This window comes from Alteribacillus bidgolensis, assembly GCF_002886255.1.
GTDB lineage: Bacteria > Bacillota > Bacilli > Bacillales > Marinococcaceae > Alteribacillus > Alteribacillus bidgolensis.
The window spans coordinates 1,840,863-1,956,205 of sequence record NZ_KZ614149.1; the positions used below are offsets into that span (position 1 = coordinate 1,840,863).

111 protein-coding genes, 1 pseudogene, 1 riboswitch and 2 other annotated features (2 of these 115 cut by a window edge) are annotated in these 115,343 nt (G+C 39.5%); of the genes and pseudogenes, 37 read left to right on the top strand and 75 right to left on the bottom strand.

Annotated elements, in window-relative coordinates; translation table 11 throughout:
* The 3 genes from mgtE (CEF16_RS09325) to CEF16_RS09335 all read right to left on the bottom strand — a co-directional run.
* Nucleotides 1–729 carry the 5' portion of a magnesium transporter gene (mgtE, locus tag CEF16_RS09325; RefSeq protein WP_091586790.1) on the bottom strand. It extends 633 nt beyond the left edge of the window, so 729 of the gene's 1,362 nt are visible here — the first part of the coding sequence; the start codon lies at nt 727–729; its stop codon lies beyond the left edge, outside the window.
* Between the two features lie 280 nt (nt 730–1,009).
* Nucleotides 1,010–1,176, bottom strand: a riboswitch (M-box (ykoK) riboswitch).
* Nucleotides 1,177–1,269: 93 nt separating this feature from the next.
* Entirely contained in the window at nt 1,270–2,445 is a 1,176-nt protein-coding gene (locus tag CEF16_RS09330; RefSeq protein ID WP_245917817.1) for a cation:proton antiporter, read from the bottom strand.
* Nucleotides 2,446–2,448: 3 nt separating this feature from the next.
* Nucleotides 2,449–2,940: a cation:proton antiporter regulatory subunit gene (locus tag CEF16_RS09335; RefSeq protein ID WP_091586791.1), complete on the bottom strand. Its 492-nt coding sequence runs from the start codon at nt 2,938–2,940 to the stop codon at nt 2,449–2,451.
* Between the two features lie 173 nt (nt 2,941–3,113).
* On the opposite strand from CEF16_RS09335, the gene CEF16_RS09340 reads away from it, so the two are divergent.
* From CEF16_RS09340 to CEF16_RS09360, 4 genes are all read left to right on the top strand, one after another.
* Nucleotides 3,114–3,770 (top strand): DUF4328 domain-containing protein, encoded by a 657-nt coding sequence (locus CEF16_RS09340; protein ID WP_170031777.1) that lies wholly within the window; start codon nt 3,114–3,116, stop codon nt 3,768–3,770.
* Nucleotides 3,771–3,801: 31 nt separating this feature from the next.
* The gene (locus CEF16_RS09345) at nt 3,802–4,725 is read left to right on the top strand and encodes an LCP family protein (protein WP_091586793.1); all 924 of its coding nucleotides are present in this window, start codon (nt 3,802–3,804) and stop codon (nt 4,723–4,725) included.
* A 905-nt stretch (nt 4,726–5,630) separates the two neighbouring features.
* Nucleotides 5,631–6,866, top strand: a complete 1,236-nt coding sequence (locus CEF16_RS09355) for an NAD-dependent epimerase/dehydratase family protein (protein WP_091586795.1) — start codon at nt 5,631–5,633, stop codon at nt 6,864–6,866.
* A gap of 173 nt (nt 6,867–7,039) precedes the next feature.
* A complete protein-coding gene (locus tag CEF16_RS09360; RefSeq protein WP_170031782.1) occupies nt 7,040–7,474 on the top strand; it encodes a GtrA family protein in 435 nt (144 codons plus the stop codon).
* A gap of 125 nt (nt 7,475–7,599) precedes the next feature.
* Here CEF16_RS09360 and CEF16_RS09365 read toward each other — a convergent pair whose 3' ends face one another.
* Complete coding sequence (locus CEF16_RS09365) at nt 7,600–8,412, bottom strand: SurA N-terminal domain-containing protein (protein ID WP_091586797.1); 813 nt, start codon at nt 8,410–8,412, stop codon at nt 7,600–7,602.
* A 637-nt stretch (nt 8,413–9,049) separates the two neighbouring features.
* On the opposite strand from CEF16_RS09365, the gene CEF16_RS09370 reads away from it, so the two are divergent.
* From CEF16_RS09370 to CEF16_RS09395, 6 genes are all read left to right on the top strand, one after another.
* Complete coding sequence (locus tag CEF16_RS09370) at nt 9,050–10,369, top strand: hemolysin family protein (protein ID WP_091586798.1); 1,320 nt, start codon at nt 9,050–9,052, stop codon at nt 10,367–10,369.
* A 323-nt stretch (nt 10,370–10,692) separates the two neighbouring features.
* Nucleotides 10,693–11,025, top strand: a complete 333-nt coding sequence (locus CEF16_RS25290) for a hypothetical protein (protein ID WP_170031788.1) — start codon at nt 10,693–10,695, stop codon at nt 11,023–11,025.
* Nucleotides 11,010–11,498 (top strand): hypothetical protein, encoded by a 489-nt coding sequence (locus CEF16_RS09380; protein WP_091586800.1) that lies wholly within the window; start codon nt 11,010–11,012, stop codon nt 11,496–11,498. Before CEF16_RS25290 ends, CEF16_RS09380 begins: the two co-directional genes overlap by 16 nt.
* An 876-nt stretch (nt 11,499–12,374) precedes the next feature.
* The gene (locus tag CEF16_RS09385) at nt 12,375–13,544 is read left to right on the top strand and encodes an FtsW/RodA/SpoVE family cell cycle protein (protein WP_091586801.1); all 1,170 of its coding nucleotides are present in this window, start codon (nt 12,375–12,377) and stop codon (nt 13,542–13,544) included.
* Nucleotides 13,545–14,342: 798 nt separating this feature from the next.
* A complete protein-coding gene (locus CEF16_RS09390; protein WP_091586802.1) occupies nt 14,343–15,041 on the top strand; it encodes a YetF domain-containing protein in 699 nt (232 codons plus the stop codon).
* A 450-nt stretch (nt 15,042–15,491) separates the two neighbouring features.
* Nucleotides 15,492–16,823 (top strand): TrkH family potassium uptake protein, encoded by a 1,332-nt coding sequence (locus CEF16_RS09395; protein WP_091586803.1) that lies wholly within the window; start codon nt 15,492–15,494, stop codon nt 16,821–16,823.
* 247 nt (nt 16,824–17,070) lie between these two features.
* On the opposite strand, the gene CEF16_RS09400 is transcribed toward CEF16_RS09395, so the two are convergent.
* From CEF16_RS09400 to resA, 3 genes are all read right to left on the bottom strand, one after another.
* Nucleotides 17,071–17,706 carry a CPBP family intramembrane glutamic endopeptidase gene (locus tag CEF16_RS09400; RefSeq protein ID WP_091586804.1) on the bottom strand — a complete coding sequence of 212 codons (636 nt, stop codon included), beginning with the start codon at nt 17,704–17,706 and terminating at the stop codon, nt 17,071–17,073.
* Between the two features lie 41 nt (nt 17,707–17,747).
* Nucleotides 17,748–18,959, bottom strand: coding sequence for a D-alanyl-D-alanine carboxypeptidase family protein (locus tag CEF16_RS09405; RefSeq protein WP_245917818.1), 1,212 nt, complete (start codon nt 18,957–18,959; stop codon nt 17,748–17,750).
* Nucleotides 18,960–19,167: 208 nt separating this feature from the next.
* Nucleotides 19,168–19,701 carry a thiol-disulfide oxidoreductase ResA gene (gene resA / locus CEF16_RS09410; protein WP_091586805.1) on the bottom strand — a complete coding sequence of 178 codons (534 nt, stop codon included), beginning with the start codon at nt 19,699–19,701 and terminating at the stop codon, nt 19,168–19,170.
* Nucleotides 19,702–20,427: 726 nt separating this feature from the next.
* Between resA and CEF16_RS09415 the strand changes: the two genes are divergently transcribed.
* From CEF16_RS09415 to CEF16_RS09430, 4 genes are all read left to right on the top strand, one after another.
* Nucleotides 20,428–20,643: a DUF1659 domain-containing protein gene (locus tag CEF16_RS09415; protein ID WP_091586806.1), complete on the top strand. Its 216-nt coding sequence runs from the start codon at nt 20,428–20,430 to the stop codon at nt 20,641–20,643.
* Between the two features lie 38 nt (nt 20,644–20,681).
* A complete protein-coding gene (locus tag CEF16_RS09420; RefSeq protein ID WP_091586807.1) occupies nt 20,682–20,900 on the top strand; it encodes a DUF2922 domain-containing protein in 219 nt (72 codons plus the stop codon).
* Nucleotides 20,901–20,976: 76 nt separating this feature from the next.
* Nucleotides 20,977–21,171 (top strand): YvrJ family protein, encoded by a 195-nt coding sequence (locus CEF16_RS09425; RefSeq protein WP_091586808.1) that lies wholly within the window; start codon nt 20,977–20,979, stop codon nt 21,169–21,171.
* A gap of 286 nt (nt 21,172–21,457) precedes the next feature.
* Nucleotides 21,458–22,660: a DUF418 domain-containing protein gene (locus tag CEF16_RS09430; RefSeq protein WP_091586809.1), complete on the top strand. Its 1,203-nt coding sequence runs from the start codon at nt 21,458–21,460 to the stop codon at nt 22,658–22,660.
* Between the two features lie 147 nt (nt 22,661–22,807).
* Here CEF16_RS09430 and CEF16_RS09435 read toward each other — a convergent pair whose 3' ends face one another.
* The 22 genes from CEF16_RS09435 to CEF16_RS09540 form a co-directional block, all read right to left on the bottom strand.
* The gene (locus tag CEF16_RS09435; protein WP_170031791.1) at nt 22,808–23,044 is read right to left on the bottom strand and encodes a chemotaxis protein CheC; all 237 of its coding nucleotides are present in this window, start codon (nt 23,042–23,044) and stop codon (nt 22,808–22,810) included.
* 271 nt (nt 23,045–23,315) lie between these two features.
* The gene (locus CEF16_RS09440) at nt 23,316–23,675 is read right to left on the bottom strand and encodes a response regulator (protein ID WP_091586811.1); all 360 of its coding nucleotides are present in this window, start codon (nt 23,673–23,675) and stop codon (nt 23,316–23,318) included.
* Nucleotides 23,676–23,712: 37 nt separating this feature from the next.
* Nucleotides 23,713–24,177, bottom strand: a complete 465-nt coding sequence (locus tag CEF16_RS09445) for a chemotaxis protein CheW (RefSeq protein WP_091586812.1) — start codon at nt 24,175–24,177, stop codon at nt 23,713–23,715.
* 18 nt (nt 24,178–24,195) lie between these two features.
* Nucleotides 24,196–26,223 carry a chemotaxis protein CheA gene (locus tag CEF16_RS09450; protein ID WP_091586813.1) on the bottom strand — a complete coding sequence of 676 codons (2,028 nt, stop codon included), beginning with the start codon at nt 26,221–26,223 and terminating at the stop codon, nt 24,196–24,198.
* A 370-nt stretch (nt 26,224–26,593) separates the two neighbouring features.
* Entirely contained in the window at nt 26,594–27,253 is a 660-nt protein-coding gene (phoU, locus tag CEF16_RS09455) for a phosphate signaling complex protein PhoU (protein ID WP_091586814.1), read from the bottom strand.
* A gap of 31 nt (nt 27,254–27,284) precedes the next feature.
* Nucleotides 27,285–28,058 carry a phosphate ABC transporter ATP-binding protein PstB gene (gene pstB, locus CEF16_RS09460; RefSeq protein WP_091586815.1) on the bottom strand — a complete coding sequence of 258 codons (774 nt, stop codon included), beginning with the start codon at nt 28,056–28,058 and terminating at the stop codon, nt 27,285–27,287.
* A 16-nt stretch (nt 28,059–28,074) separates the two neighbouring features.
* On the bottom strand, nt 28,075–28,920 hold the full coding sequence (gene pstB / locus CEF16_RS09465; RefSeq protein WP_091586816.1) for a phosphate ABC transporter ATP-binding protein PstB: 846 nt from the start codon (nt 28,918–28,920) through the stop codon (nt 28,075–28,077).
* 18 nt (nt 28,921–28,938) lie between these two features.
* Nucleotides 28,939–29,826: a phosphate ABC transporter permease PstA gene (gene pstA, locus CEF16_RS09470; protein ID WP_091586817.1), complete on the bottom strand. Its 888-nt coding sequence runs from the start codon at nt 29,824–29,826 to the stop codon at nt 28,939–28,941.
* On the bottom strand, nt 29,826–30,749 hold the full coding sequence (pstC, locus tag CEF16_RS09475) for a phosphate ABC transporter permease subunit PstC (protein ID WP_091586818.1): 924 nt from the start codon (nt 30,747–30,749) through the stop codon (nt 29,826–29,828). The genes pstA and pstC overlap by 1 nt, the downstream gene beginning before the upstream one ends.
* 88 nt (nt 30,750–30,837) lie before the next feature.
* Nucleotides 30,838–31,845 carry a phosphate ABC transporter substrate-binding protein gene (locus CEF16_RS09480; protein WP_425427976.1) on the bottom strand — a complete coding sequence of 336 codons (1,008 nt, stop codon included), beginning with the start codon at nt 31,843–31,845 and terminating at the stop codon, nt 30,838–30,840.
* Between the two features lie 436 nt (nt 31,846–32,281).
* A complete protein-coding gene (locus CEF16_RS09485) occupies nt 32,282–33,022 on the bottom strand; it encodes an MBL fold metallo-hydrolase (RefSeq protein WP_091586856.1) in 741 nt (246 codons plus the stop codon).
* Between the two features lie 126 nt (nt 33,023–33,148).
* The gene (locus CEF16_RS09490; protein WP_091586819.1) at nt 33,149–35,128 is read right to left on the bottom strand and encodes an acetoacetate--CoA ligase; all 1,980 of its coding nucleotides are present in this window, start codon (nt 35,126–35,128) and stop codon (nt 33,149–33,151) included.
* Between the two features lie 81 nt (nt 35,129–35,209).
* Complete coding sequence (locus tag CEF16_RS09495) at nt 35,210–35,572, bottom strand: EthD domain-containing protein (RefSeq protein WP_091586820.1); 363 nt, start codon at nt 35,570–35,572, stop codon at nt 35,210–35,212.
* Between the two features lie 526 nt (nt 35,573–36,098).
* Entirely contained in the window at nt 36,099–36,383 is a 285-nt protein-coding gene (rpmA, locus tag CEF16_RS09500) for a 50S ribosomal protein L27 (RefSeq protein WP_091586821.1), read from the bottom strand.
* Nucleotides 36,384–36,395: 12 nt separating this feature from the next.
* Nucleotides 36,396–36,728: a ribosomal-processing cysteine protease Prp gene (locus CEF16_RS09505; protein WP_091586822.1), complete on the bottom strand. Its 333-nt coding sequence runs from the start codon at nt 36,726–36,728 to the stop codon at nt 36,396–36,398.
* A gap of 12 nt (nt 36,729–36,740) precedes the next feature.
* Nucleotides 36,741–37,049 (bottom strand): 50S ribosomal protein L21, encoded by a 309-nt coding sequence (gene rplU, locus CEF16_RS09510; protein WP_091586823.1) that lies wholly within the window; start codon nt 37,047–37,049, stop codon nt 36,741–36,743.
* 13 nt (nt 37,050–37,062) lie between these two features.
* Nucleotides 37,063–37,134, bottom strand: a sequence feature (ribosomal protein L21 leader region).
* An 87-nt stretch (nt 37,135–37,221) separates the two neighbouring features.
* Entirely contained in the window at nt 37,222–38,658 is a 1,437-nt protein-coding gene (locus CEF16_RS09515; protein WP_245917819.1) for an Rne/Rng family ribonuclease, read from the bottom strand.
* A 129-nt stretch (nt 38,659–38,787) separates the two neighbouring features.
* Entirely contained in the window at nt 38,788–39,651 is an 864-nt protein-coding gene (locus tag CEF16_RS09520; RefSeq protein WP_091586825.1) for a M50 family metallopeptidase, read from the bottom strand.
* Entirely contained in the window at nt 39,644–40,432 is a 789-nt protein-coding gene (locus tag CEF16_RS09525) for a M23 family metallopeptidase (RefSeq protein WP_091586826.1), read from the bottom strand. The genes CEF16_RS09520 and CEF16_RS09525 overlap by 8 nt, the downstream gene beginning before the upstream one ends.
* 361 nt (nt 40,433–40,793) lie before the next feature.
* A complete protein-coding gene (gene arsC / locus CEF16_RS09530) occupies nt 40,794–41,210 on the bottom strand; it encodes an arsenate reductase (thioredoxin) (protein ID WP_091586827.1) in 417 nt (138 codons plus the stop codon).
* Between the two features lie 18 nt (nt 41,211–41,228).
* Complete coding sequence (locus CEF16_RS09535) at nt 41,229–42,560, bottom strand: arsenic transporter (RefSeq protein ID WP_091586828.1); 1,332 nt, start codon at nt 42,558–42,560, stop codon at nt 41,229–41,231.
* A 40-nt stretch (nt 42,561–42,600) separates the two neighbouring features.
* Nucleotides 42,601–42,960: an ArsR/SmtB family transcription factor gene (locus CEF16_RS09540; protein ID WP_091586829.1), complete on the bottom strand. Its 360-nt coding sequence runs from the start codon at nt 42,958–42,960 to the stop codon at nt 42,601–42,603.
* A 209-nt stretch (nt 42,961–43,169) separates the two neighbouring features.
* Between CEF16_RS09540 and arsD the strand changes: the two genes are divergently transcribed.
* The 4 genes from arsD (at nt 43,170) to CEF16_RS09560 (ending at nt 49,748) form a co-directional block, all read left to right on the top strand.
* The gene (gene arsD / locus CEF16_RS09545; protein WP_091586830.1) at nt 43,170–43,526 is read left to right on the top strand and encodes an arsenite efflux transporter metallochaperone ArsD; all 357 of its coding nucleotides are present in this window, start codon (nt 43,170–43,172) and stop codon (nt 43,524–43,526) included.
* 14 nt (nt 43,527–43,540) lie between these two features.
* A complete protein-coding gene (gene arsA, locus CEF16_RS09550) occupies nt 43,541–45,271 on the top strand; it encodes an arsenical pump-driving ATPase (RefSeq protein ID WP_091586831.1) in 1,731 nt (576 codons plus the stop codon).
* 1,438 nt (nt 45,272–46,709) lie between these two features.
* Entirely contained in the window at nt 46,710–48,053 is a 1,344-nt protein-coding gene (locus tag CEF16_RS09555) for an APC family permease (protein ID WP_091586832.1), read from the top strand.
* A gap of 69 nt (nt 48,054–48,122) precedes the next feature.
* Nucleotides 48,123–49,748, top strand: coding sequence for an amidohydrolase (locus CEF16_RS09560; RefSeq protein ID WP_091586833.1), 1,626 nt, complete (start codon nt 48,123–48,125; stop codon nt 49,746–49,748).
* A 399-nt stretch (nt 49,749–50,147) separates the two neighbouring features.
* On the opposite strand, the gene CEF16_RS24375 is transcribed toward CEF16_RS09560, so the two are convergent.
* The 4 genes from CEF16_RS24375 to CEF16_RS24380 form a co-directional block, all read right to left on the bottom strand.
* The gene (locus CEF16_RS24375; RefSeq protein WP_245917820.1) at nt 50,148–50,297 is read right to left on the bottom strand and encodes a TyrR/PhhR family helix-turn-helix DNA-binding protein; all 150 of its coding nucleotides are present in this window, start codon (nt 50,295–50,297) and stop codon (nt 50,148–50,150) included.
* 26 nt (nt 50,298–50,323) lie between these two features.
* Entirely contained in the window at nt 50,324–50,608 is a 285-nt protein-coding gene (locus CEF16_RS25510) for an AAA-type ATPase lid domain-containing protein (protein WP_483860547.1), read from the bottom strand.
* Between the two features lie 160 nt (nt 50,609–50,768).
* On the bottom strand, nt 50,769–50,894 hold the full coding sequence (locus CEF16_RS24855; RefSeq protein WP_254781009.1) for a sigma 54-interacting transcriptional regulator: 126 nt from the start codon (nt 50,892–50,894) through the stop codon (nt 50,769–50,771).
* A 75-nt stretch (nt 50,895–50,969) separates the two neighbouring features.
* Nucleotides 50,970–51,308 (bottom strand): hypothetical protein, encoded by a 339-nt coding sequence (locus CEF16_RS24380; protein WP_245917821.1) that lies wholly within the window; start codon nt 51,306–51,308, stop codon nt 50,970–50,972.
* 626 nt (nt 51,309–51,934) lie between these two features.
* Here CEF16_RS24380 and CEF16_RS23740 point away from each other — a divergent pair.
* Nucleotides 51,935–52,105 (top strand): hypothetical protein, encoded by a 171-nt coding sequence (locus tag CEF16_RS23740; RefSeq protein WP_170031794.1) that lies wholly within the window; start codon nt 51,935–51,937, stop codon nt 52,103–52,105.
* Between the two features lie 187 nt (nt 52,106–52,292).
* Here the strand turns inward: CEF16_RS23740 and CEF16_RS23745 are convergent, their stop codons facing one another.
* The 13 genes from CEF16_RS23745 to CEF16_RS09630 all read right to left on the bottom strand — a co-directional run bounded on the left by CEF16_RS23745 (nt 52,293) and on the right by CEF16_RS09630 (nt 62,417).
* Entirely contained in the window at nt 52,293–52,463 is a 171-nt protein-coding gene (locus CEF16_RS23745; RefSeq protein ID WP_170031797.1) for a hypothetical protein, read from the bottom strand.
* 580 nt (nt 52,464–53,043) lie between these two features.
* A complete protein-coding gene (locus CEF16_RS09575; protein ID WP_091586834.1) occupies nt 53,044–53,442 on the bottom strand; it encodes an ArsI/CadI family heavy metal resistance metalloenzyme in 399 nt (132 codons plus the stop codon).
* A gap of 74 nt (nt 53,443–53,516) precedes the next feature.
* Entirely contained in the window at nt 53,517–53,870 is a 354-nt protein-coding gene (locus tag CEF16_RS09580; protein ID WP_091586835.1) for an ArsR/SmtB family transcription factor, read from the bottom strand.
* A 107-nt stretch (nt 53,871–53,977) separates the two neighbouring features.
* Nucleotides 53,978–54,769 carry a septum site-determining protein MinD gene (minD, locus tag CEF16_RS09585; protein WP_091586836.1) on the bottom strand — a complete coding sequence of 264 codons (792 nt, stop codon included), beginning with the start codon at nt 54,767–54,769 and terminating at the stop codon, nt 53,978–53,980.
* A 41-nt stretch (nt 54,770–54,810) separates the two neighbouring features.
* Nucleotides 54,811–55,551: a septum site-determining protein MinC gene (minC, locus tag CEF16_RS09590; RefSeq protein WP_170031800.1), complete on the bottom strand. Its 741-nt coding sequence runs from the start codon at nt 55,549–55,551 to the stop codon at nt 54,811–54,813.
* An 82-nt stretch (nt 55,552–55,633) separates the two neighbouring features.
* Complete coding sequence (gene mreD / locus CEF16_RS09595; RefSeq protein WP_091586838.1) at nt 55,634–56,158, bottom strand: rod shape-determining protein MreD; 525 nt, start codon at nt 56,156–56,158, stop codon at nt 55,634–55,636.
* Nucleotides 56,155–57,096 (bottom strand): rod shape-determining protein MreC, encoded by a 942-nt coding sequence (gene mreC, locus CEF16_RS09600; protein ID WP_091586839.1) that lies wholly within the window; start codon nt 57,094–57,096, stop codon nt 56,155–56,157. The genes mreD and mreC overlap by 4 nt, the downstream gene beginning before the upstream one ends.
* 14 nt (nt 57,097–57,110) lie before the next feature.
* Nucleotides 57,111–58,154 (bottom strand): rod shape-determining protein, encoded by a 1,044-nt coding sequence (locus tag CEF16_RS09605; RefSeq protein WP_091586840.1) that lies wholly within the window; start codon nt 58,152–58,154, stop codon nt 57,111–57,113.
* A gap of 320 nt (nt 58,155–58,474) precedes the next feature.
* On the bottom strand, nt 58,475–59,146 hold the full coding sequence (gene radC / locus CEF16_RS09610) for a RadC family protein (RefSeq protein ID WP_091586857.1): 672 nt from the start codon (nt 59,144–59,146) through the stop codon (nt 58,475–58,477).
* Nucleotides 59,147–59,229: 83 nt separating this feature from the next.
* Entirely contained in the window at nt 59,230–59,811 is a 582-nt protein-coding gene (locus CEF16_RS09615; protein ID WP_091586841.1) for a Maf family protein, read from the bottom strand.
* A gap of 123 nt (nt 59,812–59,934) precedes the next feature.
* The gene (locus CEF16_RS09620) at nt 59,935–60,966 is read right to left on the bottom strand and encodes a hypothetical protein (protein WP_091586842.1); all 1,032 of its coding nucleotides are present in this window, start codon (nt 60,964–60,966) and stop codon (nt 59,935–59,937) included.
* 133 nt (nt 60,967–61,099) lie between these two features.
* Complete coding sequence (locus CEF16_RS09625; RefSeq protein ID WP_091586843.1) at nt 61,100–61,855, bottom strand: prepilin peptidase; 756 nt, start codon at nt 61,853–61,855, stop codon at nt 61,100–61,102.
* Between the two features lie 385 nt (nt 61,856–62,240).
* Complete coding sequence (locus CEF16_RS09630) at nt 62,241–62,417, bottom strand: hypothetical protein (RefSeq protein ID WP_175488369.1); 177 nt, start codon at nt 62,415–62,417, stop codon at nt 62,241–62,243.
* A 263-nt stretch (nt 62,418–62,680) separates the two neighbouring features.
* On the opposite strand from CEF16_RS09630, the gene CEF16_RS09635 reads away from it, so the two are divergent.
* Nucleotides 62,681–63,076: a hypothetical protein gene (locus tag CEF16_RS09635; protein ID WP_091586844.1), complete on the top strand. Its 396-nt coding sequence runs from the start codon at nt 62,681–62,683 to the stop codon at nt 63,074–63,076.
* A 48-nt stretch (nt 63,077–63,124) separates the two neighbouring features.
* Here CEF16_RS09635 and CEF16_RS09640 read toward each other — a convergent pair whose 3' ends face one another.
* Nucleotides 63,125–64,417, bottom strand: coding sequence for a bifunctional folylpolyglutamate synthase/dihydrofolate synthase (locus CEF16_RS09640; protein ID WP_091586845.1), 1,293 nt, complete (start codon nt 64,415–64,417; stop codon nt 63,125–63,127).
* A gap of 77 nt (nt 64,418–64,494) precedes the next feature.
* Nucleotides 64,495–67,137 carry a valine--tRNA ligase gene (locus tag CEF16_RS09645; protein ID WP_091586846.1) on the bottom strand — a complete coding sequence of 881 codons (2,643 nt, stop codon included), beginning with the start codon at nt 67,135–67,137 and terminating at the stop codon, nt 64,495–64,497.
* Between the two features lie 155 nt (nt 67,138–67,292).
* Nucleotides 67,293–67,527 (bottom strand) — a binding site (T-box leader).
* Nucleotides 67,528–67,714: 187 nt separating this feature from the next.
* Here CEF16_RS09645 and CEF16_RS09650 point away from each other — a divergent pair.
* Together CEF16_RS09650 and CEF16_RS09655 are read left to right on the top strand one after the other, a co-directional pair.
* Entirely contained in the window at nt 67,715–68,689 is a 975-nt protein-coding gene (locus CEF16_RS09650) for a cation diffusion facilitator family transporter (protein WP_091586847.1), read from the top strand.
* Between the two features lie 99 nt (nt 68,690–68,788).
* A complete protein-coding gene (locus CEF16_RS09655; RefSeq protein ID WP_091586848.1) occupies nt 68,789–69,877 on the top strand; it encodes a PRK06851 family protein in 1,089 nt (362 codons plus the stop codon).
* Between the two features lie 48 nt (nt 69,878–69,925).
* On the opposite strand, the gene CEF16_RS09660 is transcribed toward CEF16_RS09655, so the two are convergent.
* Nucleotides 69,926–70,270 carry a hypothetical protein gene (locus tag CEF16_RS09660; RefSeq protein ID WP_091586849.1) on the bottom strand — a complete coding sequence of 115 codons (345 nt, stop codon included), beginning with the start codon at nt 70,268–70,270 and terminating at the stop codon, nt 69,926–69,928.
* Between the two features lie 26 nt (nt 70,271–70,296).
* Nucleotides 70,297–72,735, bottom strand: coding sequence for a hypothetical protein (locus tag CEF16_RS24060; RefSeq protein ID WP_211295849.1), 2,439 nt, complete (start codon nt 72,733–72,735; stop codon nt 70,297–70,299).
* 472 nt (nt 72,736–73,207) lie between these two features.
* Between CEF16_RS24060 and CEF16_RS09670 the strand changes: the two genes are divergently transcribed.
* Both CEF16_RS09670 and CEF16_RS09675 read left to right on the top strand, forming a co-directional pair.
* Nucleotides 73,208–74,176 (top strand): MBL fold metallo-hydrolase, encoded by a 969-nt coding sequence (locus CEF16_RS09670; RefSeq protein ID WP_091587809.1) that lies wholly within the window; start codon nt 73,208–73,210, stop codon nt 74,174–74,176.
* Nucleotides 74,177–74,293: 117 nt separating this feature from the next.
* Complete coding sequence (locus tag CEF16_RS09675; RefSeq protein ID WP_091587810.1) at nt 74,294–75,847, top strand: BCCT family transporter; 1,554 nt, start codon at nt 74,294–74,296, stop codon at nt 75,845–75,847.
* A gap of 162 nt (nt 75,848–76,009) precedes the next feature.
* On the opposite strand, the gene CEF16_RS09680 is transcribed toward CEF16_RS09675, so the two are convergent.
* On the bottom strand, nt 76,010–76,675 hold the full coding sequence (locus tag CEF16_RS09680; protein ID WP_091587812.1) for a TraR/DksA C4-type zinc finger protein: 666 nt from the start codon (nt 76,673–76,675) through the stop codon (nt 76,010–76,012).
* Between the two features lie 161 nt (nt 76,676–76,836).
* Here CEF16_RS09680 and CEF16_RS09685 point away from each other — a divergent pair, with 161 nt between their 5' ends.
* Both CEF16_RS09685 and CEF16_RS09690 read left to right on the top strand, forming a co-directional pair.
* Nucleotides 76,837–76,986, top strand: coding sequence for a YfhE family protein (locus CEF16_RS09685; protein WP_091587814.1), 150 nt, complete (start codon nt 76,837–76,839; stop codon nt 76,984–76,986).
* 307 nt (nt 76,987–77,293) lie between these two features.
* Nucleotides 77,294–78,475, top strand: a complete 1,182-nt coding sequence (locus CEF16_RS09690) for an MFS transporter (RefSeq protein ID WP_245917822.1) — start codon at nt 77,294–77,296, stop codon at nt 78,473–78,475.
* Nucleotides 78,476–78,524: 49 nt separating this feature from the next.
* Here CEF16_RS09690 and CEF16_RS09695 read toward each other — a convergent pair whose 3' ends face one another.
* A complete protein-coding gene (locus CEF16_RS09695; protein WP_091587816.1) occupies nt 78,525–78,743 on the bottom strand; it encodes a hypothetical protein in 219 nt (72 codons plus the stop codon).
* Between the two features lie 128 nt (nt 78,744–78,871).
* Here CEF16_RS09695 and CEF16_RS09700 point away from each other — a divergent pair, with 128 nt between their 5' ends.
* On the top strand, nt 78,872–79,183 hold the full coding sequence (locus CEF16_RS09700) for a DUF3243 domain-containing protein (protein WP_091587817.1): 312 nt from the start codon (nt 78,872–78,874) through the stop codon (nt 79,181–79,183).
* Between the two features lie 161 nt (nt 79,184–79,344).
* On the opposite strand, the gene CEF16_RS09705 is transcribed toward CEF16_RS09700, so the two are convergent.
* The 8 genes and pseudogenes from CEF16_RS09705 to CEF16_RS25110 form a co-directional block, all read right to left on the bottom strand.
* Nucleotides 79,345–80,910, bottom strand: a complete 1,566-nt coding sequence (locus CEF16_RS09705; RefSeq protein ID WP_091587819.1) for a SagB family peptide dehydrogenase — start codon at nt 80,908–80,910, stop codon at nt 79,345–79,347.
* Nucleotides 80,911–80,932: 22 nt separating this feature from the next.
* Nucleotides 80,933–82,870 carry a TOMM precursor leader peptide-binding protein gene (locus CEF16_RS09710; protein WP_091587821.1) on the bottom strand — a complete coding sequence of 646 codons (1,938 nt, stop codon included), beginning with the start codon at nt 82,868–82,870 and terminating at the stop codon, nt 80,933–80,935.
* Entirely contained in the window at nt 82,867–84,822 is a 1,956-nt protein-coding gene (locus tag CEF16_RS09715) for a putative thiazole-containing bacteriocin maturation protein (protein ID WP_091587823.1), read from the bottom strand. Before CEF16_RS09715 ends, CEF16_RS09710 begins: the two co-directional genes overlap by 4 nt.
* A 206-nt stretch (nt 84,823–85,028) precedes the next feature.
* Nucleotides 85,029–85,289 carry a heterocycloanthracin/sonorensin family bacteriocin gene (locus CEF16_RS09720; protein WP_091587824.1) on the bottom strand — a complete coding sequence of 87 codons (261 nt, stop codon included), beginning with the start codon at nt 85,287–85,289 and terminating at the stop codon, nt 85,029–85,031.
* Nucleotides 85,290–85,466: 177 nt separating this feature from the next.
* Nucleotides 85,467–86,174 (bottom strand): nucleotidyltransferase domain-containing protein, encoded by a 708-nt coding sequence (locus tag CEF16_RS09725; RefSeq protein ID WP_091587826.1) that lies wholly within the window; start codon nt 86,172–86,174, stop codon nt 85,467–85,469.
* A 200-nt stretch (nt 86,175–86,374) separates the two neighbouring features.
* Nucleotides 86,375–86,866 carry a hypothetical protein gene (locus CEF16_RS09730; protein WP_091587827.1) on the bottom strand — a complete coding sequence of 164 codons (492 nt, stop codon included), beginning with the start codon at nt 86,864–86,866 and terminating at the stop codon, nt 86,375–86,377.
* 633 nt (nt 86,867–87,499) lie between these two features.
* On the bottom strand, nt 87,500–88,033 hold the full coding sequence (locus CEF16_RS25105; RefSeq protein WP_342750498.1) for a glucosaminidase domain-containing protein: 534 nt from the start codon (nt 88,031–88,033) through the stop codon (nt 87,500–87,502).
* An 18-nt stretch (nt 88,034–88,051) separates the two neighbouring features.
* A pseudogene (locus CEF16_RS25110) lies at nt 88,052–88,843 on the bottom strand (N-acetylmuramoyl-L-alanine amidase); the annotation flags it as partial.
* 187 nt (nt 88,844–89,030) lie between these two features.
* Between CEF16_RS25110 and CEF16_RS09745 the strand changes: the two are divergent.
* A complete protein-coding gene (locus tag CEF16_RS09745) occupies nt 89,031–89,834 on the top strand; it encodes a TIGR00266 family protein (protein WP_091587832.1) in 804 nt (267 codons plus the stop codon).
* A 250-nt stretch (nt 89,835–90,084) separates the two neighbouring features.
* On the opposite strand, the gene mgtE (CEF16_RS09750) is transcribed toward CEF16_RS09745, so the two are convergent.
* The 3 genes from mgtE (CEF16_RS09750) to CEF16_RS09765 all read right to left on the bottom strand — a co-directional run bounded on the left by mgtE (CEF16_RS09750) (nt 90,085) and on the right by CEF16_RS09765 (nt 94,153).
* On the bottom strand, nt 90,085–91,440 hold the full coding sequence (mgtE, locus tag CEF16_RS09750; protein WP_091587834.1) for a magnesium transporter: 1,356 nt from the start codon (nt 91,438–91,440) through the stop codon (nt 90,085–90,087).
* A gap of 336 nt (nt 91,441–91,776) precedes the next feature.
* On the bottom strand, nt 91,777–93,234 hold the full coding sequence (locus tag CEF16_RS09755; RefSeq protein ID WP_091587836.1) for a Na+/H+ antiporter NhaC family protein: 1,458 nt from the start codon (nt 93,232–93,234) through the stop codon (nt 91,777–91,779).
* A gap of 406 nt (nt 93,235–93,640) precedes the next feature.
* The gene (locus tag CEF16_RS09765; RefSeq protein ID WP_091587840.1) at nt 93,641–94,153 is read right to left on the bottom strand and encodes a MogA/MoaB family molybdenum cofactor biosynthesis protein; all 513 of its coding nucleotides are present in this window, start codon (nt 94,151–94,153) and stop codon (nt 93,641–93,643) included.
* Nucleotides 94,154–94,279: 126 nt separating this feature from the next.
* On the opposite strand from CEF16_RS09765, the gene CEF16_RS23750 reads away from it, so the two are divergent.
* Nucleotides 94,280–94,441 carry a hypothetical protein gene (locus CEF16_RS23750; protein WP_170031803.1) on the top strand — a complete coding sequence of 54 codons (162 nt, stop codon included), beginning with the start codon at nt 94,280–94,282 and terminating at the stop codon, nt 94,439–94,441.
* Between the two features lie 256 nt (nt 94,442–94,697).
* Nucleotides 94,698–95,702 carry a TIGR00341 family protein gene (locus tag CEF16_RS09770; protein WP_091587842.1) on the top strand — a complete coding sequence of 335 codons (1,005 nt, stop codon included), beginning with the start codon at nt 94,698–94,700 and terminating at the stop codon, nt 95,700–95,702.
* A gap of 358 nt (nt 95,703–96,060) precedes the next feature.
* On the opposite strand, the gene CEF16_RS09775 is transcribed toward CEF16_RS09770, so the two are convergent.
* The 7 genes from CEF16_RS09775 to CEF16_RS09805 form a co-directional block, all read right to left on the bottom strand.
* Complete coding sequence (locus tag CEF16_RS09775; protein ID WP_091587844.1) at nt 96,061–97,164, bottom strand: NADH:flavin oxidoreductase; 1,104 nt, start codon at nt 97,162–97,164, stop codon at nt 96,061–96,063.
* Between the two features lie 72 nt (nt 97,165–97,236).
* Nucleotides 97,237–98,403, bottom strand: a complete 1,167-nt coding sequence (locus CEF16_RS09780) for a TraB/GumN family protein (RefSeq protein ID WP_091587846.1) — start codon at nt 98,401–98,403, stop codon at nt 97,237–97,239.
* A 113-nt stretch (nt 98,404–98,516) separates the two neighbouring features.
* Entirely contained in the window at nt 98,517–99,515 is a 999-nt protein-coding gene (locus tag CEF16_RS09785) for an LLM class flavin-dependent oxidoreductase (RefSeq protein ID WP_091587848.1), read from the bottom strand.
* Between the two features lie 18 nt (nt 99,516–99,533).
* Complete coding sequence (locus CEF16_RS09790) at nt 99,534–99,806, bottom strand: DUF3219 family protein (RefSeq protein WP_091587850.1); 273 nt, start codon at nt 99,804–99,806, stop codon at nt 99,534–99,536.
* Between the two features lie 87 nt (nt 99,807–99,893).
* Entirely contained in the window at nt 99,894–100,448 is a 555-nt protein-coding gene (locus tag CEF16_RS09795; protein WP_091587851.1) for an NADPH-dependent FMN reductase, read from the bottom strand.
* Between the two features lie 812 nt (nt 100,449–101,260).
* Nucleotides 101,261–102,025 carry a 3-oxoacyl-ACP reductase gene (locus CEF16_RS09800; RefSeq protein WP_091587853.1) on the bottom strand — a complete coding sequence of 255 codons (765 nt, stop codon included), beginning with the start codon at nt 102,023–102,025 and terminating at the stop codon, nt 101,261–101,263.
* Nucleotides 102,026–102,225: 200 nt separating this feature from the next.
* Nucleotides 102,226–103,761, bottom strand: coding sequence for a glycine betaine uptake BCCT transporter (locus CEF16_RS09805; protein WP_091587855.1), 1,536 nt, complete (start codon nt 103,759–103,761; stop codon nt 102,226–102,228).
* Nucleotides 103,762–104,215: 454 nt separating this feature from the next.
* Here CEF16_RS09805 and CEF16_RS09810 point away from each other — a divergent pair, with 454 nt between their 5' ends.
* From CEF16_RS09810 to betB, 4 genes are read left to right on the top strand one after another with little or no spacing between them, the layout of a single operon-like run.
* Complete coding sequence (locus CEF16_RS09810) at nt 104,216–105,286, top strand: amidohydrolase family protein (protein WP_091587857.1); 1,071 nt, start codon at nt 104,216–104,218, stop codon at nt 105,284–105,286.
* 2 nt (nt 105,287–105,288) lie between these two features.
* Nucleotides 105,289–105,648, top strand: a complete 360-nt coding sequence (locus CEF16_RS09815; protein ID WP_091587859.1) for a Rieske (2Fe-2S) protein — start codon at nt 105,289–105,291, stop codon at nt 105,646–105,648.
* Nucleotides 105,649–105,669: 21 nt separating this feature from the next.
* Entirely contained in the window at nt 105,670–106,665 is a 996-nt protein-coding gene (locus tag CEF16_RS09820; RefSeq protein WP_091587861.1) for an NAD(P)/FAD-dependent oxidoreductase, read from the top strand.
* 42 nt (nt 106,666–106,707) lie between these two features.
* Nucleotides 106,708–108,177 carry a betaine-aldehyde dehydrogenase gene (gene betB / locus CEF16_RS09825; RefSeq protein WP_091587863.1) on the top strand — a complete coding sequence of 490 codons (1,470 nt, stop codon included), beginning with the start codon at nt 106,708–106,710 and terminating at the stop codon, nt 108,175–108,177.
* A 154-nt stretch (nt 108,178–108,331) separates the two neighbouring features.
* On the opposite strand, the gene CEF16_RS09830 is transcribed toward betB, so the two are convergent.
* Together CEF16_RS09830 and CEF16_RS09835 are read right to left on the bottom strand one after the other, a co-directional pair.
* Nucleotides 108,332–109,057, bottom strand: coding sequence for an anti-sigma factor (locus CEF16_RS09830; RefSeq protein WP_091587865.1), 726 nt, complete (start codon nt 109,055–109,057; stop codon nt 108,332–108,334).
* Entirely contained in the window at nt 109,050–109,634 is a 585-nt protein-coding gene (locus tag CEF16_RS09835; protein WP_091587867.1) for an RNA polymerase sigma factor, read from the bottom strand. The genes CEF16_RS09830 and CEF16_RS09835 overlap by 8 nt, the downstream gene beginning before the upstream one ends.
* Nucleotides 109,635–109,761: 127 nt before the next feature.
* On the opposite strand from CEF16_RS09835, the gene CEF16_RS09840 reads away from it, so the two are divergent.
* The 3 genes from CEF16_RS09840 to CEF16_RS09850 are packed head-to-tail and all read left to right on the top strand — an operon-like array spanning nt 109,762 to nt 112,897.
* Nucleotides 109,762–110,907 (top strand): COG1470 family protein, encoded by a 1,146-nt coding sequence (locus CEF16_RS09840; protein ID WP_091587868.1) that lies wholly within the window; start codon nt 109,762–109,764, stop codon nt 110,905–110,907.
* A gap of 3 nt (nt 110,908–110,910) precedes the next feature.
* Entirely contained in the window at nt 110,911–111,864 is a 954-nt protein-coding gene (locus CEF16_RS09845) for an ABC transporter ATP-binding protein (protein WP_091587870.1), read from the top strand.
* Nucleotides 111,851–112,897, top strand: a complete 1,047-nt coding sequence (locus CEF16_RS09850; RefSeq protein ID WP_245917823.1) for an ABC transporter permease — start codon at nt 111,851–111,853, stop codon at nt 112,895–112,897. Before CEF16_RS09845 ends, CEF16_RS09850 begins: the two co-directional genes overlap by 14 nt.
* A gap of 307 nt (nt 112,898–113,204) precedes the next feature.
* On the opposite strand, the gene CEF16_RS24385 is transcribed toward CEF16_RS09850, so the two are convergent.
* The 3 genes from CEF16_RS24385 to CEF16_RS09860 all read right to left on the bottom strand — a co-directional run.
* On the bottom strand, nt 113,205–113,396 hold the full coding sequence (locus CEF16_RS24385; RefSeq protein ID WP_245917824.1) for an STAS domain-containing protein: 192 nt from the start codon (nt 113,394–113,396) through the stop codon (nt 113,205–113,207).
* Nucleotides 113,397–113,399: 3 nt separating this feature from the next.
* Nucleotides 113,400–114,014 carry an STAS domain-containing protein gene (locus CEF16_RS09855; RefSeq protein ID WP_245917825.1) on the bottom strand — a complete coding sequence of 205 codons (615 nt, stop codon included), beginning with the start codon at nt 114,012–114,014 and terminating at the stop codon, nt 113,400–113,402.
* A gap of 204 nt (nt 114,015–114,218) precedes the next feature.
* Nucleotides 114,219–115,343 carry the 3' portion of a S1C family serine protease gene (locus tag CEF16_RS09860; RefSeq protein WP_091587872.1) on the bottom strand. 66 nt of this gene lie beyond the right edge of the window, so the window shows 1,125 of its 1,191 coding nt (coding positions 67–1,191); its start codon lies off the right edge, out of view; the stop codon is at nt 114,219–114,221.

The following is a 115,343-nucleotide window of genomic DNA, read 5'->3' on the forward strand; positions in this document are numbered from 1 at the left end:
CAGTGTATTATCATCATCTACAACCGGGGCAGCAAGAAAATCATATTTTTGAATGAGTTGAGCTACTTCTTCTTGGTCGGTTTTTTCGTGAACAGAAACGACACGTGTGCTCATAATATTTTCTATCTTTTCTGTAGAAATAGAAGTGATTAAGTCACGGATCGAAGTAACTCCGGCCAAACGCTCTTTTTCATCTACAACATACAAGTAGTAAATGGTTTCTGCATCTGGTCCTTCTTGACGTAATAATTCGATAACATCACCTACTGTATCATAGGCTTTAATCGATATGAATTCTTTTGTCATGATGGCGCCGGCTGTTTCCTCTTCATAAGCAAGCAGCTCTCTTACATCATCGGCATCTTCATCATCCATCGCCTTTAAAATATCCGACACATTTTCTTGCTGCAATTCACTAAGAAAGTCTGCTACGTCATCAGCGTACATATTATTAAATACTTCAGCCGCATAATGATCATTCAGCTCAAGTGCAATATTCTTTTGTTCATCGACTTCTAAGCCTTCAAATATTTCAGCGAATTCCTCTGGGCTTAAAAATTCATATACCCGTTTTCTTTCCAGCTCTTCTAAATGAAGAAACACATCGGCTTGATCAGCCGGATGCAGCTCTAAAAACAAGTGGCGAAATTGTTCTATATCATTTTTCATCGCCGCTTTTATAATGTAATCCATATATTCATCTCTTGTACTCTCGTTTAACTCAACCACGGTCAATCCCTCCATCTGGAGAGATCCTGTTCCTCTCTACGTCAGCCAAGTGAGACGCAGGGGAAATGGACCTCCCTTTATTCTATTGCCAAATTCTAAAAGTTGTAATCCCAGCCAGCCCATCCTGCTATATGGACAACTATCCAAATCCCCTCACCTCACTTTGTTATATAAAATGTTTCGACTGACTTTAAGGTGTCACAAAAATAAATGATGAAATACTAAAAGCACGCCCTCCTGTGAATGGAAGGCGTGCTCTCTTTGACAAATGCAATACAAAACACAGCCCCATTCGTAGAGCTTTAGCACTGCACGGCATAGGGCCCAAAGCCCAGCTGCATTAAAAACCACCTTATATCGATGGTTTCTGTTGACCCATTGGCGTCTTTGGACATTTTTGGGCAGCAGCGTTTCTCCGTACAGGAGCCTCACCTAACGAGGTTACTTTTACATATCTATTCTATTAGTACATGGTAGAATATAACGTCATATGCATGCATATGTCAATTACCTGCGGATTAATTTTTATAAAGATTATATTTAAGTACCCGGGACTTTTACTTTCTCTGGTTTCTTTTTCTTACCATACACTTTTGTTGTTAAATACGGCGCATAAAGGAATAACAATATACCAATGGACGTTGATAATAAAATAAAAACACTGCTGAAAGCCATAATTTCTGCTGCTGCAAGACTAGCAATAATAATGGAAAACTCGCCTCTTTGCGTAAAGGACAGCCCTGCTCGAAAAGATACTCTAGCAGAAAGACCATACATCCTTCCACCCGCCATTCCTACAAACAGTTTAGCCACTACAGACCAAATTAATAGCGCCGTTAACAGCAATGGCCAAGATATTCCGTTTCCAACATCTATTTGGGTGCCGAACCAAAGAAAAAATAGCGGCAAGGTTAATTCGCGAACAGGTAATACGAGCGGCTCCATCTTGCTGCTTTTTTTTGATTCAGCCAGCATAATACCGGCAAGAAACGCTCCCAGTACTTCTGATAAATCCAAATAAATAGCAAGACCGCTATAAGTAAAAGCAATTCCAATAATAAGTAAATGAAATATGTCTGACCCGGCATTACGTTCTATAAATCTAGAAAGTTTTAAAAATACCAGTCGTCCTAAGATAATGGCAAAAATGATAAGAAGAACCACTTTTCCAAGCAGCCAGGAAAATTCAAATCCATTCAAACCTTCGCCAGTACTTAGACCAGCAAGAACAGCTACCATAATTGGAGCTGCTAAATCCTCAAAAATAAGAACACCAAGTATAAATTCCGATTCTGGATTAGCCGTCCGTTTCGTGTTCTCCATCATTTTCATCGTGATCGATGAACTTGTTGCATATAATACTCCTCCAATAAACAGAGCAGATAATGCATCTAGGCCAAATAACACACAAATCATCACAGATAATACAAAATTTAAAAACAGATCAAGCGTACCAGCAGGCGTCACTCTCTTTGCGATTCCTGCCAGCTGCTTGATCGGAAATTCCATTCCCAGCATGAAAAATAAAAGTACAATTCCGATTTCTCCGGTAAAGTATAAAATTTCAGAATCGGCTAACAGGCCACCTACTGCGATACCTACAATAATAAATAATAAAACATCAGGAATTTTCGACCTCAAGCCAATAAATCCAATGGCAAACATCGCTAGAAGAATAAGCCCTGCCGCAAATAATTCTGGCACATGAGCTTCCACTCTTTAGTCCGCCTCCCCCTCTGCTAATTCTTCAAAATCCGAAATCTGGCTGTTTTTACCCACTACCATGACGGTGTCTCCAACTTGAAGGGTTTCCTTCACTCCTGGACTTGCGATTACTTCATCATTTCGAAAAATACCGACTATAGATACACCCGTTTTCTTTCTTACTTCTGCTTCTCCAATTGTTTTTCCAGCAAAGGTGGTTCCTTCTTTTAAACTGATCCATTCCACTACAATTTTGCTTTTGAACAATTTCATTTTATCGCTGTCAACTGGCTGAAAGACTGCGCCAAGAAGCTGGGCACCTAATTCACGTGTTTCATCTGACGTAAGTTCCATGGAAAAATCCGCCTCGTCTTCGTCCGGATCTTGAAAAAAGTACAATTCCCGTTTACCAGTATGATGTGTTACGAGCACAACCATGCTTCCTTCAGCCGTTAAAAACGACATTTTCTTCCCAATCCCTGGTAAATCTGCCATTTTCACTTCCACAAAACTCTCTCCTTTTTTCTTGTCATTCTTCTAATATTGTATAGCAGTTTATGCTTTCTGAACAGAAAACTTCCGTTGTAATGTTCACTAGAATGCCATGCCATTTAGCTTGTCAAAAACTTGCTTTTCTCCTAAAGTATTTCTTGGATACCCGATTTCAAGGAGGAAACAGAATGGAAAATAGTTATACGTATAAATCTCCACAAACCCTTTCTAAATGGGTGATCACCTTTATCATTATTAGTCTAATATTTTCAATAGCTTCTATTATCGGCAGTATGATTGAATGGAATACATACAACCAATACAGCGCCAGTGACACCTTTGAGAACTTGGCACCGCAAGATATGGCCAAGGTAGCTGCGGTAGCAGTTGGCGTCCATCTCCCCAAAACCTTTTTCTTTATCGTATCCATTTTAATCTTTCTTATATGGATATACAGAGTTCACCAAAATGGAAGGGCATTACAGCTAGATGGTTCTATTTATGCCCCTGGCTGGTCTGTTGCTTTTTATCTTATTCCCCTGGTGAATTTAGTGCTCCCATTATTATCCTTGCTTCATTTACATAAAGGCGGAGCAAAACGGGCTGATATACAAAAAAGCGAAGAACCACCAAAAGTCTGGCTGATCTATGCATGGTGGATCCTATTTTGGAGTTCTTATTTATTATCTATCCCAGGCAACCTTGGGGCCGAAGAGGAAACATTTGCACAGCTTAAAGGAGAAATACCTTCTTTTCTAGCATCTGAAGTGATATATTTTATAGCAGGAGTATTTCTTATTTTTATCGTTAAAAAAGTAACAAAAGTTCAAGAAAAAGCCGCATGACCCCGGCTTTGCAAAAGGAGCTGCCTTGCAAATGTGGAAAGCTGCGCTCATCATTTTTCTTACTGTGTTTTTTGCCGTCGTCGCAGCAGGAGCAGGTTACGCTTATTATCTTTACAACGAAGCATCTGAAAACGTTGAAAAAATGAATCAAAATTATACAGAAGAAGTTGGAATACCTGTAGAAGCGAGAAGAAATTCTCTTCGCGGCTCTGTGTCTTTTTTGATTGCCGGGATTGGCGACCGTCCCGGTGAACCAGGATTGGCGGATGTTATTATGGCCGTTTCTATTAACCCAGACGATGAATCGATGCTGTTGTTTAATATTCCAAGAGACACTCAGGTTTCCATACCGGGGCGTAACAAACCGGAGAAAATAAACCATGCATACAGCTATGGAGGAATGAAGCTAGTAAAAGAAACAGCGGAGCAAAAACTGCAGCATTCTTTTGATTTTGTCATGGAAGCAAACATGCAAGGTTTTCAAGAAATAGTTGACACGCTCGGTGGTGTGGAAGTAGATAATGCATTTGCTTTTTCCCAAAATAATGTAGGCAATACGAAAACCCATCATTATGACAAAGGACTGATCGAACTAAACGGAGAACGTGCGCTTGATTATGTGAGGATGAGAAAAAAAGACCCACGTGGTGATCTAGGAAGAAACGAGCGGCAGCAGCAAGTCCTTAAAGCACTTTTGCAAAAAACCCGTTCCGTGGAGAACCTGCTTAACGGACAAGACATGTTAAATATACTTGGGGAAAATGTAAAAACTAACATGACGATGGACGATATCCGAACCTTATTCACAAGCTATCGATCCGCTTTAAATTATACGCGCTCTTTTGAATTAGAAGGTGAAAATGATACCCAAGACGGGGTCAGCTATTATCTTGTGTCCGAACAGGAATGGCAAAAAGCATCCCTGCGCCTTGAAAATCATCAAAAGAAACAGTGACCGATTTATGTCACTGTTTTTTATAAAAACTTACAAAAACGCTTTATCGCTTAGCTGCAATAGTTCACACTATCCTTGTCTAAAATTTCATCCGTATCCTTATCAATAATAAATTCGCAGCCTTTACAAAAAGCGTTGTCACTTTCGTTCAGAATATTAATAACAAATGTTTTTGTTTTTTCTTCAACATTCTTCATTGTATAACGGGTTAAATGTAACCTTGTTCGAGGTGTCCTTCCCCCTGTCAAATGGCGTTGAGATATACTAACCGCTAACTCTCAATCAACCGCAAAAATCTAATTCATCAATGTTTAAAGTACGAGAGTCGTAAAAAAAATAAATACTAATGACTACAGCTACTACTGATATAAAGGCAATAACCATCCATTTTTTATAGGCAACCTTCTTTTTAACATTGTTATGATCCCTCTTTTTAAAAAACATTTCTCCATATTTAAACTCCCATATAAAAATACACTGCCCCATTACTTAAGATGCTGAACTCCCCTGTGCTTGTTGCTCTTTTAGAATGTACCATATGTAAACTTTATTCCAATTCGTTTAATGCTTATAATTTAAATACAGTATATATAACAGAGGACAATGCGGTGAACCGCAGTACCTCAAAGACATATTCAGTCAAAATCTTTTTCATAACCTGTATAACCCCGTTAGAGGCAGCAGCCATAACCGTTTTTTATTGATGAATAATATACCAATAGCAAACGTTCTAGATTTAACAAGAAACGTTTCCAAAGTACCCCCATTAACTAAAATATGTTCCTATTAATGAAGTAATCTTTTACAGGTTAGTGACAGCAATAGACATTACTACCTTTGTTAAAGTAATATTCATTAATGAATGTACCTTTTCCCTGATATAAAATAAATGAAGGGTGATAAATATGGACGTGGAAAATAAGCAAGTAAAATCATATAAAAAGATAGTTGTACTTGGCGGGGATGGGTTTTGTGGTTGGCCTACAAGTCTTTACCTGTCAAACTTAGGGCACGATGTTGTCATTATTGACAATCTTTCGCGCCGAAATATTGACAATGAACTGGAAGCAGAATCCTTAACTCCTATTCAGCCAATGGGCATCAGATTAACAGCTTGGGAAGAAGTTTCAGAAAAAAAGATCGGATTTTATAATATTGACATTGCTGTTGAGTATGACGAACTGCTGCAGATAATTAACAAGGAGCAGCCTAATGTTATTGTACATTTTGCTGAGCAACGGTCTGCACCCTATTCGATGAAGTCTCCAAAACATAAGCGCTATACCGTTAATAATAACTTAAATGCGACTCATAACGTTCTATGCGCTATCGTGGATTCAGGGTTCGATATTCATCTTGTCCATTTAGGAACAATGGGGGTTTATGGCTATGGTACGGCTGGAATGAAGATTCCTGAAGGTTATCTCGACATCGAAGTTCAAACAGAAACCGGAGAACGAGTGGAACAGCAAATTCTATATCCAACCAATCCCGGTTCCATTTATCACATGACCAAGTCACAAGATCAACTGCTTTTCCATTATTACAACAAAAATGACAATGTAAGAATTACGGACCTTCATCAAGGAATCGTTTGGGGCACCAATACAAGAGAGACAAAACTTGATGAGAGGCTAATCAATCGTTTCGATTATGATGGGGACTACGGCACAGTATTAAATCGCTTTTTAATGCAGGCGTCCATTGGCTATCCTATTACCGTTCACGGAACAGGCGGCCAGACACGTGCATTCATTCATATTCAAGATACAGTTCGTTGTATTCAGCTGGCGATAGAAAACCCACCCCATCGCGAGGAGAAAGTAATGATATTTAATCAGATGACCGAAACTCACCAAATTAATGACTTGGCCAGACTTGTCAGCGAGATTACTGGTGGAGAAGTGGCATACGTTTCTAATCCACGTAAAGAGGCTGCTGAAAACGACCTGCATGTAGAGAATAATCTTTTCCTATCAAAAGGTTTAGAGCCTGTTACTCTGGATGAGGGGTTATTTCAAGAAGTTACTGACGTGGCGAAAAAGTATAAACATCGTGCTGATGAATCAAAGATCCCTGCAAAGAGTACGTGGACAAAAGAACAACAGCCAGGCATTCCAAGGGGATTAACAAATAAATAATTTTTAATTAGGTTTTCTATACTTATCAATAACGTGACTTTTTATTGATTACCTAGAGATAAGACTGTCTCCTTTAGTTAGCATGAATGGAAAACCTTAAGTTATAGAATGAAACCATCCAATGTCTATCCTTTAAATGTGAGGCAATTATTTTAACATTGGAGGATATAGAAGTGAAAAAGCGAGTTTTCCAATTCAGTTCAATTGGTATTTTAAATGCAGCAATTGACATTGTAATATTGAATCTTTTCCTATGGATCTGGCCTACTTCCAATAACACGTTGTTATTCATCTTTAATTCTCTTGCCTACTTTTGCGCTATTACAAATAGTTACTTCTGGAATTCACGGTTTACTTTTTATCACTTTTCAGATTTTGGATGGAAAGAAAAGGCTTTTTTTCTTTTACAAGCTTTAATAGCTTGGATGATTAACAATTTATTTTTTATAGGAATATTAAATTTGTTTTATACCCAAGATCTCTTAAGTCTTCCCTCTTTTGTTTTTCAAAACATTTCAAAGGGATTAGCAATGTTCTTATCTTTTACTGGAAGCTTTTTTATGATGAAACACGGGGTTTTTCGTTATAGAAAGAGTGAAAAACTTTAGTCTATGTATAAACAAGCTGCTATCACTTCATTGTAAATGGAGATGCTCATAATATCCATATATAGTGGGTGCCAAAAGGAATACAATTAAAAACCAGGCCCGAAATGGGACCTGGTTTTTAAATACTATAAGTTGACAGTAATGTCAGCACCTTCACGAAGCTCCTCAATAAGCGATTGAGTTACTTCCCCTTCTTTTTGCATTTTTACTTGTTCTTTAAGATCTGGTTTTACTTCATCAAAAGATGGGACTTCTGCTTCCTCTCCACCCATTTGCTCTTGTTGAGCTGTCATCTGATCGTAAGCTTCCTCCAGTTCTTCTTCAGTTGGTTCTATGTCACCAGTCTCATCAGCAATAAGCTGATCTACTTCTACTTGGGTTTCAACTTGAGACAATACCTCTTCCTCACTCATACCTTGTTCTTCTATGGCAGCCATAAACTCCTCTTCTGATTCAACCCCGTTTTGCTCTACTAATTCATCCAATGTTTCATCAATATCTTCTTGTGAAGCATCAAAGCCACGATTATCTGCCTCCTGGGTTAGAAGTTTAGTACCAACCAAACTCTCTGCAATTTGTTCTTTTAATTGAGTTTGGTCAACTTCTTCTCCGGTCATTTGTGATTGCATGGCCGCTTGCTGAAATTGGCTTTCATATGTAGACTCAAACTCTTCTTTTGTTATTTCTTCCCCATTTACTTCTGCCACTACGTCAGGAGTTCCTTCTAAGTCAGGTTCGGGCATTTTTGCCTGTTCAGCATCTTCTTCGCCTTCTTGAGTTGCATTACCTTCTCCCTGTTCGCTATCGCCAGCAGACTCTTCTTCCTGCGTATTTGGCTCCTCAGAATTATTTCCAGCTGTTTCATCCTCACTATTGCATGCAGCTATAACAGGTACAGATACAGCAAGGGTTAAACTTAATAACCATTTTTTACTCATTTTGATACTCCTTTACTATTCATATTGACGGTCAGTGTAACATATCCCTACCAAAATATAACAACATCTAAAGGAACATTTCACATAATATTTCATTTTTTTGGTCTGAGGATATTTCCCTAAATCAAAATTTGATAACAGCATCCTAAAAGAACGATTTGCTAAACAACTCTGGAGCTTATGGGCAATATTAGTCAGGCTATAGAAGATGACTTGTGCAAAAACATAGTGAGAAGCATGGAGAGGATTGTGTAGAAGATGTCATGCCAAAACATCAGCATAGAACTTTAACAAGAAACCCTGGAAGAAAGACATCTTTCCCTTTCCAAGTTTTTATTATGGAAATTGTTTATTTAGACAAAAATAAGGAAAAAGAAAAATTGTAAAGTACTAATAAAATTAACATTGAGGAACTGCTGTTATTAAAATCCTAGAACAAAAAACAACGTGTTACTCACCTATTTAGAGATAACAAGACCTTGAATTAAAAAAAACAGAGCTTCTCGCCGAGTCCTAATACTGAATGTTAGTTTTTCTTATACTGTTTACCATTAAATCTTAAAACAGAATAATAAAAAAACACTATACTTTTCATTTGGAGGTGAATTCCTTACCCATTTATGGAGTAAGGAGCGCTGTGGAGATATTTAGCCTGATTATGGTTGCTATTTTAATTGCATTGACTGCGTTCTTCGTTGCATCGGAGTTCGCCATCGTCAAAATAAGAAAATCAAGGGTTGAAACTTTAGTAGAACAAGGAAAACCAGGGGCAAAAGCCGTCGATAAAGTAACCAGTAACTTAGACGGCTATTTAGCAGCCTGTCAGTTAGGGATAACAGTTACAGCACTTGGCATCGGGTGGCTTGGTGAACCGGCAGTTGCTCATCTTCTCCACCCAGTCATATCCTCAATTGGTCTTTCAGACGCAATGGTCCACACTATTTCCTTTATTATTGCCTTTGGTATCATTACTTTCTTGCACGTAGTCGTTGGGGAGCTGGCACCAAAGGCATTCTCGATTCAAAAAACAGAAGCCGTCAGTTTATTACTTTCCCCTCTATTAGTCATATTTTATAAAGTGATGTATCCATTCATTTGGTTTTTAAACGGTTCAGCCCGTGTGTTAGTCGGTATGTTTGGTCTGCCGCCTGCAACAGAGAGCGGAGAGGTGTACTCTGAAGAGGAAGTGCGCTCCATCTTATCGACCAGTCATGAAAGCGGTGAAATCAACGCTTCTGAAATGAGTTATTTAAATAATGTTTTTGAATTTGACGAACGGGTAGCAAAGGAAATCATGATCCCAAGGACGGAAATTGTGTGCATTTATAACGATAATACGTATGAAGAAAATCTTGACATCATACGAGCAGAAAAGTATACACGATATCCCGTAGCCGACGGTGACAAAGATTTTATTATCGGGGTTGTTAACACGAAAGAATTTTTCCATGGCTTTCTTAATCAAAAAGAGAAAGACCCTAAAAGTTATATTAAACCGATTATTCACGTAGCAGAGAATACACCAGTGAACGCAGTACTGACAAAAATGCAAAAGGAACACAGCTATATAGCCATTGTAGTGGACGAGTATGGTGGAACTGCTGGTTTGATTACGGTGGAAGACATCATTGAGGAAATCTTTGGAGAAATTCAAGATGAGCTTGATATCGATGAAAAACCCATGTTTCAACGAATAGATGAGGATACTGTTTTACTAAATGGCAAGCTCCTCATTTCAGAAACAAACGAAATACTTAACACACAGATTAGCGACGAAGAACTTGATACGATTGGAGGTTGGTTTCTCACACAAAAAGTTGAAGCTAAATCAGGAACAACCATAGAATACGACAACTATCAGTTTAAAGCGAAAGAAGTAGACGGCCACCAAATAAAATTAATAGAAGTAAAACGTAGAAATCAAAAAAACGAAAAACGTTCTTCTCCAGATAAATGATTGTGCAACCCATTATCGCCCTTTGCCTCACGTGGAATGTATTAATCAAAATTGAACTAATCTTTTTAATTGGAGAACCTTTGTTACTCCCTTGTAAAAAGTTTTTTATCCTCCAATGTATCTATTGGGGGATATGTTTGTGTTTAAAGTAGAATGCACCTTCAATGAACAAGTTTTAAAACATCCTTATTCGGAAAGAGATATAAGAATCATTCTGGATGATACAACATTATTTTCGAATAAAACTTAAACAGCCAAAGAAGGACTAGATGACTAAATTAGAAGAAAGGGGTAAATAACTAATCGCCACAGTTTCCATTCTTGTGTTTATTGCAGCTTCCATAGTATCATCAATATCTGCTATTCGTCTATCTAAGCATGCTGATATTATCAGTAAAGAAACAAAGATTGGCGGGTTATTAGCTGGAACTATTCTTTTAGCTGTAGCCACGTCTTTGCCAGAATTAACTACCACTATCTCTGCGAGTATTATTGGTAACGCAGACATCGCTGTAGGAGGCGGTTTAGGAAGTATATTGTTTAATATCTTTGTTTTACTTGTATTAGATATATTCTTTCGAAATAAGCGTCTATTCTTACGTGTTTCTGATAATCACATATACACTGGGATATTGCTCTCTTGCTTTGTGCAGTGACTGCGGCAGGGTTAGCAGTAAACCTTTCTTTTTCGATCTTAAGTATTGGTGTAACTAGTATTACAATAGCTTTGATATATTTTTTGGGGATTTGGTTTATTTCAAGCAAACAAAACGGTAATTCAACCGCAAAAAAAACTAGTAACGTAACTGACACGAAAATAGCCATTAATCAAGCAATAAGGGGTTTTATCTTATTTGCACTTGTTATTTTCGTTTCAGGTAGTACGCTGTCTTTATCAGGGGATGCCATTGCACAAAATACCGGTATTAGTGCGTCAGCAGTGGGAAGTATATTCATTGCCCTGGCTACATCTATTCCTGACGCAATGGGTGTGTTTATGGCATTAAAACTAGCCAATGTAAAATTGGAACTATTTTGGGTAGTAATTTATTTAATATTCTTGTCGTTGCTATTGGAGATATTTTCTACTTTAAGGGGAGTATTTGGCAAGACACAAGTAATGAGATGATGTATATGTCTTTCGTCGGTTTTTTCTTAACCGCTATTGTTATGCTGATTATCAAAAGGGATCACACACGCAGCACATTCACTTACATCTCCCCTTCTATGATAGCTGTAGTTAGCTATTTAATTGTCATTGGTTTTATAATTATGGGGTAATATAATCTCCGACGTAAAGGAGCTGTCTCATAAGTCAGTTCTCAAAAAACTCAACTGCGACATATACTTAAACTCTCTTTCAAGAAAATGGTGACTTTATACTACAAAAGTATGTGACTTTTGTACACGACAAAATTTTTCATTACAAACAAAATGTCTTGTTACATCTTAAGTCCTTAAACCATATGGAAAAAATCGACACCCATTTACTAAGGAAATAGCCTTCCCCACAGTACTGTAAAATAACTGTATGAATAAGAAAACAGACTTAATGGAGATACATGTATGTGAAAAGGATGATGAATCCACCACTTGTTCATCTTATCAACAAGCTAAAAAATGGGAAATTATGCCTCTGAAGTGAGTTATCTTCATAAAAGTGGTTGAGTTTGAAACGGTTCCAAAAACAGAATTTTTTATGTATCTATTATGAGAATACTTACGAAATATTAATATTTTAAAGGTAACCCTTTGTCAATAGGATAAGAATAAATTTGTGTTCCAACACAAAAAATTTTTCCAGACAACCTAACGTAATTTTAATCATCACTATTTTTGTTTTCTTTCAATAAATCTCCACAATTTATTTCTTTTCTTTAATCTGAGCTTTGTTTTAGAATGGGGAAAGGATTGTTATTAAGCTAGGCAATATTGTCTAAAGGGATGAAAAAACCTCTATTTTAGGGTTTGATCCTCTAAGATTAAATGAATGTGTGGAATTATTATGTCAGTAAATCAAGAACACGATAAATATGATGTAAATCTATTGTTTGTACTTTTTTTATTTTCTATTGCTAGTTGTATATCCATCTACTACGCACAGGATATGGGGCAATATGATGCAAACTTTGTTCTAAGACAAGCAGTGTTTTACGTAATAGCGTTTTTGGTCGCTTTTATCGTGCTCCATTTCGATTTTGAATACTATAATACTCGTTTGGCTTGGATTTTATATGGGTTTGGACTCGCGTTGTTACTGCTTTTGGCTGTATCACCTGCTTCAATTGCGCCTCTCAATAATGGAGCAAAAAGTTGGTTTGAACTCCCGGTTATTGGGTCATTTCAACCCTCTGAATTAATGAAAATATTTGTAGTTATTACATTAAGCCATTTAATTAGTAACCATAATCAACAGTTTCATCACACCATGTTTAATGATTTGAAACTTATAGGTAAAATGACAGCAGCCACGATCCCTCCCATATTACTTCTTATGAATCAACCAGATATGGGTATGGTGATATTGACACTTTCCATTTTTATAACTCTTATCATTGTTTCGGGAATTTCGTATAAAATTATTGCAGTAATAATTGGAGTACCTGCGCTAGGAATTACTTCATTTATTTTTGCCTTTTTTCGCTTCCCAGATTTTGTAGAGAAATATTTTTTCTCTAATTTATCAAGCTATCAAGTCGAGCGGTTTTATGGTTGGTTAAACCCGTTTGAATTTGTCGACGCCGGTTATCAAACGGCACAAGCTCTAACTCTCATTGGAACCGGCGGCATGTTTGGAAGGAAATCAAACGTATATGTTCCAGAAGCACACACTGACTTCATATTTGCTATTATTGGGCACATTTTCGGCTTTGTTGGTGGAGCCTTTGTGATAACCCTTTATTTTATCCTTCTATATTTTATTATTATGACTGCGCTGAAAACGTATAATCTATTTGGTATGTATATGTGCTCAGGAATAATAGGAATGCTAGCATTTCAAGTGTTTCAAAATGTTGGTATGAACATCGGTCTCCTGCCGGTGACAGGCTTCACCCTGCCCTTAGTAAGCTATGGCGGCAGTTCTCTTCTTACTACAATGTTAGCAATAGGATTAGTAATGAGTGTACGTTATCATAGTAAAACGTTCATGTTTACGCCTTCATCCGAACCATAGTAATAATAAAAGAGTATAAAAAACTGTGCATTCTATTATTGAGCAGTAAGAACCTTTTTAACTATGATGATCAAAAGCCGCATTCCCCATTTAAGAAATTAGAATGGCTTCAAAAACATAATTGAATTTTTTCAGTTATATTAAAGAGAAAATATCCTGATCAATCGCACCGATCTGTGGAAAAACGAATGGAACGCTTTAGTATAGTTATTTTCCGTTCACTAATGGTAAAAAGTCTCTTATTGGCTTTAAAAATAAAAATATAGAAGTTATGGTGCGTAGCTTTCTTAGAAATTGATGAGTTTTAATTTTACTTATTATATATGACATCAAAAAATCCCCGTGATCAAGGACTGTACATCTCCAAAGATGTCCGGTCTCCTTAAAGGGATACTAAAAATATAGATAATATTACTGTAACACTAGAATGTTTGATTATGCATCTGATTCCGTTGGATTATAAAAGCAATAGCTTTTGTATTGACCTAATATTCCACTGACCAAACCACTGATCAGGGTAACTTCCTTCAGGCCTAAAGAACAAAAGAGAAAAATTTTGCTGGATGATATTTCTTGCCATTTACGACTTTTCTTGGTATAATTTATATCTTTTTGCTCCCCTCATTAATTTTGCCATTTAAGTTTAAATCTTTGATTGCTTTTACAACTGGCATTTTTGAACTATACTTGCATGCAATTTTTAAAAATACAACCAAATGACGAACATAAAAAAATTAAAGTATGGAAACTTAACATATAGAATTAAATACGTAAAGCGTTATATAAAGGAGGGTCATTATGCCAGTTTCAGACCTCATATTAAGACTTGTAATTGCTTTTTTAACTTTATTAGCCCTCACACGAATAATGGGAAGAAAAGAAATATCACAAATGACTTTTTTTAATTTTGCTTCTGCTATCGCGATTGGTACGATCGGGGCATCTTTAGCAATTGATTCTAATTTAAGTATACGTAACGGTATGATAGCTTTAATTAGTTGGGCTGTTTTTACTATTATTTTAGGACTTATTGATATTAGGTCTAAAAAGGCACGAGTGGTGATTGAAGGGCAACCCAGAATATTAATAAAAAATGGAGAAGTGATGGAAAATGAAATGCGTAAAGTACGCTTAGACATTGACGCGTTAAAAGCACTGCTTAGAGAGAAAAATATTTTTTCTATTATGAATGTCGATTATGCTATATTTGAAACTGATGGAAAACTCTCCGTTATGAAAAAAGAATTAAAGAAGCCTTTAATCAAAAATGATATGAACATCCAACCATTTAAGACAAATATTTACCCCATTGAAACAGCTGTGATTTCTGACGGAAAAATCGTTTCCTCTAATCTTGAAAAGTTAAAAATAGATAAACAATGGTTAGAAGAACAATTACAGTCATACGATATCCACTCAGTTTCAGAAGTTTTTTATGCTGAATTACAAAAAGATGGCACGTTATATATCGATAAAAAGGATGACATATTAAACTAAACAACAAATCAACTTTATTTATCGAATAATGATTATTGAATTATGCCACTACCCATCTTTTTATATTTATGGCGTTACACCTTTTTATTATTTTTAAAATGGTATGGGAATGTATCTGCTCCGCTATTTCCCCACCGCAAAAACGGTATTACGTAATCCTTCAAGTGGTTTGCATAAACTAGAACTTCTCTACTGCAAGCACCTCTTTAACACTCCGCACACCCTGCGCCTAATCTAACCACTGTATTTATTACAAGTGATCATCCCTTCAAAATAAAATCACAGGCGATCTGCCAGAGTAAAGAGAAGAATGCCCATCCTTATTACATTAGGAAGGATGAATTTTAAATTTTGCGTAAGTCAAATTTTTATATTTATATTGACTTATTTTAAAAAGAAGAGTAGATTAATTTTTACTGCAAGAAATTTAATAATAAGCAGGGATGCAACATGCGCCAATATTTGAGTCAAAAAGTCGTACATATCAGTCCACCACAATTTCTTTCCTTAAGCTTTGCTGTTATTATTTTGCTTGGAACATTGCTTTTAAAACTACCTTTCGCCACGACCGCGCCTTTATTATGGATAGATGCTCTATTTACAGCTGCTTCTGCCACCACAGTAACTGGATTGGTCGTAGTAGATACAGGCGGAACATTTACGGTTTTCGGACAAGTCGTGATTATGGTGCTGATCCAAATCGGCGGTCTCGGTTTGATGACATTTGCCGTCCTTATTTTTATTATATTTGGTAAAAAAATTGGCTTAAAACAAAGGCTTATCGTGCAAGAAGCTCTTAATGCCACGTCTATTGGCGGATTAATCAGGCTTATCCGTACGTTATCCATTTTTGCTCTTTTGATAGAAGGAATTGCCTCTCTTATTCTAGCGATTCAATGGGTACCTGAATACGGCTGGGCTTTTGGTTTATACACAAGCTTATTTCATGCGGTGTCTGCCTTTAATAATGCAGGATTTTCTCTTTGGGATGATAGTCTCACCCAATATGTTGGTCACCCGTTGATTAACATCGTTATCAGTTTTTGCTTTATTATTGGCGGAATTGGGTTTACTGTTATTGCAGATCTAGCTGGGAAAAGAAAATTTAAGAATTTATCATTGCATTCTAAATTGATGATCACAGGAACTTTTGCTGTAAATTTTATTGTCATGCTTTGCTTTTTCTTTCTTGAATTTAATAACCCGGCATCTATAGGAAATCTTCCTTTAAATGAAAAAATGTGGGCTTCTTACTTTCAAGCGGTTACTCCACGAACTGCTGGATTTAATTCCCTTGAAATCGGGGAACTCCGCCAGGATACGATCATGATAATGATTCTTTTAATGTTCATAGGGGCTGGCAGTGGTTCTACAGGAAGCGGTATTAAATTAACGACCTTTTTAGTAATGGTGCTCGCGTGCATTGCTTTTTTGAAAGGACAAGAGGAACCTGTCGTATTTAAAAGAGCTATCCGCCAGCATACCATTCTTCGTGCGTTATCCATTATTGTCATCAGCTTATTATTTGTTTTTATGAGTTTGTTTGTTCTGCTTCTAACAGAGAAAGTCCCTTTTCTTATTGTATTGTTTGAAGCAGTCTCGGCTTTTGGTACAGTAGGACTTTCTATGGGGCTTACACCAGAATTAACAGATATAGGTAAACAGATCATTATTTTGATGATGTTTATCGGTCGTGTTGGTCCGCTTACACTTGCTTTTACTATTGCAAAGCCAAAAAGAAGTGCGATTCGTTATCCTGCTGATGATATATTTACGGGGTAAGGCATGTGCTGCCCTAAGCTGTAAGTAGTTTTCCTCTATTTTACGTGTACTCCTGCTGTTATGACTTAAACGTAGAATATCTCCGTTTTGCTGCAAAAACGGAGATGTCGTCTTTGAAAAAGCATATATATAATAATGGATCTCTTTTCAAGTTCACCATGTTTCTATGGAAATAGAGCAGATAAATTTCATTATGAGCTTCTGTTATTTAATTTGACCCCTGTCATATTTCCACAATGTCTTATTTTTAGGTGACAGTTTGGGCTTGATCCTGTTTTTTCATAAGCCTCGCCATCAGACCGTTATAAGTTACATGAGCGGCAACCGGCGCCCATAATGCTTCCGTCCATATAAATAATCCTCCGAGAATCATTCCCATCCCAAACACAATAACATGGATAAAAATGTTCCCTTTGTACTGAGGAATGTGCAAGGCCATAAATATAAAGGAAACGATCAAAAGAGCAGGAGCTGCTCCGATGTACATGATCAACAAGCCAAGTATGGCTCCCCGAAACAATATCTCTTCTGAAAAGCCTGCTCCAAAAGCAATTGTAAAGATTCCGAACTTTTTATAAAGCATTTTTCTAATGAGCCTTGTATATTCATTTTTTGGCAGAGACAAGTTGGTGAGATAATAAAGCAATACGATCAGCCCAGTAAATCCAACACCGATAAATCCCCCAACCACAATGTCAATATGAACAGCATCTGACAGCCACAAATGCTTTATATAAGTAAGACGTCCCTCACCATGAAATACAATTATAATAATCATTGCAATGATCACAAATAAACTAAAGCTTTTCCAAACACTTGTAAGTGTAATGTCATTCGGCAGTTTTTTGTCCTCTTCCAATTGATCAGCTCCCGACTTTTCCAACGGCCCTATGAACACCTTGACATACTATCTTCAGTTTCTCATTATGATGAGTCCTTCACCTGTAAATTACTAAAATTAAATATGTGTTTCAGTTGATAATTCATGATATCTGCCATAAAGTAGCTCGAATCCGGCCACGATTTCCAATAACTCTGATCCATTTCTCTGCCGCCTTGATCACTTCTTTCTTCTTCTAAAGCAATTGACTTGGTATTACTTTTCTTTTCTAAAGATCCTTTGCCTTTTTCTTGTGGTAAATACGTTGCAAAGATAGTTCGGCCTGCTTCATCTTCTATTGTTAACTGACCGTTATTATTCATTTGAAAATCAAGTTCAGCCTCATTTCGAACAGAGTATGGCCTAGAATCAGGAACGATGTAGAAAGTACCATCTGGTGCTTGATAGCGCGTCCCTTTTTCTAAGTGTTTTTCTTCAAATTTGTCAAATCCTAAATTAAGAAGTGCTGTTGTATCTTGATAAGCCTGGGCGCTATTCCCCGCTTTCATAACAACGGCAATCAGCTCTCTGCCTTCTCTGTTTGCGGAAGTCACAAGAGTGAATCCTGCTTGTGAGACATACCCATTTTTCACACCATTTGCTCCTTCATAGTCCCATAGCAGCTGATGGTGGTTGCGAAGTTCTGTTTCCCAGCCCTCTCCTTTCCATTGCATTTCTTTCGTTCCAACAATGTCACGAAAAACGTCATTTTTCATGGCATATCTAGTAATTTTAGCCATGTCTTCTGCAGTAGAATAATGATCGGTTCCATGCAGTCCATGGGGATTTGTAAAGGAAGTATTTTCAATACCGGTTTTTTTCTCCAAATAACCTGTCATTTCTTTTGAAAAGGCTTCTTGCGACCCAGAAATATGTTCTGCAACAGCTGCACCGGCGTCATTCCCGGAATTAATAAGCATCCCTTGAATGAGCTGCTTTAGTTCCATTTCTTCACCTTCAAGCAGATAAACAGAAGTTCCTTCCACATCCACTGCTTCTTTGCTGACGGTTACTGTGTCCTCTAAAGATCCTTTTTCAATAGCCATAATCCCCGTTGCAATTTTTGTAATAGAAGCAGGATACATCTTTTCGTCTCCTGCTTTATCATATAGCAGTTGGCCCGTATTGGCGTCCATTAACACAGCAGTTTCGCTATGCAAAGAAAGAGCAGCTGCTGCGTCTTCATCTTCTGCTAATACTAAACTTTCTGTGTTTATACTATGTATGATCATAACGATAAAAGTACAAATTGCCATTTTTCTTATTGCGTTGATGAGCAGTCACTCCCTTTCTATTCTATTGTTTAAACCTAGTTCCATCTTAGTAGATGGCTGTTACAGTCACCTTTTTATCCTATTGCAAGGATCTAACAATTTCACTAGTTCTATTCGACAAAAAGTTACACGTTCCTCCCAGAAAAAAACCGCCCTTTTGTATTACATGCAGGCGGCAATAGTGTTTTGCTTAGGAAGGTTCAATTTCTTCCATATAACCTTTAATATCTTCTTCTGTCATCGCTCCAGTTAAAATGCGCTTAACTTCTCCATTTTCATCGACTAAATACGTAGATGGAAGCGGACCAACACCATAGCGGTCCATTACACTTTTATTTTTATCTTTCAATACCGGAAAGGTTAAATCTAGACGATCTACAAACCGTTCAATGGCAAGATCAGATTCTCCAACGTTAACCGCTAGAATTTCTACCCCTCTATCTTTAAAATCCTGGTAATGATTATCCATATAAGGCATCTCGTCAACACAAGGCGGACAATATGTACCCCAGAAGTTCAAAAAGACCCCTTGACCGCGCAGATCTTCTAGTTCAACTTCTTCTCCTTCCATTGTGGTCAGAATAAAATTAGGAGCTGTATCTCCCTCTTTTACTGCTGGCTCTTCTCCCGTAATGAAATTGGTATAAAACACATATCCAAGCAAAATGGCTATAACACTTAATATCGATGAACGCATAATAAAGCGTTTGCGTTTTTTGGACATCTTCTAACCCTCCTGGTTAACCACCATTGATATAATTAGTTTCTCACGAATATGCCCGCCTGTTCAAGCTGTTCACTATAAGAAGCTTTGTGTATTTATAGTATAAATGCTTAGTGGGACAAGTGGATAAGTAACTTGTAACGATTTATTGAAAAAGCGCCTTATCAAGTATGCTCTTTATCTTTTCAGCTCTGTGCACCTTGATTCAGTGCTCCTTCCCTTACATCTAGATCTTTCAAGCACTGAGACACTTCCTCTCTTTCTTTTGTCAAAACCAGAAAAACTCAGCTTGCCGCCAAGTCTTTATGAAGGAAGCCGTATTTTCATTCCTTCCTATTTTAAACAGTTGAATGAATTTCAAAATTCATCTCTATATTATTATAAACGAATATTATATAAAACTCCCTCGTTATCGTTCGATTTTCGCTTCAGGCGGACGCTTTCACCCTCAGGGCACAAGTGTGACATCTACTCCAACTCACTTTGTTCGTTCTCGCAGTGTCTTCTTTGCCGCGGGCTTGGCTTCAGCCTCCTCGGCAGCAAGCTGCCTGGGTCTTCAGCTCAAGCTTATCCCGCTGGAATCGTCGCCTTCCGCTACAATCGATAGATAATCAAAGTAGCACTTATGAAATTGATTCAATTGCAGAAGAGAAAGAAAATATTTGAACAATTCCCCCTTTTTTGCTGTTCTTATCCATTTACAAAGTGAAAGGAGGTGAGCGGACGATGGCAGAAATCGTAAACAGCCGCCTGACACTTGAACTAAACGGCGGAGCAGATGATAACGGAAACAGCATTATTAAGTACAAAAGCTTCCACAATGTGAAAACGGATGCCACTGATGAAGATCTCCAAACGGCTGCAATCAACCTTGGCGGACTTCAAGAGCTCCCGATCGTTTCCGTAAAGCGTGTAAATGAATACGACATCTCTACTTTTTAATCTATATTATTAACCCATGAAAGGCAGGTGAATTACTCATGAGTAAGCGTTTAGAACTTCGTTTTTCAAATGAAGATGGAAGAAACGTCACTGTCGGCCTCGATCATCCTGAAGAATCACTTGATGAACAGACAGTAGAGGCAGCGATGGATACTGTTATTAGTACAAATATCTTTCATTCTTCTGGAGGTGACTTAGTAGAAAAGAGAGATGCAAGGATTGTAGAACGTACAGTAGACACCGTTTATGAAGGATAATTAGCGGGTAATAAAGGAGGCTGGCATTTCCAAACGAAGCCAGTCTCCTTCCCATTTAGCTGAGAGGAGAATAAACATGGATATTTGGCTCACTGCTGCAGGAGAATATGGTATTACAGCCATTATTGCTTTTTATTTATTGCACCGAATAGAGAAAAAACTTGATATTTTGATTTATGCGGTGCAAAATTGGTCTCGTGAAAGTGCTCCTTCTTCCATACCCTCCGAGCAGCTGTTGGATAAAGATAAGAAAGTAAAACAAGTGAAATAGAGGAAAACCCATAGAGGAACTATGATAAATGCACTTATGGACTTCGTTTCCGTTATCTGCTGGATCGTTTTGTAAGCTGTAACGGAACGAGTGTCCGTTCTGTAAAAATCATGTTCTATTCCTCTTATAACTTAAGACATGAATAGTTACTCCTTATTTTCCTGTTATTTACAACAAAGCGAGACAAATTATAGTCTTTTTGCTATGATTGACTTGTTTTCGCAACAAAAGGTAATCGACTTACATATATAAATATATAATATAAAAGAAGGGAGTGGTTCATAGAATGAAAGTTTCTTCCACCACTGGAAGCGAACGTATTCGCACGCTTGATTTTATCCGCGGAATGGCGCTTTTAGGTATCCTGTTTGCCAATATGGCTTTTTTTAAATCGCCTGTGTTTCAATTGCAGAGTCTGCCTGGTGAGCTGGCATCTTTTCCGCCTGAACCATTGAATCAATGGTCAGTGTTTAGCATCGATATGTTTATTGTCGGGAAATTTTATCCTATGTTTTCTTTTTTATTTGGGCTTGGATTTTATTTATTTTATGAACGGCTGCGTGAAAAAGGACTGGACGCACGCAAAATTTACTTCAGACGTTTATTTTTTTTATTAGCCCTTGGAGTTATACACCTTGTATTTATTTGGTCAGGAGATATCTTGCATACATATGCCATTACTGGTTTTTTACTATTGTTATTTATTCACCGTAAACCTAAAACAATTCTTATATGGAGCATTGCATTACTTATTGGTTCTGCTTTTCTGTTAGGAGGACTGATGACCATAAGCAACCTGTTTGTTGCTTATCAAGAAGGCACTTCTTTTGAGCAAAACGCTCAAAACGCAGTAAATACAGCGCTTTCTACGTATAGCAGCGGTTCTTATTTAAGTATCCTTTCATTTAGAGTTTCTAATGAAGTACCTTTAGTTTTATCTAATCTCGTATTAAGCGTTCCAAACATACTCGGTTTGTTTTTACTAGGTTTATATATTGGTAAACGAGATTACATCCGTCATGCAGACAATTACTTCTCTTTTTGGAAAAACCTTCTACTTATCACACTGATCAGCGGTGGTCTTCTATCCATTTTGTACGTATGTTTAAAAAACGGGATCTTTTTATTAGCTCCGTGGCTTTCCAGCGGTTTAGCAGAAGGTTTAAATATTATAGCCGGTCCTTTATTAATGCTTTTTTATATTTCAAGTGCTGTTTTACTTTTCCGAAAACCTTCTTTCGAGAAGCTTTTGAAACCTATTGCTATGGTTGGCCAAATGGCTCTTACAAACTACCTTTTCCAGTCCGTAATTTGTATTTTTATCTTTTACGGATTCGGTCTTCAATTATATGGGAGAATTGACGCTGCAAACGGAATGCTGATCACCATCATTATTTTTGCAGTTCAGACATTATTAAGCTGGTTCTGGCTCAATAACTATTATCAGGGACCGATGGAAAAAGTATGGAGAAAAGTTACTTATAAGTAGAAAAAAAAGTTTCAGCATTGTCATGATGCTGTAGAAAAACATGGCTCGCCGCCAAGTCCAAATAGCAATATACTTTGATCCTTTAGCAAATTTATACTTCCATATAAAAAGAGAGCGGCCCTATCACTTTTGGCCGCTCTTTCAATGTTAATTGGTTTCTCTCATCGAAACATGTATGTAAAAATTTCCAATGGCACTTTGGAGTGGAAGCGTGATAAATGATTGTTCCATTCGAAAAGTGGAAACACCTTCATTTACAACAGGTGGAGAAATATCAATCACAGCTGATGTATTAGTGAGTTCGGATGCTGCTTTTCCTGCGATCCAGTTACCAAATTCCTGAATAGCACTCCAGCCCATGTCAGCCATTTTTGAAATTTCCATAACCCCCATCATTAACCCCCATCATTGTCCCAACAATAGATAAAGCAGTATTCTCTTTCATCGAGCAGATGATCTGTCCTTCAAGTGTTCCATTTACCCCCATAACAACGGAAATATCGGAGGATTGGAATTGTTTCCCTGCTTTAAGCGGTTTGGTAAAAGAAGCTTCAATCCCCTAATGTTCCTGCACAATGGCATAAGCCGCTTTTGTGATTGCATTAACATGGTTTGTTTCCATTTGTGTTGATGAAGGCATATTTTTCTCCTCTCGTTATCTTAAGACTTTATTAATAGCATCCATTACTCGATCAGCTTGGAAAGGTTTTACGATAAAGTCCTTCGCGCCGGCTTGAATAGCATCAATTACCATAGCCTGCTGTCCCATAGCAGAACACATGATAATATTGGCTCCCGGGCTGCTCGATTTTATTTCTTTTAACGCTTCAATGCCGTCTTTTTCCGGCATGGTAATATCCATTGTTACAAGGTCCGGCTGCAATTCATTATATAATTCAACCGCTTCTTGTCCATTTGCTGCTTCACCTGCAATGTCAAAATCATTTTTTTCTAAAATATCTTTTATCATCATTCTCATAAACGATGCATCATCTACTATTAACACGGAAGCCATATAATCACCTCATCGTTGTTTTTTGCGGGCTGCGTTTTTATGCGTCTGCTTTATCTACTTGTTTTTGTAAAATTTTATCTAAGTGGAGTAAGGTAAAAAGTCTATTTTCCAATTTTACAACTCCCCGCAGATATTCTTCTGCTGCGCCTCCTACCACTTCAGGTGTAGGTTCAATTTTGGAAGCGGGAATATCCATTACATCATTTGCTCCATCAACGATAAAACTCAGTTCATTTCCTTCTTTGTTTAAAACTAATATACGAGTTGCTTCATCAAATTCCTTGCTCTCGATTCCAAACCTTTTTCGTAAATCGATGACAGGAGTAATGACAACGCGCAGGTTCATAACTCCATTAATATACGCTTCAACCCCGGGAATGCGTGTTACCGGCTGCATTCTTTCTATGGACTGTATAAAATCAACTTCGATTGCATATTCTTCATCTTTCAACTGGAAAATAATCACCTTTAAATCCTTTTCATCGTTAGAACTCCCTGCCACACTATCTACCTCGCCTTCTTATTTAATTAACGCATTTGTATCTACGATTAAGGCAACTTGTCCGTCACCTAGAATGGTTGCTCCAGATATGGCAAAGACATTGCTTAAATAATTGCCGAGTGATTTTAAGACAATATCGTGCTGTCCAATAAGAGAGTCTACGACAAGTCCTGCCACTTTTTCTCCTTTATTTATAATAACAAGTGAATAAAATTCATTATCTGTTTCTTCTGCAGGCACTTGAAATATTTCATGAAGGAATACTAGAGGCACTACTTTACCACGAAAATCTATTACTTTTTGGTTATGAGCACTGTATACTTCTTCTTTATTGACAATAGCTGTTTCGACAATCGCTGTTAGAGGAACAGCATATTTTTCTTCCGCTACTTCTACTAACATTACATCAATAATAGATAGTGTCAGCGGCAGCTGAATAGAAAATAAGGAGCCTTTTCCGAGTTCAGAATCAACAGTGACTACACCGCCTAAGGATTCAAACGTACTCCGGACTACATCAAGCCCGACGCCTCTGCCGGAAACATCAGTCACCTCTTCGGCTGTACTAAACCCAGAAGCAAACAGCAGACCATACATTTGCTGATCAGTCATCTTTTCCAGGTCTTCTTCGGTAACCACTCCGTTTTCAAGCGCCTTGTTGATCACTTTTTCTTTATTAATCCCAGCTCCATCGTCCTTTATTTCAATGAATACATGGTTTCCACTGTGATATGCTCTTAGCTCAACAGTTCCTTCTTCAGGTTTGCCAGATGATTTTCGAACGTCAGGATGTTCGATTCCATGGTCAATAGAGTTGCGAATCAAGTGAACGAGGGGATCTCCTATTTCATCAATAATCGTTCGATCTAACTCTGTTTCTGCTCCGATAATTTCGAGATTCACCTTTTTGCCAAGTTCTTTAGATAAACTTCGAACCATTCTCGGAAAACGATTAAATACTTGATCTACCGGCATCATTCTCATATTTAAGATAATTTCTTGAAGATCTCCGGATATGCGTGACATGCGTTCTACGGTTTCATTTAGTTCCGTATTATTTAACTCGCTTGATATTTGTTCCAAGCGCCCCCGGTCAATAACGAGTTCTTCAAATAAGTTCATCAATACATCAAGACGATCGATATTTACTCGGATGGTTTTATTCAGCTCTGTTCCTTTTTTTCCAGGGGAAGATTCTTTTTTCTTTGGCTTTTCTTGTTTTTTAGCCGGTGATTTTGCTTTTTCTTTTCCCTGATTCTTCTCTTTCGTAGTATTTTCTTTGTATTGATCGATGTTGACTATTTCAATATAGACGGAACTGATTTCCGATACTTTTAATATACGTTGTTTTATTTCGTCAGCTTCCGTTGTAGTAAGCAGTGTGACCACAAACGTAAAATCAAATTTTTCTTCTTCGAGTTCATCAGCTGAAGGAGTCGATTTAATAACATCTCCAATCTGTTCAAGGACTTCAAACACCATGTACACTCTAGCAGCTTTTAACATCGTCTTTTCATCTAATGATATTTGAATTTGATATGCCTGATATCCTTGTTCTTGGGATTGGGCCAGCACAGTCCATTCATATTCGTCGTAATTCTCATTTATTGTGTTTGCGGGCTGAACTGCTTCTGCCTTAGCTGCTTGCTCCTCCGATGGTGCTGGCTCTAGACCCTGAAGTGTCTCAAGGTGTTTTACTACCTCATTGACATCCTGTTTTCCATCCCCGCCATTGGAAATGTCTACGATTATTTCTTCAAGATCGTCCACAGCTTCAAAGACAACATCCATGACGTGTGAAGTCACTTCTAACTGGTCATTGCGAATAAGATCAAGCACGTTTTCCATATTGTGGGTAAGGTGTGCAAGATCTTCATACCCCATCGTTGCTCCCATTCCCTTTAACGTATGGGCTGAACGAAAGATCTCTCCTACAATGGAAAGATCTCCAGGTTCTTTCTCGAGCTGAAGAAGATTATCATTTATTGCTTGTAAATGCTCTTGGCTCTCATCAATAAACACTTCTAAATATTGTGATTGACTCAACTCCCAAACCCTCCCGGACCACTTCAAATTGCAGCCTTTTAAACTAGTTATGTTTTTCTTAATATCGGCTGTTTTAAGAAAATATTCATTTATATACGCCGATTTTTATGTACAGAGACTTTATTCATAGTTTTTTATACCTATTATACTAGGTTCTTTTCAATCATAAAAGCCCCATAAAGGTTATTTCTATTAATTTTGGTTACTTATGTACTAAAGTGTTTAAATACAATGTTTTCTTTTTAAATTATTATTTGATATTTCAAACAATAATTGTTAAAATTTTCGTTATTCTATTCAACATGTTATGAATTTTTTACCTAAAAAAGCTTTTATTATCTGAGAAGTCAGACAACAAAAGCTCCTGGACTTAATTATTCAATGTAAAACGTTCACCTTTAACAAGATAGATTACTTGTTCGGCGATATTCGTGACATGATCTGCTACCCTTTCCATGTAGCGACTTACATAAGCTATTTGAATTAATTGATTAATAGAATTAGGAAATTGACTGGTTTCTCTCATTAATTTTTCAAGTGTTGTACTGTGAAGTTTATCTATTTCATCATCCGTCTCAGCTGAAACTTTAGCTTTTGCCGCGTCTTCTTCCATGTACGCATTCAATGTTTCAGCAAACATCTTCAAAGAAAGCTCAGCCATTTTGTTTATCGTTTTAAAATCTAAGTTACCTCCTTTTTCCAGTCTAATCGTTGATTTACATACGTTGACTGCAAAATCAGCTATCCGCTCAATATCATTTGCAATTTTCAAAGCACATATGATTTTTCTTAAATCTGAGGCAACAGGCTGCTGACGTGCGATCAACATTATAGCTCTTTCTTGAATAATATCTTCCTGTTTATTAATAGCTTCATCTTTTTGCATAAGTGCTCTTGCCGTTTCAGCATCCTGTTCAAAAAAGGCAGTCAAAACTTCTTCAAAATAAGAAATCGTATCTTGACCCATTTGTTCTAGAGTCACTTTTAAGTTTACTAACTCTTTGTCGAATGAACCACGCGTAAAAGACATTGAGAATCAGCCCTTCCTTAAATCTAATAAACTACCCAAAGCGTCCGGTAATATATTCTTCGGTACGATGATCATTCGGCTGCGAAAAAATCATATCTGTATTATCCATTTCAATTAATTCTCCCATTAAGAAAAACGCTGTTTTATCAGAAATTCGTGCGGCTTGCTGCATATTATGAGTAACAATTACGATCGTATATTTTTCTTTTAATTTTTCAATTAATTCCTCTACTTTCACTGTAGAAATGGGATCAAGGGCAGAAGTTGGTTCATCCATTAACACAACTTTTGGTTCTGTTGCAAGAGTTCTCGCTATACATAATCGTTGTTGCTGTCCACCAGAAAGTCCCATCGCATTCATATCTAGTCTGTCTTTTACTTCGTCCCACAAAAACGCATCTTTTAAGCTGCGTTCTACGATTTCATTTAGTTTTGATTTTTTCCGAATACCATGAATTCTCGGGCCATATGCTACATTTTCGAATATCGTTTTTGGAAAAGGGTTAGGCTTTTGGAAAACCATACCTACCTTTTTTCGAAGTTCGATTAAATCCGGTTTATCTTTTATAAGATTTTCTTGTTCATAACTTATTTCTCCTGTCATTTTTACCGACGGCACCATATTTATCATTAGATTCAAGGTTTTAATAAAAGTTGATTTTCCGCAGCCAGAAGGTCCTATAATAGCAGTGACCTCTTTTTCTAGAATATCCATATGAATGTTAGATAAGGCGTGGTGTTCTCCATACCAAAGGTTTAAATCTTTTACTGAATAGGCTGCTGGTACTGCAGTTGTTTGACTCATCACTATACACCTTCCTTTAACCGAAACGGCCAGAAATATAATCTTCCGTTTCTTTTTTAGCAGGATTCGTAAATAATTCATCAGTATGGTCATATTCAACCAAACGGCCGTTAAGAAAAAACGCTGTTTTATCAGAAACTCGTGCGGCTTGCTGCATATTATGAGTTACGATTACAATGGTATGGTTTTCTTTTAGTTCATTGATTAATTCTTCTATTTTTGCAGTAGAAATAGGATCAAGAGCCGAAGCCGGCTCGTCCAGTAAAAGAACATTTGGATCCATAGCTAGCGTTCTTGCGATACAAAGACGCTGCTGCTGGCCGCCGGATAATGACAAAGCAGACGTATGGAGCCGGTCTTTTACTTCATCCCATAATGCTGCTTTCTTTAGACTTTCTTCAACTTTTTGATTTAGAAGGCTTTTTTTCTTAATGCCATGTAATTTTAAAGCATGAGTAATGTTTTCATAGATAGACTTTGGAAATGGGTTCGGTTTTTGAAAAACCATGCCAATTTCATTACGAAGAGCGGTTACATCAATATTATCGGCAACCAGATTAACTCCCTCGTAATACATTTCCCCTTTGGTTCTGCTGATCGGAATAAGGTCATTCATGCGGTTTACACTTCTTAAAAACGTCGACTTACCACAGCCGGATGGACCGATAAGCGCGGTTACAGACTGCTCTGGAATCTCAAAACTAACGTGCTGAACAGCGTGATTGTCTGCATAGTAAATGTTTAAATCATGAATATCGAGTATAGTCGGTTTAGTTACCGGCTGCTGTCCTGTTTTTTCAGTTACTGGCGCTTGAACCGCTGCTTTTTTCTCTATCCCCTTTTCTTGTAGAACGGTTGTCATTTAAAGACCTCCTGAAAACTATTTTTGAGCTGTCATTTTCTTATAAATATAAGAGCCTGCTATACGTGCAATTAGATTAAAAAGCAATACAGACAGGACAAGAACGGCAGAAGCCCCATCCGCCACTTCTCTAATATCAGGAATCAGCCCCTGCGTGTTTACTTTCCAAATGTGAACTGCTAAGGTTTCGGCCGGCCTAAAAATGTTTAAAGGCGAGCTCTCTGAAAATGGATTCCAGGTGCCCCAATCCAATCTTGGAGTCGTAAGTCCTGCTGTATATAAAAGTGCAGCTGCTTCTCCAAACACTCGGCCAGATGCCAAAATAGCTCCGGTCAATATAGCTGGAAAGGAGGCTGGCAAAAGAACTGTTCGAATCGTTTCAATGTGGGTAATCCCTAAAGCAAGACTTGCTTCTTTTTGTTCTTTTGGCACAGACCGAATCGCATCTTCACAAACACGTACCATCACAGGCAGATTAAAGACAGTTAGAGCAAAAGCCCCGCCTATAATTGTATATCCCCAACCTGTAAGATTTACAAACGCAAGTAAACCAAACATACCAATTACGATAGAAGGAAGAGAAGCCAGCACTTCAATACAGCTTCTTATAAATTCTGTTACCCTTCCTGGCTTAGCATACTCCGCCATATAAATTCCGCCGCCAAGCCCAAGTGGCACAGTAAAGAGCATTGTAAGAAATAAGATATAAAATGAATTAAATAACTGCGGTCCTACTCCGCCACCTGCTTGAAAGGAACTTGGAGGAGAGGTCAAAAAGTCAAATGTGAGTTTTGGAAACCCATGAAATACAATATATCCGAGTAGTCCAGCTAACACCGTCACTATGATAGCTGCCATTGAAACAAATACTGCGGTTGCTAGTTTATCTGTCATTTTTGCATTCATTATATTTTCCTCCTGCTCGACAAATAGCGAATGATGATAATAAACACATAAGACATGATGAGTAATATCAAGCCAAGAGACCATAATACATTATTATCCAAGCTGCCAAAGGTAGTGTGTCCAATATTTAGTGTTATGATTGTAGTTAGTGTTCCTGTTGATTCTACTAAAGAAGAAGCAATATCTCTCGAGTTTCCTATTACCATTTGAACGGCCAGTGCCTCACCAAATGCTCTTGCCATTCCAAGCACAACTGCTGTCAAAAGAACTGGTGATGCTGCTGGAACAAGTACACGATAGATCGTCTGCCAACGCGTAGCCCCTACTGCATAAGAAGATTCTCTTAACCCACCAGGCAGGGAACGCATCGCATCCGTTGAGATACTGGTGATTGTAGGCAAAATCATAATGGAAAGGACAACCGTGCCGGCAAGCAGGCCAAATCCTTGTCCTCCTACATTTTCTCTAATAAAAGGAACAACCACTGTCAGCCCGATGAACCCATAAACCACGGATGGAATTCCAACAAGTAGCTCCACTACTGGCTGCAGGATTCTCTGACCCCAGGAAGGAGCAATTTCTGTCATAAAGATGGCTGCACCAATCCCAAGCGGTGCAGCAATCAAAGCCGATAGAACTGTTACTGCAAACGAACCAAAAATAAAAGGCAGGGCGCCAAACTTTTCATTGCTAGGACTCCACTCCGTACTGCTTATAAACTCAATAGGACTTACACCATTTACTACAAAGGATTGCAATCCTTTACTTACTAAAAACAACGTTATTGCAATTGTCGCTAAAATAATTAACAAAGCTGTTCCTAAGATGACTGCTTTTCCTCGGCGTTCTTTTTTCACTGAGGATGATTTTTTGTTAATTACTAAACGGTCTTTTGCTGCTTGCTCCCTTTCAATCCATTCCATGTTAATATCCCCCTTGAAAATACAAAGGAACAGGGTAAACCTTTATTTCAGGTTCACCCTCCTCGTTTTTAACTGTTCCCATGTACGATTATTCTTCGATTTCACTGATTTCCCCTTCAACATTACGCTCTACTTGCATGTTGGTGGAGGAAATATAACCCATTTCAGGTACTAATTCTTCTTGCACTTGGTCACTCAACATATAATCGATAAAGTCCTCAGTAAGACCTTCCGGTTCACCATTTGTATAAGAATGCTGGTAAGCCCAAATTGGGAAGTCACCACTTTGTACATTTTCGTCTGTTGGCTCGACGCCGTCTAATTTCACAGGAGTCACAGACTCATCATCTTCAAAGTAAGAGAAAGCTAGATATCCAATTGCGCCTTCTGTTTCTGAAACAATTTTCTTTACTGTGTTAGAAGAATCTTCAGTAATACCTTCTGCCGGCTCTTCTCCATCAAGGCCATATTTTACGAATGTCGCACGAGTTCCGGAAGAATCCGGGCGATTTACCAATGTGATGTCTACATCTTCTCCGCCTAGTTCAGACCAGTTGGTGATCTCACCGGTAAATACATCTTTAAGCTCGTCCATTGTAAGGTCTTCTACCCCGGCTTCCGGGTTGATCGCTGCCGTCATTCCGACAACTGCTATTTGATGATCCACTAAGTCCTCAGCAGGAATGCCGTCTTTTTCTTCTGCAAACACATCTGAGTTTCCGATATCTACAGAGCCTTCTCCTATCTGACTTAGGCCTGTCCCGCTTCCACCTGCTTGTACCTGGATGCTTGCATCAGGATTTTCAGCCATATATTGTTCAGCTGATGCTGCTACAAGCGGCTGCATAGCACTTGAACCTGAAACAGTAATAGAGCCAGATTCACCATCAGCAGCTTCTTCCTCAGAGCCAGATTCACCATCAGCAGCTTCTTCCTCAGAGCCAGATTCACCATCAGCAGCTTCTTCCTCATTTGTATTTTCGTTGTTTGTGTCTTCTGAACCCCCATTAGCGTCTTCTTCTCCACCGCCACACGCTGCCATGACTACCATCAATGCAGCTAATGCTATTAGCATTAAAACCTTTTTCATGCTCACAAGCACTTCCTCCTCTTTCTCTTTAGGTTAGTAGATTTATATGGAGGATGATTCCCCCCCACTCACAATTGCTAGTATAAAAGAGTTTTATTAAGGAGACATGGTGCTTGTGTAAAGATTATGTAAATATATTTTGATTTTTATTAAGTTTACATGGAAAATTTATCAATTTAATAACATATGTTAGAAAAAGGTAAATACATACGGAACTTCACTCAAACGGTTCTGTTTTTTTCATTCTGTTTCTGTCGTGACCATTTTAGACATTAAAATGCCCCCCTGCAGGAAGACGATTCTAATGTTTAATCAGTCTTTCTACAGGAGAGCATATGACCTATTGAAGTGGTTTAATTAATAGAAAGCTCGCCTAACCGCCGAGACTTTTATAGTAACATTATAGTTTTAATAATACTTACTTTATAAAATTTCTAGTTTATTAAAGTGTTATCGTCCAGCCTGACTTTGCAGTTTCTACTGATATTCCTGGACACTCTGCCTGGGCTTCTTTAACCAGTCTGCTGTGATCCCCAAAATGAGGAAGGTGTGTTAAAAGAAGAGCAGGTACTTCCGCTAATCTCGCCAACCCTCCAGCTTCGACACTGTTCATATGCCCAGCCGGCGCCCCGTCTTGTCCTTTATACAAACTGCATTCTGCTATCATTAATTGAGACCCTTTAGCTGCTTCTGCCAATTCCGGCATATAACCGGTATCAGCTGTATAAAAAAGTGTTGATCCGCCAGCTTCAATTTTCATCGCATAACAAGCAGCTGGATGAGTCGTTTTATAAAAAGAGAATATAAAGGGCCCCAATTCGAGTTGGTCATTTGGGGTATAAGCATTAGCATTAACAACATCTTTAAAAGAAAGTTTTTTAAAACCTTCTGCATCTTCCTGATGTCCATATATGCCAAAAGGCTTTACACCTTTGTTCGATATGTAAGGCTGCAGTAAACGAAAATAATGCAAGGCGCCAATATCTCCTATATGATCATTATGATAATGAGAAATAACTACAGCATCTAGTTCATCTAGGTTGCAATAATGTTGAAGCTGGGAAACAACCCCGCTTCCACAGTCAATCAGTACACGATAATTGTTATGTTCCACTAAGTAGCCGGAAGCTGCTTCTCCTTTTTGTGGAAATGCATGCCAGTACCCTACCACCGTTACTTTCATTCCATAACCTCCTGGATTTTCTGAATAAACATATTTATACATATCCATTGAAACAAATGACCGCTTCTTTTTAAATCCCCCCTAACATTAGAAACCGTTTAAAGGAGGGATTTGTATTTTTCGTTATTAATTAATATTTTTTGCGAGATCGATAAAATAGTCCAGCGCTTTCTTATTACCGACAGAATCAATGTTTACTGCTTTTTCAAAAGGAACATCCATTAATATTTTTTTAATTGGAACTTCAAGTTTTTTTCCATTCAATGTTCTTGGAACTTCTTGAATTTCATAAATGTCGTTTGGAATGTGTCTTGGAGAACAAGTCTCTTTAATTTGTTTATTTATTTTATTTTTAAGTGTGTCATCAAGGTTTATTCCTTTTTCTAAGACGACAAAAAGCGGCATAAAATCCTTGCCGTTGTGGTTACTTACATCTACAATAAGGCTGTCTGTCACCCCTTTGATGCTTTCGACCGCACTGTATATTTCACTTGTTCCCATTCTAATGCCGCCCCGGTTGATGGTCGAATCAGACCGTCCGTAAATCTGGCAGCTTCCGTCTTGATTTATTTTAATCCAATCCCCGTGCCTCCATACACCGGTATACGTAGAAAAATAACTGTCCAAATACCTTTCATTTCCTTCATCGTTCCAAAAATACAAAGGCATAGAAGGCATTGGTTCGCTAATAACGAGTTCTCCAACTTCATCTGTTATCGGGGTTCCTTTTTCATCATAAGCTTCCACTTTTGAACCTAATGCACGGCATTGAATATTCCCAGCATGAACTGGGTGAAAAGGCGAACCCGTTACAAATGCTGAACAAACATCGGTCCCCCCGCTTATAGAAAAAAGCCATAAATCTGATTTCACATTTTCATAAACCCACTGAAAGCCTTCAGGAGGGAGAGGTGAACCTGTAGAACCGATACTCATTAATTTATCTAAGTTAAATTGTTCTTTTGGCTTCAGACCATTTTTTCTGCAAGCAAGTAAAAAACTTGCACTTGTGCCTAATACTTTCATCTCTGTGTCCTCTGCAAATTTCCATACCGTATCTAAACTTGGATATCCTGGATTACCATCATACAGCAGGATCGTCGATTGGTTCAAAAGACCGCCCACTAATAAGTTCCACATCATCCAGCCTGTCGTAGTAAACCAGAAAAAACGATCCCCTTTATGAAGGTCCATATGAAGTACTAATTGTTTTAGATGTTCAATGATGATCCCGCCCTGGCCCTGAACAATTGCTTTAGGAAGGCCGGTCGTGCCTGAAGAATATAGAACCCACAACGGATGGTCAAACGGTACAGCTTCATAAGTAAGTGAGGCATTTTTATGTTCTGCCATAAACTGCTTCCACAGTACTGCTTCATGTAATGTATCAGCATCCGGATTTTCTTGTAAGTAAGGCAGTAAAATCGTTTTTTCTAAGGCTGGGATACCATTCTGTATTTCTTTTACAGTAGACATGCGGTCAAAATCTTTTCCGCCGTACCGATACCCATCAACCGTAATCAACACTTTAGGTTCAATTTGCTTAAACCGATCAATAACCGTCGGACTCCCAAAATCCGGGGAACAACTAGACCATACCGCACCAATGCTTGCACAGGCTAAAAACGCAACAACCGTTTCTGTTATATTTGGCATATAAGCAACTACCCTGTCGCCAGATTTCACACCAGCGGATTTTAGCCCGGAAGCAAAAGAAGCGGTTTTATCGTATAACTCTTGCCACGTCATATGATCGAGCGGTCTGACTTCTGATTGCGAAATGATAGCGCTGTCATTGGGAGTAAAATGACGAAAAACTTGTTCCGTATAATTTAATTTCGCTCCCTCAAACCATTTACTCCCTGGCATTTTCCGCTCATCTAGTACACGGGTGTATGAAGCAGAAGCTTTAATGTCAAAAAATTCCCATAATGATTCCCAAAAACGTTCGATATCTGTTACAGACCAATCCAGTAATTCTTCGTAACTTTTAAAATCTAGAGCTTTTTCTTTATACAGCCAATTCATATAGTACTGCATGTTGGATTGTTTTTTCAAAGATGCTGGCGGCTCCCATAATAAAGCGCCTTCTTTTACTGGTGCCATTTTGAATTTCTCCCCTCTTTTTAAAAAAATAACTGTTTTACTCAATGTTTACATATTATTTTCGCAAAAATTTTCCCCCTTTTAAGAATCAAGATAAGAAAATTTTTCATGTTCTTCTCCATACCACAACGAAGAATTTGAAAGATAGATAAAACGTCTTTCTTCCTCGAGCAATTCTTTTGCTGCTTTTTTTCCTTCAGAACCGCGGCGGCTCTCTTTAAGGTCTTCTAAACTTTCCCACCACAATTCAGCCACTCCATCAAATGATACGGAAACAGCACCTCGGGGCGAATCTTCAAGTACAGGAATTTGAGTATATTTTTTTATTCTAAGGGCTAAAGCGTGTTTATGTACAAGTGGAGCATGTGTTTCATGCCAGTATTGATTAAATTCTTGTCGCGATAAATGGGACAGCTTTTTAACACAAAATGTCGTTTTCAGCATAGGTTTCTCCCTTTTGATGGGTTTATTTCTTTTTGAAGGTCTTCAAGCAAGTGTTCTACATGTCTTTTCTACTTGCTTTGGTCCTTCACCGTTTCTATAACCGAAGAAAAAAGTAAAATAGCTATGTTTGCAGCACACATACCCAATGTCAGAAAAACTTAGCTTACCGCCATGTAAAGGAAACCACCTAAAAACGCCACGTTCTGTGGCAACGGCGGCATTAGTACGTCCTGTACGTTGAAAGTCGTACTATTGCTTATACTTTGATCCTTTAACAAAGTTAAACTTTCCTAAAGTACAAAAAGAGTCATTATTGACAATCTGTATTTTATTGCAGAGCCTGTACTATATCATTATTCTTCACAGGTTTTTCGTTCTCCTTTCTTTTCTTAAATTTTTGTATTTTCACTCTAGTACTCTTCCTATCTTCTAATTCGCGACATTTTTCTCTTTTTTAACATTCTCTTTAGCAAAGTTAAACTTTGCTAAAGTAAAAAACGCCCCATCGCAATGGGACGTTTTCTTCTTATGCTTCTTTTGGATATACGCTTACTTGCTTGCGCTTTTTACCAAGACGTTCGAACTTCACTACTCCGTCTACTTTAGAGAAGAGAGTGTCGTCTCCGCCTTTTCCTACGTTTTCTCCAGGATATACGCGAGTTCCGCGCTGGCGTACAAGAATAGAGCCGCCTGTTACGAACTGGCCATCTCCGCGCTTCGCACCAAGGCGCTTAGAAATGGAGTCACGGCCGTTCTTTGTACTACCAACCCCTTTTTTCTGAGCGAAAAATTGAAGGTTCAATTTCAACATCTGACTCACCTCCTATACATTTGAAATTTTTATATGCTCACCGTATTCCTCGGCGATCGTTTCAAGAGAAACCAGCATGCCTTCTAACAGCAGCTGAACTTCTTCCCTGACGCGCCCCTTCACGTCTTCGGGCACGGCGCAGCGAAGATATCCTCCATCATTTTTCATATCCACGTCAAGTTCTACATCACAAAGAGCAGCAATGGCATTGACAGAACCAAAAGATACCGCAGATGCCCCGGCACAGACTAAGTCATAACCGTACGGACCAGCATCAGCGTGTCCGGACATCGAAAAAGCAGTGACCTCTCCATTACTGCTTCGGTCTACGCTGACTTCAATCATAGCGCGCAGGCCTTATGCTTCGATTTTATCGATAACAACTTTGGTGTATGGCTGACGATGGCCGATTTTACGACGATAGTTCTTTCTTCTCTTGAACTTCCATACCGTAATTTTCTTTTGACGTCCATGCTTATCTACTTTGGCAGTGACCTTAGCGCCGTCCACGTATGGGGACCCGACTTTCACGTCATCTCCGCCAACGAATACAACATTATCAAAAGTAACAGCATCGCCTGCAGAAGCGTCCAGTTTTTCTACATAGATCTCCTGGCCTTCTTCTACTTTTACTTGCTTTCCACCAGTTTCAATGATTGCGTACATGTAATATGCACCTCCTATGACTAAGACTCGCCAATACAGGTGCCTAGACGGTCTTAAACCTGCATTTGAGCGGTTGTAGTTTGGGTGCGAGCCAAACAACTAACAGACAAAATCATATCATACGGCCACCCTAGTGTCAACAGAGGTTCCGCCCCGGCATTGTTTCATTCTCTTATGGTTTAGAGCGCTTTTCTGCCTCTTCTGCCGTACCGGTAAACCGAATATGAATGCCGTCCTTATCGGAATGTGTAAGAAAATATAAAACAAACGGATAACGCTCTTCCCACATTTTTAAAAGAGCTTTGCCTTGTTCGTTCAGCCAGTCAAACACACGAACCGGCAGCTCAAGCACCATAGCTTCTGCCTCCAGTTCTCTATGTTCATGAATGATGCGTTCAACCCGGTAAGCCATAGCTTCTTCAGAAAGAAGACGTCCGCTCCCCATACAGACTTCACAATTAGAAAACTGTGAATCAGCTAAGCTGCGCCTTACTTTTTTCCGGGTCATCTCGACGAGCCCAAACGAACTCATATCCCCAACATTTATTTTCGTGCGATCTTCTGCAAGGGCCTGTTTTAAGACAGAGACTACTTTCTGTTTGTTTTCCCTTCGTTTCATATCGATAAAATCAATAACTATAATTCCTGATATGTCTCTAAGCCTCAATTGGCTTGCAATCTCATAAGCCGCTTCTGTATTTGTTTTTCGTATTGTCTCTTCCAGGTCAGATTTTCCTGTAAAACGTCCCGTGTTCACATCAATAACGGTCAGTGCTTCGGTTTTTTCAATCATTAAAAAACCTCCGCTTTTCAGCCAAACTTTTGGCTTGAGGGCTTTGTCAAGCTCTTTTTCTATGCCCTCGGCAGAAAAAATATTCTCTTTTCCCTTATAATGAAAAACCTTTTTTACGTCCTCTTCTTCAAAACGTGATAGCCGCTTTATATAACGAACATCCGGAAAATGATCCACCACAATCCTGTCAATATTTTCAAAAGAATAATCTCGCAAAAGCCTTTCTAAAATTCCTCCATCTTGATAAATAACAGCGGGCGCTCGCTTTGTCTCGGCGGTTCGCAGTACAGTATGCCAGTCTTCTCTAAGGCAGAGTATATCTTGCTCTACTATTTTTTCCGAACGATTTTCACAGCTTGTACGAACAACAATACCTTCTCTGTCTTCTAGCATAGAACCTACCTGGCTCCTCCAATGTTCTCTTATATCCTCTGAAGACATTCGCTTAGAAACACCGATGTATCCGCCTTCTGGCATAAACACTGTGTACTTGCCGGGGAGCGATACATTTTCTGTTAAACGTGCTCCTTTGCCGCCGAATTCTTCTTTCGTGACTTGGACGATGATTTCCTGACCTTGTGTAATAAATTCAGAAATACTGCGCTTTTCTTTTTCTGTTTCTGGTTCTTTTAACTGTTTGTAACCGACTAGCTCATTTCTATGCAAAAAGCCGTTTTTCTCGCGGCCAATATCTACAAATGCTGCTTCCATGCCAGGCAGTACATCTTTTACTCTTCCTTTATAAATGCTTCCTGCAATTCGTTCATCCGCAGATCTTTCCATAAATAGTTCGATAACTTTTCCGTTCTTTTTCACCGCAGCCCGCCTTTCCGTGGTCGCGGTATTGAATATAAGCTCAAACATTGCTGCACCTCATTTTAAACATCCCATGCCTTGTACGCATCTTAGCAGAACGTACATTATATTACAGTATGTTCTATTTTTTCATTTAACAAAAGGTTTTCTTTCATCCTCTAATAGCAGGTCTCTTATTTTGACCATGCCCATCCTTTTCATCGTGATTGCTTCAAGGATATACGATTCCGGCAATGTTTGTCCATTTTCTAAAATATAAAATTGACATTTTTCTTTTTTGCATATTGTTTTCGCTGCATCCATGGGCCGCTCGTGCCAGGATATTTTTTCGATGACTGAAGAATAGCCACTATTTTCATTGGTACGCTCTAGTAAAAATCGAAAAAAACTATAAGGCTGCTGTTTCCATTCCGTATAATGAACGGTGATAAAAAAAATCAGAAGCACCCACGCTTGAAGGTGCAAAGGAAAGGACCATAAGAAAAGAGCTGCAATACTGCATAACAGCAAACATGATGTTTTCCACATCCGTTTTTGTGCTTGATAATATGGAAAACGCGAGGTAAACCAGCAAAACAAAAGTTTCCCGCCATCAAGGGGCCACACCGGCAGCAGATTAAAACAGAAGAGTGTAAGATTATAATGAAGAAAAAGAGCGTGGTCGGCCTCATGCCAATAAGGCGTTTTTAGCAGCAGAAAAGATATAGCAATAAGAGGAAGATGTACGATCGGACCTGCAGCAGCAACCATTGCTTCTTCTCGAACGGGACGATTTCCATGTTCTGCTGTTTCCATCACTCCTCCAAAAGGCAGTAATTCAATTTTTTTAATTCTCCAATTGTAATGAAGAGCGACTGCCGCGTGGCCTAATTCATGCAGAAAAACAATAAGAAATAAAAGCAAAAGTTCATAAAAGAAACCAGTAAAGACTGCTGTTGCAGCCACTAGCCAGAATAACGGATGAAAACGGATCAATTTAAATTGGTTAATCAATAGCGATCACGTCCACCGGATCAATGTATTCATTATTCTCTTTAATGGCTAAAGAAAAGCGCCCGCTTCCTTCTTCAGTGTTTACAGTACCTAGCACGGTCCCTGTGGAAACATGATCATAAAGCTTCACCTCCACATTATCCATCATCCCATACCAGGATTCTCCGCCTTCGTAATGCTGTACAGCCACAGCAAGATCCCAATCTTCATGAGGACCGGTATGAACGACCACTCCACCTTTTATAGCTTCTATGCTTTCATCTTGACCCGTTTCAAGAACGATCCCTTTTCCATTTTCAGAAAAGCTTTCTGCCACTGTTCCTGATACTGGGACGGCAAAAGAGTCCGTTGATTCACTGACTGGCTGCTGAGGGGTGTTCTCTAAATTATCTTGAAAAGGAAGAAAGGCGAGCGGACTTCCAAATCTTTCTTCATACCACGCTGTAGCGGCTGCAAACGGAAATTCTTCTTCAAAAGAAGTAGTAATGTATTGTCTAGCCCCTTCAAAGGCAGGATGCGAGGATTGAAATAGTATCCCTATCAATAAAAACAGAGTAGCTGCAATTAAACTTTGCAGCACCCAGGCTCCCCCGCGTCTATCCTGCCTGTCCATCTCTTTTTCTTGATCACTCCATTTATAAAATTCTGGTTCATGATAAGGTGCATCACTATGATGAGGATAGAATTCATATGATGAAGACTGATCTCTTTCTCTCATCCATTCACGTTTTTTTCTTTTGTTTTCAATTTGCCGGCGAACTTTATTTATATTCTTGTCCATCCCTGTTCTTCCCCCTTTTCTCGTACATGGATGTATTGTATAGCTTGTTTCATTCCCTTGCGAAAGTATATGATGGAAAGGGAAAGAACTATGACAAAAATAAAGAATTGCTCATCTGGAAGGTACTTTTAAAAGAGTATATGCCGAGGGTTATTCTTAGTGTCTTAGTTAACGGATTTCACTAATATACATGCTGAATTACATGTATGTATTTTAAATCTTAGAAAAACTAAGGCTTTCGCCAATAATGACTTGGCACAAAGCCTTAGTTTTTCTTATACTTTAATCCTTTAAGGAAATTAAACTTTCTTAAAGTGAAAAAAGTTGACCGCTCTTAGCGATCAACAGTTATCAAACATGTTCATTGAGTTTCAGCAAACGTTTTAATACGCTCTCCTATTTCATCACGGACACGTTGGAAAACGGCCCATTTTTCTTCTTCTGAACCTATCGCTTGTGCAGGATCGTCAAACCCCCAATGCTCTCTTTTTACATGAGGAGGTGTGGTTGGACATACATCATTAGCATGACCGCAAAGAGTTACTACCATATCTGCTTTGTTTAATAGCTCTGGATCGATCGTGTCTGAAGTATGATCAGAAATATCAATTTCCACTTCTTTCATTGCTTTTACCGCTTTAGGATTGACGCCATGCGCTTTAATACCGGCGGAGTATACTTCCCAGCCTTCTAAATACTTTTTTCCAAATCCTTCTGCCATCTGACTGCGGCAAGAATTTCCGGTACACAGAAAATACATTATTTTTTTATCACTCATTGTTCATTCTCTCCTTTATTATCCAATAATTAAAAGCCAAATGTATAATCCGGCCAATGTTATAAACAAGGTTGGTATCGTAATGACAATTCCGACTTTAAAATAATAACCCCAGCTGATTTTTACTCCTTTTGTCGAGAGAACGTGCAGCCAAAGCAAGGTAGCAAGCGATCCAATCGGCGTAATTTTCGGACCGAGATCAGAGCCGATCACATTCGCGTAAATCATCGCTTCACGAAGGTTTCCAACCGTGTCTGTATCAGCAATTGCCAAAGCATTGATCATAACAGTCGGCATATTGTTCATGATGGAAGATAAAAACGCTGCGATAAAGCCTGTTACGACCGTGGCTGAAAATAATCCCTGATCTGCGGCAAGCTCCAGACCGGACGCAAGCACATCCGTTAATCCTGCGTTACGAAGACCATAAACGACAACGTACATACCAATCGAAAATACAACAATTTCCCATGGAGCACCCTTCATAACTGCTGATGTCTCCACAGCCGGGCTTTTCCGCGCCATGAGTACAAAGAAAATCGCTATTACTCCAGCTATAAAAGAAACGGGAAATGCTTCTGCTTCACCAGTCACCGGGTTCTGCCAAGGAATAAATTCACTAACAAAATAGCCGATTAAAAGCAAACTGAGCACAAGCCAAGATAAACGAAACATCTTTAGATCTTGAATTGCTTCTGCCGGCTTTTTTAAATCCTCCATTTTATAAGAAGATGGGATATCTTTTCGAAAATAGATATACAGCACGATAATGCTAGCTATTAAGGCAAACAGATTAGGCACAATCATTCGTGACGCATATTCTACAAACCCGATGCCAAAATAATCAGCAGAAACGATATTGACAAGGTTGCTTACAATAAATGGAAGGCTTGTCGTATCAGCAATAAATCCACTTGCCATTACAAATGGAAGAACCATTGCTTCTTTAAAATTTAACGCCCGCACCATTGCAAGTACGATTGGCGTTAAAATAAGAGCAGCACCGTCATTTGCAAACAAAGCTGCTACAACCGCACCTAGTACGGCGACATAAATAAACATTTTCACTCCGCTGCCGTTAGCGATTCGGGCCATATGTAAAGCAGCCCATTCAAAAAATCCAATTTCATCAAGTATTAATGAAATAATGATTACTGCAATAAAAGTTAATGTTGCATTCCAAACAATATTGGTAACATCTCCGACATCTGAAAAAGTGACTACCCCAGCTAAGAGAGCCACTACTGCCCCTATGGAAGCAGACCAGCCGATGGAAAGTCCCCTCGGCTGCCAGATGACGAACACAAGTGTTACCAAAAAAATTAACACAGCTATCGTTACATCTGTCATCTGTCTCTATCTCCCTTATGATGATTTCTCTCCACAAATATTATCTGCGAGTGCCGCACCAAACAATACGGTTCCCGCTTCTTTCTAAATCCTCCAGCCTTTCTTTTTGCGGCGGCAGCTGGCTGATCAAGCTTTCAACCAACGGATAAAGGTCATTTTCCTTGTTTAAAGAATAAAAGACCCACTGCCCTCTTCTTTCTTCATGCACTACTCCTGCGTCACGAAGTTTTCGTAAGTGCTGGCTGATGGACGGCTGGCTCATATTAAAAATTTCAGTAAATTCGCATACACAGCATTCTCCTTCCGCCAAAAGCGCAATCATTGTCAGTCTCGTTTTATCTCCAAGCAGCTTTAATATAGGAGCTACTTTTTCAATTGGTACCTCGGCCATCGTTTTCATAGGAACCCCCCCCTTCTTTATTCCACCTTGAAATATATTTTCCTATGACTTATTATAATATAAGCAAATGTTTATATGTCAATAAGTAAATATTTTTTAGAAAAACTTGGCTTACCGCCAAGTCCAATGGCGGAAGACGTAGTTTTGCTTATACTTTGTTCCTTTAACAAAGTTAACTTGACTAAAGTACGATGAAAGGAAGTATGGAAATGAAATTAGAGATTTTCGATCCAGCCCTTTGCTGTCCTACAGGCGTTTGCGGTCCGGATGTTGACCCTGCATTAACCCGGATTGCTTCTGACTTACACATTTTAAAAAATAAAGGAATTAATATACACCGTTACAATCTTGCTCAAGAACCGGACCCTTTTGTGCAAAAGCAAGAAATTGCTAAGTTAATGGGAGAAAAAGGAACCGATATTCTTCCGGTTACTATGTTAGACGGGAAAGTTGTAAAATCAGGAGAATACCCTTCAAGAACGGAATTAAGCGAATGGCTGGGGATTTCTAAAGAAACATTACAAAAAGGAAGCAAACCATCAAAAGTCGACATTTCTATTAACTAAAGGAGCCATACTAGATGCGTTTTGAACGAAAACATCTGCCTCAAACAAAGCACTTATTTTTCACTGGAAAAGGCGGCGCCGGTAAAACGTCAACCGCAGCTGCTTCCGCTGTTGCACTTGCTGATGAAGGAAAGAATGTTCTCATTGTTAGTACAGACCCTGCTTCTAACCTTCAGGATGTCTTTGACATGGAGCTTTCTAACAAACAGACTGCTGTTTCCGGGATAAACGGTTTATTTGCAATTAATATTGACCCAGAAGAAGCTGCACGAGCATATCGGGAAAAAATGGTCGGTCCGTATCGCGGTAAACTGCCCAAACCAGCTATTCAAAGTATGGAAGAACAGCTGTCAGGAGCTTGTACAGTAGAAATTGCTGCATTTGACGAGTTTACAAGTGTACTTGCTTCTTCTGAAACGAATGACGCTTTTGATCATATCATTTTTGATACAGCTCCTACCGGTCACACTTTACGATTGCTGCAGCTCCCGACAGCGTGGAGCGACTTTCTTGATAACAGCACACACGGGGCTTCTTGCCTTGGTCCGATGGCTGGCTTGCAGGAAAAAGAAAATTTGTATAATCAAACGGTCAAAACTCTTGCAGATCCAGAGAAAACGTCTCTATTTCTCGTTGCCCGGCCTGAACAGTCTTCGTTAACAGAAGCAGGCCGTGCCAGTGCAGAATTGAATGAGCTTGGAATTGCCAATCAATTTCTGCTTTTAAACGGCTTTCACCCGTTTACAGACAGTCCAGATAAAATTGCTGCAGAGTATATACGCCGCCAGCAGCAAGCTTTAAAAGAATTACCGAAATCATTAGAGCCATTGCAGCACTATCATATACCGCTATTCCCTGAAAATATCGAAGGAGTGGAAGGACTGCGCTCCCTATTACAAAAGGAAATACCTAAAATACAACAAACCATTGATGCTTCTGTCACAGCGCCAGATCTGCCGGGGTTAACTAATGTAATCAATGACATCATAAATCATGATTCTCGTCTTATCTTGACGATGGGAAAAGGCGGTGTCGGGAAAACTGCCACAGCTGCAGAAATTGCATTAACTCTTGCAGAAAACGGTCATTCTGTTCATTTAACAACGACAGATCCAGCTAATCACTTGAATCATTCGCTTCATGGAAAAAACCTTCCCCATGCTATGACGGTAAGCAGTATTGATCCAGAAACAGAAACAAATACGTATAAACAAAATGTTTTGGCACGGGTAAGTGAAGATCTTGATGAAGATAGTTTAGCCTATTTAAAGGAAGATTTAGATTCTCCTTGTACCGAAGAAATAGCGGTGTTTCATGCCTTTGCTAAAACAGCTGCACGTGCTGAAAATGAATTTGTCGTATTGGATACAGCACCAACCGGGCATACCTTATTATTGCTCGATGCAGCAGAGTCGTATCACCAAGAAGTTCTACGCTCTGCAGGAGAGCTTCCAGCGGAGGTAAAAGAACTTTTGCCGCGCTTACGTGATAGAGAGCAGACCGCAGTATTAATTATTACACTTCCAGAAACGACTCCAGTACTCGAAGCAGAACGGCTGGAGACAGATCTTAACCGGGCAGGTATGAAGCCAGCCTGGTGGATTATAAATCATAGTTTTCTGGCTTCTCATACAAAGGATCCTGTGTTAGCAGGTCGAGCCGCTCAGGAAATGAACTGGATAGCGAGGACAGCAGAAAATTACCCAGATCGAACCTGCCTTGTCCCTTATAAACCAGAACAATAGAAGTGGCCAGACTTTAAAAGATTCGTAAAACGGACAAACTGAGATTAGGCGTTTACATGCAGCTTAATAGAAACTTTCGAAAAAGCCACGGCACCGATCTTTATATAAACTGTCTTCTTTTATACTATTTTAGAATCGAGCAGGTGGGGATGATTAATAGTGAACAGATGTATGTAGGAATCGATTTTATTTAAATGGAAAATTAAACGCAAAAAAGTATTGAAAAAGAGTATTGATTTTACTAGTTTCTTCCGTCTCAGCAGCAACCACCTATTACTTCTTCGTAAAGCGGGCGCGTTAGTTCAACAAACATTTTATTTTGACTTAGTGGTAAATGAGGTCATTGTACAAAAAAGGATAAGGTAAACAGATATATCATTGCTTACCTATCCTTTTTTTCGACATTTATAATATGTGACATTTTATATTCTCAGCATTATTGTCTTGTTTTTCAATAAAACAGGGTCTTCATTGCTTCTCCTTTATTTAATCCACGTTGAATACGACCTCGTAATGTCTCATTATGTTCGACACTATAGACCCATACATTCGGAAGTTCGCCAGTTCCTTTCTCTAAAAACGATTCTCACATTTCCTATTTTTTAGACGTGTGCATATCCGTTTGCATACCTATTCATGTAAATGCTTCAGCCTTCGTTCTGCCAAATCTACCTGTGATTCATACCTTAAAACCTGAAGTCTTAACGCATGCAAAATTAACGACAAGATGGTTTAAGAAAAAGCGGTTCCATCATCCCATTTTACGTTGTAAAGTTGAAAACATCTGAACCAATATCGAATCATTTATTATTCAACTCGTACTGATTACATTTTTAAAATTGTACTTTCCCCATGTTCCCATGAATTTTTCATTTATCCCGATTACTTTTGACCGAGACTCCCAACTTTTTCATACTTGTGTCATTTTTCCAAAAACAAGCCTTATTTTCAGTATTTGATTAATTAAAAATGTGATGAAAGTTCTTATCCTCATTAAATATTTTACCTGCCTGACCACCCCCATTGTAGTTCAAATTAATTCGAAGCGAATATGAATCCATTTGATTCGAAATAGATTCATTATTTTAAATATATTACTAATCTTCTGATAAATGGCCGCCATTATATGTTTTTTATTACCTATTCTCCTTGGCACGGAAATTGCATTTTTAACTAGTGAGAAGGAATATATGGAATCCTTAATAGTTGGAGAATTTCTAAAAGGAGGTTTAAAAAATATTGAATTGAAGGGCGGAGTTATATGACTTGTTGATTGGTAGAAAGGAGAACAAGAATTCTTTTGGTGACATATAAGAGCAGAGAGTAGAAAAATGAAAATATTATAAAAGGGGTAACGTTTAAGCTGGATGAGAACAAAGACAAGTTCTTTTACAAATAGACAGTTGTGCAAGGGTTTTTGAAGGGGGAATTATAAATAATGACTAACGTAAGGTCAGGAGAGCTTAAACGGTCACTTACATTGAGACACGTTGTATTTTTTGGATTGGCTTTTATGGCTCCTGGAACTGCTTTTGCAACTTATGGGGTTGCAGCCAATCAAAGTTCCGGGATGATAACGTCCGGATATGCTATTGCTTTATTTGTGATGTTATTTACGGCATATAGCTATGCAAAATTAGTGAAAGTCTTTCCATCAGCAGGGTCAGCATTTACATTTACTCAAAAGGCTATGAATCCCTTTCTCGGTTTTTTAGTTGGTTGGACTGTACTTTTGGATTATATGTTAAGTCCAATGATTAGTTCTCTAATTTTAGGGATCGCTTTATCTGCTTATTTTCCTGCTATTCCAATGTTCATCTGGATTATCCTTTTCGTAGCTGTGATTACCACTGTTAATATACTTGGGATTAAATTTGCTGCCAATTTCAATACCTATAATTTTCTATTTCAACTTATGGTGACTATTCTCTTTTGTATATTTTCAGTAATTTATATACTAAATGGTGAAGGATTAGGAACGCTTTTTTCTATCCTTCCAATTTATGATCCAGATGTCAATTTTTCAGCGTTAATTGGTGTAATGCCTATTTTGTGTTTTACTTTTCTCGGTTTTGATGCGGTAACCGCTTTATCAGAAGAAACCGAAAATCCGAAAGAAACCATGCCTAAGGCCATTTTCTTGATTCCTTTAATTGGCGGCCTAATATGTATTGTAGTAACCTACTTTTTGCTTTTAGTTTATCCAAATGTTGAAGCGTTTACAGATCCACAATCTGCATACTTAGAAATTATCTTTGTAATAGGTGGCATCTTCTTAAAATCGCTATTTGTTGCTTCTAGTATTTTAGCTGGTTTTGCTTCAGCCGTTGCTTCCGGATCCAGCGCATCTCGAATTTTATACGCCATGGGAAGAGAGAATATCCTTCCCAAGCAATTTTTTGGATATATTTCACCTAAATTTCATACCCCCATATATAATATTTTATTTGTCGCCTTAGTTGCATTGACAGCTATTTTTTTTAATCTGACTACTGCAACAGCCTTTATTAACTTTGGTGCTTTTTTTACCTTTATTTTTGTAAACCTTTCCGTCATTAGCTACTTTTTTATAAGAAAAAGACAGCATTCATTAAAAGAAACCATTCAATATCTCGTCATTCCAGCAATAGGGGCAATCTTCATTTTTGGTTTACTGCTAACTCAAGACATGTATGCACTAGTTTTAGGGGGATGTTGGCTTATTGTCGGGTCCCTATATCTTATAAGGAAGACAAAAAGTTTTAAACAAATGCCAACAAATCTATTTTCAGATAGTAAGTAATGAATTTGGGGTCACTTGTGTTTTTTAAAAAGAAAATAATTTTAAAAATATAGGAGGAAATGAAAGTTTATGAGTGCTCAAAAAAAAGCTGATATAATTCTTACAGGCAACGCAGTTTTTACGGGGGTTTCAAATAGGCCAAGCCCTGCATCAATCGCTATTGTTGACAATAAGATAGCAGGAATTGGGGCTGAGAACGAAATGGAATCGTTTATCGGTCCGAATACGAAAAGCTACCAATTTAATGATCACCTGATCATGCCGGGATTCCATGATTTCCATCTACACATTATGATGGGATCCATTTTAGAGAACGGTGTCCATTTATCAGCGGCACGTTCAGAAGATGAAGCAGTACAAATGGTGAGCCGGTATTCTGAGGCCCATCAGGAAGAAGAGTGGATTATTGGTGTTGGGTGGGATGCTAGTTACTGGAATGACAAGCAGCAGCCGCACCGTTCCTCATTGGATCGTGTTGTCTCGGATCGCCCCATTCTTCTTTATCACGCTGAAATGCATTATGCATGGGTAAACAGCAAAGCATTGGAAATATGCAACATCAATCAATTTACTGAAAATCCTTCTTACGGATATATTAACAGGGACGAAAATGGAATTCCAACTGGGATTTTATATGAAGAAGCGACGGGATTAATTGAACAAAAGGCTTTTGCTTTTTCAAAGGAAAAGGAAAGGGATTTGTTTAAGAAATTCCTTGAGCTGTCTGCACATGTAGGTATTACCTCGGTTAATGACATGTACGGTGGATCTATAGATAACGACAAATACTACGACCTGTTTAAGGAATTTGAAGAAAAGGATGAATTAACAACTCGTATTCATATCTTACCTTCTATAGATAAGGATCTGGAGAGTGCCAAACAATTGCGCAATAAATATACATCGGATAAACTTCAATTTTCAGGACTAAAAGGTTTCATTGATGGCGTAATAACCAGCCGTACTGCTTACTTAGTCGGTCCATATGCTGACGACTCTGAAACATGCGGGGAATTAGTCTATTCTCCGGAGGTTATTAAAAATAAGGTAGTTGAAGCAGACAGAGAAGGATTCCGTATTCGATTTCATGCTATTGGCGATGGAGCAGTACGCTTAGCCTTGGATGCTTTCGAAGAAGCCCAGAAAGCGAACGGAAAAAAAGATATCAGACATACGATCGAGCACGTTGAGGTTATCCATCCGGAAGATATTTTCCGTTTTCAAGAGCTAGACGTGATTGCCTCTATGCAACCGGAACTCATGGCTCAAAGTGAAAGGGAAAATTATGCCTCTCTTATCGGTAAGGAGAAAGAGCCATTTGTGTTCCCGGTTAACACATTAATGGGTACAGGTGCTACTGTAACATTGGGAACTGATTTTCCTGTTGCCCCATTAAATCCTTTGTTGGAAATTTACCGAGCAGTTACTAGAATGTCTAGTGATGGGCGACCATGGCATGCCTACGAAGGAATTTCGCTAGCCGAAGCATTAAAAGGTTACACAATGTCCCCTGCTTACGGTACGTTCAGAGAGCACGAACTAGGCACACTAGAAATAGGAAAACTTGCCGATATCACTGTGTTAGATCGAAACCTGTTTGAAGTTCCTGTAGAAGAAATACGTGACGCGAAGGTAAGATTAACAATGGTAGATGGTAAAGTTGTTTATGATCATTCAGAAGGCTTATCAAGATAATTAGATGCAATTTTCAAATGTAACTCCTTATAAATACAAGGGTTAACAATCTATAAAGCGTTAAAATCAAAATCGCAATCAAACTAATAGCAGAATCTACAAGCATCTTGAAAAGTTCCTACGTTATGAGTGTAAATAGCGTTATAAAGGGTATCGTCAGGAGTTTTTATAATTATTTTGCATTAAAAAAATAGAGGATCACAGTGCGAGAAATTAACGCTGAACCTTATTAAATATATAAAATCTATTTCTAATTTAGGATCTTTCATAATACCAGCTAAATCTATGCTATATGCTTATTCATTTAAAGGATAACTTATGTTAGTCAAGACTAATATGAGGAAAAAATTCAATTCTGTGTTAAAAGCAATCCTATCAATTCAAAATGAATTTTTTGATTCATTTTGAATTGATATTGTATTTCTTTAAGCGACGTACCACTGTCGCTTGACTCAATCCAAGGTAATCTGCCATTTCATACGTTGTTTTATATTGACGATATGCTCTTTCCAGCCACCTTTTTTCGATCTCTTTTAATACATCTTGCAAAGTCAGCCCTTGATTTTCAAAGGCTTCTAGAGACCAGTCTCGTTCTGCATAATTTTTTTCTTACTATCATTGAAAAATGGAAGTAACGAAGGGTAAATAACGTTCGTCTCAGCGGTTACAACTAATCGTTCGATAAGATTCTCTAGTTTACGCACATTCCCAGGCCATTCATATTCTAAAAGCGCATCAATTGTGGCTGAATGAAAAAATTTATCAGATCCATATTTTTGATTGAAAATCGAAAGAAAGTGATGGATAAATTCATATTTATCTTCTTTTCTTTCGCGAAGTGACGGGACCTTAATTGGAATAACATTTAAGCGCTAGTATAAATCTTTCCGGAATTTACCCTGTTTTACTAATTCTTCAAGGTCTTGTTTGTTGCTGCAACCAGCCGGAAATCCACTTCCTTTTGTTTTGCCCGCCAACTCTTGTAAGCTTTTTTTCTTGTAATACTTTTAAAAGTTTAACCTAAATATCGAGAGGGAGTTCGGCGACTTCATCAAGAAAAAATGTCCCTTTATGCGCAAGTTCGATCATTCCTGCTTTGCCTTTTTTGTTTGGACCTGTGAAACAACCTGCTTCATAGCCGAACATTTCTCATTCAAATAGAGTTGCAGGGATGCCCCGCAGTTGACTTCGATAAATGTTTCCCGTTTTCTTTCACTCCCGTTATGTAAGGCACGTGCAAAAACGTTTTCCCAACGTCGGACTCACCTGGAAAACAACTGTCGCCTCAGACCTCTCTACTCGGTAAACAAGCTCCCAAATTTTTTTCATCGCCTTACTCTTGGTCACCATATTGTCTAAATTTGTTTCTTTCTCCCTAAGCTCTTCAATTTCCGTTTTATATCGTTTTATTTTTGAATGCAGCTGTTCATAGTCTTCTTTTAATTTTTGAATTTCCGTCAAATCGTGAGAAAAACTCAACACCCTAATGATCTTCTTTTCAGTGTTAAAAATAGGGACCCCCGTTGCCATTACAACTTTACCTGTCGGCGTTTTCTGCATCACTTGAACTTCCTTTGGGAAAAAAATGCTCTGTGTTTCAAGCTGAAATACTGATTTTCCAATTAAAAAAGAAACAAATTTTCCGTAAATGGCTTGACAATTCGGACTAGCTCTGTTAAAAAACTTGTACCAACGAGATATAGCATTCACTGGATACCAAGAGCCTACACCAATTCGAGTAACTCAAATCTGTTAGTGATTTACACGATGTTATTTCTGATTATGTAGATGTAGATGAAGCTATATTTCGAAGTCCCGAAGAACTTGAAAAAGATTTAGAAGAATATAAAGAAAAAGTCGGTGTATTCAATAATGTTATTGGTGGAACTTGTGTCACAGAGACCATGTATTTCCCATAAAAACGCAATGTTTAGGTTGTCAAGGCAAGGTCCCCTCGACAGAGAGTCAAGAGAATTTCCTGTGCTGAAAGTAAAACATCACAGATTTCAGGGAGAAGAAAAACCAAAGTTATAAACTACTCTTTAGATGTTTCTGAGAAAAAACAGGGGAGTCCTATAATGTTTTTTTGAGGGGAGTATTTTGAAATTAGGTATTATCATTCTTAGTCTTTTTCTTCTTGTGGGGTGTCAAGGAGACAATCCTATCTTAACTGGAGAAAGCGGCCATTGGTTGATCTACTATTACGTGGAGAAGGAAAAAATAGTATAGAAACAGAGTATAGTGTTGAGTATATAGGAGAATCAGAAGTACCAGAAACAATTGAACTGAGAGTATGGGACCACCTCAGTAAAAATTTTAAGCGACTATCTCTTGGGATTCAAACAAAGAAGAAATAGTAATGAAAAAAGTTCAACAACTTTGTATTTTGTTATTGTACAAAAAAGGATAGGTAAGCAGATATATCGCTGCTTACCTATCCTTTTATTCGACATTATAATGTGTGATATTTTCAGCTAATTTTAAAGTATTTTAATTATTGTCTTGCCTTGCAATAAAACTCTTAGGCCGGTTCTTTTACGTGTCTCATGTGCGGCTCGTTTCTTCTCGAACTCTTGCTTTTTCAAATATCAGTGTCATTTGCGTCGTATATCGTTTCAAAGCATCATCATCTTCAGCATGTTTTACTTTTTCTTGCAGTTCATCAATTTTATCTTTCTCTTCCGCCGACAAATAGTCATATTCCGTAGTCATCAAGGATCTTCCCTCCTTTTTCAAAAACTCGGATTTTCCGCTACATTTGTCATTATGGCAATTTCTATCTTTTTTTAGACGTATTTCGTGCGTTCTTTTTAGAAAAACTCGTTTTGTCGAAGGTAAAGGAATCCACCAAAGTTAAAGGAACTTCTAGTAAGTGCGAACGTCCTGTTCCGGGTAATAGAAATCACCACATCGTGTGGAAGTACGTCCTATGGCAGCAGCATTTTTACATCCTGTACATCGAATGCCGTCGTTTTTTTTATTCTGTTAACCAATAAAATCCTATAATTCTTAACAGTGAAAACAAAGGAAAAAGTACATGAGAATAAATTATATTGATGTTGTAATCACGAGGAAAAAGAGGACAATTTATTTCAAACTTATATTCTTCTCAAAATATACCATATATTCTTACGTAAAGTAAATTATTACGTTTGATGAGATAATAATCCAAAAGGAGCTATCCCTAACCTATTGGACGCTCCTTTTTTATGAATAGAATTAAGGTTATTTGATGAGGAACCGAGTCACTCGTACTGTCCATTTTGAGGTTTCAAACAACCCCCCTTACATCATTTTATGAACAGCACGTAATAGTGCGTGAATGATTTTCTTCCGAATCCGCTATCGTATAGAAATATTCCCATTCATTTCCGTCCGGATCTGTTATCATAAATTTGTCTTGAAGCGCATAACAGCAAGTGGTATTCATTTCATCTCTTGAAAAATATCCTTTTTCTTCTAGACGTTTTTTATGATACATTACATCTTCTTTATTTTCTAGCTGTATACCGAAATGGCCCACTTGGTTTCCTTCTATTTTTCCACTCTTATTTAACGTAAAATTTACTGGAACCGCAGCAGGCATAAATTTGGCGTAATCCTGTTTTTTCTTAACAGGTCCCTCCTCAAACACATCCTCGTAAAAACGAATCGATTTTTCTAAATCAGTGACATTTAACCCAACATGAATCATATAAAATCCTCCTCTTTTTAATCAAATTTTTTTGATTAATTTAATTTAGAAAAACTCGGATTAATTGCCAAGTCTTAAGCCCGTTGTTGTTCATCAGAATTACGTTTAGCACCTTTGCGAAACAAACAACACAGCTCTTCAGATAAAACATGGTTCACTTCTGTTTCATTAAGCTTATAATAACTCCAAGTGCCTTTTGTTTCCTTTAAGATAAATCCTGCATCTAATAATATTTTCAAGTGGTAAGATAATTTGGATTGAGATAGATCGAGTATATCGGTTAAATCACAAACACAAACACTGTCATGTCTCGTAAGCTCATGCATAATTTCAAGACGCTTTTCATCAGCGAGCGCTTTAAATTTCTTTTTATAGCTCTCAAAGGAGATATTAGATTTACTAATATCTTTAAGCAGCAAAGATTTCATTGGAATCCCCTTAATCAATTTTTTTTGATTTAACAGTAGTATATAGAAAACTTTGGCAGAATGCAAGAAAAAAACTGCTTCCTTTTTTAGAGGAAGCAGTAGAACCGTTACGCTTTTAAACCTAACATGCTTTTCACTTTAGAAAAGAAACTTCTTTTTTGATCTATTGCCATAAGCGGTACAGATTCGCCGAGAATTCTTCTAGCTATATTTCGATAACCGAGGGAAGCACGGCTGTTAGGATTCATTACAATCGGCTCTCCTTTATGAGCCGCTTTCAAAACTTCTTCATCATCCACGATCATGCCAAGTAGGTCAATTGCCAGAGTAGAAACGACATCATCTACATCAAGCATATCTCCTTCATTAATCCGCCTCACTCGATTTACTACGAGTTTTGGAGGTGCCATTTCTTCTTGCTCAAGCAGCCCAACAATACGGTCAGCATCACGAACTGCAGACGTATCCGGCGTAGTAACGACAATAGCTTGATCTGCCCCTGACACAGCATTTTTGTAGCCTTGCTCAATGCCAGCCGGACAATCAATAATAATATAATCATAATCAGGCTTCAGCTCTTCAATCATCTGCTTCATCTGCTCTGTACTTACTGCTGATTTATCACTCGTTTGCGCAGCCGGCAATAAATGAAGACAGTCAAATCGTTTATCTCTTATCAGTGCCTGCTGTACTCTGCATCTTCCTTCTGCGGCGTCGACAAGATCATAAATGATGCGGTTTTCAAGCCCCATTACAACATCAAGATTACGCAAACCAATATCTGTGTCCACCAGACAAATATGTTTTCCTTGCAGAGCAAGCGCGGTACCTATATTAGCTGAAGTAGTAGTTTTTCCTACACCGCCTTTTCCAGATGTGATAACAATTGCCTCTCCCACTGCAATTCCTCCTTCCAAACGTCAAGAGAGCTTCCCAGCCGTTACGTACTCAAGGTTTCTCCTTGATTCGCTGCAGCTGCTGACTGAAACTGATTTAAAAGTCTGGTTTTTTCAAAAGAAATTTCCAGATCCTCATTCGCTATGTAAGCATACACGGGTTCGCCAAATAATGGCCCGCTTTGCTTTTTTTCATATCGATTAGGTGCATAAAAGATAGCATCGGAAATCGATATTTGATGCGGGGCCATAACGGAAGCACAGACAACAGAAGTTTTGCTGCCTTCGACTCCGGCTCTTGCAATACCTTTTAAGGTGCCAAGAATATAAACATTTCCGGTAGCCTCTACGATTCCTCCGGGATTTACATCACCAAGTAATAGGACGTCCCCTCTAATACGCAGAATTTGTCCAGATCGTATAATTCTCGTAACAGCTGTTAGTCCTGTTTCTTCCCGTTCCCGTCTTGCTTCTTCTTTACTTATTACTTCCGAATGAAACTCTCCGACAAGAATCGGTTCTGCATCTTCTAAAAGATTTTTTATTTTCTCTTTTTGATGGTTTAATAAATAACGGTATCCCGCGTCGACTTTTACTTCCACTTCGGGACCGTCTCCAAACACCTGCTTATCATTAGAAATTTTCTCTTTTAATTCTTTCGTTAAATCGTCAAAAGAGCACTGATCATCAAGAATAACTGTCAGCCCTTCTTTTGTCCCTTTTATTGTAACTAAATTTTTTGCAGGTCCTGTACTCATCTGCTTCACCTCTGGAGCTTGAGCCATAATCATCACCTAGTTCACACTGACCTTATTTACTTCCACAAACAATCCCATTAATCCTGCTAATTGATTCAGATAGTGCCGGTTAACGCTGCTGCAAAGCTTCATAGTCTTCTAGACGCCGAAATAGCTTTTGGAAAGGATAAAGAAGCAGTATTGCTGCGAATCCATTTAAAATCCAAGAAGGCAGCAGGCGAACCATAAAAAAGTCTTCAAATAAAATATCGGTATAACCTATTACATAATACAGTCCGTAAGTCATCCACTCAAATATTAAGATAGCACCGATCATTATTACCATTTGCCACATATAGCTGATACGGACAGCTGTATAGGTAAATGAACTTATATAAGCAGTGAATCCTAAACTAAACATATAGATTCCTAATACATCTGTATACACAAAATCGTATAAAAGTCCTCCGGCAATGCCATAAAGAACACCAATACCTGGACCGCGAAATATCGAAATCAAAACTACAGCAATAAGAACAAAGCGGGGGACAAGGATATATTCATAATCTTGGGAAGGAGGAACAAAAATTTGAAACCACGTGCCTTCAAGTATAAATAAGACAAATACAACAATAGGCAGAAGAAAACGGATCATGGTGTACCTCCGTTCTCAAAATCTTCTTCTTGCAGTTCTACAGTTTCCTCTTCTTCCTCATCCTCGTCATCTGTTTCCATTTGTAATTCTCCATCTAAGCTGTCACTTGTTCTTTCAATAATATTAACCTGTTCAATATTATAAAAGTTAGCTGCTGGTTCTACTAGAGCATTATAGGTCAGGCCATATTCATCAGGCTCGACTTCAGTAATTTTACCAATTGCCAACCCTCTAGGAAAAATGCCCCCTAAACCAGAAGTCATTACCGTTTGACCTTCTTCCACATCTGCATCCGACTCAATTTTTCGAAGCATCAGTCCTTCCCGTTCTTCATCCCATCCTTCAATAAAAGCATATACTGGTGCTTCTTCGGTGTTTACCATAGCTGAGACACGGTTTGTCCGATTACCATCCGACAATAACTGAACGGTTGAAGTAAATTCTGATGTTGTCTGGATTTTTCCGATTAAGCCTTTAGCAGTAACAACAGCCATATCTTTTTCCACGCCGTCCTGCCCGCCCTTATTGATCCCTATTGTTTCCGTCCAACGGTCTGGGGTACGGTGAATAACAAGAGCAGAACGCATCACATAATCTGTGAGACTTTCATCTGCATCTACCATATTTTTTAACGTTTCATTTTCTTGCTTTACGCTTTCTAGCTCCGCTGAAAGAGAAGCATATTCATCGAGACGGGACTTTAAGAGCTGATTCTCTTCATATACCTGTAAGTGATCTCTTATATCCCCAAAGAAACCCGCTGCAAAGTGAGCGGGTTGACTAAATACGAACTGTACGATGCCTGTAGAATCCCGCACAAACTTTTCCGGCCAAGTCACCGCCTCTCTTTCGCGCATTGAAAAGCCAATAAGTCCAACCAAAACAATGATGCTAACCATTAGTATGATAAGTCTTTTGTTTGAAAAAAAATGGGGCATGAAGGACACCTACTCTACAGTGCATTCCGGTTTGACCGGGATGTGATACCAGCTTTTGACCGGAAAAGATGAAGATTCTCAAGAGCTCTTCCCGTGCCAAGTGCTACACAATCGAGCGGCTCTTCGGCTACGAGCACCGGCATGTTTGTTTCTTCACTTAACACTCTATCGATATTACGAAGTATTGCTCCGCCGCCTGTTAACACAATACCCCGGTCCATAATGTCAGCAGCAAGCTCAGGCGGCGTGGTTTCCAACGTGGTTTTTACCGTTTCCACAATGGTATTTACGGTATCTGCAAGTGCTCCAGATATTTCTGCTGCAGTAACAGAGATCGTTTTCGGAAGACCAGAAACGAGGTCCCGTCCTCTGATTTCCATATCCTCTATTCCTTCTGCTGTTCCAGCTGATCCTATTTCCATTTTTAATGTTTCAGCGGTACGTTCACCGATCATTAAATTATACTTTTTCTTGATGTAGTGGATGATTGCCTCATCCATTTCATCGCCCGCTACACGTATAGACTCACTTGTAACTATACCGCCAAGTGAAATTATCGCAACTTCAGTCGTTCCGCCGCCAATATCAACTACCATACTGCCGGTTGGCTCCCACACTGGCAGATCAGCCCCTATTGCTGCAGCAAAAGGCTCCTCAATCGTATAAGCTTCTCTAGCACCTGCTTGTTTTGTTGCATCTTCAACGGCCCGTTTTTCCACTGCTGTGATTCCAGACGGTACACAAACCATTACATTTGGCTTACGCGTGAAAATTGACCTGTTTCTTTGGGCCTGCCCGATAAAATATTTCATCATCGTAGCGGTTGTGTCAAAATCAGCGATAACTCCATCCTTCATCGGTCTAACGGCTACTATATTTCCAGGCGTTCTTCCGATCATATTCTTTGCGTCGTTTCCTACTGCTTCAATCGACCCAGCATCTGTTCTCATAGCGACAACGGAAGGCTCCCGAACGACAACACCTTTTCCTTTCACGTATACCAATGTATTTGCCGTACCTAAATCAATTCCAAGATCTTTTGAAAACCCACCAAACATCTATGTATCTCCCTTCATCCTTCACAAACTCTTTTATCTAAACATCTCAATCTTCTTAGAAAAATAATTACCCTGTTACCCGAAAGTTATATTTTTAATGTGTGACCTTTCAATCATACGCAGAAAAATGTCCACTATGCCATATTATACTGAAAACAAATGGAAAAACATAGACTTTCCATGTTCTTTCACAATTTTAATCTATTTTTCTCAGACGAGTACAGGTTTATTATTTTAACCTTGTAATTTTAAAAGAAAAGGATCATTTCAGCAAGTAAAAAAGAAAGAAGAAATGGGGGTATTTCATCATGAATAAATGGTCACATACAGCCTTTTTCTTTTAAACTTGTAAATTTGCGATCTCCGATAATAACGTGGTCAAGCACATCAATTCCTAAAATACGTCCGCATTCTGTAAGCCTGCTGGTTACTTCGATATCTTCACTGCTTGGAGAAGGGTCTCCGGAAGGATGATTATGAAGGCAGATGACCGAAGCAGCAGAACGGCGAAGAGCTTCCTTAAAAAGTTCACGTGGATGGACAATGCTAGTATTGAGACTTCCAATAAATAAAGTCTGTCGATGAATAACTTGGTTTTTTGTATTAAGACATAATATAACAAAATGTTCCTGGGTCAAAAAACGCATCTCTTCCATTACATAATCAGCTACATCTTCTGGAGAGTGGATAACGTAACGCTCATCATCTTGAAAAGTATAAATCCGTCTGCCAAGCTCCAGCGCTGCTCGCAATTCCAGTGCTTTTGCTTTTCCTATTCCATTAATGGATTGAAGCTCTTCGATAGTGGCTTCTTTTAAGAGCTTTAACCCATCGTAATGGAACAGTACTCTTTGAGACAACTGTAATACCGATTCCGTTTTTGTACCTGTTCGAAGTAATATCGCTAATAGCTCTTGATTAGATAAACGATCTGCACCTTCTTTGGCCATTTTTTCTCTTGGCCGTTCACTCATAGGCATATCTTTCATCATGAAAGACGAATTTGTCAATAAACATTCCTCCTTTTCTAGAAAACGTACACCTCGGATAATGGAAAATATGAGCCAAGCGGCTGTTAATGCTGTCTAAAAGAGGGGAAAATATTACAAGCTTCGAGCTCACGTGCGACTCTGGCAATAGGTAAACCAACCACATTAAAGTAATCTCCATGTATGGCTTTTACAAACAAACGTCCCTTTCCTTGAATTCCATAAGCACCAGCTTTATCATATGGTTCTTCTGTTTTTAAGTAAGATTCAATGAGGTCTTCTTGCAGCTGGTAAAACACGACTTCTGTTTTGACATGAAACACTTTTCGAACATCCTTGGAAAGGATTGCAGTCCCTGAGTAAACATGGTGGGAATGATTGGAGAGTTTTCGAAGCATTTCTCTCGCTTCTTTTTCATCCGCAGGCTTTCCTAGAATAGTGTTATCCGAAACGACAATAGTATCTGCACCTAGGACCGTTTCATTTTCGTTCTGGGAAAAAACCTTTTCAGCCTTACGCAAAGCGAGTTCTTCTACTGTTTTAGATGGGGGTACACCGGGGTCCACTTCTTCAGAAGCATTGCTGACTTGGGTGTGAAAGGAGAATCCAGATTGTTCAAGAAGTTCTTTTCGTCGTGGAGACTGAGAAGCTAAAAGTAGTGAAGGCATGAAGAGAAGACCACCTTTTCAATAAGATTTATTTCCTATTGTACAAGGTGTGTGTTTAGTTTACCAGATGCTGGTCTGCTAAACAAGAAATAATTGGTAAAAATCCTTCATGCCGCTCATTTTTTATTGCGGTTCTTGTTTTGTCTCGGAATTTCCCTCTTCCCTGTCTTCTCCATTATGAGCATAAACCGCTTCTTCATAATAAAGCACAGCTTCAATTAATAATTCCTGCAGGGTGCTAGACGTTTGTTTATTTTTGGCCCATTCCTTTTTTATTTCTTCTAATGTATTTCTTAGATCTGCAAAAACCTTGTCCTCTTTCCAGTTTTCCGTCTGCTCTAGATGATTCTCCAATGTACCCAGCAGCTCTTCGCTTTTTTCTTTCTCTTCTAAAAGCGCTGCGTTTGTCATATTCATTAGGAGCTGCTTGCTGGTCAACAGCATTTCAGTATTCTCGGTGTCATTTTGTTCATTTTCTTCGGGCTCTGGCATGGTACGAGTTTTTTCGTACATTTCAAGTCCTTCTGAATTATAATATTCTTTTAATCTTTCCGTCCCCTCTTCATTGAAAGAGACGCCGGAAAATAAATAATAATACTCACCATCATGTGTCAACACAGCCGGGTATCCGTTTGCATGAAAATTCCCCTGCATCTCAAGACCTTTCTCTTTCTTTGTAAATGCCCCAGTTTGTATAACTTGCATTGTGGTACTATCATTAAAATTTGCCGAAATGGGAGGTGCTTGATCATCTCTGTTAATGGCAGCCGTTGTAGAAGCATCATCTTTAGAAAATAATTGAAGCATAACGATGCCAAACAATAAACCTAACGCTACTGCTCCGACAGTTAAAGTTATAAAGTAAAAAGAATAAGACTTACGATAATTTCTAGGCTTTTTTGGTTTTCTAGGAAGATTTGCTTTTTTTCGGATTTTCTTATATGGGACACTTGGACGTTTCGGCTTATCTTCTTCCCAAAAAGAAGCTGCCTGCTCTTCTTCTGCCGCCCTTTTTTCTTTCCAATCTGCCACCGGTATATTATCTAGGTTCTGATCCGATTGTTCAGGGGGCTCTGACTGCTTGGGTTCCTCCTTTTCTAGATCTATCTTTTTTCCATTAATTTTAAAAGAAACCTCAGGCTTGTCTTTTTTCATAGCAAGGTCCCCTTTCGAAGTTTCACGATAGTTAAGAATACACTAGCACAGCTGGCATAAAAAAGAACAAGACTCTTGTCGTCTTGTTCTCAAAAAGATTGTCAATTGTACTCGTTTTTAAACTTTTAATCTCTTAGTATAAATGAAAATACCACTGCCAGATATCGACTCCAAAAAATAAAGTTATCAGACTTCCCGCCGCAATGTAGGGTCCAAATGGAAAGGGTGTTCTTTTTTTCACTCGCCCTATAAGAATACCAAGACAACCAAATAAAGCACCTGAAAATATAGAAAGAAGGAATACAAGTAAAATTTTTTCTAAACCAAAGAAAAGACCAAGAACAGCAAAAAGTTTAATATCGCCTCCACCCATACCTCCCTTACTAATAACTGCTATTAACAAGAGCAGAAAAAAACCAAGTCCTGCCCCAGTCAACATCTCCCACCATGGTTCTAACGGAACGACTGTCAACCGAAAAGAAAAAATGAGAATAGCAAATAGTATAAGAATTTTATCAGGGATAATCATAAACTTTAAATCACTAACCGTTAGAATAAGGAGCATGGATATGAGCAATACAGCAGCTGCAAATTCCCATGACCACCCATAAGTGGACCAGGCTGCAAGAAAGAGCAGGCCCGATGCCAGCTCTATTAATGGATACGTAAAAGAAATTTTCACTCCGCATGTCCTGCACTTTCCTTTTAACAAAACAAAGGATAAAACAGGTACTAAATCAAGTGTTTTCAATGTTTGATTGCAAGACGAACAGGGAGAGCGCGGGAAAATGATAGACTTTCCTTTTGGTATACGGAGGCCAACGACATTAAAAAACGATCCGAGTACCAGCCCAAGCATAAATATGTACAACCACGAAATGAGCTCCATGTATTGTTCCTTTCTATACGTAACATAATTCTAAAAAAAATATTGCTGGATTTCATTAGCATGAAAAGTATTTTAGAATGGTAAATCCTGGACATGAAGAAACTCAAGGAAGTAATAGAGGGTGAAAATACTAAACGAGATACAGGTGAAGGAGGGGACCGTACATACACTGTGAGAAACAAAAATTCAAATAAATTTGACAAATATATTATATCATTCATTAACTTTGAAAAACAATAGCTTTGATGGAAAAAATTTCTTTCAGCAGTTTTGGTGATTATTCTATTACCTACTGTAAATTGGCTGCTCAGCTTAATTTCTCATAAATCCACCTCATTCCAAAAATCCCAAAAGAGTCCTGTTAACTATTAAAATAATGCATCACTTAATCTCCTTCGTTTGTCAGATATCTTTTATCTTTTAAAAACAGGCGCCAAAACCCAATAAATATTGGAATTAAAATCGCCATGCCAACGATATAACCGACTAGTAAAGATTTGTACATCGTTTCGTTTGTAAACGTATTAAAGATCGTTAAATCTGGATATAAAAAATAAGGCATAAGCGCTGAACCATGGGTTTAACAAAACGTTTACATAAGAGGTGGTTTCTATCGAATGGCTTCCTTTTTTACAACGTATTTGTTCCCTATGTGTCATCATTTTTTTGCTTTTTACTTATTGGTGCATGGCTAAACAGGATAAGAAAGCAAAGAAAAAACGAGAGCAATCTTAGCTCTCGTTTTTTCTTGGTTAGGCGGATACTCACCATCATGTTTTTACAGCATAGATTAAAAAAGAAACCTGCATGGAAAGGGGAAAAATTATGTTTCCGTATCGTCAAACTGGATTTCCGCCCGGCCCGGGGCCTGGCACTGGTTTTGGACCTGGACCTGGACCTGGTTTTGGACCTGGACCTGGACCTGGTTTTGGACCTGGACCAGGAGGGGACATGGGACCACCCGGACAGCCTCCTTCAGGTCCACCGCCGCAAACAATCCCATCAGCCGCAGGAGGTCCGTCTTTATATGCCGTTGATCCTGGATCGCTTTATGGATGTCTGTATCGTTATACCTTCATGCGCCTAACAAATGGAGATTCGTTTTGGTTTTACCCCACTTTTATTGGCAGAAGATCGGTCGCTGGTTATAGATGGTTCTTTTTCCGCTGGGTTTACTTTGGTATCGACACCAATCGAATCGAATCATTTCAATGTATATAAACTTCTTTCTAATGGTAGAGGGCTGTCTCATACTCAGCCCTCTGTTTTTTATTTCATTTTCTTGACCATTTCAGATATAAAGTAAAGGGAACCGGCAATAACGACAATGTCTTTTGTTCCGGCTTGGCTTTGTACCTTTTCCCATGCTGTTTCCCAATCAGGAAGCGGTTGTGTTTGATTAAGCGGACTATTTTCTGAGATAGTTTCTGCCTTTGCTGCTCTTTCACCATCAAAGGACAATGCTGTTGCAGATGATACCGGCAGATCAACAAATGGACAGAGCAGCTCTTCTGGATCTTTTTCTTTGGTCATCCCTACAATCAAATGAATCGGCCGATCATGAAAATGTTCTTTCAAGGCTTCAGCAAGGCTTTCCATCCCCTCTTTGTTATGTGCTCCATCAAGGAGAATCGGCGGCTTTGTTTCTCTGTACTCTAACCGGCCGGGCCAGACGGCTTTTTTCAGACCGGTGCGTATATGTTCTTCTTCTACCGGTAAAGCGTAATACATTTTTAAATACCGAAACACCATTAAAGCAGCAGCTGCATTTTTTGTTTGATGACGACCAAGCATAGAAATGTCCAGATCGTTCAGATTGCTTAAAAGAGAATGAAAAGAAAACGACCAGCCATGCTCGTTCGATTCTGCACCGACAATATTAAAGTCTTTTGTCATTCGATATAATTTAGCGTTCGCTTCAGAAGCCGCTCGGTCAATAACCGCCAATGCAGCGGGGTTTGTTTCACACGTTACGGCAGGCACACCGGATTTAATAATTCCTGCTTTTTCTCTTGCAATGTCTTCTATTGTTTCTCCCAGTATATGCTGGTGGTCATGGCCGATATTTGTAATGACAGAAATCATAGGATAAATGGCATTTGTAGAATCAAGCCGGCCGCCAAGCCCAACCTCCCAGATTACTACATCCGGAAATGCTTTTGCTGCAAAATAATGGGCAGCCATAACAGTGAGTACTTCAAACTCAGAAGGCGTGCCAAAAGGTGTTTTCGCCACGCTTTCTGCCACTGGCTTAACCGCCTTTAGACATTCTAAAAAATCTTGCTCAGAAATAGATTCCCCGTTTACTGCTATTCTTTCACGATAATCATAAACAGAAGGGGAGTTAAAACTTCCGCATACCAAGCCCGCTTCTTTCATTGGCTCTCTTAAAAAAGCAGTGGTAGATCCTTTACCATTCGTGCCTCCAACATGAATTCCCTTCAGCCGCCGTTCTGGATTCCCTAACCCTTCAAGCATCATAAACACACGATCTAAGCCAGGACGTATATCAGAAGTAGTAAAATCATTGAGCCACTGTCTCGCTTCCTCATATGTATTCATTTTTATACCCCTTTCTTTGTTTACACATAGGGCTGACCACCGCACATCGTACACGGTGGTCTTTTTAATTTCCCTTCTTATGCTTTTAATTCTTGGATACGAGCTGTTACTTTTTCCCGTTTTTCGAGATAATCCTTTTCTTTTTGTTTCTCTTCATCTACAACATGGGCAGGAGCTTTTTTGACGAAGCCTTCGTTTGCAAGTTTTTTCTGAACGCGTTCCACTTCTTTATCAAGCTTTTCTTGTTCTTTTTGAAGCCGTGCAATTTCTTCATCTAGGTCAATTAAGCCAGCAAGCGGCATATAAAGCGTTGCACCAGTAAGCACTTGTGAAACTGATTTTTCAGGCGCATCAAGATCCGTTTTTACTGTGAGATTTTCTGGGTTACAGAAACGCTCTAGATAATCACGGCCGCGCTCTAGCTGAGCGAGCACACTTTGATGTGCAGCATTTATTTGCAAATCAATCGGTTTGCTTGGCGCTACATTCATTTCGGCGCGTGTATTTCGTACCGAACGGATAACACTTTTTAAAAGTTCCATATCTTTAACAGCATCGTTATCAATATACGCTTCGTTTGCTTTTGGCCAGGCAGCTGTTGTAATTGATTCTCCGCTGTGCGGTAGATGCTGCCAGATTTCTTCAGTAATAAACGGCATAATCGGATGCAGCAAACGCATCGTGTGATCGAGCACGTACGCTAGAACTGAACGTGTTGTCTGTTTTGCATCTTCATCTTCACCATAAAGCGGCAGCTTTGCCATTTCAATATACCAATCACAGACGTCATCCCAGATAAAGTTATACAGAAGCCGTCCCACTTCACCAAATTCGTAGCTGTCCATTAAACGGGTGACATCTTGAATCGTTTCCTGCAGGCGCGTTAAAATCCAGCGGTCTGCAATTGTTTTTTCTCCATCTAGATTGATTTCCTCATAGGTAAGACCATCCATGTTCATAAGGGCAAAACGGGATGCATTCCAAATTTTATTGGCAAAGTTCCAGTTTGCTTCGACTTTTTCCCAGTGGAAACGCAAGTCATTTCCCGGCGTTGTACCTGTTGCGAGGAAAAAGCGCAGTGCATCTGCTCCGTATTTTTCAATAACATCCATCGGATCGACACCATTTCCAAGCGATTTACTCATTTTCCGGCCTTCTGCATCTCGAACAAGTCCGTGAATCAATACATCGTTAAACGGACGCTTTCCTGTAAATTCAAGACCCTGGAAAATCATGCGGGACACCCAGAAAAAGATAATGTCATAGCCGGTTACAAGTACATTTGTCGGATAGAATCTCTGAAAATCAGAAGAATTCGTATCCGGCCATCCCATGGTAGAGAACGGCCATAAAGCTGAGCTGAACCAAGTATCTAATACATCTTCATCCTGCTCCCAGTTTTCTGCGTCATTTGGAGTATCGTGCCCGACATAAATTTCACCTGTTTCTTTATGGTACCAGGCCGGTACACGGTGTCCCCACCAAAGCTGACGGGAAATACACCAGTCACGGATATTTTCAAGCCAGTGCAAATACGTTTTTTCAAAACGATCCGGTACAAAGTTTACTTTTCCTTCTTGCTTTTGCAATGCAATCGCTTGCTCGGCTAATGGTTTCATTTTCACAAACCATTGCGTGGAAAGATAAGGCTCCACGACGGCGCCGCTTCGCTCAGAGTGGCCGACAGAGTGCATATGTTCTTCAATATGAAAGAGAACACCTTCTTCCTGAAGATCTTTTACGAGTTGTTTACGGCATTCAAATCGCTCCATACCTTGATACTTTTCGGCGTTTTCATTCATTTTTCCGCCTTCATCCATCACAAGTACGCGTTCAAGCTCATGGCGATTGCCCATTTCAAAGTCGTTCGGATCATGAGCCGGCGTAATTTTAACTGCTCCAGAACCAAATTCCATGTCGACATAATCATCAGCAATGATCTCTATTTCACGTCCGATGATCGGAAGTACTGCTTTTTTTCCAATGAGATGCTGATAACGTTCATCATCAGGGTGAACCGCAACCGCCGTATCCCCTAACATCGTTTCTGGACGAGTTGTGGCTACTTCAATATGTCCGGAACCGTCTTTTAGCGGATATTTCATATGATAAAAATGGCCTTGTACGTCTTTGTATTCTACTTCAATGTCAGAGAGAGCTGTCTGCGTTGCCGGATCCCAGTTAATGATATATTCACCCCGGTAAATCAAGCCTTTATTGTAAAGGGTGACAAATACTTCTCGCACAGCTTTAGAGAGACCGTCATCCAGGGTGAAACGCTCTCTGGAATAATCGAGAGACAGGCCTAATTTCGCCCATTGCTGACGGATAAAATCAGCATATTCTTCTTTCCATTCCCACGATTTTTCGAGAAACTTTTCACGGCCGAGATCATAGCGGCTCTTACCTTCTTCTTTTAATTTGCCTTCCACCTTTGCCTGTGTTGCAATACCAGCGTGATCCATGCCGGGAAGCCAGAGCATATCATAACCCTGCATCCGCTTTGCTCGGGAAATGATGTCTTGCAGTGTCGTGTCCCATGCATGGCCGAGGTGAAGACGTCCCGTTACGTTTGGGGGCGGGATAACAATCGTATAAGGTTCCTTATCTCCTTTTCCTTCTGCATTAAAAAATTCTCCATCTGTCCAAAACGGATACCATTTGGCTTCGGTATCTTTCGGATCATACTTTGTCGGCATCGCTGTTTCTTGATTTGCCATCGTACACTCTCCTTTTTATATGTTTTTTTGCGGTGATATTTATTCAGCAAGAAATTAGGGATTTTCTTAGGTTTCAGCACTCTTCTCTTCTGATCCAGTACTTCTTCAGATATGGCCAAAGCTTTTTTTTAAATACAAAAAACCTCTCTTCATCTTTAAAGGACGAAGAGAGGATCGCGGTACCACCTTTATTCACGCAGAAATAACACAAAACATACGTTTCTTGCATGCACTTAACTGGATAACGGATCTTCCGTCTTCCCCTACTTCATTCAAGGAAGCTGCTCGAGGGCGACCTTCCTTTCATTTAACCTGAAAAATCTCGCAGCCATGGATTTTTCTCTCTGGACAGGCGGAAATGAAAGTACTCCTCCCTGTTTTCGCTTTTTTTGATATATATAGTCATATTTTATACATCTATCTTTTTTTCGTCAAGGCGGTCCCTCAGCACCCATTATATCCTGAAACTTTCGAGTTAATCTGAAATTGAATTATTTTAATCTGTCGGTCATTGAGCATGGCATCTGATTTTTTGCTCATATTAAAAAGTACTATTATCAATTTGAGGTGAAACTTTATGGCAATTGTTGATTTTTTAAAACGTGGTAATAAATCATCGGGTATTGCAGCCCTAGGAAATACTGGTTTAACAATTACAAAAGGTATTGCTGCTGCGATAAGCGGCAGCGGGGCCATGTTTGCTACGACCATGCATTCGTTAGCAGATGCGACAAACCAGGGATTTGTTTTTTTTGGAAGCGCACTTGCTGAAAAAGAGCCAACGAAACGGTTTCCAGCGGGCTTTGGACGTGTTGTTAACCTATTTGTCTTGGTAGCAGTGATTATCGTTTCTATTATGGCGTATGAAACTATTTTAAAGGGATGGGAAATAATCCAGCAACCTAAAGCTTCTTCTAATTTTTGGATGAACGTCATTGTCTTATCTATAGCTGTTATTATTGATGGTTTGGTTTTGATTAAAGCAATGAAAGAAGTAGTAAGAGAATCACACTCCAGCGCAGAAGGACTTCAAATTGCTCCTGAAGCTTTTAAAAATATACAATATGCAGCTCCTCCGACACGACTTGTATTTTATGAAGACATTATTGCTACTTTTGGTGCTATTTTGGCATTGATCTTTGTGGTGTTAGCTAATTATACAGGATTATATTTCTTAGACGGTGTTGGAACGATGCTGATTGGGCTGCTTCTAATTGTTATTGCTTTAAAACTCGGCTATGATAACACTATCGGTTTAATCGGTGTTGCAGCGCCTAAAAAGGTAACGGACCGAATTGCCGATATCATCTTAAATGATAATGATGTAGAAGATATTAAAGCAATGAGAATCCTTCAAGAAGGAAGACAATACCATGTAGAAAGTTATATTGAATTAACAAAAGGACTTAGTCTTGATGAAGCCGATGATATAAAATTACGTGTTCGTGAATCGATTCTCGAGGATCCTGATATTGATGATGTGACATTAGGGGTAATCGAAACGGACGAGCAGCAGAACTGGACAATAGATGATGAACCTCAAACAGAATGACTCATACTGGCCCAGTAATTTAGTTACTCACCTATAAGCACCGTTTGCATATTTTACAGTAAAGGTAAGAAACGGAAACTGCTTTAGGGAGTGTTTGTAATGGAAAGAGATAAGCACTATTTTGCCGGGGACCACACAGCTAAAGGTTTTTATCCATTGTATTCTACGAATTTTCAAGAATTGGACCTCATTTTGAATTTGACAGGATCATCAAACTTTGTAAAAACTGCTGGGATGAAAAAATTAGCAGAGGAATGGAAAAGTAAAGGGTATGGCGTAGAATGGATTCACTGTTCTTCTAACAATGATTTATTGGATGGAATTATTTTTCCACAATTAAAAATTGGTGTTTATGATAGTACTTGCGGCACAATTGAAAACGAGACTGCATCAACTGAAATTAACGTAAATGAATCGCTTAAAACAGAGGCACTTGAAGAACAGAAAACGTCTATCCTGAACTATCATCAACGAATTAACAGAGCACTTCAATCAGCTCATCAATCGTTTAAAACAGGATTATTCATTCACGATGACCTAGAGGAAATTTATATTAATAATATGGATTTTATGAAAGCTGATAAAGTCGCTAACGAATTAATAAACCATTTATTTAATAACTCATCACATGCAGGCAAAACTTCTCAAATTAAGCATCGATTTTTTGGAGCTTCCACGCCAAATGGAGTTATTGATTATATACCTAACTTGACTGATAATCTGGATAAAAGATACTTTATTAAAGGGCGAGCAGGAACTGGGAAATCAACCTTGCTGAAAAAAATTGCAGCAGCTGCAGAAGATCTTGGCCTAGATGTAGAAATTTACCATTGCGGATTCGATCCAGAAAGTTTAGATATGATCATTGTAAGAGAGCTTAACTTTTGCATTTTTGATAGTACAGATCCTCATGAATATTTTCCCGAAAAAGAAGGAGACGAGATTATTGATCTTTATGAAAAAATCGTCACTTCTGGTACAGACGAAAAATACAAAAGAGAAATAAGTAAATTAACGACAAAGTATAAATCCTATATGAAAAAAGGCGGTACCTTTTTGAAAAAAGCTAAACGAAATAAAGAAGAGTTAGATCAAATTTATATGGATGCAATGGATAGTTCAATCACCGAAGAAATTTTTTATACAATGAACGAGAATGTGCAGCAGCAGGCAAGCGTACTAGACTAAAAATGTTGACGCCAAAAGAGATCAAACCTTTTGGCGTCATAGAATTAGTTATTTAATTCCTATCTCTGCATTAATGAATCCTCTATTTTTAGAAGAAACAGAAAGTCCTTTTCCTCCACTAAATTGAGTAGCTTCAAAAACTACTTTTCTGCTGACATTGGACACATCGATTTTATACACTTTATCTTCTCCATACTTTAAAATATCTGATTTTATTAGCTTATCGTTTAAATAAATGGGTAATGATTCTTTTTCTGCTGAGTCTTTGTCATAAGCCTTCATCGCAAGTTTGCGGGCTTTTTGGGCAGCTGTGTTGTTTTTTATTTTAACGTATAATTCATTTTTACCGTTTCGAACCGGTATCGAGCAGCGAGATACATTCTTTTTTGCCATACGATCTCCTCCATTTATTTAAAAATTTAGTCTTTTTTCTGAGAATTAATAGCATCCATTATAGCTTTACGTTTAACATCTTCGTCTTGTGACATTACATTTAGTGTATTTGTTAGCTTTGAGATGAGAGCGTCGGTATTTGTTCCATTTTCGCCGCCTTGGAGAGCTTCTAACATAACGAGCGTAGCTATTGCCATAGCTATCGGTTGAGTCCCTCCGTCGTAAACATTAACAAGAGTGTTGTCTCCTGTTGTCAGCGTGTTTCCGCCTGCATCTGCGGTAATAGTGTTATTGTCAAAACTAGTAGAGGATTCGGATTCGGACTCTGAGTCTGCCTCGGCCTCCGCTTCTGCTTCTGCCTCTGCTTCTGCTTCTGCCTCTGCTTCCGCTTCCGCTTCTGCTTCTGCCTCCGCTTCTGCCTCTGCTTCCGCCTCTGCCTCCGCTTCTGCCTCTGCTTCCGCTTCTGCCTCTGCCTCTGCCTCCGCTTCTGCCTCCGCTTCTGCCTCTGCTTCCGCTTCCGCCTCTGCTTCCGCTTCTGCTTCCGCTTCCGCCTCTGCTTCTGCCTCCGCTTCTGCTTCTGCTTCTGCCTCTGCTTCTGCTTCCGCCTCTGCTTCTGCCTCCGCTTCTGCTTCCGCTTCCGCCTCCGCTTCTGCTTCCGCTTCCGCCTCTGCTTCTGCCTCCGCTTCTGCTTCTGCCTCTGCCTCTGCTTCCGCCTCTGCTTCTGCTTCCGCTTCTGCTTCTGCTTCCGCCTCGGCCTCTGCTTCTGCCTCGGCCTCTGCTTCCGCCTCGGCCTCTGCTTCTGCCTCTGCTTCCGCTTCCGCCTCTGCTTCCGCTTCTGCTTCCGCTTCTGCTTCTGCTTCCGCTTCTGCCTCCGCTTCTGCCTCTGCCTCTGCTTCCGCCTCGGCCTCTGCTTCTGCCTCTGCTTCCGCTTCTGCTTCCGCTTCTGCTTCCGCTTCTGCTTCTGCTTCTGCCTCCGCTTCTGCCTCTGCCTCTGCTTCCGCCTCGGCCTCTGCTTCTGCCTCTGCTTCCGCTTCCGCTTCTGCTTCCGCTTCTGCTTCTGCTTCCGCTTCTGCCTCCGCTTCTGCCTCTGCCTCTGCTTCCGCCTCGGCCTCTGCTTCTGCCTCCGCTTCTGCTTCCGCTTCTGCTTCTGCTTCTGCTTCCGCTTCTGCTTCTGCTTCTGCCTCCGCTTCTGCCTCTGCCTCTGCTTCCGCCTCGGCCTCTGCTTCTGCTTCTGCTTCTGCCTCTGCTTCCGCTTCTGCTTCTGCTTCCGCTTCTGCTTCTGCTTCTGCTTCTGCCTCCGCTTCTGCCTCTGCCTCTGCTTCCGCCTCGGCCTCTGCTTCTGCTTCGGCCTCTGCTTCTGCTTCCGCTTCTGCTTCTGCCTCTGCCTCCGCTTCTGCCTCTGCTTCTGCTTCTGCCTCTGCTTCTGCCTCCGCTTCTGCCTCTGCTTCCGCTTCTGCCTCCGCTTCTGCTTCGGCCTCGGCTTCTGCCTCTGCTTCCGCCTCTGCTTCCGCCTCTGCTTCTGCCTCCGCTTCTGCTTCTGCCTCTGCTTCTGCCTCCGCTTCTGATTCAGACTCTGCTTCGGCCTCCGCTTCTGCCTCTGCTTCCGCTTCTGCCTCCGCTTCTGCTTCTGCCTCGGCTTCTGCCTCTGCTTCCGCCTCTGCTTCCGCCTCTGCTTCCGCCTCTGCTTCGGCCTCCGCTTCTGCTTCTGCCTCTGCTTCTGCCTCCGCTTCTGCTTCTGCCTCTGCCTCTGCTTCGGCCTCTGCTTCGGCCTCCGCTTCTGCTTCTGCTTCGGCCTCTGCTTCTGCCTCCGCTTCTGCCTCTGCTTCCGCCTCTGCCTCTGCCTCTGCTTCGGCTTCCGCCTCTGCCTCTGCCTCTGCTTCGGCCTCTGCTTCTGCTTCTGCCTCGGCCTCCGCTTCCGATTCAGACTCTGCGCACGCTACTGATTCAGACTCTGCTTCGGCCTCGGCTTCCGCTTCTGATTCAGACTCTGCTTCGGCTTCCGATTCAGACTCTGCTTCGGCCTCCGCCTCGGCTTCCGCTTCTGATTCAGACTCTGCTTCGGCTTCCGCTTCCGATTCAGACTCTGCTTCGGCCTCCGCCTCGGCTTCCGCTTCCGATTCAGACTCTGCTTCGGCCTCCGCCTCGGCTTCCGCTTCTGATTCAGACTCTGCTTCGGCCTCCGCCTCGGCTTCCGCTTCTGATTCAGACTCTGCTTCGGCCTCCGCCTCGGCTTCCGCTTCCGATTCAGACTCTGCTTCGGCCTCCGCCTCGGCTTCCGCTTCTGATTCAGACTCTGCTTCGGCCTCCGCCTCGGCTTCTGCATTTGCTTCAATGTTTAGTAAACCGGAATAATCACCTCCAGTTTCTAAATAATTTATAAGATTTTCTAATTCTTCTATTTTTGAAAGCAATTTATCTTTTCTCAATCTTAATCTATTAAGCCTAGAATTACTGTTTTCTGCCATATAGATTCTCTCCCATTCTTAATTGTAAATTAGCCTTAAGTTAAAAGGTTTTCAATATTACGGGAAATAAATTTTTTGAGTTTTAAAAAGTAATATTTTGAATAAAAAAATAAATGCGTTACAAATAAATTTGTCTATTAAAAGACAATTTTGTATTTTTGTTTACCTTTTATTTGACTTAGATTCTTCTACTGCAATTTTTCTTTTTAATTTATTTAATTGCTTTAGCAACCTTTCCCGTTTTCTTTTCGCTATTTTTAGCCTATTATCACTCACTCTAGTCCCTCCTTTTTGCTCGAGGTATTTTCATTATAGTAAAATCCGCACAATTTGTTGTGGGGACGTATCTCTTACAATTAGCGGAAATTCCTCTAATATCAAATAAAGAAGTTAAATAAAACGGCTTTCCATGAGATGAGTCTATTATTCAAAAATTTGCTAAAATTAGTTTTAATAGAACCAAAAGAAAGTAGTGATAAAATTGAAATATGGCAGCAGTGCGGTATATCCCATCAAAGTGCCTGTTGAAAATAGTCTAAAAAGTTTCAATTTCTTTTTATATCAAAACGAAGATTCTCTTACGTTAATCGATACTGGTATGGACAATGAAACGTGTTGGAATGGATTGCTAGAGACGTTAAGTAAAAATAAATTTTCACTCTATGATATTGATCAAATTATGTTAACCCATCACCATATGGACCATATCGGTTTAGTCAATAGAATAACTTCCAAACACTATGTTCCTGTTTATGCTCATGAACGATCTCTTCTTCGTTTAAAAAGAGACGAAAGCTTTTTGAAGAGAAGAATAGATTTTTTTGAATTGTTATACCAAGAGGCAGGATGCGGGGAACGGGGGCAAAAACAAATTTCTTATTTAAAAAAAGCTCTTCATAACAATAAAAATCAAACGATTCAAACAGACATTCGCCCTTTTCTTTCAGCTTTCTGTGATTTCAAGATCATAGAAATGCCAGGTCATGCTGACGACCAAGTTGCTTTTTACGCTGAAAACGAAAAATGGCTTTTTGCTGGCGATCTCCTGATTAACCATATATCCAGCAATGCCCTTATCGAACCTGATATAAATGGGAGGCGATCAACTCCTTTGCTGGATCATATAGAATCGTTAAAAAAAGCAGTCTTATTAGAAGCAGAGCTTGTCTTCCCAGGCCATGGTATCATTATAAAAGACCATCAGATATTAATAAAAAAACGATTAGAAGCGATAGAGAATAAAGCGAACAAACTTTATCACCTGATTGCCAAAGGAATTACAAGGGCAAATGACTTGGCGAAAACCTTTTACAAAAAGAAATATGATCAGCAGTTTGCCCTTGTTATGTCAGAAATCATTGGCCATTTAGATTACTTAGAATCGGCTGAACGTATCAAAAAAGAACGGGTAAATGGTGTTTGGGAGTTTTCTTTAGTTTAAACATTACATCCAACATAATCCAGAAAACACCTCATCCCCAGTACATATTTTCTTTCGGACGCCTTACATAAATACATCTCCTTCTTCAGACACTAACGTAAAAAGGGGGCGTATCGAATGGACAAAGTAACCAGGGTCTTTTGGGTTTCCATCATACTAGCTGTTATTTTTGTTCTATGGGGTGTTTTTTTACCCAATAACCTTGAGAATGTTATGAATGCTGCACTTACTTTTTTCATGGAAAATTTCGGATGGTTTTATCAGATTGCAGCTACTTTCTTCTTGCTGTTTGCCTTATATTTAATATTCAGCCGGTACGGAAAAATTAAACTTGGAAAAGATGAAGACAAGCCGGAATTCAAACGTTCTACTTGGATTGCAATGTTGTTTAGCGCAGGGATGGGGATAGGGTTATTATTTTTTGGAGTATCCGAACCGATTTCCCACTTTGCTAATCCTCCCTTGTTAGAAGGGGGCGGTACTGATGATGCGGCGGTTTTAAGTCTCCGTTACACTTATCTTCACTGGGGTTTTCATGCTTGGGCTATTTACGCCACTATCGCCCTTGGTTTAGCTTATTTTAAATTTCGGAAAGGATACCCTGGTTTAATTAGCGCGACGCTTCGCCCATTGCTCGGAGATAAAGTTAAAGGAAAAACCGGTGAGGTTATTGATGTTGTTGCGATTTTTGCCACCGTTTTTGGAGTATGTGCTTCCCTTGGTTTAGGAGCAGCTCAGATTAACGGAGGTCTCAGTTATTTAACTGGCATACCTAATACCTTTTCTATTCAATTTCTCATCATAGCTATTGTTACCATCCTGTTTATGTTTAGTGCTGGGACAGGAATTAAAAAGGGAATTAAATACTTGAGCAACGCCAATATGGGGCTGGCTGTTATTCTTTTTGTACTCTTTTTTGTACTTGGACCTACCGTATTCTTATTAAATTTGTTTACGACTACGTTTGGTTCTTATCTGCAAAACTTGCCGCAGATGGGTCTTCGTTTAGCACCGTTTAATTCCGAAGATGCCGCTTGGTTTCAAAGCTGGACCATTTTTTACTGGGCATGGTGGATTTCCTGGGCTCCATTTGTAGGTACCTTTATTGCCAGAGTTTCAAAAGGAAGAACAGTCAGAGAATTTATGATTGCAGTATTAATTGTTCCAACTGTCGTTTGTTCCATCTGGTTTTGTGTGTTCGGCGGAACGGGCATCTTTTTTGAGTACAATTTGGGCCTTCCTGTATCGGAACAAGGTTTAGAGACGGCCCTGTTCTATGTATTTGAACAAATGCCTTTAAGTTGGCTATTATCAATTATCACCTTATTTCTTATCAGTACATTTTTTATTACATCGGCAGATTCCGCTACTTATGTATTAGGCATGCAAACCACTAAAAAAGGAATAGAACCTCCAAATATGGTGAAATTCAGCTGGGGAATTATTCTTGCTGCAGCTGCTGTCGTTTTAATGGCATCAGGGGGACTAGAAGCGATCCAAACAACCATTATTGTTAGTGCCTTCCCCCTTGCCATTGTGCTAGCAGCAGTGTCCTTTTCTATTATAAAAGCATTTCGAACAGAGCCAAGACCGGACCCTCGAAAAGAACGATGGAAACGGAAGAAGAAAAAAAGAGACGAAAATATTAATGAACAAGTAAACCCGACTTAAAGCAAAAAACATGGACGCACTGGCTGTGACAGCATACAGCCAGTGTTTGTTTATATACTATGGTGAATGTGCCGCCGCTGCAGATTGTGGAATTTTTGCATTTAGAGCAACTGCACCTCTCTTGGCCTTTTAGGCTCAGCAATACACCCAGCAGTAAAATGTTTAATCTTCAGAGGTCTGTCTATCAAAAGAATTTCTGTTACCCTCTCCGTATTCTTTCTGATCAGATGTTTGTCCGGTATCATATCCTTCTAAATCTGCCACCGGCGTATCTTTAGGAGCTTTTGAATTTCCTTTAGCATTGTTGTAGCCTGCAGCTTCTAAGTTATCCGACGGAGATTGGGAAGTCCCATGATCGCTCGCTGTTTCCCATGCATCCTCTCTGTCAAAGATAATTTCTTCTTTATTGTCAATAACAGATGATTGAATAACGTCTTCTTCAACCGCTCTATTATTCAAGGGCTTTTCTTTATCAGCATGTTTTACACATCTTCTTGTTTCTGGCACAATTTCTAAACGCTCGATGGGAATTACTTCTCCGCACACCTCACATCTTCCATAAGTACCTTCTTCCATCGCTTTCAATGCTTCTTCTACATCCTCTAACTGCTGCCTGGAATTATTATTAAAAGCAATATCCTTCTCTCTTTCAAACATTTCCGTAGCCTCATCTCCGGGATGATTACTATTATTAGATAATTCTCCTGTTCCTTCGGGTCTGGCAGATGGTTCTGTTTCATTTGTTCCGCCAGGCAATTGGTCCTGAATTTCTTCTTTTCTTTTTAACAATTTATTTTTTTGCTTATTTTTCTGCGCCGTTGTAAGCATTATGATCCCTCCATTAAATTTCTTTTTCAACCCTCAGAATCCGTTATTATGCTAATTCACAATAATACTTTGTATTAAACATATATGGACAATCCCAAACGTTTAATTGTCCGTTCCGGTGGGAAAAATACAATCAACATCTTAAAGGAAGGAGAATTTGAATGGACGAAAAAAAACCACCACACAAGCAGATGACAGATAAAAACAATGGCTTAAGCAGTACACAGGAAGTTATTTACCCTGGTGACTATAAAGAGGCAGATGAAGCTTACCAAGACGAAGCGCAAGAGACAAATGAGAAAAACGATTAATATATTTACCATCCCCTGCTATCGAAAGTGTCCCTAAAAATGTTTTTCATTAGGGACACTTTTTGTACTTTAGGAATGATGTTAAAGAATCAAAGTATATCGCCATTTGTGGCGGTAAGCCAAGTTTTTCTAATACTGTTATTGGTAAACAGTATCAGCTTCCATTATATCAAGCCGATTTTTTCTAAGAGGATAACATCGATTTTTATTGTTTTATCTTATACACTTATATTTGTTAGAAAAACTCGGCTTGCCGAAACAGTCATGCGACTGTTTTCTACATATAATATTGAACGGAGTGAACACTTTGCATACAAAAAAAGCACTGCCGATTTTATTTTCCGTTATGTTTCTTGTTATGGTGGGATTTGGAATTATTATTCCTGTTCTGCCCTTTTATGCCGAAGAGCTCGGTGCCTCACCTGCCCAATTAGGATTATTAATGGCTGTCTATTCTTTCATGCAGCTTATGTTTGCGCCGATGTGGGGCCGGGTTTCTGATCGAATCGGCCGCAAGCCTGTCATGATGCTTGGCATTTTTGGCCTGGCTTTTTCATTTTTTTTCATGGGTGCAGCTACAGAGCTGTGGATGCTTTTTGCTGCCAGGATAATCGGAGGCTTTCTTTCATCGGCTAATATGCCGACTGTCATGGCTTATGCTGCCGATATTACGAGCGAAGAAGACCGTGGTAAAGGCATGGGGATCATTGGAGCTGCTGTTGGTCTCGGGTTTGTTTTCGGTCCAGCTATCGGCGGTATTTTTTCAGAAATGAACTTAGCACTGCCTTTTTTCTTAGCTGGAGCTTCCTCTCTCCTTACATTTTTTCTCGTACTGTTCATCCTAAAAGAATCGTTAGGCAGTGAAGAAAAAAGGGTGCAGGAGGAAAAAACATCATTTCGAAAAGCTTGGAACAGCCCCATCTCAATCTTATATTTATTACAATTATTTGTTTCTTTATCTCTGTCCGGTTTAGAAGCAACTTTTGCTTATTTTGCTGCTGAAAAAGCAGGATTGGGAACGGTCGAATTAGGTTACATATTTATGATCATGGGTTTTTGCGGAGCAATTGTACAAGGAGGATTGGTTGGGAAGCTGACGAAAAAATTTGGAGAAGGGTTTGTCATCCAAATTGGTATCGTTACTTCTGCTCTAGGATTTGCGCTTATTTTGCTTGTAAATAATTTTGCAACAGCTGCCGTCTTTTTAAGTATTTTTGGGATTGGAAATGGTGTTATCCGTCCAAGTGTTTCTGCATTAATTACAAAAACAGCAACAACAGGATATGGAAAAGCAACAGGTTTTTTATCATCATTCGATTCACTTGGAAGAATTATCGGTCCTCCCTTAGGAGGCTGGCTCTTTTCTATTTCCATTGGTTTGCCGTACATTTCAGGTATTCTTTTGTCTTTTGCTGCTTTTCTTTTATACTACGTTTATAAAACTCAATCCAAAAAATTACCTGTCTCCGCTTCCTCTGCGGAAGGATAAAATGAAAAATAAAAGCCCCCACTTATTCATACAGGTGGGGGTGTATCTATTAACTCTGATTTTGATCCGGATACGTTTGCATCGCATTCGCGTTTGCTCCAGCTCCATTATCTGCCTCTGTTAATTCCTTCAATGAACTAATATTACTCTCAAGCCTCTGCACTTCCGTCTTAAGTTCTTCCGGTGAATTAACGATTTCCCTTATTCTTTTTCCGGATTCCTCAATCTCATCACTCATTCGTGATACAAGAGACACATCGAATTTCATAATAACTCCTCCTCAAGAAGTATTTTTAATAGGATGACCTTTACAGCCCCTCTTTATTACGTATGATGTTTAACATTGCGAAAAGAAAGGTAATCCTCTACTAAATAATTGGAAGGAGGAGAATAAATATGGTAAACATGAATAGACCGGAAGAAAAAGTAAAAGAATTAAGTGAAGAAAAAAAAGATGACATTATGAAAAGTTTCACAGCGTTTCGTGATTTTTTAGGAGATAAAATAGAGACCGGTGAAAAACTGGGCATGGGCGAAGATGCCCTTACTAAAAATGCTAAACGGATCGCCGATTATTTAGCGAAACATGAAGAACCTCGAAACCGTGAAGAGCAGCTGCTAAATGAGATGTGGAACGTTGCTAATAAAGATGAACGGGACCACTTAGCTCATCTTTTAGTTAAACTTGCAGATAGAACTAATGATTGATGGAAGGAGCTGTCTCAAAAGTCTTTTGAGACAGCCCCTGCTCTTCCTATGTTAAGCTGACATGACACACCATATTTACTTTCAACCCAGGCAAAATTTTTACTAATAACCGAAATGCTTATCGACACACCTTAAATTGTACGAGGACTGCAAATGCACCATTAATGAAATAAACTTCCCCTCAACCATGACCGCGGCCGATAAGGACCAATCGGAATTTGAATAAGAGTTGTTTTTTCCTGTTTATCAAGCTTGTAAATCTCATCACACATGCCCGCATCAAATCCGAGAATAGGGTGTCCGCCCATTCCTATGGCTGCAGCTGTTAACAGCAATCGCTGTACGAGCATACCTGCTTCCATTTGCTGGATACGGTATCCTCTGTATCCGAGTTCATTTATTAAATGATCTCTGTCTCCAGCAATATGCAAGCACAGCGGAACTTGAAATAGATTAACATTGTCAAGCGACATTCCATACTGCAAGCTGTGCCGATGATCTCCAGGATTAACCTGGCATAGCAAATGACTGGCGCTGTCATAATAATAAGCACCATCTGGGATACCGTTAACATTATAAAAACATCCATACAACGAGACACGGGATCCCTCCTTCGCAGGAGTTCCATCCATATCATTTTGATAGGTGAAGGAAGCTGCCGCTTCTTGCAGCAGAAGAGCGAGCTGTAATTGGCTTACTTTTTCCAAAACAAAATCCATATTAGGTGAATACCGCTTACGGCAAGCCGACGCCAAATCATACGGCAATCGTTCTGTCTGAGGCAGCGTTATCACTTGGCCCTCAACACTTCTTCTCTCTTTCGCCGTAACTTCTAAAAACGAGCTAGAAGTTTCCAGCATGGATGATCTATTTATCTTCGTTAACATCGGATGTTCTTTAACCCTTTGGGAGCGGACGTAGTGATCAAACGTCTTTTCTTTCCATTGCCGGCAAAGTTCTTTAGAAGTGATGTCCTTTTCATTCGTAAACCGGCTGATAGGATTTATCGATAGCGGGATAATTGCATACACGCTTTCCTCCTGTTCAGACAATCCAAGAAGATGGTTAAGAGCGCGATCGAGAAATTGAAAATACACCTGTGAGGCGAATCCAAACCGTTTTGCTACTTCGAGCAGCTGTCCAATCAGTACCCCAGCATCAAGCCCTTGGAGCCGGTAGGCAAAGTTATTGTATTTAAAGAAATTTTTCCAAAACAGAGTAGACACAAACACCGTACCAAAACAGGCAGATACGTCACATCGACTGCCAAGCGCCTTTGATATATAGGAATCAAAATTGCCTTTTCTTAACAAGACCAGACGGTGGTGCGCCACATCATAATGGTACACCCCCGCTGGCAAATCTTCTATTTTCAAATAGACATATAATTCATTTGGATACAAGCCGCCGCCAGAAGGAACAAAGCGCCGGTACGACTGGATCAGATCCGCTGTTTGTTCAGCGGAATCCAAACTTGACACGGACTGGCTCATTTCAGTAAGACCAAACACATACCAAAGAAAATCACCAATATGGCGATAAACAGGGTTCATCGGAGTTTTTTGTTCCTCAAGGACTAAGGGTACTTCAAGAGAAAACGGAACACTAGGCAAGCCTCGATAGAGTTTATAAGCAAGCGGAGCATCCTCCCAATCCACTTCCCAATCCGGCGGGCTTACCTTGTTAATGTCAAAATGCAGATTGTGCAGAAATGTCTTCAGATTCATCCTCCTGCCTCCTAGTCCCTGATTATGGAAATGGATGAGGATATGGATTAAGCTGCTCAAATGTCAGCGGCTGTTTTGTATACCCTAGCTCCATAGGTGTCGTCAACACCCTCTTCAGTCCTGTAACGCGGGTTAGGTGATGACCGAATGTCATCGGCAGCATCCCTGGAATTAAAACTTTTACACAATACAATCCGTTCCGTGCAATTTCTGGTGTTGTCTGGTCTACTACAATGACTTCGAGGTTCAACCGACGAAACGCTTGAAGAATTTCCTCTAAATCATCAGTCAGATCATCATGGCCAGGCGCCCGTTTGAATTCCTCATCAAACGTTCGCAGCGGACGAGTATCGTCAAGCAAAAACTGCAGCCGCTCCTCTGCTTGCGGTAATCCATAGAGCAAACCGTGATCATCCATCTGCTGAACGAGGGAAGAATCCTTTAACATTCGTAAAAGCTCCTCCTCATTTTCCTCAAGCTTATCATCAAGCGTCAGCATCATGCCGGCTAACTCATGAATCGAACTTTTTACAGCCCGTAACGGATCTATGTGAGCTCCAGCAGCACAAATGACATTTAAACCTTTTTTCTTTCGATTTTTAGCCAGCGCAAAAACACTTGGAATACCGTGCTCCATCGTAGAATTAAAGAAATACAGATCATATCCTGCTGCCGCTCGCACACGGTCTACCATTAACGCCAATTCCTGATCGTTAGTAGAGTATGGATCGATGCGTTGAAGAGGCAGCTGTGCGTACCAAGTCATCAAAAACGCATCACGTTCCACCACTTCCATAATGCCGTAAAAAACAGCCTCCTCCAAACTTCCTCCTAATGCACATCCGTTTGACGTTTCATAGACAAATCCATCTCCGCAGCCTAAACTATAGTAGGCGAGCAATTCTGGAACGAGTATCGGACGCTCTTTTAAAAAAGAATAGCCCCATACCCAATTGATAGAGCGATCAGGATCAAAGGGTTTGAATGGGAACCCAGGTTTGGCATACTGTTCCTTTTCATGCACACCTACATCCATAGGATGAAGAGCTTGGTCTTTTACATTTTGGTAACTATCATGAATAACTGTCCGTTTTCCATGGGGAGCCAGACCGCAATACCGCTCCAAGCCTTCCAAAATAGCAGTTAATTCACTTTCTTCGTATGAATGTGTCCGTCCTGCTACTCCCTCATCTCCCATAATCAATGGCAGATTAACATTAACATCAGCAAATGGCGGCACAAGATCATACATTTTATCGTTTAAAAATCCAGTCCGGGAATCAAGATAGTCTGTAGCAAGAACTTTTTTCAATTCGTCCATCGAACGGCAGCGATAACTGTCTGTACTTAACTTCGGACTCGGTTGAAGGGATATTTGCGCCCTAGTTGATGAATCTTCAGGTAAATCGCTGCAAACCGAACACATTGGGTCGGGAAGATAGGAATGCCGTGAGCTCTTCAGTGTTTTCAAGTTCATTAGAAATATTTGCTGTTTGGAGAAGGTACCAGAAAGTGCTTTCTGTGTCTCTTTCTCAAGCAGGTGAGCTAACTGCAATAGTCCCGTGCGTGATGCCCACACATCCCTTATCAATCCTTCATTCGTCTTTAGCTTTTCTTCCAACCCGAGCATTTCTTTACGATCGCGTCCTGCCATTAGACGCCGCATATCCGCACATTGGGAGCAGCCTTGCGTTCCCGGGAGAATCAGCGGACCAACGACACCTTCCCCAAATGAAATAAACCCTCTTAGCCAGGGGATTCCCGCTGGCTGCAACACTTCTTCTGCCTTCTTATGAATGGGTGGTCTCCAGGCATCATGTACTACCAGCACCAAATCAGCATCTTCAGGGACACCATGTTCAAAATCATTTTGATGGGATACCTGGTATAGAGCGGACAGTTTTTCCGACACAAGGTCTTTTAGTATTCCTTTACCGACTATAGCCACGTAAGTACTCACCGGGATTCCTCCTCTCTAAGCAGCACACCAAATACGCCCGCAAGTGGTGTTTTTAAAAACGGTTCTAGCTCTAGTTCGAAGACCAAAAAGCGCATATGGTTTTGTTCTAGCACTTGTTTAGAGGAGTGCAGCATTTCTGAAGATCTTGTTTCTTCCGTAATTTTTATATGTTCTGGCTTTATATCATCTAGCACAACAGATGAAATCTCTAATACTTGGTCCGCCTGACAGTCTTCTTTGTTTTGCGCCTTCAGCAGCGCCCCTTGTAAAGTATGCCGCAGTGCCATGGTTATACTCAATCCTGGGCTGGCGTACCAGCTCTTATTCGTACCAACCCACACAACAGGAAATCCATGTACGTTCTTTCCCATCCCTAAAACAGGATTTCCTTCCATCGTTGTCAGTGCCTGTAAATAAAACTGGCATCGTTCGTCTTCCACTGCACTTAATTGTACTGGTGAGACGATATACTTTTGGTTGACCTGTTTTTTCAATTCATCAACCAAACATTTATTCAATCCACGGCATACTCCTTCAGAAAACGTTTCTCCCGCTCCGACACCAACAAATAGATTAGTTTGGATCAGACTGCCTTTTACGTCTGACTCGGGAGGCAGACTCATAGCGAGCCGGTCAGCTATTCGTGACCCATACATTTCCACCCCGGTGAGGCCAGCTTCTTTTCGTACCTCCGTATGTGTAAGACCTGTACAAATAATGTCAGGTAATAGCTCAGCCGGCCCTTCCGACAATGGATCGACTGACTGGACACGACATTGAGCCAATGGCAATTGTTTTAAGTTCCCCTCTTCCCAAATATGAAAAATTCCTGATTCCTTTGAGGTCAGCTCGTTGAAGTATAGTAGCAATTCATTTGACTCGGTTTTGCTTACATTCTTTTCCCGATGCTCAAAATCTTGAACCCATTTTGCCTCTGCACGTCCGGAAACGAGGGGATGAGGGCTGAACAAATGCCAATTTCCTTCTAACGTCTCTAAATTAAGCAGAAAAAATTGGTTTTTCTGTCCTGATTCCTTTAAGTCTGTAACCATTTTAAACCATTCAAACACGATGACATTCGCCAGCATAGCCAGTGCTGTGGATGAGGAGGTGGTGAACAGCTGATTCTCTTTAGAAAGCACATATTGGTGTATAGAGCGCCACGCTGAATCCCAGCATCCGTTAGAATCTGGATGTACAAGCGGTCCTGCCATTCCCACCTGTTGTAAACACAACGCTGGCAAGAACACTTTTTTTTCTTCCCTGCAAACCTTATGCAGCTTTTGCAGTTGTTCTGCTTCACCCTGAGCAACATAAAGAATGGTATGAAACGGCTTTATAAGCTTTTGCCAAGAGTTCTCTCCCCCGTTTGACAGCGAGACTTCTTCTATTTCTACCTCAGGGTCTCTTTGACGGGCATGTTCCACAAGTTCCTTTAACCGCTGTTTATTCGACTGCTCCGGATCTGTATTGAACATATGAATCTTAGGAAGGCCCGATTCGATTAAAGCGGAAACCAGCGAAACTAAAAATGTGCCAGTTCCAACTGCCAGCACTTTTGATTGCCGGTAAAGTTGAAAACGGTATGCTCCCGAATCACCGAAACTGTTTAAAAATTCTATTTGGGAAGCATATGTTTTAAGAATTTGCTCCTTTAACTGATGCGGACGATCTTGACTGACATCTCGAACAAATCCGTTTTGATATAATACTTCTGCAATTTCAAACACCCGATCACGGTGGGGAATTGGCAATCGGTCTGTCATCTCCCCCAACGAATGCTCTCCGTTAAACATCGGCAGCAGCTTTTCCACCCACTGATCGATCATACTGCCTTCCATTCGAAACGAGCTTTCGTTGTTCCGAAAATACACACCTCCGCTGTTTGACTCAGGGAGGAAAAATGTGTCTCTTTTTACTTTCAGACGCATAGACGGGGTCAACTTTGTCATGTCGCTCCTCCTTACCCGTAAGGCTGGTTACCATTCTGACTGATAGGCTCTCTTATCATCTTATGTATCGGGATTTGTCTCATATGTCCTTATCTTAAAGAGAAATCGAACGGTCTCTCTCAGCTTGTTGTACTTTAAACCACTTAAAGATGGAGCTGCCCTGTGATGGACAACTCCAATCTTTTTCGCACGATCTTCGTGAACAGTTAACCGCTGCAGCGTCCTCCACAGCGACCGCCGCATCTTCCTCCGCAACGTCCTCCGCATCTAAAACAATTCGAGCATCTAAAGCAGTTAGCGCACCGAAAACAGTTAAAGCAAAAAAAGCAAAAAAAGCAGCTAAAACCACCGCACTGCCGGGCCTGATCAATGTGGTGCTGATTTTGATCCCAAGGAACGGCCTCATTTGCCTGGAAATCACCGACATTCAAATTTTGAAGTTCGTTTTGGAATTCATCCATTTTCATAACCTCCGTAAATGTAATAAAAAATGCTTCTGAAAGAGGAGCTAAATAAATTCCCTTCTTTTGTTTCCTCTCCTTCAACAAAGTATGAAGAATAATTGGGTATTGTTACTGATTCAAATGCCTATTTTAGTAGTCTTGTCTTACTTAAGGGAAATAGGTACTTTTTCACAATTCGAATTAATAAAACGACTCTTTATATCCCTCAAACAACCTGCCGCCATGCCGTTCCAATACTTTATCGGTCAATGTACTTAAAGCTTCACTGTTTCCCGTTTTCATAAAGGTATGAAAGCCTTCTACATATCGTTCACATAAGTGGCTATCGTATTGAAACAAAGAACGATACATCCACTTTCCCTGTCCAATCCAATGTCCATCTGCTCTCAAGACAAATTCAGAAACCAGATCAAAGAGCTTAATAGCCACAAATATTTTTTCTTTATCATCCGTACAGCTGTTTAAATCATCTAATAAATCTGTGATCATAAATCGCATATGTTCTTGCTTCTCTTCCACCCATTCAAAAGGACCATTTCTTATACATTCTTTGGCTTTATCTTGAATTTCTAAGGCTGATCCATCATCTTTTAGTATAATTCCTTCGGCACACATTCTGAGTATCGAAGGAATACCTTCTATACGACTCATTTCAAAAGCAAAAGATAGAGACGTTCGATTATAAACAAACGCTTCAATTTTCCATTGGAAACAACAAAAGCATTGTCGAAAAGAGGATGACTGTGTTTCATCCAGGATAACGACATCCAAATCTGAATGTTCAGTCAACTCTCCGCTTGCTGCACTCCCACCCAAAAAAGCAACATTACAATGAGGAAATGATTGTTGAATAAAATGTCGTGCAGCTGTTTTTTCCGCCATTTTCATTGGGATTTCCTCCTAAAGTAAAAATGCTCTTACATACGACATGTTATTCACCAAAAGATTGTAAGTGACCTAAGAAATGCACATAGTATTTTGAAAGTTAGATAGAGGGAAATAAAAGACAAAGGTATTTTTAAGAATGTGCAATCTTGTAATGGGATGGTTCAATTTTCGTTGACTTCTTTTTTAACATTTTTAAACAGTTAGCTGCTCAATTCCAATATTCCCTTTATTGTAACTAAGACTTCTTTCACTTCGGCGTTTTTTACGGATTGGTCTAAATTCAGCCATGATATCCCCGGGATAACGAGGACAAAACATGACATAACAAGCATAATGGCCCAATTAGGAAAAGCTGCAGGATCTCTTATCATCATTCCTAGCACCAATGACACCACTGCTGTAAACACCCCTATAATAAAAGGAGACGGAAATTGAATTCTGTTAACATTATCTACATAGATAATAAAAGAATCTATTTTAACCTGTAATAGCTTTTTTTCTTCTGTTGTTAATTTACCGATTCCTTCGTTTAATAATGATATATTTCGGTAGAAAGTCAAATCGAACTTCTTCTGGGTGATCTTGGTTTTCATCAAGTAGTTTTGGAGTTCTAGAAGAAATACTTCTATTTCCGGTTCATTCAACACTTTACTCCATTGATCTCTGATTATCCTACGATTTGTTTTCAACATGAACCCAGCTCCCAAGTAATGTTCAACCCTTCAACACTATCCTATTTTCTTTCCAAACCCGTTATTCGTATCATTAACCTTGGCTTTGTTAAAGATTAATGTTGATAATAAGTAAATTAATAAAAAACCTAAATCAAGTGTATCCTTGTTCTTCATCACGTTTTTCCTTTTAAACCTAACGTATCCGCTATATTTAATTCTCCCAAATACTATGATAGACTTTTCCTACCTCTCACAACTGAATCTAGAGCTCTATATAAAACGCCCTCCCATAATGATGTAATAAAAATTACAACAACTATGAACAATCTTAAGAAAATATTAAAATATCTGGGTCTCTTTAAATTCTTGAACCATGACAGTTCCTCTTTTGCTATAAACAAATTCCCAACGACAGCCATTACAAAAACAATTTCCCAAGCTTCCATAATCCATGTGTCGCTCGACTCTTATATTTTTCGTTGTTCAACTCTAGTTAGCTGAATAAAGAATACTTATATACAAAATTTGGACAAACGTAAACTATTGTAAGTATCTATCATTTCAAATACAAACGATGTTAGTAAGAATTTAACAGAGCCTTAACCTAAAAAAACACAAGGACATTGATTAAAAATCCTTGTGTTTCAACAATTATGCTTTAATTTCTTCAAGTAAATCTTCTAATGTCTTCTGGCTGGCTTTTACATTTCTCTCATATAAGTTTAAGATCATTTGACCGTACCTGTCTCCAGGAACTGCCCACTTTCCATTTAATCCAACCCAGGTTGTGGCTGAACCTCTTTCTACTAGTTGAAATCTCGGATCTACTAAAGGATACTTATCTGGCAGAGCAGATGAGGAACTATACGCATACAAGTGCTGCATGTGTGCAAGTACCCCTTCCTCTGGAGTATCAAAACTTGCTCCGGGGTTATCGGGTCCGGTTGCTCCTAATCCGCAAAAGTTATTTTGTTCAGGCTTTACAACACCAGTAAAACGGAAAAAATCGGTTTCATGTAATGCTTGAGCGAAAGCAACATCTCCTCTTATGCCGTAATATTCTCCATATTTCAAATAGTAATATCCCAATTCAGGTGCATCGGAATGAATTGATTTTGCAAATTGATTTAAAAGGTCTGGTGAAAGAATCGTATCACCTAAAATAGAATAATTTTCTTCATCCACGTCGTCATTGTCTTCATGATCAATGATAATAAAAGCATCCTCAATCCCTAGCTGCCTTATCCGTTCTACACGTGTTTCTGCATTATCTCTATATTTAAATGACCCAGCTTGAACCCGGTACCATATTTTATCGGAAATCGTCGTTAATACAACAAATGCTTCTATTCCGTTGTCTTTTAATAAAGCAGCACGGTTTTCGGCATTTTCTCTATTTTCAAAAGACCCCGCTATCACTTTGTACAAGGTGCCATAATCTTGTTTTTGCTGAAGGTTAAAAGCCTCTTCTAATCCATTAACATGTCCGCGTGCAACCGCCTGCCGCCATGATGATTCTCTCATGATTGCTGCATCGCTACTATTATCAATAAATCCGTTTTCTGTTAGTAATGCCGGCATTCTTGTTTCTCTTAATACATGAAAATTAGCTTTTTTCTTTCCTCGAGTAGATAAACGATTAACAGAAGTAATATGATTATGCATAATATCTCTCAATCGAGCCGTTTGAGAAGAATCAGATAAACTATTGTGGATATAATCTTCATATCCTCTTGCTTGACGATTAAATGCATTACAATGAATAGATAAAAAATAATCAGCATTCCATTGATTAGCATCATTGGTTCGCTGGGTTAAACTTACGGTTTTATCGGTTCTTCTACTCATTCTTACTTCAACATTTTGGTATTCGTTTAACAAAATATTTCTTATTCTTAATGCAATATCCAAATTAACAGCTTTTTCTAGTAATCCATTCCCACTAGCTCCTGTGTCGCTTCCTCCATGTCCGGGGTCTAAATACAGCTTCATCATAAACCCTCCCTTCCTCATTCATCATATGGACCAAATGGTTTGATGTGTGGACAAACATACTAAGTCATCTACAATCCGCATGTTTTTTTCAAAAAATTCCGTTATTAACCATTCATGTATGGTATATTTTTACTATACAACATAAAAATTTACGTATTATTATCTCACTACAAAAGGATGATTTAATATGAATAATCACGAAATCGATTATACGTTATACGGAGATGACATGCAGTTTGTAGAAGTGGAATTGGATCCTGATGAAACCGTTATTGCGGAAGCAGGCGGTTTGATGATGATGGAAGATAATATTAGAATGGAAACTATCTTTGGAGATGGTTCTAGTTCATCTAATGATGGAGGCATCGTCGGAAAATTGATTGGTGCTGGAAAACGAGTCGTTACAGGAGAAAGTCTCTTCATGACTACTTTTACAAACGAAGGGAACGGTAAAAAACGCGTCTCCTTTGCTTCCCCTTATCCCGGAAAAATTATTCCCATGGATTTAAGCGAAATAAATGGAAAATTAATATGTCAAAAAGACGCTTTCCTTGCAGCAGCAAAAGGCGTTTCTATCGGGGTGGAATTTCAACGGAAAATAGGTACCGGTTTTTTCGGCGGAGAAGGCTTTATCATGCAAAAACTCGAAGGGGATGGAATGGCATTCATCCACGCTGGCGGCACCATTCATAAAAAAGAGCTGGAACCTGGGGAAACATTGCGTGTCGACACAGGTTGTCTCGCTGCAATGACAGGAGAGGTAGATTACGATGTGGAGTTTGTCGGCGGTGTGAAAACTGCATTATTTGGCGGAGAGGGAGTCTTTTTCGTTACCTTGCGAGGACCAGGAACCGTTTGGGTTCAAACCCTTCCATTCAGCCGTCTGGCAAGCCGTGTGTTTGCTGCTATGCCTCAAGAAGGAGGATCTAAAGGAGAGGGCAGTCTTGCCGGCAGTTTGTTTAATAATATCTTTGGCGGGGATAGAAGATAGTTTTTTAGGGAAGATCATTCCACAACCATTTAGGCGAACGAAGCAGACATGATTTTGAAGTGATGAATCACCTCATGGAATATTATTAATTCGATTAAAGCGTTTCACTGCTTAGAAAGCTAGAAATTTTTAAGGGAAATTGTCATTTCTCATCTCTATTAGAAATGATGAAGGGGCTGTCCCAAAAGGTTTTTTTCAGCTGAAGTTAATTAAAAAACTTAGCCGACCCACGTTATGGGGCAACCCCTTTTTAAAGATGCTGAATGAATGAAGTAGCAATGGTGAAGTAAATGAATAATCCAATAATGTCATTGAGCGTAGTAATAAACGGTCCGGATGCGACAGCCGGGTCAATATGAAGTTTATTAATAATCAGCGGAAGGACCGCTCCAATGAAAGCAGCAACACTTAAAGTGAGGAAAATAGAAACAGCAACAATTCCTGCAAGCATGGGACTGTCGTATATAATGCTAACCGTTATAATAAGTACCACCGCACATATTAGTCCCATCAGCACACCGGTGCCAAGTTCACGCTTTAACATTTGCGAAATTCCTTTTCTTTCAAACGAACCTGTTGCTAAGCTGCGTACAACGACAGCCAAGGACTGTGTGCCTGTATTACCAGCCGAATCCATAATTAACGGAATAAACACCGATAACAACACAACTGCCTCCAAGGTTTCTTCATATTGCCCTATGACATTTGCGGTTATCAGACCAAGAAACATGAGAAGCACAATCCAGGGCGCTCTTTTTTTAGCCGCTTGAACAGCAGTCAAATTCGTATCCGTTGACCCTTTTGAAGCAGAAATCTCACCAATATCTTCTGTCATTTCATCTTCTAGTACATCCATGACGTCATCCACTGTCACAATACCAACTAGGTCTTTTTGTTTATTAACAACCGGTACAGCTAGAAGATCGTATGTTTTTATCATTCTAGCTACTTCTTCCTGGTCAAGGTCATCCTCTGCAGAAACTACTCGTGTGCTCATAATATCTCGTATATCGGCATTTTCGTTATTTACTATCACATCACGAAGCGATACTACTCCAACAAGACTCCCTTCTCCATTTACCACATACAAATAATAAATTGTTTCTACATCCTGACCCGTTTTTCTAAGAAAAGTCATGACATCTCTAACGGTTTGGTCTGCAAAAATTTCTAAATATTCCTTCGTCATGATGGCCCCTGCCGTTTCGCGGGGATAGGACAAAATTTCTCGTACCTTGGCTGCTTCGGCCGGGTCCATCATTTTAAGCAGGGACTCTTTTCGTTCTTCCATTGGAATTTTATCAAAAAATGCAGCTGCATCGTCTGCACTTACTTCATTCAACATTTCAGCTGCATAATTTTCATTCATTTCTTTTACTGTGAAAAATTGGTCTTCATAATCCATTTCTTGAAATATATCGGAAAACTCCGCCGGTGTCAGCCACTCATAAAGAAGACGGCGTTCTTGTTTTTCCAGTTCCCGGATGACTTGCATCTGATCATTTGCATGCCAATCTAAAAACGTTTCTCGAAAAGTACGCTCATCATGCTCCTTTAACCAATTCCTTACTTGTTTTTTCATTTGATCTATCGAATCTTGAATCATTCTATGTACCTCCTTTCACGCAGTCCATTCTCAAATATCTTTATTATTCCTCCATACTCTGTGATACAAACCCTTTAATATAAACAAAAGTGTAAATGCCTTAAAAGTTCGGCTAAGGTAAAAGAACTTCTCCTAAATAACGCACACGTCGACTTGCGGGAAGTACTAATGTCGTCTATACCACAGGACGTGCACGTCTTCTTTATCGTGTGTGCCCGAACGCCTGGATGCTGAAGCTAGACATTACCAAATAATATAGAACAGCTGAAAAAGTATCATTTTACAGACAAAAAAACCGCCCTGATTAGGACGGCTCTTGTAACAACTATATTTATATTATTCTTTAGGTTTTTCCTTCAAAGCTTCTCCTTTTTTGCCTTCATACCGTAATCCCCAGCTGGTCAATGCAGCAATAAGCATAATGAGAGCTAAAAACCAGCCATGAAAGACAAATGGAAATACTTCGTTTGGCTGGACAATCGGAAGCCAGTTGTATGTCTCCTGCATGCTCTGAATGGTGGACCAGCCTAGTAAAACAGGTGCTCCCCATGGGAAAATATAGCCTAAAGCAGAAGTAACAGCGTCGAGCATATTCGCTCTTCTATATCGGTGAATACGATATTTTTCTCCTATGGCTCTGACAAAAGGGGCAGCAGCAATTTCGGCTGCTGTATTAATTGTAATGGCACTATTTAAAAGCGCCACAATTCCCCACATCGCCGATTCTGCCCGGCGCATCGAGGAGCGAACCCACTTAATAACACCATTTGTGATCGCCTGCATGGTTCCTCCTAAATGCATAAGATGAGCAGCTGCTACAATTAATAATATTAACACAGCCATATTCACATATCCTTTAATTCCTTCAATAAGCGCGCCTTGTATAATATCATCGGATGAAGCATCAAAATGAATAATATCACTGAATGTTCCTAAGTTTAATAACAAAATTAACGGAATCGAAGAAATGATTCCCCATGTTAAAGAAGTTAATAGATGATGACCGCTTAACGCTAAAATAAGGACTAAAACAAAAGGCAGCAGCATAATCAAACCGATTGGATCGGTTGAATTCATAATAGTAGAAAGAGATCCTTGTTCTCCGATCGGAGCTGAACTTCCTCCAAAAACAGCAAATAACAGAACAGAAGGAACAGCTGCTGCAATCGAATATTTAAAACGGCTTCGCACAACTCCTGGTACATCTGCATTTTGTGTGGTAGCAGAAACAATAGTCGTATCCGAAACAGGAGCTAAATTATCACCAAATACTGCTCCTGCTAAAATCGCTCCAAAAAGCATAACGGGATCAGCTCCTGTTGCTACTCCTGCCGGAAACATTAACGTACAAAAAGCAACAGTAGTACCGTATCCTGTTCCAACTGCAGTAGAAAATACAGCAGCTAGAATGAATGTAAGCGCAACAAACAGTCCTCCGGTAACGCCTGTCGCTATACCTATCCATACAAGACCTTCTACTAATCCGCCCAGCTGCAGCACTTGAGAAAACATCCCTGCATAAAACCAAGCTACAATAGCTACAACCCCTACAGGTTGAGACAAACCTTCAAACAAACCTTGAGCATAATGTTCCCATCGGCTTTTACAAAGCAGCAAGCCAATGGTCAGTCCAATCATCGCTCCCATTACTAAACCGATTTCAGAAGATATCTGTAATACACTGATCGTCACAGCCCAGGCCACAAAAAAGACAAGTGGTAAAGCCGCCCCAAATGGTCCGAACCGGAAATGTAATGAGGTAATTTTATTTCCATTTTCTGAATGGTCCGACATATGTTTCACCTTCATTTCCAATCAATTTTACATTAGAAAAACTCGGCTTATCGACGAGTCCTTATGGCGAAAGCCAAAGTTTTACTTAATACTGTTTACCAATAAAAATTTTATACTTTCCTAACAGTGCAAAAAAGTTAAAAATCCAATTTTCTATTATGAAGGGTTCTCACTTACAATTCAATAATTACTTTCTTTCTTCCTGCTTTTTAGAAAAACTCTGCTTGCTCGCCGAGACCTTAAGCAATATACCAAATGAAAACTTTCCTTTAGAAAAACTTAGCTTCCCGCCAAGTTCCAAAATGGCAATATACTTTGACCCTTTAACAAATTTAAACTTTTCCAAAGTATAAAAAAGAAGCCGCAAAAGTATATACTCAAGCGGCTTGTACTACATTCTCCTGTATTAAAGATCCTTACGAACTTCCCGAATCACATGTGCTAACTCAGGTATGATGATTTTATTCATAGCCAAACGTACGGCTCCTGAGGAACCAGGCATCGAAAAGATAGCTGTGTCATGATACACTCCTGCAACAGCTCTGCTTAAAATGGCAGCAGATCCTATATCTTCCACATAGCTTAAATAGCGAAATAATTCACCGAAACCAGGTATTTCTTTTTCGAGCATCTTTTGTACAGCTTCATATGTAGTGTCACGTTTCGCTATCCCTGTACCGCCATTTAATAAAACTGCATCAATTTTTTCGTCCTTAGCGGCATTATCAATCAATTGTTGTATGTCTTCGTATTCATCTTTTACAATTCTATGGTCTTGGACAGTATAGTTGGCTGATTCAAGGAATTCACTTATTAACCTGCCGCTTTTGTCATCCTCTTTTGTCCGTGTGTCTGAAACTGTAATAATCATACAAGCCGCTGTATGCGGTGCTTCATTACGATGTTCTGTCACTGACATACTTTTTCCACTCCTTTACCTTAATCGTAATCATTATGATCTATTGTAACATATCAAAGTATCTACTCATAAAACGAATGCTATTATCGCAGACTATTTACTAAACAGTTAAGAGGAGTGATTGACGTGAGCGACTGGAACGAGCAAGCGAGCAGAAATAACAACATCCAACCTGATATCACATTTAAAAAAGAAAAATTAACGGAAAAAAAGATTCAATACGATGTCCAAGAGCAGTTTGATATGGATGCAGAAGAAACAGACATTAAGCCGAAAAGAAATGGATAGTATTTCGGATAGATTGGCTAGTATTTTGATAAAAACGGCTAGTAAATCGTTTCGTTCGCCTAGTAAATGCTAATTCCCGGCCAGCATTTGAAATAAATGGAAAAATCCTCAAAAAAGCATCCTTCATTTACTTAAAAAGATGGCAAGCTAAATGCTGCCTTGCCGTCTTTTTTGATCTTTCTACTCATTTTTTAAGAATAAGATTTCTTTTTAAATAGAAAACTAATCTGTAGATCCTTTTATGGAGGATAATCAGATGACGACACAGCTTATTGAAGTTTATGTTCCGCAAGAAACATTTCCTGTAATAAAAAACGCAGTAGAAAAGTTCGACATTATTTCCCAATGGACGTCATATGAGTCCTCGGATTATATACTTGTTCGAATTTTAGTAGAAACCAAACATTCAGAAGAAATTCTAAATTATTTAGAGCAAGCATCTAATCAAAATGACAAATTAAGTGCCCTATTATTTTCCTTGAAAACCTATATTCCACACTTAGAAGATAAAAAAGAAGAATTAGAAGGAGAAGACGAAAAATCAGAAGAACGAGATCTGATCCGTGCAAGCCGGCATGAACTATATTCCGTCGTTTTGGAATCAAGTAAGATCAGTAAAAGTTTCTCTTGGTTTTTATTATTGTCGGCGCTTGTAGCTACAGCCGGCATTGTAAAAAACAGTCCTGCTATTGTTATCGGTGCGATGATGATAGCCCCAATCATCGGTCCTTTTTCAGCGGTTGCATTTGCTTCTGTGCTAGGAGACTATAAGTTGTTACGGCAGGCTTTAGTATCAGCTTTATATGGCCTCATCCTTCCTATAGGAGTTGCGATCACGTTCGGGTATTTTTTTGCCCTTCCCGTTAATAGTCAAGAATTTTTATCACGCATGAATATTGAATTAATTGATATTATTGCGGCCCTGGCGTCTGGGGCTGCAGGAGCGATTTCGTTTGTAAAACGCGTGTCCGAAGCCTTCGTCGGGGTGATGGTGTCTGTCGCTTTGCTGCCGCCAGCTGTCGTATTTGGTATGATGGTTGGAGCGGCAAAATGGGAGGGTGCCCTTACTCCACTTCTATTATTGTTAGTGAACACTTCATCTATTGTTCTATCTGCTATTGTTGTCTTTTGGTTAAGCGGCATTAAACCAGTAAACTGGCAGGAAATACAAGAAGCTTATACTTCACGGAAGTTTTCCTTGCTGTTTGTTCTTCTTATCATTCTCACTTTATTTGCAGTCATTTTCTTTATTCAATTTTAGAAAAAAGAATCTTTCATTTGCCAGTACCTGCTCTTTATTTAAAAATTGACATTGCGGAGTTTATGAGCTTTGATCTCTTTTGACGGGGCCATGCCCCACATTTTGAACAGAAAGCTTAACATTTGAACCGTGCTCGAGAAAATATTTGTGAAATTATGTATTTATGATCTACTTTTTCACTTATTACTTACTCTTTTATGAACAACTTCGCTGCTTAGCAGGCTCATTAGAAAAACTCAGCTTGCCGCCGAGATCTTATGGCGGAAGTCGTAGTTTTGCTTATACTTTTATCCTTTAACTTTTCTAAAGTACAAAAAAGAGCCATCCCCTTTCTGGTTTGGGGAAAGCTCCAAAACAATTAATATAATGTTTTTAAAGAGTCTCTGCTGTAAGGCAGCAGCTCTTCCGCTTTACCGTTGCGAATTTTTTCGACCCACTCCGGGTCCTTTAATAGAGAACGTCCGATGGCGACAAGATCAAATTCTTCATTATTCAGTCTTTTCATCAAACCGTCCAGACTGGTTGTTTCAGCGCCTCTGCCGCTTGTGAATTCTTCGTCAAGACCTACTGAACCAACAGAAATGGCTGGTTTACCCGTTAATTTTTTCGTCCAGCCAGCAAGGTTTAAGTTAGAGCCTTCAAACTCCGGCTCCCAGAAACGGCGAGTTGAACAGTGAAAAATATCAACACCTGCTTCTGTTAGAGGTTTTAAAAAACGCTCTAACTCGTCAGGTGAATCAGCAAGCTTTGCTCCGTAGTCACTCATTTTCCATTGAGAAAAACGCAGAATAATTGGAAAACCAGGGCCGACTTCACGACGGCATGCTTCTATGACTTCGACAGCAAAACGAGTGCGGCTCACTATATCACCGCCATAACGATCTGTCCGCTGGTTTGTTTTTTCCCAGAAGAACTGATCGATTAAATAACCATGTGCCCCATGCAGTTCAATTCCGTCAAAACCGATCCGTTTTGCAGCAGCTGCTCCTTGAGCATAAGCTTCCACCATCTGTTCGATTTCTTTTTCGGTCATAGGCTCTGTTACCTTTTCACCGGATAAGTTGAGACCGGATGGCCCAACCGGGAGTGCTTCTTTGTTTGGCAGGTCGCCGATATTTCTTGTCATACCGACGTGCCATAACTGAGGCACAATTTTTCCGCCTGCTTCATGAACCTGTTTTACGACATTAGCCCAGCCATTTAAAGCTTTTTCTCCATAAAAAACCGGGATGCTTGAGCCTGAAACAGAAGAAGGATGGTTAATCCCTGTTCCTTCTGTCACAATCAACCCTACATTATTTTCAGCTCGGCGCCGGTAATAAGCTGCTACATCTTCCCCGGGCACACCCTCTGGTGAAAAACGCCGTGTCATTGGTGCCATTACCGTACGATTGGTCAGCGATAAACGGTCACTAGTAAATGGTGTAAACAATGGGGCTGTTGATGTATCCGTATGTCCCACCTTGTCGTCCTCTCCTTTCTTTGCTTCCGTATAAATTATGGCAAAGACGATCTTGAAAGAAAAGAAATCTGCTTATAAGTTTTCTATAAATAAACGGACGACATCCGCCCCGCCTATCATGGTTCCTAATGTACTTCCTAAATTCGCAAGCACAACCGTTAGTAAAATACGAGTTACTTTATTGCCCCAAAAGCCTTTTACACTATAAACATCTTCATTCAGCGTTTCAAAATCACTAACACTTGGCCGCCTCATATACGCTTGTACGATACCTGCAAACCATCCAGCCGCAACGAGTGGATAAAGAGAGGTAATTGGTGCAGCTACGAAGGCTGTCAGAACGGCAAGCGGATGCCCTAATGCAATCGCAGTTCCAAGGGCAGAAAACGACCCGTTCCAAAGCAGCCAGCTGATCGACTGCTGCAAACCAACAGAAGGATTCGCATAAAAGGTGTACGCAATCACAGCAAGAATAAGAATCGGTATACTCCAGGCAATGATAGCAGGAGCTTTTGACTTTTTCGGCCGCTCTGATAATCGTGATAAATCATGTTCTTTTTCTATTTGTTTTTTCACGCCTGGAACGTGAGCAGCTCCTAACACAGCTACCACTTTTTCACCAGGTGCATCCTTAATTTTTTGCGATAAATATTGATCTCGTTCATCAATTAAAGGAACTTTTAATTTTGGAAAATATACCGTCAAATCGTTAAGCATCGCATCAAGCATATCTTGGGATTTTAATTTTTCAAGTTCTTCCTCGGAAATGTCCTCATTATAGAAAAAGCTGTAAATCATCTGAAAGAACAATTTCATTTTTCCCCAAAAACCTACTCCATGCCAAATACGGGCAAACGTTATTTGAATATCTCTATCTGCTAAAACAAGATTGGCGTCTGTTTCTTTTGCAGATTGTATTCCTTGGATCATTTCTTGGCCAGGCTGCACACCAAATTGACTTCCCATTCGTTTTTGATAAGAGGAAATGATAAGGTTCATTAAAAGCAGCGTGGCTTTTTTCTGTTTGATAACTTTGAAGATGTCCATATCTTTCCATTTATTTCTATTCACTATTGATTGGTAACGCTGTTCGTCCAATTCAACACAAATAGAATCCGGTTTTTCGGCTTCTATAACTTCCTTTACCTGCTCCGCGCTCTGTTTGGAAACGTGTGCTGTTCCAATAAGAACAATTTCTTTTTCATTTACTTCTAATCTTGTTATGTTTTCTGCCGACATAATGACCTACCCTTTTTCATTTTTCTTCCTGCTAACAAAAAGATACTCTCCTTTTGTTATACATGAAATGGAACAAGAAGTCATGTGTTTTTCAGAAGGAAACTCTCCTTACGCTAGGAGATAAATTTTTCTGCAATTAATTTATACGAGTCTGTTCGGTGTGTTGGATGGTGCGTAATCGTGTTGATCATTATCTCATCTGCTTGATAATATGTTTGCAAATCTATTAGTTTTTGTTTCACTTCATGCGGGCTGCCGATAATCATCTTTTGTTTCTTTTTATAAAACGAGTCTTTTTCTTTTTCATTTAACTTAACATGCTTTGCTTCTTCAATGGAAGGGACACCTTGCTGTCCTCCGCCCTTGTCTTTTTGTATTTCCCAAATCAGTGAGCTTAGCGCGATCTCTTCTGCTTTGTCGGCTGTTTCTGCACAAAGAGCAGACACCGTAACGATCACTTGCGGCTTGTCCCCTTGTTTTCGCGGCTGAAAGTTGTCTATGTATTCCTGAATAATTGCCGCACCATCTTGATCACTCATAAACTGGCCGAATGTATAAGCCAATCCGTTCTTGGCCGCAAGCAGCCCGCTTTTTTTACTTGTACCTAAAAGCCAAGGAACAGGCGGTGTTTCTGGATAAGGGGAAGCGGTTACTTTTGCATACTTATGGTCAATGGGGAAATCTTTGTTTAAAAAATGAAGCAGTTCTTTCACTAAATCTGGCATTTTCCCAACGTTTTGTAAAAAGTTATCAGACAAAGCATTGGTCACTTCTGCTGATCCTCCAGGAGCCCGGCCGATTCCAAGATCAATCCGTCCCGGAAAAAGTGCTGCCATCATGTTAAATAATTCTGCTACTTTATATGCCTTATAATGAGGCAGCAAAACAGCTCCAGATCCAATGCGGATCGTATTAGTTCTTGCTCCAATGTAACTAAGCAGTACTTCTGGTGCCGGACAGGCAAGTCCAGGAAGGTCATGGTGTTCTGCTGCCCAATAGCGAGTATACCCTAATCTTTCCCCAGTTTGGGCCAATTCCATAGATGCCGTCAATGCATGTTGGGCCGTCTGATCGGAAGATATGGGAGATAGATCTAATATACTTAACTTCATCGCTGCTATGCCTTCTTTCTATTTCATCTCAATTAATCGCAAATGAAAATCAGCTGTCTGCCCTTTTTTATACAGGTTGGTAATAGAGGTGGAGTATTGCTGAATGGTTCCTTTAAACGTTATATCACGCTCTGGAACTGCTACGTTAAATGTACCTCTGTATAGTAAAGTAGTTATATCGTGATATTGTTCACTAAAATCAACAGAAATTTGGTGTACGCCGTTTAGATTATTTTCATCATAACCATTTATTTTAAGCCTGGTGTCATCTAGCCATACTTCTTTTACCAAAAGCACTCTCCTCCTTTTTTTTACGAGTTCAATTTCTAAGAGAGCAAAAAATCCGCTGAGATTCTTTTTCTCAACGGATTATACCTATTAGTTGTGTACAACAAATTGTTTTTCCAGCCAATGAATAACGTTATTTACAGCACCATCTAAAAATGAAATGGTGGCTTCATCTACTAGTTTTCCCTCGTTATTGACTTTTTCATGTACACTTCCAATTAATACTTCATTACCTGGAAGAACAGGAGAAGATAAACCAGGAGCAAATAAAATATCACGTAAATGTGATTGTGCTTTCACGGTACCAAGCGCTCCCATTGAGGCTCCCACGATCCAAGATGGTTTTCCAATCATCACTTGATCGACGCGCGACAGCCAGTCAATCGCATTTTTCAGCGCTCCGGAAATCGAACCGTTATATTCTGGCGTCACCCATAAAACGGCATCTGCATCGGCTACCTTTTTCTTAAATACAGACACTTCTTCCGGCGGATCGTTTTCAGTATCTTGATTGTAAAAAGGGAGATCCCCAATTTCTAAGATATCAAGGGAAAATCTATCACGATATCTTTCTTGGATATGTTTAGCAATTTTCAAATTATATGATTCTTTTCTCGTACTTCCTATAATAGCAGCAATTTTCAAGGTAAACCCTCCCGCTTATTTTTATTAAGTAACTTTCTACTTTTATTATTGTAACTGTGATTTTAGTGGATTGCTAATAATGTGCTTAGCTTCTCTTACGGTAAAATTCTGCACGTCTGGTTTTTAAATATATTGTTTTACACATGATCAGATGGTCTGAATTTTTCAAGCAAAGAAAAGGACACTTCCTTTTCTCTGTGGAAGTGCCCTTGTTTATTTCTATTATTTACTTCCTTGCAAAAGATGAAGCATGTACAACCTGAAAATCCAGCACCACAACCACCGCATCGAACCTGTCTGTTTTTTCTACTGCTGCTTTGAAGTTGAACTCATATTTTGGCCCCTCCTTAAAAAATAAATATATGTAAGCGTTTTCCATTAGTTGCTGATCCATGGCATTTCTTTATTTTGCTTCTGAGTGGGAGATAGAGTGCTATTATTACGTGTAATATCACAAATGTGCTGATCATTTATTTTCTAATACTATCGGCATTTGCTGATTTACTCGCCGTTTTTAGCCAAATACTAGCCACAAACATCTTTTTACTCGCCGACAATCACCATTTACTCGCCAATAAGAAAAGCGCAAGTGCCTCTCCTATGAGAACGCCGAACTGGCTTGCACTGGATGTGCTGACTTCTGCGCCCGGAACAGGACGTTCGCGATCTTAGCAGAAGATCCTTCATTTCGCGATCCTAGCAAAAGTTCCTTAAACATCTCGGGCCTCCAAGAGGCTGGGCGCTGAAGCTAGACATCAAAGCGCAAAATTTTATACTTTCCTATCTTATAAAAAAACTCACCATGGGTGAGCTTAATCCATTACTAATCCCCCATCTACCACAAGATTTTGGCCTGTTACAGCGCGGCTCCATGGAGAAGAGAAAAACAACACAGCATCCGCCACATCTTCTGGCGTGGTTACTTTTTGCAGCGGGGTATTTTCTTTTATGACTTGAAAAACCTTATCCGGTGTTGCAGCGCTGGCGTCCGTTTTTTCCAGCAACCCGCCCGAAACCATATTAACTGTGATATTTTCCGCTCCAAGTTCACGTGCCATATTTCTCGTAAAGCCTAGCAGTGCAGCTTTACTCGTATTATATTCATGGTAAGCAACGACAGGATTTTGAAAGAGATTGGTTCCAATATTTATGACTCTTCCAAAATTCAAATCAGCCATGTCTTGCTTGGCAGCTTGTACTGTATGAAGAGCCGCTTTCACACTTCCTTCGAACTGCTCCTGGTAATCTTCCCAAGTAAGCGTATCAGCAGTTTTCTTGTTCACCGCATCAAACGTGAAATGAACTAAAGCGTTATTAACCACTGTTGTTACCGGTTTCCCGAAATGGTCTTTCGCTTTTTTTAACATCGTATCGACTTGATATTCATCTCTAACATCTGCTTGAATAGCAAATGCTCGATCATTACCTATGCTCTCTACTACTTCTGAGGCTTTATCTGCATTTTTTACATAATTGACGACAACGCGCGCTCCTTCTTTTCCAAATGCTTTTGCAATCGCAGCACCAAGCCCCCGGCTGCTTCCTGTTACTAACACCACTTGCTCATTAACTTTCATAAAAAACACTCCCAACAATTAATTTTTCAAAAACTGTTTCTTATTATTGCCCAATTTTCTTTGAATACTTTCTATTATAAGCTTTCAACCATTTTTTCTGAAAAACCTGGTTTCCCGCCAATTCGAACTGAATTTTTTAACGTAAAACAAGCCACCTTATACCAGGCCCATCTGGTAAAGAATGGCTTGTTTTACTTGATTTAACTAACCTGCTCTGTTTCTTGTTTTCTTTTTCGTCTGCTTTCTTTTCTTTTTACAGAAACAACTTCTTTATTGGCAGATAAATAGAACGAGTAACCCATTAATAATATGACGACTGAAAAAGGAAAGGCTGCGACAATTAAAACATTTTGCAGTCCTTCTGTTCCGCCGAAGTAAACAATAATAGCTGCCATTGCTGACAATGATAATCCCCAAATGATCTTCACTGCTCTTGTTGGGTTTAATGAACCGGAAGTGGACAGCATTCCTAATACAAAAGTCGCAGAATCTGCCGATGTAATAAAGAATATGGCAATAACGATGATGGTAAGCAACGACAAAATCATTCCGAGTGGATAGTGTTCAAGCATGGCAAAGGTTGTCGTTTCCATCGAGTAGTCAGACAGAGTTGCAATGCCTTGTTGCTGAAGCTCTAATGCCGATACGCCAAAGACGGCAAAAAAGATAAAACATACAACCGCTGGGACAAATAAAACCCCTAACATAAATTCTTTTATCGTACGGCCTTTTGAAATTCTCGCAATAAAAATACCAACAAATGGAGACCAAGAGATCCACCATGCCCAGTAAAAAATCGTCCAGCTGTCAATCCAGGAGCGATTGTCAGCGTTTAATGGTTCCATCCTCAAGCTCATTTCAAAAAAGTTGGTAATATAACCGCCGACAGAATTGGTGAACATATTCAAAATTAACAACGTAGGACCAACGATTAATAAAAGCACCATTAATAAAAAACCGAGAATCATATTGAGATTGCTCAAATATTTGATTCCTTTACTGAGGCCGGACCAAGCTGAAATAATAAATAAAGCAGTAGCAACGACTAGAATGAATAATTGAAATCCATAGTTATTTGGGGTGTTGAATAAAAAGGCAAGACCTTCGTTTATTTGGGCCGAGCCAAAACCAAGGGTCGCAGCTACACCTACGACTGTTGCAAAGACAGCCAAGATGTCTATTATCTTTCCAGCGGCCCCTTCCATGCGTTTTTCCCCAAATAAAGGTACAAGTGTGGAACTAATCAAACCGGGATACCCTTTATGAAATTTAAAATAAGCCAGTACTAACGCGACCAATGCATATACGGCCCATGCATGAATACCCCAATGGAAAAATGAAAATTCGAGCGCTTCCTTGATAGCCTGCGGAGTACCTTCTTGTCCATTCGGACTGCTTATAAACGCATGAGAAATTGGTTCAGCAGTCGTCCAAAAAATTAAACCAATTCCCATTCCAGCACTAAACAGCATCGCAAACCAGGTTGGCAGGCTGAACTCCGGCTTGTCGTCGTCTTTACCCAGCTTTATTTGATTGAATCTGGAAAATATTAAGTAAACACAAAACGCAAGTATCAGCATGATGATCAACAAGTAATACCACCCAAACCTAGTAGAAATAAAGGCAGTCACATTTGTTGTCACCGTCTTTAAATGCTCCGGAGCCGCTCCTCCCCATAAAACAACCAGCCCGCAAATAGCAATACTATACCAAAAAACGAGAGTTGCGTTTCTCATATACTCACCTCTTATCTAATGATTTTTTTCTTAGAAGTAGTAGTGATTATAGATGGATGTCAACAACATTTTCTTATGGTACATACGATTGCTATTAATTGCAAACCTCTTTATCCTGAATGCCCCCATTTATAACACCAGCGCGCACAGATTGTATCGTGTGTTTAAAAACCTATATAGAACAGGTATTACGGAATTTTTCACACTCTCAAATATGACGTGGTTTATTCCTCCAAAAAAAAAATTATTTTAGTCCTCTATTTTGGAAACTAGCTGCAGAACAGGTACCCGCCCTTTTGTTAAAAATTAAAAATGTGTCACTGAACTTCACTGAGCTTTACTGAACTTCACTGAACTATCTAACTTGCGCTCAATCGTTCTCAGTAGGTTTGGTACATTGTTTAAGCCCTGATACGATTTAAATTGCGAAACAAACGAGAAGGAGGAATTTTCATTGGCTAAAAAACAAATTCCACTAATAGATACAGATATTCACGAGAGAGTGCAATACAAAGATATCCTTGAATATCTTGACGAACCGTTTAAACACTACATGAAAAATTGTCATTGGATCCAAGAAAAACACATGCCTTACACTCAGCCTGCAACAGCAGGTGTTGACCGTGCAGACGCTATTCTTCCGGACGGACGCCCTGCAGGTTCAGACTTAGCATTCATGCAAGAACAGCTATTAGATGACGTAGGTCATGAGTTCGGTATTTTAACCGGTGCCCTAGACCCTTCGCCTTCGTCTATGCACGGCTGGTACGAAATGGCAGCCGCTCTTGCAACGGCTTATAATGACTGGCAAATCGAACATTGGCTGGAAAAAGATGAACGTTTATATGGATCTGTTCATATTGCAGCGCAGGATCGTGACGAAGCTGTAAAAGAAATTGAACGAGTAGGCTCTCACCCAAAAATGGTGCAGATTTTACTCCCGATTGATGACATTATGTGGGGAGATCCGTACTATCACCCTATTTTTGAAGCAGCTGAGAAACACGATTTAATGATCGGCATGCATCACAATGAACCACCTGTATATTACGGGAAATGGCCAAGATACTTTATCGAATGGCATACGTTAATTCCGACTGCTCATATGAAAATAATCGCTAATATGATCTTTAATGGTGTTTTTGATAAGTTCCCGAAACTTGGACTCATGATGATTGAGGGCGGCTTTACCCATATTCCTCATTTAATGTGGAAAATGGATCAGCAATTTCGGGATTTACGCCATGAAGTTCCGTGGCTGAAACGAAAGCCAAGTGAAATCATGAAAGCGCAGGTTCGGATTACTACTCAGCCTGCTGAAGAATTGACGAAAAAGGAATTTATGTCTCTCATTGATCAAATGGGTACAGATGAAATGCTATGTTTCTCAACAGACTACCCGCACTGGGATTACGATTCTCCTTACCGGGCCCTTCCTAATATGGAGCCTGAATTAAAAGAGAAGATATTTTCCGAAAATGCTAGAGCCTTTTATCCAAAATTGCCTGATAAGAGGGAGGAATAATCATGAAAGAACAAGTTGTTTGCAAGACATCTGATTTACAGCCAGGTGAAATACGTGAGTCCTTTTTCGGCAAGAAAAATATAATTATCTGCCGAACACAAAACGATAATTTTTATGCTTTTATGAATCAATGCATTCACCAGGGGGCTCCTCTTGGCAAAAGCCTTCTTTGCGGGGCAACGACCGATGAGAGTACCCCCGGAGATTATCATTACTGCCACAAAGACGAAGTTATCCGCTGTCCCTGGCACGGAAGAGAGTTCGATATGAAAAACGAAGGAAGAATGCTGGCTAATCCTGACAAAAAACTCGCCAGCTTTAAAGTAAGAATAGAAAACGAGGACGTCATTGTATATAAGTAACGAATAAGAAGGTGATTTGAAATGAAAAGTGCTGAAAATGTGGTAGACGCGATTATTATCGGAGGAGGACCAACAGGATTATTTGCTGCCTTTTACGGAGGTATGCGTGAAATGTCGGTTAAGCTGATTGACAGTTTGCCGCAAACCGGAGGTCAATTAATGGCATTGTATCCTGAAAAATATATTTACGATGTTGCCGGCTTTCCAAAAATATTAGCAAAAGACCTTGTAGCTCAATTAGAGGAACAAGCCAAGCAATTTGACCCGGAAATATGCTTGGAAGAAAACGTTCAAGATGTACAAAAACTAGAGGAACAACTCTTTAAAGTGACGACGACAAAAGCCGTTCACTACGCTAAAACTGTTGTTATTACCGGTGGAGCCGGCGCCTTCCAACCACGCCGTCTTAAAGATGAAACGGCTCAAAAATATGAAGGCAATAACCTTTTCTACTCCATTACTGACCTAGAAGCATTCAAAAACCAGCGTGTTTGTGTGTCAGGCGGAGGAGATTCTGCTGTGGACTGGGCCCTTATGCTCGAAGGAATCGCTGATAAAGTTACACTTGTTCACCGCAGAGATAAATTCAGAGCTCATGAACACAGCGTCAATCAATTGAAAGACTCAACGGTTAACATTAAAACCCCGATGATCATTAATGAATTAATTGGGGAAAATAACTTTATCCAATCTATTGAATTAAAAGAGAATAAAGGCGAAACATCAGAAAATCTAGAAATAGATTCTCTCCTTGTAAACCATGGCTTTCTCTCGAGCCTCGGTGCTATTAAAGAATGGGGTTTAGAACTGCAAAAAAATTCAATTTTGGTCAACCAGAAGATGGAAACCAATATTTCAGGTATATATGCTGCTGGTGACATTGCCACCTATGATGGGAAAGTCAAACTTATTGCCACAGGCTTTGGTGAAGCTCCGACAGCAATAAGCCAGGCAAAGCACTATATTGATCCTAATACAAAAGTTCAGCCTCCTCACAGTACAAGCGTTTTTAGTTAAGTTAAACAAGGATCTAGTCTTTATGAAGGAAGAGGGTCGTATATGAATACTAAAAAAATGTTTATTAATGGAGAATGGGTTTCTGCAGCCAGCGGTGAAACGCGTACCATCATCAACCCATTCAATCAAGAAAAGATCGCAGCAGTTCCAGAAGGTGATGAAACAGATACGCAAGCAGCTATTGATGCGGCGAGAAATGCATTCGATGAAGGTTCATGGCCTCATACCCCTGGAACAGAGCGCGGAAAACTTGTATTGAAAATTGCCGAATTGATTGAACGCGACAAAAAAGAATTAGCAGAACTTGAAACGCTGGACACAGGCAAAACACTCACCGAAAGCTATGAAGACATGTGCGATATAGCGGAAGTTTTCCGCTACTACGCTGGGCTGGCTGATAAAGATGGCGGAGAAGTCATCGAATCGCCTATTCCAGATTCCAAAAGCAAGGTTGTACGAGAACCTGTCGGCGTCTGCGGACAAATTACACCGTGGAATTATCCGCTTTTGCAGGCGGCATGGAAAATAGCCCCCGCTTTAGCTTGCGGGAATACCATCATTGTAAAACCAAGCGAAATCACACCATTAACTACTATTAAAGTTACAGATCTGATCGAAGAAGCCGGTATACCTGCCGGAGTGGTTAACTTAATTTTGGGGGCTGGTCCAAAAACCGGACAGCTTCTGGCAGAAAGCCATGCGGTTGATCTTATTTCCTTTACAGGCGGCGTAGAAACTGGACGCAAAATCATGACAGCCGCCACAGGAAACTTTAAAAAGATTGCGCTTGAACTAGGCGGAAAAAATCCGAATGTCGTATTCGATGATGCAGACTTCGAAACAGCCGTAGACCAAGCATTGAATGCCGTATTTTTCCACGCCGGACAAGTATGCTCTGCAGGAGCGCGCTTACTCGTGCAAGACACGATTCATGATGCGTTTGTTAAGGAGCTGGTGGAGCGAACCAAACAAATCAAACTTGGTAACGGCTTTGATGAGTCTACTCAATCCGGTCCGCTCATCTCAAAAGAGCATCGTGCAAAAGTAGAAAACTATGTAGAGATTGGTATAAAGGAAGGAGCAAACCTGGTTATCGGCGGCAAACGTCCGGAAGCAGACGAACTGCAGGACGGTTTCTTCTTTGAACCGACCATTTTCACAGACTGTGATACGTCTATGCGGATTGTTCAGGAAGAAACCTTTGGCCCGCTATTAACAATTGAGCGCTTCAGCACCGAAGAAGAAGCAGTGCAGTTAGCCAACGACTCCAAATACGGGCTGGCCGGAGCGGTATGGACCTCTGATATTAGAAAAGCCGAAAGAGCAGCTAGTAAGCTGCGAATGGGAACGGTATGGATCAATGATTTCCATCCTTACTTTGCCCAAGCACCATGGGGCGGGTACAAATCCTCAGGTATAGGAAGAGAATTAGGAAAACAAGGACTCGAAGAATACACCGAAGTAAAACATGTCTTCGAAAATACCGCACCTCAACCTATTAACTGGTTCTAACATCTTATACTTCCCTAATAGAACGAGAAAAACACGGCTTACCGCCAAATCCAAATGGCGGAAGCCTCTTTTTTTCTTACTAAAAATTCTAAAAAAAATTAAAAACTGCTTTTTACTATACTTCAAAGCTTTCTGTCGTTTTGTCTTTTTAAAATTACCTGCTTAAATCAACGGAGAATGTTTCGGGACCGGTCGGAGTGTGACTGCCTCCTTTCGGTTCAATACTAACTATTATCCATTTCACCTGGTTCATTTCTGGTCCTTTGTAGTACAATTGATTACTTCCATATCTAATCTGCAGCAGTTCATCATGCAAACGTTCATTGGGGTCAATAAGCCACAATTGATAATCCTTTTCTTCAAGTTCCGTTAAACCTTCTACTTCCATAAACATTTCGTTTGTTCTGTCATTTATCCAAATATTTCCTTTTATTTGATCTTGGTGGGTATTAATTGTGGGTAAAACCTCAAACTCAGAGGTTTGCGGGTCGTTAATGATTTCATTGTACTCAATATCTTCATTTTGCTTGACAATATTATGCTCTTGGGATGGGGTTAGCAGAGTCGACAATCCTGAACCTATTAAGAGAATAATAATTGCTATACTTGCGATCATCGCAGAGGCTAAAACGGCAGGTCTTTTTTTCTTTTTCCGCTGGGGAAGACTATCGACACTTTTATCTATACGTTTTTTCAACATTGGAGAAGGCGCCGCAGTTTTCTGCTTGTTATCTACTATTTCTTGCCACTGCCCATATCTATCTTGACAATTTTTACACCTATCCATATGCTGCTGCAGCCGGTATGCCTTTGGTTCAGAGAGATTGCCCATGATGAAGTCAACCACCTCTTCCTCTGTCCAACCGCACTTCCTATTCATTTTTCTTTTCACCTCCGTTTGAATCAGCCCACCTATGTAATATTTTTTGTTTACGCAGATTATTCAACCCATATCGAACCAATGACTTGATCGTCCCAAGCGGACGCTTCATTCTTTTTGCCATTTCCCGCTGTGTCTGCCCTTTATAATAGGCTCCGTACAAGACGGTACGTTGTTCCTCTGGTAAATTTGCCATGGCCTGAGTGACAATTTCTCTTTCTACCCTTGACAGGACATTTACTTCCGTTACTGCAGTTGCTTCACATTGATTATTTAAAACATCTTCCATTTTGTCTTTTAAAATAGGTTTCTTCTTTTTTATGTAATCCAAACAACGGCTTTTGGTTTTTACAGCAAGCCATGCTTTCATACTGCCTTTGTCAGACCGATACTCCGATGGGTTTTGAAAAATTTCGATAAAAACATCATGACAAATATCTTCTGCTTCGATTCTATTTTTCAAAAAATGATAGGCAATCTGGAATATAAACTGTTTATGTCTTTCATAAAACTGGTCAAATGCCTTCCGAGACCCTTGTTTGATTTGATCTAACAAATAATCAGACTCTTCATTCATATCCTATCACCCCATTTCATAACACACTCATTTCTCTGTCAAAAATATTACATCAAAATTTTAAAAAAACAAATCCAATTTATATTTTCAATCGTACCAGTTATAGAAATAAAGGAGGGACTCTAAAATGTGGAAAAGATTTATTTATTTTATACTAGCCATTTTCGTTGGAGGAGGAGTTTTTCCTTCCTCATCTTACGCAGCAACCCTTTATACTCCGTTCACTGGTATTTCCGTGACTCCAGGGGAGACAGTTAATTATTCAGTTGATTTAACAAACGACAGCAGTTCCATTATGAATACAACGTTTGAGATGAAGGATTTGCCGGAAGACTGGAATGTTTCCATAACATCAGGAGGGCGTGACATAGAACAACTTTCTGTGGAACCAAACGGAACCCAAACCCTGTCTGTGGAAATAGAAGTTCCGCTGCAGGTCGAGAAAGGAAAGTATCAGTTTGAACTGATCGCAAATGGGGACAACGGACAAAGTCCTACTCTTTCTTTTCTAGTCAATATGACTGAAGAAGGAACCTTTAAAACGGAGCTCAACTCCGAACAGCCAAACATGGAAGGGCATGCGGACTCTACTTTTTCCTATCAAGCTACATTAAAAAATAGAACAGCTGAAGAACAGCATTATGCTTTAAGTGCTGACACAGCAGATGGCTGGGATGTGCAATTCAAATCAGGCGGGGATACTATTACGTCTGCAACACTTGAACCAAATTCTACAAAAGACATTGATGTTGAAATCACACCGCCTAAAAACGTAAAGGCTGATACGTTTACGATCCCAATAAAGGCTGCCACCAGTTCTACCTCCGCCACTGCAGAGTTAGAAGCTGTCATCACTGGTACCTATAGTCTTGAATTAAGCACTCCTTCTGGAAAACTAAATACCGATATAACAGCCGGCAGAGATAAAACCATAGATTTACAAGTCACTAATAATGGAACAGCAGATATACACGATATAAAGCTATCAGGTCAACTGCCTCCAAACTGGCAAATAGAATTTAAAGAGGACACCATACCGACTTTAGAAGCTGGAAACTCTGTAAAAGTACAAGCTACTATTCAAGCGAGCGATGAAGCAATTGCAGGAGACTACGTTGCTAATTTAAAAGCTGAATCACCAGAAGCCTCCTCTGAAGCAGCCTACAGAATTTCTGTGGAAACTTCTGTTTTGTGGGGATTCACCGGCGCAGCTATTATACTAGCAGTATTAGGCGGCCTGTTTTACTTATTTAAGAAGTATGGGAGGCGATAAGACATGTCCGAGACCATCATTACCTTAAATAATTTAACCAAGTTTTACGATGATACGCCGGCTGTCGATCGCCTGTCTTTATCCATAGAACGCGGAGAAATTTTTGGATTATTAGGGCCAAATGGTGCAGGAAAATCCACTGCCATTTTAATGATGCTCGGTTTAAGTGAGCCTGCTTCAGGATCGGTAGAAGTGTGTGGGATCAATTCAATTAGAGAACCGCTGGCAGTCAAAAGAAGAGTCGGGTATTTACCGGATGACCTCGGTTTTTACGAGACAATGACCGGGTTGGAAAATATACTATACACGGCTTCTTTAAATGGAATTCCTAAAAAAGAAACAGAAGAAGATGCTCATTCGCTGCTTAGAAAAGTTGGGCTTTCTGATGCCGCACATAAGAAGGCAGGAAAATATTCAAGAGGAATGAGACAACGATTGGGTCTGGCTGATGTACTAATTAAAAAACCTGAAATCATTATTTTGGATGAACCGACATTAGGGATTGATCCAGAAGGTGTAAGAGAGATCCTAGACTTGATCAAGCGATTAAACAAGGAAGAAAACATCACAGTACTCTTGTCTTCTCACCATTTACATCAAGTACAGGAGATTTGTGACCGGGTCGGAATTTTTGTTGAAGGAAAACTGCTTGCTAAAGGGGATATAGCGTCCCTTGCATCGCAGCTATTTTTAGAAGAATCTTTTGTTGTTTACATCAATGCTGAGCCCGTAACTAAGGAGCTTCAATCCAATTTAATGCAATTACCCGAGGTAGAAACAATTCGCGTTACGCCTGAGCACTTAGAAATTTTTTGCTCAGCAAACATATCGGATCACATTGCAAAAGCCGTGATAGAATCAGGTGCTTCATTGACCTATTTAAGCCAGAAAAACTATGGATTGGACGAAATTTATCATCGTTATTTTAAAGGAAGTGGTGTGCATGAACATCAGTAAATTCAACAGAAAAAAGTTCATCCTGCCGTCTATTGGTTTTTACAAAGAACACCGAGAAGTCACCAAATATTCCTTTATATTTTGGGCTGTTGTCCGCAAAGAATTTACTGACTATCTAACAAGCTGGCGAATTATCATTCTTCTTGCGATCATTGCTTTAACGTGTCTCGGTTCGCTCTATACTGCCGTCACGGCCATTCAGGATGCCATTTCTCAATCAGAAGAAGCACAATCGATAGCAGCCGATTCCTTTTTATTTTTAAAGTTATTTACTGTGTCTGATGGAACATTGCCCCCTTTCACTACGTTTATTACATTTCTTGGACCGCTGTTAGGAATTGCACTAGGATTTGATGCCATAAACTCTGAAAGAAATAAAGGAACGTTAAGCCGGTTAATGGCACAGCCGATTCCAAGAGACTATGTGCTGAATGCAAAATTCACTTCCGCTCTTCTGATAAATGTGGTGTTGTTTTTCATGCTCGGCCTATTAGTCATGGGACTGGGAATTCTCATCATTGGGATTCCCCCAACTTTTGAAGAGTTTATGCGCATTATACTTTTTCTCGTTATAAGTGTCGCGTACGTTGCATTTTGGCTGAATGTTGGTATTTTATTTTCTGTTCAATTCAGACAACCGGCAACATCCGCACTTGCAGGCATTGCTATCTGGATATTTTTCAGTGTGTTCTATTCCATGATTATCAGTCTTATTCAAAAGACTATGATGCCAAGTGCCGGTAGTCAGCAAGTACAAGAAGCTATTGCCCAATATGGATTTATTCAAAATTTATCAAGACTTTCTCCAAGTTACTTGTTCAATGAATCCACAACGATTTTGCTGACGCCATCCGTACGTACGCTTGGACCGTTGTCTATGGAACAGAGAACGGGAGCAATTCCTAGTCCACTTCCGCTAGACCAAAGCCTCATCCTGATATGGCCGCAATTAACCAGTTTGATTGCTATTACAGTGGTGTGTTTTGCGATCTCTTATGTCATATTTATGAAACAAGAAATCCGGTCCAAATAACTAACATAAGTAACATCTAAAATGGCTGGCCGCCGGGGTCAATAGCGAAGGCAGCAGTTTTACTTATGCTATTTACCTATTACCTTTGGTTGCTAGTTGGGGTATGACAACGGTGGAATGTTTCGCAACTTTCCACCGCTCCATTTGTTATTCTTTTGTATTACCATTTCTTTTACTATCTTTACCTTTATTTCATTTTCTATTTCCTCATTGCTAGAGTCGGCATTTATGGAAGTGTGATACATCATGTTTAACCTTCTTTTATAAAAGACTCCCAATATATTTATTTAACATTGACATTTATAAATTACTGTATGTTCTCTAAAGCTTGCTTTACATTAGCAAAAGATTCAATAGCAGATAATTCTATATTGCTGCTTACTACCGTTTGAACGAGTTCAGGGCGCATGCCTGCAGAAACTACGTGTATCCCCATCATACGAAGCATTTCACCTATTTGATGAAGTGATAGTGTAATTTGGCTATTTATTGTTAACACACCTTAAAAATCAGCTATAACATGTTTTACTTCCATATCTGCAATTCTCGGGACAACATTGTCCATTAGATGCTCGGCTCTATTCTTATCAATATAACCAATCAATGGAAGAATCACGATATCATCTTTAATAGGCACGATAGGTGCTGACAATTTGAGGGGTTCATCTTCGTTATATTTATCGGAAAGACATTTAAACGAGAAAAAGGTTTCATTTAAGCTTATATCTAACATGTTATTTATCCGTTTTAATATATAAGCATTTTCTTTCACAGACAAATCAAGTTCAACACTAATCCTTGTTAGTATTTCATTAAAAATATCTCTTGTTGGTGGATAACGAACAACAATTTCTGATATTTCTCCCTTAGATGATATTTGCATTTCTGCATTCTTTTTACTCCACTCTATAAGAGCTTTTGGTGCTCCATTTTTTTCTTCTTCCATAAGTGATTCCCCAAAAAACTTCAAAAGCTCAATATACATAGCAATGGCTTGTTCTTTCTCCCAGTTTGGAATGTCTAGCTGCATTCTGTTAAGTACCGACTCAACCACTTCCACAGCTAAAGGTTCTGCATTTTCATGTATGTATGTAGAGAAATTTAAAAATGGGGCCATCCTTACTCACACCTTCTAATTGTATTTAACTAGTTCTGCATTATGCTGAGCCTTCTTTGCAATTAATCTATTAGTTAAATTTTATATTTTTTGATTATTTTAACAAGAATACAATAAGAGGAACTGCCCAAAAGTGACAGCTCCTTGTCGTTTTCACCTCACCCCTTATACAATGGAAAGTGAATTTCCTTTTCCTATCACTCCTTAGGTTTGCGTCTCGCCTGACTCCCCAAGAGTCAACTCTGTCGTTTGCTGTTCACCATTGCGGTAGAATGTAATTTTAATAGTCTCTCCCACTTCCACTTCCTTATAAAGGATATTTCTTAAAGCATTGCCATCTGTTATATTTTCATCATTTATGGCTGTAATAACATCATATTGTTGAAGTCCGGCTTTTTCAGCTGGCGAGCCAGAGGCTACACTATTTACAAAAACCCCCTCCTCGACATCTTTCGGAAGTTTCAACGTTTTTTCCCACTGGACACTAGGAATCTGGTCTAAGGATCCAATCGTTACACCAAGCTGAGGCCGTGCTACTTGGCCAGTTTCTTCGAGATCTTCAAGTACTGGAATCACAACATTGGAAGGGGTGGCAAAACCGATGCCTTCTACGGCAGACTGTGCAATTTTCATGGAATTTATTCCGATCACTTGTCCTTTAATATTTATAAGAGCACCACCGCTGTTCCCTGGATTAATGGCTGCATCGGTTTGCAGCACGTCTGCATTCCAATCGATTTGTTCATCACCATTTAAATCTACCGGAATGCTGCGATCTACAGCACTAATAATTCCTTGTGTGACGGTTCCATCAAGATTTGAACCTAGCGGATTTCCGATCGCAATCGCCGGTTCTCCTGCAGAGAGAGTTTTTGAGTTGCCAAACTCCGCTACTGTATCAACATGTTCTGCATCTATGCTTAACACAGCTAAATCAGTCAATGGATCAGAACCGACTACTTCAGCCTCTACTCTTTCCTCATTAGCCAAACCTACTTCGATTTCATTGCTTTCTTGTACGACATGATGATTAGTTACAATATAGGCAGTATCTCCTTCTTTTTTATAAATAACGCCAGAGCCAGACCCTTGAGGTTCCATCCCACCGGACTGCTGCAAATTGAAAATTCCAACAACCGCATCCGACACCTGCTCTACAGCTGATGTAACCCCGCTTGATACTTCTACACTTTCACTCGTCATTTCTTTCACTTCCATCTCAGCCTCAGACGATTGTTCTTGGCTATTGGAACTAGCTGTCGAAAGTAAACCTTCACTATTTACAAATGGCATCGTTATTCCTACTGCTGCAGCTCCAATCACCGCTCC

What these genes read in the sequence shown, in the direction of transcription:
- CEF16_RS09340 (WP_170031777.1), top strand. Translation starts at nt 3,114, where the DNA reads ATGGAAAATAGTTATACGTATAAATCTCCACAAACCCTTTCTAAATGG.
- CEF16_RS09345 (WP_091586793.1), top strand. Translation starts at nt 3,802, where the DNA reads ATGTGGAAAGCTGCGCTCATCATTTTTCTTACTGTGTTTTTTGCCGTC.
- CEF16_RS09355 (WP_091586795.1), top strand. Translation starts at nt 5,631, where the DNA reads ATGGACGTGGAAAATAAGCAAGTAAAATCATATAAAAAGATAGTTGTA.
- CEF16_RS09365 (WP_091586797.1), bottom strand. Translation starts at nt 8,412, where the DNA reads ATGAGTAAAAAATGGTTATTAAGTTTAACCCTTGCTGTATCTGTACCT.
- CEF16_RS09385 (WP_091586801.1), top strand. Translation starts at nt 12,375, where the DNA reads ATGTCAGTAAATCAAGAACACGATAAATATGATGTAAATCTATTGTTT.
- CEF16_RS09390 (WP_091586802.1), top strand. Translation starts at nt 14,343, where the DNA reads ATGCCAGTTTCAGACCTCATATTAAGACTTGTAATTGCTTTTTTAACT.
- CEF16_RS09395 (WP_091586803.1), top strand. Translation starts at nt 15,492, where the DNA reads ATGCGCCAATATTTGAGTCAAAAAGTCGTACATATCAGTCCACCACAA.
- CEF16_RS09405 (WP_245917818.1), bottom strand. Translation starts at nt 18,959, where the DNA reads ATGGCAATTTGTACTTTTATCGTTATGATCATACATAGTATAAACACA.
- resA (WP_091586805.1), bottom strand. Translation starts at nt 19,701, where the DNA reads ATGTCCAAAAAACGCAAACGCTTTATTATGCGTTCATCGATATTAAGT.
- CEF16_RS09415 (WP_091586806.1), top strand. Translation starts at nt 20,428, where the DNA reads ATGGCAGAAATCGTAAACAGCCGCCTGACACTTGAACTAAACGGCGGA.
- CEF16_RS09420 (WP_091586807.1), top strand. Translation starts at nt 20,682, where the DNA reads ATGAGTAAGCGTTTAGAACTTCGTTTTTCAAATGAAGATGGAAGAAAC.
- CEF16_RS09425 (WP_091586808.1), top strand. Translation starts at nt 20,977, where the DNA reads ATGGATATTTGGCTCACTGCTGCAGGAGAATATGGTATTACAGCCATT.
- CEF16_RS09430 (WP_091586809.1), top strand. Translation starts at nt 21,458, where the DNA reads ATGAAAGTTTCTTCCACCACTGGAAGCGAACGTATTCGCACGCTTGAT.
- CEF16_RS09435 (WP_170031791.1), bottom strand. Translation starts at nt 23,044, where the DNA reads ATGGAAATTTCAAAAATGGCTGACATGGGCTGGAGTGCTATTCAGGAA.
- CEF16_RS09440 (WP_091586811.1), bottom strand. Translation starts at nt 23,675, where the DNA reads ATGGCTTCCGTGTTAATAGTAGATGATGCATCGTTTATGAGAATGATG.
- phoU (WP_091586814.1), bottom strand. Translation starts at nt 27,253, where the DNA reads ATGTCTTTTACGCGTGGTTCATTCGACAAAGAGTTAGTAAACTTAAAA.
- pstB (WP_091586815.1), bottom strand. Translation starts at nt 28,058, where the DNA reads ATGAGTCAAACAACTGCAGTACCAGCAGCCTATTCAGTAAAAGATTTA.
- pstB (WP_091586816.1), bottom strand. Translation starts at nt 28,920, where the DNA reads ATGACAACCGTTCTACAAGAAAAGGGGATAGAGAAAAAAGCAGCGGTT.
- pstA (WP_091586817.1), bottom strand. Translation starts at nt 29,826, where the DNA reads ATGAATGCAAAAATGACAGATAAACTAGCAACCGCAGTATTTGTTTCA.
- pstC (WP_091586818.1), bottom strand. Translation starts at nt 30,749, where the DNA reads ATGGAATGGATTGAAAGGGAGCAAGCAGCAAAAGACCGTTTAGTAATT.
- CEF16_RS09485 (WP_091586856.1), bottom strand. Translation starts at nt 33,022, where the DNA reads ATGAAAGTAACGGTGGTAGGGTACTGGCATGCATTTCCACAAAAAGGA.
- CEF16_RS09490 (WP_091586819.1), bottom strand. Translation starts at nt 35,128, where the DNA reads ATGGCACCAGTAAAAGAAGGCGCTTTATTATGGGAGCCGCCAGCATCT.
- CEF16_RS09495 (WP_091586820.1), bottom strand. Translation starts at nt 35,572, where the DNA reads ATGCTGAAAACGACATTTTGTGTTAAAAAGCTGTCCCATTTATCGCGA.
- rpmA (WP_091586821.1), bottom strand. Translation starts at nt 36,383, where the DNA reads ATGTTGAAATTGAACCTTCAATTTTTCGCTCAGAAAAAAGGGGTTGGT.
- CEF16_RS09505 (WP_091586822.1), bottom strand. Translation starts at nt 36,728, where the DNA reads ATGATTGAAGTCAGCGTAGACCGAAGCAGTAATGGAGAGGTCACTGCT.
- rplU (WP_091586823.1), bottom strand. Translation starts at nt 37,049, where the DNA reads ATGTACGCAATCATTGAAACTGGTGGAAAGCAAGTAAAAGTAGAAGAA.
- CEF16_RS09525 (WP_091586826.1), bottom strand. Translation starts at nt 40,432, where the DNA reads ATGGACAAGAATATAAATAAAGTTCGCCGGCAAATTGAAAACAAAAGA.
- arsC (WP_091586827.1), bottom strand. Translation starts at nt 41,210, where the DNA reads ATGAGTGATAAAAAAATAATGTATTTTCTGTGTACCGGAAATTCTTGC.
- CEF16_RS09535 (WP_091586828.1), bottom strand. Translation starts at nt 42,560, where the DNA reads ATGACAGATGTAACGATAGCTGTGTTAATTTTTTTGGTAACACTTGTG.
- CEF16_RS09540 (WP_091586829.1), bottom strand. Translation starts at nt 42,960, where the DNA reads ATGAAAACGATGGCCGAGGTACCAATTGAAAAAGTAGCTCCTATATTA.
- arsD (WP_091586830.1), top strand. Translation starts at nt 43,170, where the DNA reads ATGAAATTAGAGATTTTCGATCCAGCCCTTTGCTGTCCTACAGGCGTT.
- arsA (WP_091586831.1), top strand. Translation starts at nt 43,541, where the DNA reads ATGCGTTTTGAACGAAAACATCTGCCTCAAACAAAGCACTTATTTTTC.
- CEF16_RS09555 (WP_091586832.1), top strand. Translation starts at nt 46,710, where the DNA reads ATGACTAACGTAAGGTCAGGAGAGCTTAAACGGTCACTTACATTGAGA.
- CEF16_RS09560 (WP_091586833.1), top strand. Translation starts at nt 48,123, where the DNA reads ATGAGTGCTCAAAAAAAAGCTGATATAATTCTTACAGGCAACGCAGTT.
- CEF16_RS24855 (WP_254781009.1), bottom strand. Translation starts at nt 50,894, where the DNA reads ATGTTCGGCTATGAAGCAGGTTGTTTCACAGGTCCAAACAAAAAAGGC.
- CEF16_RS24380 (WP_245917821.1), bottom strand. Translation starts at nt 51,308, where the DNA reads ATGCAGAAAACGCCGACAGGTAAAGTTGTAATGGCAACGGGGGTCCCT.
- CEF16_RS09575 (WP_091586834.1), bottom strand. Translation starts at nt 53,442, where the DNA reads ATGATTCATGTTGGGTTAAATGTCACTGATTTAGAAAAATCGATTCGT.
- CEF16_RS09580 (WP_091586835.1), bottom strand. Translation starts at nt 53,870, where the DNA reads ATGAAATCTTTGCTGCTTAAAGATATTAGTAAATCTAATATCTCCTTT.
- minC (WP_170031800.1), bottom strand. Translation starts at nt 55,551, where the DNA reads ATGGCTCAAGCTCCAGAGGTGAAGCAGATGAGTACAGGACCTGCAAAA.
- mreD (WP_091586838.1), bottom strand. Translation starts at nt 56,158, where the DNA reads ATGATCCGTTTTCTTCTGCCTATTGTTGTATTTGTCTTATTTATACTT.
- mreC (WP_091586839.1), bottom strand. Translation starts at nt 57,096, where the DNA reads ATGCCCCATTTTTTTTCAAACAAAAGACTTATCATACTAATGGTTAGC.
- CEF16_RS09605 (WP_091586840.1), bottom strand. Translation starts at nt 58,154, where the DNA reads ATGTTTGGTGGGTTTTCAAAAGATCTTGGAATTGATTTAGGTACGGCA.
- radC (WP_091586857.1), bottom strand. Translation starts at nt 59,146, where the DNA reads ATGATGAAAGATATGCCTATGAGTGAACGGCCAAGAGAAAAAATGGCC.
- CEF16_RS09615 (WP_091586841.1), bottom strand. Translation starts at nt 59,811, where the DNA reads ATGCCTTCACTACTTTTAGCTTCTCAGTCTCCACGACGAAAAGAACTT.
- CEF16_RS09620 (WP_091586842.1), bottom strand. Translation starts at nt 60,966, where the DNA reads ATGAAAAAAGACAAGCCTGAGGTTTCTTTTAAAATTAATGGAAAAAAG.
- CEF16_RS09625 (WP_091586843.1), bottom strand. Translation starts at nt 61,855, where the DNA reads ATGGAGCTCATTTCGTGGTTGTACATATTTATGCTTGGGCTGGTACTC.
- CEF16_RS09630 (WP_175488369.1), bottom strand. Translation starts at nt 62,417, where the DNA reads ATGCCTTATTTTTTATATCCAGATTTAACGATCTTTAATACGTTTACA.
- CEF16_RS09635 (WP_091586844.1), top strand. Translation starts at nt 62,681, where the DNA reads ATGTTTCCGTATCGTCAAACTGGATTTCCGCCCGGCCCGGGGCCTGGC.
- CEF16_RS09640 (WP_091586845.1), bottom strand. Translation starts at nt 64,417, where the DNA reads ATGAATACATATGAGGAAGCGAGACAGTGGCTCAATGATTTTACTACT.
- CEF16_RS09645 (WP_091586846.1), bottom strand. Translation starts at nt 67,137, where the DNA reads ATGGCAAATCAAGAAACAGCGATGCCGACAAAGTATGATCCGAAAGAT.
- CEF16_RS09650 (WP_091586847.1), top strand. Translation starts at nt 67,715, where the DNA reads ATGGCAATTGTTGATTTTTTAAAACGTGGTAATAAATCATCGGGTATT.
- CEF16_RS09655 (WP_091586848.1), top strand. Translation starts at nt 68,789, where the DNA reads ATGGAAAGAGATAAGCACTATTTTGCCGGGGACCACACAGCTAAAGGT.
- CEF16_RS09660 (WP_091586849.1), bottom strand. Translation starts at nt 70,270, where the DNA reads ATGGCAAAAAAGAATGTATCTCGCTGCTCGATACCGGTTCGAAACGGT.
- CEF16_RS24060 (WP_211295849.1), bottom strand. Translation starts at nt 72,735, where the DNA reads ATGGCAGAAAACAGTAATTCTAGGCTTAATAGATTAAGATTGAGAAAA.
- CEF16_RS09675 (WP_091587810.1), top strand. Translation starts at nt 74,294, where the DNA reads ATGGACAAAGTAACCAGGGTCTTTTGGGTTTCCATCATACTAGCTGTT.
- CEF16_RS09680 (WP_091587812.1), bottom strand. Translation starts at nt 76,675, where the DNA reads ATGCTTACAACGGCGCAGAAAAATAAGCAAAAAAATAAATTGTTAAAA.
- CEF16_RS09685 (WP_091587814.1), top strand. Translation starts at nt 76,837, where the DNA reads ATGGACGAAAAAAAACCACCACACAAGCAGATGACAGATAAAAACAAT.
- CEF16_RS09695 (WP_091587816.1), bottom strand. Translation starts at nt 78,743, where the DNA reads ATGAAATTCGATGTGTCTCTTGTATCACGAATGAGTGATGAGATTGAG.
- CEF16_RS09700 (WP_091587817.1), top strand. Translation starts at nt 78,872, where the DNA reads ATGGTAAACATGAATAGACCGGAAGAAAAAGTAAAAGAATTAAGTGAA.
- CEF16_RS09705 (WP_091587819.1), bottom strand. Translation starts at nt 80,910, where the DNA reads ATGAATCTGAAGACATTTCTGCACAATCTGCATTTTGACATTAACAAG.
- CEF16_RS09715 (WP_091587823.1), bottom strand. Translation starts at nt 84,822, where the DNA reads ATGACAAAGTTGACCCCGTCTATGCGTCTGAAAGTAAAAAGAGACACA.
- CEF16_RS09720 (WP_091587824.1), bottom strand. Translation starts at nt 85,289, where the DNA reads ATGAAAATGGATGAATTCCAAAACGAACTTCAAAATTTGAATGTCGGT.
- CEF16_RS09725 (WP_091587826.1), bottom strand. Translation starts at nt 86,174, where the DNA reads ATGAAAATGGCGGAAAAAACAGCTGCACGACATTTTATTCAACAATCA.
- CEF16_RS09730 (WP_091587827.1), bottom strand. Translation starts at nt 86,866, where the DNA reads ATGTTGAAAACAAATCGTAGGATAATCAGAGATCAATGGAGTAAAGTG.
- CEF16_RS09745 (WP_091587832.1), top strand. Translation starts at nt 89,031, where the DNA reads ATGAATAATCACGAAATCGATTATACGTTATACGGAGATGACATGCAG.
- mgtE (WP_091587834.1), bottom strand. Translation starts at nt 91,440, where the DNA reads ATGATTCAAGATTCGATAGATCAAATGAAAAAACAAGTAAGGAATTGG.
- CEF16_RS09755 (WP_091587836.1), bottom strand. Translation starts at nt 93,234, where the DNA reads ATGTCGGACCATTCAGAAAATGGAAATAAAATTACCTCATTACATTTC.
- CEF16_RS09765 (WP_091587840.1), bottom strand. Translation starts at nt 94,153, where the DNA reads ATGTCAGTGACAGAACATCGTAATGAAGCACCGCATACAGCGGCTTGT.
- CEF16_RS09770 (WP_091587842.1), top strand. Translation starts at nt 94,698, where the DNA reads ATGACGACACAGCTTATTGAAGTTTATGTTCCGCAAGAAACATTTCCT.
- CEF16_RS09780 (WP_091587846.1), bottom strand. Translation starts at nt 98,403, where the DNA reads ATGTCGGCAGAAAACATAACAAGATTAGAAGTAAATGAAAAAGAAATT.
- CEF16_RS09785 (WP_091587848.1), bottom strand. Translation starts at nt 99,515, where the DNA reads ATGAAGTTAAGTATATTAGATCTATCTCCCATATCTTCCGATCAGACG.
- CEF16_RS09800 (WP_091587853.1), bottom strand. Translation starts at nt 102,025, where the DNA reads ATGAAAGTTAATGAGCAAGTGGTGTTAGTAACAGGAAGCAGCCGGGGG.
- CEF16_RS09805 (WP_091587855.1), bottom strand. Translation starts at nt 103,761, where the DNA reads ATGAGAAACGCAACTCTCGTTTTTTGGTATAGTATTGCTATTTGCGGG.
- CEF16_RS09815 (WP_091587859.1), top strand. Translation starts at nt 105,289, where the DNA reads ATGAAAGAACAAGTTGTTTGCAAGACATCTGATTTACAGCCAGGTGAA.
- CEF16_RS09820 (WP_091587861.1), top strand. Translation starts at nt 105,670, where the DNA reads ATGAAAAGTGCTGAAAATGTGGTAGACGCGATTATTATCGGAGGAGGA.
- betB (WP_091587863.1), top strand. Translation starts at nt 106,708, where the DNA reads ATGAATACTAAAAAAATGTTTATTAATGGAGAATGGGTTTCTGCAGCC.
- CEF16_RS09830 (WP_091587865.1), bottom strand. Translation starts at nt 109,057, where the DNA reads ATGAATAGGAAGTGCGGTTGGACAGAGGAAGAGGTGGTTGACTTCATC.
- CEF16_RS09835 (WP_091587867.1), bottom strand. Translation starts at nt 109,634, where the DNA reads ATGAATGAAGAGTCTGATTATTTGTTAGATCAAATCAAACAAGGGTCT.
- CEF16_RS09840 (WP_091587868.1), top strand. Translation starts at nt 109,762, where the DNA reads ATGTGGAAAAGATTTATTTATTTTATACTAGCCATTTTCGTTGGAGGA.
- CEF16_RS09845 (WP_091587870.1), top strand. Translation starts at nt 110,911, where the DNA reads ATGTCCGAGACCATCATTACCTTAAATAATTTAACCAAGTTTTACGAT.
- CEF16_RS09850 (WP_245917823.1), top strand. Translation starts at nt 111,851, where the DNA reads ATGAACATCAGTAAATTCAACAGAAAAAAGTTCATCCTGCCGTCTATT.
- CEF16_RS09855 (WP_245917825.1), bottom strand. Translation starts at nt 114,014, where the DNA reads ATGGCCCCATTTTTAAATTTCTCTACATACATACATGAAAATGCAGAA.